This is a genomic window from Cohnella nanjingensis (genome assembly GCF_014212125.1).
GTDB classification, from domain to species: domain Bacteria; phylum Bacillota; class Bacilli; order Paenibacillales; family Paenibacillaceae; genus Cohnella; species Cohnella nanjingensis.
Map to the genome: position 1 here is coordinate 113345 of NZ_JACJVP010000041.1, position 115343 is coordinate 228687.

Annotated in this window: 94 protein-coding genes (2 of these 94 running past the window's edge); 31 read left to right on the forward strand and 63 right to left on the reverse strand. The window is 55.8% G+C overall.

Annotation, left to right across the window (positions count from 1 at the left end):
• From H7C19_RS23855 to H7C19_RS23870, 4 genes are all read right to left on the reverse strand, one after another.
• On the reverse strand, positions 1-45 hold the start of the coding sequence (locus H7C19_RS23855) for a sensor histidine kinase (protein ID WP_185671579.1). Its footprint begins 1710 nt before the window's first position; the window shows 45 of its 1755 coding nt (coding positions 1-45); its start codon is at positions 43-45; the stop codon falls past the left edge of the window.
• 32 nt (positions 46-77) lie between these two features.
• The gene (locus H7C19_RS23860) at positions 78-962 is read right to left on the reverse strand and encodes a carbohydrate ABC transporter permease (protein ID WP_185671580.1); all 885 of its coding nucleotides are present in this window, start codon (positions 960-962) and stop codon (positions 78-80) included.
• A 37-nt stretch (positions 963-999) separates the two neighbouring features.
• Entirely contained in the window at positions 1000-1905 is a 906-nt protein-coding gene (locus H7C19_RS23865) for an ABC transporter permease (RefSeq protein ID WP_185671688.1), read from the reverse strand.
• A gap of 82 nt (positions 1906-1987) precedes the next feature.
• Entirely contained in the window at positions 1988-3658 is a 1671-nt protein-coding gene (locus H7C19_RS23870; protein WP_185671581.1) for an extracellular solute-binding protein, read from the reverse strand.
• Between the two features lie 256 nt (positions 3659-3914).
• Between H7C19_RS23870 and H7C19_RS23875 the strand changes: the two genes are divergently transcribed.
• Positions 3915-4394 (forward strand): DUF6530 family protein, encoded by a 480-nt coding sequence (locus H7C19_RS23875; RefSeq protein ID WP_185671582.1) that lies wholly within the window; start codon positions 3915-3917, stop codon positions 4392-4394.
• 19 nt (positions 4395-4413) lie between these two features.
• On the forward strand, positions 4414-4773 hold the full coding sequence (locus tag H7C19_RS23880; protein ID WP_185671583.1) for a GIY-YIG nuclease family protein: 360 nt from the start codon (positions 4414-4416) through the stop codon (positions 4771-4773).
• Positions 4774-5000: 227 nt separating this feature from the next.
• Here the strand turns inward: H7C19_RS23880 and H7C19_RS23885 are convergent, their stop codons facing one another.
• The 8 genes from H7C19_RS23885 to H7C19_RS23920 form a co-directional block, all read right to left on the reverse strand.
• Complete coding sequence (locus H7C19_RS23885; RefSeq protein WP_185671584.1) at positions 5001-6266, reverse strand: DNA glycosylase AlkZ-like family protein; 1266 nt, start codon at positions 6264-6266, stop codon at positions 5001-5003.
• Between the two features lie 334 nt (positions 6267-6600).
• On the reverse strand, positions 6601-7776 hold the full coding sequence (locus H7C19_RS23890; protein WP_185671585.1) for a sugar ABC transporter permease: 1176 nt from the start codon (positions 7774-7776) through the stop codon (positions 6601-6603).
• An 11-nt stretch (positions 7777-7787) separates the two neighbouring features.
• Positions 7788-9308 (reverse strand): ATP-binding cassette domain-containing protein, encoded by a 1521-nt coding sequence (locus H7C19_RS23895; protein WP_185671586.1) that lies wholly within the window; start codon positions 9306-9308, stop codon positions 7788-7790.
• Between the two features lie 93 nt (positions 9309-9401).
• Positions 9402-10511: a sugar ABC transporter substrate-binding protein gene (locus tag H7C19_RS23900; protein ID WP_185671587.1), complete on the reverse strand. Its 1110-nt coding sequence runs from the start codon at positions 10509-10511 to the stop codon at positions 9402-9404.
• A gap of 133 nt (positions 10512-10644) precedes the next feature.
• A complete protein-coding gene (gene xylF / locus H7C19_RS23905) occupies positions 10645-11787 on the reverse strand; it encodes a D-xylose ABC transporter substrate-binding protein (RefSeq protein ID WP_376775403.1) in 1143 nt (380 codons plus the stop codon).
• 6 nt (positions 11788-11793) lie between these two features.
• Positions 11794-13338 (reverse strand): response regulator, encoded by a 1545-nt coding sequence (locus H7C19_RS23910; RefSeq protein WP_185671588.1) that lies wholly within the window; start codon positions 13336-13338, stop codon positions 11794-11796.
• Entirely contained in the window at positions 13310-14776 is a 1467-nt protein-coding gene (locus H7C19_RS23915) for a sensor histidine kinase (RefSeq protein WP_185671589.1), read from the reverse strand. The genes H7C19_RS23910 and H7C19_RS23915 overlap by 29 nt, the downstream gene beginning before the upstream one ends.
• Complete coding sequence (locus tag H7C19_RS23920; RefSeq protein ID WP_185671590.1) at positions 14773-15750, reverse strand: sugar ABC transporter substrate-binding protein; 978 nt, start codon at positions 15748-15750, stop codon at positions 14773-14775. The genes H7C19_RS23915 and H7C19_RS23920 overlap by 4 nt, the downstream gene beginning before the upstream one ends.
• Positions 15751-16137: 387 nt before the next feature.
• Between H7C19_RS23920 and H7C19_RS23925 the strand changes: the two genes are divergently transcribed.
• Both H7C19_RS23925 and H7C19_RS23930 read left to right on the forward strand, forming a co-directional pair.
• Entirely contained in the window at positions 16138-16350 is a 213-nt protein-coding gene (locus H7C19_RS23925; protein ID WP_185671690.1) for a helix-turn-helix transcriptional regulator, read from the forward strand.
• Entirely contained in the window at positions 16343-16705 is a 363-nt protein-coding gene (locus tag H7C19_RS23930) for a hypothetical protein (RefSeq protein WP_221469443.1), read from the forward strand. The genes H7C19_RS23925 and H7C19_RS23930 overlap by 8 nt, the downstream gene beginning before the upstream one ends.
• A gap of 191 nt (positions 16706-16896) precedes the next feature.
• Here the strand turns inward: H7C19_RS23930 and H7C19_RS23935 are convergent, their stop codons facing one another.
• Positions 16897-18177, reverse strand: coding sequence for a glycoside hydrolase family 125 protein (locus H7C19_RS23935; RefSeq protein ID WP_185671592.1), 1281 nt, complete (start codon positions 18175-18177; stop codon positions 16897-16899).
• A gap of 231 nt (positions 18178-18408) precedes the next feature.
• Between H7C19_RS23935 and H7C19_RS23940 the strand changes: the two genes are divergently transcribed.
• The 4 genes from H7C19_RS23940 to H7C19_RS23955 all read left to right on the forward strand — a co-directional run bounded on the left by H7C19_RS23940 (position 18409) and on the right by H7C19_RS23955 (position 23120).
• Positions 18409-19353 (forward strand): ABC transporter permease, encoded by a 945-nt coding sequence (locus tag H7C19_RS23940; RefSeq protein WP_185671593.1) that lies wholly within the window; start codon positions 18409-18411, stop codon positions 19351-19353.
• A 27-nt stretch (positions 19354-19380) separates the two neighbouring features.
• Positions 19381-20292, forward strand: a complete 912-nt coding sequence (locus H7C19_RS23945) for a carbohydrate ABC transporter permease (protein ID WP_185671594.1) — start codon at positions 19381-19383, stop codon at positions 20290-20292.
• A gap of 100 nt (positions 20293-20392) precedes the next feature.
• Complete coding sequence (locus H7C19_RS23950; RefSeq protein ID WP_185671595.1) at positions 20393-22018, forward strand: extracellular solute-binding protein; 1626 nt, start codon at positions 20393-20395, stop codon at positions 22016-22018.
• 85 nt (positions 22019-22103) lie between these two features.
• The gene (locus tag H7C19_RS23955) at positions 22104-23120 is read left to right on the forward strand and encodes a glycoside hydrolase family 130 protein (protein ID WP_185671596.1); all 1017 of its coding nucleotides are present in this window, start codon (positions 22104-22106) and stop codon (positions 23118-23120) included.
• A gap of 120 nt (positions 23121-23240) precedes the next feature.
• On the opposite strand, the gene H7C19_RS23960 is transcribed toward H7C19_RS23955, so the two are convergent.
• From H7C19_RS23960 to H7C19_RS23980, 5 genes are all read right to left on the reverse strand, one after another.
• Positions 23241-25526: a helix-turn-helix domain-containing protein gene (locus H7C19_RS23960; protein WP_185671597.1), complete on the reverse strand. Its 2286-nt coding sequence runs from the start codon at positions 25524-25526 to the stop codon at positions 23241-23243.
• A 441-nt stretch (positions 25527-25967) separates the two neighbouring features.
• Positions 25968-26609: a metallophosphoesterase gene (locus H7C19_RS23965; RefSeq protein WP_185671598.1), complete on the reverse strand. Its 642-nt coding sequence runs from the start codon at positions 26607-26609 to the stop codon at positions 25968-25970.
• Positions 26602-27690, reverse strand: coding sequence for an ABC transporter ATP-binding protein (locus H7C19_RS23970; protein ID WP_185671599.1), 1089 nt, complete (start codon positions 27688-27690; stop codon positions 26602-26604). Before H7C19_RS23970 ends, H7C19_RS23965 begins: the two co-directional genes overlap by 8 nt.
• Positions 27687-29408 carry an ABC transporter permease gene (locus tag H7C19_RS23975; RefSeq protein ID WP_185671600.1) on the reverse strand — a complete coding sequence of 574 codons (1722 nt, stop codon included), beginning with the start codon at positions 29406-29408 and terminating at the stop codon, positions 27687-27689. Before H7C19_RS23975 ends, H7C19_RS23970 begins: the two co-directional genes overlap by 4 nt.
• Positions 29409-29419: 11 nt before the next feature.
• The gene (locus tag H7C19_RS23980; RefSeq protein WP_246469708.1) at positions 29420-30550 is read right to left on the reverse strand and encodes an extracellular solute-binding protein; all 1131 of its coding nucleotides are present in this window, start codon (positions 30548-30550) and stop codon (positions 29420-29422) included.
• Positions 30551-30715: 165 nt separating this feature from the next.
• On the opposite strand from H7C19_RS23980, the gene H7C19_RS23985 reads away from it, so the two are divergent.
• The 6 genes from H7C19_RS23985 to H7C19_RS24010 all read left to right on the forward strand — a co-directional run bounded on the left by H7C19_RS23985 (position 30716) and on the right by H7C19_RS24010 (position 37490).
• Entirely contained in the window at positions 30716-31618 is a 903-nt protein-coding gene (locus H7C19_RS23985) for a LysR substrate-binding domain-containing protein (RefSeq protein WP_185671601.1), read from the forward strand.
• Positions 31619-31744: 126 nt separating this feature from the next.
• Positions 31745-32854 carry a Gfo/Idh/MocA family protein gene (locus H7C19_RS23990; RefSeq protein ID WP_185671602.1) on the forward strand — a complete coding sequence of 370 codons (1110 nt, stop codon included), beginning with the start codon at positions 31745-31747 and terminating at the stop codon, positions 32852-32854.
• Between the two features lie 36 nt (positions 32855-32890).
• Entirely contained in the window at positions 32891-33661 is a 771-nt protein-coding gene (locus H7C19_RS23995) for a sugar phosphate isomerase/epimerase family protein (RefSeq protein WP_185671603.1), read from the forward strand.
• A gap of 12 nt (positions 33662-33673) precedes the next feature.
• The gene (locus H7C19_RS24000) at positions 33674-34606 is read left to right on the forward strand and encodes a helix-turn-helix transcriptional regulator (protein WP_185671604.1); all 933 of its coding nucleotides are present in this window, start codon (positions 33674-33676) and stop codon (positions 34604-34606) included.
• Positions 34607-34893: 287 nt separating this feature from the next.
• The gene (locus tag H7C19_RS24005; RefSeq protein WP_185671605.1) at positions 34894-35724 is read left to right on the forward strand and encodes a sugar phosphate isomerase/epimerase family protein; all 831 of its coding nucleotides are present in this window, start codon (positions 34894-34896) and stop codon (positions 35722-35724) included.
• 392 nt (positions 35725-36116) lie between these two features.
• Positions 36117-37490 carry an MATE family efflux transporter gene (locus H7C19_RS24010; protein WP_185671606.1) on the forward strand — a complete coding sequence of 458 codons (1374 nt, stop codon included), beginning with the start codon at positions 36117-36119 and terminating at the stop codon, positions 37488-37490.
• 57 nt (positions 37491-37547) lie between these two features.
• On the opposite strand, the gene H7C19_RS24015 is transcribed toward H7C19_RS24010, so the two are convergent.
• Together H7C19_RS24015 and H7C19_RS24020 are read right to left on the reverse strand one after the other, a co-directional pair.
• On the reverse strand, positions 37548-37943 hold the full coding sequence (locus H7C19_RS24015) for an iron chaperone (RefSeq protein ID WP_185671607.1): 396 nt from the start codon (positions 37941-37943) through the stop codon (positions 37548-37550).
• 3 nt (positions 37944-37946) lie between these two features.
• Complete coding sequence (locus tag H7C19_RS24020; protein ID WP_185671608.1) at positions 37947-38474, reverse strand: DinB family protein; 528 nt, start codon at positions 38472-38474, stop codon at positions 37947-37949.
• A 210-nt stretch (positions 38475-38684) separates the two neighbouring features.
• Between H7C19_RS24020 and H7C19_RS24025 the strand changes: the two genes are divergently transcribed.
• A complete protein-coding gene (locus tag H7C19_RS24025) occupies positions 38685-39302 on the forward strand; it encodes a DUF1796 family putative cysteine peptidase (protein ID WP_185671609.1) in 618 nt (205 codons plus the stop codon).
• A 67-nt stretch (positions 39303-39369) separates the two neighbouring features.
• On the opposite strand, the gene H7C19_RS24030 is transcribed toward H7C19_RS24025, so the two are convergent.
• The 21 genes from H7C19_RS24030 to H7C19_RS24130 form a co-directional block, all read right to left on the reverse strand.
• On the reverse strand, positions 39370-40305 hold the full coding sequence (locus tag H7C19_RS24030; protein WP_185671610.1) for an ABC transporter substrate-binding protein: 936 nt from the start codon (positions 40303-40305) through the stop codon (positions 39370-39372).
• Complete coding sequence (acpS, locus tag H7C19_RS24035) at positions 40302-40694, reverse strand: holo-ACP synthase (protein WP_185671611.1); 393 nt, start codon at positions 40692-40694, stop codon at positions 40302-40304. The genes H7C19_RS24030 and acpS overlap by 4 nt, the downstream gene beginning before the upstream one ends.
• Before the next feature lie 24 nt (positions 40695-40718).
• Positions 40719-41459 carry an SDR family oxidoreductase gene (locus H7C19_RS24040; RefSeq protein ID WP_185671612.1) on the reverse strand — a complete coding sequence of 247 codons (741 nt, stop codon included), beginning with the start codon at positions 41457-41459 and terminating at the stop codon, positions 40719-40721.
• A complete protein-coding gene (locus tag H7C19_RS24045; RefSeq protein ID WP_246469710.1) occupies positions 41456-42208 on the reverse strand; it encodes a 3-oxoacyl-ACP reductase family protein in 753 nt (250 codons plus the stop codon). Before H7C19_RS24045 ends, H7C19_RS24040 begins: the two co-directional genes overlap by 4 nt.
• Entirely contained in the window at positions 42205-42528 is a 324-nt protein-coding gene (locus H7C19_RS24050) for a phosphopantetheine-binding protein (protein WP_221469444.1), read from the reverse strand. The genes H7C19_RS24045 and H7C19_RS24050 overlap by 4 nt, the downstream gene beginning before the upstream one ends.
• Positions 42525-44885 carry a beta-ketoacyl-[acyl-carrier-protein] synthase family protein gene (locus tag H7C19_RS24055; protein WP_185671613.1) on the reverse strand — a complete coding sequence of 787 codons (2361 nt, stop codon included), beginning with the start codon at positions 44883-44885 and terminating at the stop codon, positions 42525-42527. The genes H7C19_RS24050 and H7C19_RS24055 overlap by 4 nt, the downstream gene beginning before the upstream one ends.
• Positions 44878-45801 (reverse strand): GNAT family N-acetyltransferase, encoded by a 924-nt coding sequence (locus tag H7C19_RS24060; protein ID WP_185671614.1) that lies wholly within the window; start codon positions 45799-45801, stop codon positions 44878-44880. The genes H7C19_RS24055 and H7C19_RS24060 overlap by 8 nt, the downstream gene beginning before the upstream one ends.
• A 2-nt stretch (positions 45802-45803) precedes the next feature.
• Positions 45804-47156 (reverse strand): dicarboxylate/amino acid:cation symporter, encoded by a 1353-nt coding sequence (locus tag H7C19_RS24065; protein WP_185671615.1) that lies wholly within the window; start codon positions 47154-47156, stop codon positions 45804-45806.
• A 185-nt stretch (positions 47157-47341) separates the two neighbouring features.
• Complete coding sequence (locus tag H7C19_RS24070) at positions 47342-47719, reverse strand: hypothetical protein (protein WP_185671616.1); 378 nt, start codon at positions 47717-47719, stop codon at positions 47342-47344.
• A 287-nt stretch (positions 47720-48006) separates the two neighbouring features.
• Positions 48007-50925, reverse strand: a complete 2919-nt coding sequence (locus tag H7C19_RS24075) for an NHLP bacteriocin export ABC transporter permease/ATPase subunit (protein ID WP_185671617.1) — start codon at positions 50923-50925, stop codon at positions 48007-48009.
• A 26-nt stretch (positions 50926-50951) separates the two neighbouring features.
• Positions 50952-53144, reverse strand: a complete 2193-nt coding sequence (locus H7C19_RS24080; RefSeq protein ID WP_185671618.1) for an NHLP family bacteriocin export ABC transporter peptidase/permease/ATPase subunit — start codon at positions 53142-53144, stop codon at positions 50952-50954.
• 19 nt (positions 53145-53163) lie between these two features.
• Positions 53164-54129 (reverse strand): NHLP bacteriocin system secretion protein, encoded by a 966-nt coding sequence (locus H7C19_RS24085; protein ID WP_185671619.1) that lies wholly within the window; start codon positions 54127-54129, stop codon positions 53164-53166.
• Positions 54122-55153 carry an ABC transporter substrate-binding protein gene (locus H7C19_RS24090; protein ID WP_221469445.1) on the reverse strand — a complete coding sequence of 344 codons (1032 nt, stop codon included), beginning with the start codon at positions 55151-55153 and terminating at the stop codon, positions 54122-54124. Before H7C19_RS24090 ends, H7C19_RS24085 begins: the two co-directional genes overlap by 8 nt.
• A 369-nt stretch (positions 55154-55522) precedes the next feature.
• A complete protein-coding gene (locus H7C19_RS24095; RefSeq protein ID WP_185671621.1) occupies positions 55523-56662 on the reverse strand; it encodes a response regulator in 1140 nt (379 codons plus the stop codon).
• Positions 56637-58466: a sensor histidine kinase gene (locus H7C19_RS24100; protein WP_185671622.1), complete on the reverse strand. Its 1830-nt coding sequence runs from the start codon at positions 58464-58466 to the stop codon at positions 56637-56639. Before H7C19_RS24100 ends, H7C19_RS24095 begins: the two co-directional genes overlap by 26 nt.
• Positions 58467-58755: 289 nt before the next feature.
• Entirely contained in the window at positions 58756-60189 is a 1434-nt protein-coding gene (locus H7C19_RS24105) for a vWA domain-containing protein (RefSeq protein ID WP_246469711.1), read from the reverse strand.
• Between the two features lie 144 nt (positions 60190-60333).
• Complete coding sequence (locus H7C19_RS24110) at positions 60334-60777, reverse strand: HEAT repeat domain-containing protein (RefSeq protein WP_185671624.1); 444 nt, start codon at positions 60775-60777, stop codon at positions 60334-60336.
• 94 nt (positions 60778-60871) lie between these two features.
• Entirely contained in the window at positions 60872-63358 is a 2487-nt protein-coding gene (locus H7C19_RS24115) for a winged helix-turn-helix domain-containing protein (RefSeq protein WP_221469446.1), read from the reverse strand.
• A 418-nt stretch (positions 63359-63776) separates the two neighbouring features.
• Positions 63777-64007 carry a hypothetical protein gene (locus H7C19_RS24120; RefSeq protein ID WP_185671626.1) on the reverse strand — a complete coding sequence of 77 codons (231 nt, stop codon included), beginning with the start codon at positions 64005-64007 and terminating at the stop codon, positions 63777-63779.
• A gap of 289 nt (positions 64008-64296) precedes the next feature.
• Positions 64297-64443: a DoxX family protein gene (locus tag H7C19_RS24125; protein ID WP_221469447.1), complete on the reverse strand. Its 147-nt coding sequence runs from the start codon at positions 64441-64443 to the stop codon at positions 64297-64299.
• Positions 64444-64533: 90 nt separating this feature from the next.
• On the reverse strand, positions 64534-64743 hold the full coding sequence (locus H7C19_RS24130) for an aspartyl-phosphate phosphatase Spo0E family protein (RefSeq protein WP_246469712.1): 210 nt from the start codon (positions 64741-64743) through the stop codon (positions 64534-64536).
• A 146-nt stretch (positions 64744-64889) separates the two neighbouring features.
• Here H7C19_RS24130 and H7C19_RS24135 point away from each other — a divergent pair, with 146 nt between their 5' ends.
• Positions 64890-65162, forward strand: coding sequence for a helix-turn-helix domain-containing protein (locus H7C19_RS24135; RefSeq protein WP_185671627.1), 273 nt, complete (start codon positions 64890-64892; stop codon positions 65160-65162).
• A 27-nt stretch (positions 65163-65189) separates the two neighbouring features.
• Here the strand turns inward: H7C19_RS24135 and H7C19_RS24140 are convergent, their stop codons facing one another.
• Both H7C19_RS24140 and H7C19_RS24145 read right to left on the reverse strand, forming a co-directional pair.
• A complete protein-coding gene (locus H7C19_RS24140; protein ID WP_185671628.1) occupies positions 65190-65621 on the reverse strand; it encodes a DUF1801 domain-containing protein in 432 nt (143 codons plus the stop codon).
• A 43-nt stretch (positions 65622-65664) separates the two neighbouring features.
• Positions 65665-66219, reverse strand: a complete 555-nt coding sequence (locus H7C19_RS24145) for a GNAT family N-acetyltransferase (protein ID WP_185671629.1) — start codon at positions 66217-66219, stop codon at positions 65665-65667.
• A 355-nt stretch (positions 66220-66574) separates the two neighbouring features.
• Here H7C19_RS24145 and H7C19_RS24150 point away from each other — a divergent pair, with 355 nt between their 5' ends.
• Both H7C19_RS24150 and H7C19_RS24155 read left to right on the forward strand, forming a co-directional pair.
• Positions 66575-68350, forward strand: a complete 1776-nt coding sequence (locus H7C19_RS24150; protein WP_185671630.1) for an ABC transporter ATP-binding protein — start codon at positions 66575-66577, stop codon at positions 68348-68350.
• On the forward strand, positions 68337-70112 hold the full coding sequence (locus H7C19_RS24155; RefSeq protein WP_185671631.1) for an ABC transporter ATP-binding protein: 1776 nt from the start codon (positions 68337-68339) through the stop codon (positions 70110-70112). The genes H7C19_RS24150 and H7C19_RS24155 overlap by 14 nt, the downstream gene beginning before the upstream one ends.
• A 145-nt stretch (positions 70113-70257) precedes the next feature.
• Here H7C19_RS24155 and H7C19_RS24160 read toward each other — a convergent pair whose 3' ends face one another.
• Both H7C19_RS24160 and H7C19_RS24165 read right to left on the reverse strand, forming a co-directional pair.
• Positions 70258-73641, reverse strand: coding sequence for an S-layer homology domain-containing protein (locus H7C19_RS24160; RefSeq protein WP_221469448.1), 3384 nt, complete (start codon positions 73639-73641; stop codon positions 70258-70260).
• Between the two features lie 324 nt (positions 73642-73965).
• Positions 73966-77997 carry a SwmB domain-containing protein gene (locus H7C19_RS24165; RefSeq protein WP_185671633.1) on the reverse strand — a complete coding sequence of 1344 codons (4032 nt, stop codon included), beginning with the start codon at positions 77995-77997 and terminating at the stop codon, positions 73966-73968.
• Positions 77998-78146: 149 nt separating this feature from the next.
• Between H7C19_RS24165 and H7C19_RS24170 the strand changes: the two genes are divergently transcribed.
• Both H7C19_RS24170 and H7C19_RS24175 read left to right on the forward strand, forming a co-directional pair.
• Positions 78147-78845 carry a response regulator transcription factor gene (locus H7C19_RS24170; protein WP_185671634.1) on the forward strand — a complete coding sequence of 233 codons (699 nt, stop codon included), beginning with the start codon at positions 78147-78149 and terminating at the stop codon, positions 78843-78845.
• 248 nt (positions 78846-79093) lie between these two features.
• Positions 79094-80248: a HAMP domain-containing sensor histidine kinase gene (locus H7C19_RS24175; RefSeq protein WP_185671635.1), complete on the forward strand. Its 1155-nt coding sequence runs from the start codon at positions 79094-79096 to the stop codon at positions 80246-80248.
• A gap of 106 nt (positions 80249-80354) precedes the next feature.
• Here H7C19_RS24175 and H7C19_RS24180 read toward each other — a convergent pair whose 3' ends face one another.
• The 4 genes from H7C19_RS24180 to H7C19_RS24195 all read right to left on the reverse strand — a co-directional run bounded on the left by H7C19_RS24180 (position 80355) and on the right by H7C19_RS24195 (position 83760).
• Positions 80355-81929 carry a multicopper oxidase family protein gene (locus H7C19_RS24180; RefSeq protein ID WP_185671636.1) on the reverse strand — a complete coding sequence of 525 codons (1575 nt, stop codon included), beginning with the start codon at positions 81927-81929 and terminating at the stop codon, positions 80355-80357.
• Between the two features lie 242 nt (positions 81930-82171).
• Positions 82172-82621, reverse strand: coding sequence for an SRPBCC family protein (locus tag H7C19_RS24185; protein ID WP_185671637.1), 450 nt, complete (start codon positions 82619-82621; stop codon positions 82172-82174).
• Positions 82622-82635: 14 nt separating this feature from the next.
• Positions 82636-82974, reverse strand: coding sequence for an ArsR/SmtB family transcription factor (locus H7C19_RS24190; protein ID WP_185671638.1), 339 nt, complete (start codon positions 82972-82974; stop codon positions 82636-82638).
• A gap of 144 nt (positions 82975-83118) precedes the next feature.
• Entirely contained in the window at positions 83119-83760 is a 642-nt protein-coding gene (locus H7C19_RS24195; RefSeq protein ID WP_185671639.1) for an NAD(P)H-dependent oxidoreductase, read from the reverse strand.
• Between the two features lie 483 nt (positions 83761-84243).
• On the opposite strand from H7C19_RS24195, the gene H7C19_RS24200 reads away from it, so the two are divergent.
• The 4 genes from H7C19_RS24200 (at position 84244) to H7C19_RS24215 (ending at position 89473) form a co-directional block, all read left to right on the forward strand.
• The gene (locus tag H7C19_RS24200) at positions 84244-86427 is read left to right on the forward strand and encodes an alkaline phosphatase PhoX (protein ID WP_246469714.1); all 2184 of its coding nucleotides are present in this window, start codon (positions 84244-84246) and stop codon (positions 86425-86427) included.
• 282 nt (positions 86428-86709) lie between these two features.
• Positions 86710-87501: an AraC family transcriptional regulator gene (locus H7C19_RS24205; protein ID WP_185671640.1), complete on the forward strand. Its 792-nt coding sequence runs from the start codon at positions 86710-86712 to the stop codon at positions 87499-87501.
• A 152-nt stretch (positions 87502-87653) separates the two neighbouring features.
• Positions 87654-88649 (forward strand): Gfo/Idh/MocA family protein, encoded by a 996-nt coding sequence (locus H7C19_RS24210; RefSeq protein WP_185671641.1) that lies wholly within the window; start codon positions 87654-87656, stop codon positions 88647-88649.
• The gene (locus H7C19_RS24215; protein WP_185671642.1) at positions 88643-89473 is read left to right on the forward strand and encodes a sugar phosphate isomerase/epimerase family protein; all 831 of its coding nucleotides are present in this window, start codon (positions 88643-88645) and stop codon (positions 89471-89473) included. Before H7C19_RS24210 ends, H7C19_RS24215 begins: the two co-directional genes overlap by 7 nt.
• 134 nt (positions 89474-89607) lie before the next feature.
• Here the strand turns inward: H7C19_RS24215 and H7C19_RS24220 are convergent, their stop codons facing one another.
• The 9 genes from H7C19_RS24220 to H7C19_RS24260 all read right to left on the reverse strand — a co-directional run bounded on the left by H7C19_RS24220 (position 89608) and on the right by H7C19_RS24260 (position 103932).
• Positions 89608-90108 (reverse strand): GNAT family N-acetyltransferase, encoded by a 501-nt coding sequence (locus H7C19_RS24220; protein WP_185671643.1) that lies wholly within the window; start codon positions 90106-90108, stop codon positions 89608-89610.
• 1 nt (position 90109) lies between these two features.
• Positions 90110-92836, reverse strand: coding sequence for an alpha-L-rhamnosidase (locus tag H7C19_RS24225; RefSeq protein ID WP_185671644.1), 2727 nt, complete (start codon positions 92834-92836; stop codon positions 90110-90112).
• A 25-nt stretch (positions 92837-92861) separates the two neighbouring features.
• Positions 92862-94772: a family 20 glycosylhydrolase gene (locus tag H7C19_RS24230; protein ID WP_221469449.1), complete on the reverse strand. Its 1911-nt coding sequence runs from the start codon at positions 94770-94772 to the stop codon at positions 92862-92864.
• 11 nt (positions 94773-94783) lie between these two features.
• On the reverse strand, positions 94784-95662 hold the full coding sequence (locus H7C19_RS24235; RefSeq protein ID WP_185671697.1) for a carbohydrate ABC transporter permease: 879 nt from the start codon (positions 95660-95662) through the stop codon (positions 94784-94786).
• Between the two features lie 18 nt (positions 95663-95680).
• Positions 95681-96580 carry an ABC transporter permease gene (locus tag H7C19_RS24240; RefSeq protein ID WP_185671646.1) on the reverse strand — a complete coding sequence of 300 codons (900 nt, stop codon included), beginning with the start codon at positions 96578-96580 and terminating at the stop codon, positions 95681-95683.
• A gap of 80 nt (positions 96581-96660) precedes the next feature.
• Positions 96661-98379, reverse strand: coding sequence for an extracellular solute-binding protein (locus H7C19_RS24245; protein ID WP_185671647.1), 1719 nt, complete (start codon positions 98377-98379; stop codon positions 96661-96663).
• 94 nt (positions 98380-98473) lie between these two features.
• Entirely contained in the window at positions 98474-100120 is a 1647-nt protein-coding gene (locus H7C19_RS24250; RefSeq protein ID WP_185671648.1) for a response regulator transcription factor, read from the reverse strand.
• On the reverse strand, positions 100113-101903 hold the full coding sequence (locus H7C19_RS35530; RefSeq protein WP_185671649.1) for a sensor histidine kinase: 1791 nt from the start codon (positions 101901-101903) through the stop codon (positions 100113-100115). Before H7C19_RS35530 ends, H7C19_RS24250 begins: the two co-directional genes overlap by 8 nt.
• A gap of 127 nt (positions 101904-102030) precedes the next feature.
• Positions 102031-103932 carry a glycoside hydrolase domain-containing protein gene (locus H7C19_RS24260; RefSeq protein WP_221469451.1) on the reverse strand — a complete coding sequence of 634 codons (1902 nt, stop codon included), beginning with the start codon at positions 103930-103932 and terminating at the stop codon, positions 102031-102033.
• A gap of 262 nt (positions 103933-104194) precedes the next feature.
• On the opposite strand from H7C19_RS24260, the gene H7C19_RS24265 reads away from it, so the two are divergent.
• Positions 104195-104989: an alpha/beta fold hydrolase gene (locus tag H7C19_RS24265; protein ID WP_185671651.1), complete on the forward strand. Its 795-nt coding sequence runs from the start codon at positions 104195-104197 to the stop codon at positions 104987-104989.
• A gap of 117 nt (positions 104990-105106) precedes the next feature.
• Here H7C19_RS24265 and H7C19_RS24270 read toward each other — a convergent pair whose 3' ends face one another.
• Positions 105107-105436, reverse strand: coding sequence for a winged helix-turn-helix transcriptional regulator (locus H7C19_RS24270; protein WP_185671652.1), 330 nt, complete (start codon positions 105434-105436; stop codon positions 105107-105109).
• 150 nt (positions 105437-105586) lie between these two features.
• On the opposite strand from H7C19_RS24270, the gene H7C19_RS24275 reads away from it, so the two are divergent.
• On the forward strand, positions 105587-106570 hold the full coding sequence (locus tag H7C19_RS24275) for an NADP-dependent oxidoreductase (RefSeq protein ID WP_185671653.1): 984 nt from the start codon (positions 105587-105589) through the stop codon (positions 106568-106570).
• 191 nt (positions 106571-106761) lie between these two features.
• On the opposite strand, the gene H7C19_RS24280 is transcribed toward H7C19_RS24275, so the two are convergent.
• Positions 106762-107136 (reverse strand): hypothetical protein, encoded by a 375-nt coding sequence (locus H7C19_RS24280; RefSeq protein ID WP_185671654.1) that lies wholly within the window; start codon positions 107134-107136, stop codon positions 106762-106764.
• 445 nt (positions 107137-107581) lie between these two features.
• On the opposite strand from H7C19_RS24280, the gene H7C19_RS34430 reads away from it, so the two are divergent.
• The 4 genes from H7C19_RS34430 (at position 107582) to H7C19_RS24300 (ending at position 110355) form a co-directional block, all read left to right on the forward strand.
• Positions 107582-108973, forward strand: coding sequence for an alpha/beta fold hydrolase (locus H7C19_RS34430; RefSeq protein ID WP_221469452.1), 1392 nt, complete (start codon positions 107582-107584; stop codon positions 108971-108973).
• Positions 108974-109039: 66 nt separating this feature from the next.
• Entirely contained in the window at positions 109040-109588 is a 549-nt protein-coding gene (locus H7C19_RS24290; RefSeq protein ID WP_185671655.1) for an SRPBCC domain-containing protein, read from the forward strand.
• 16 nt (positions 109589-109604) lie between these two features.
• The gene (locus tag H7C19_RS24295; RefSeq protein ID WP_185671656.1) at positions 109605-109952 is read left to right on the forward strand and encodes an ArsR/SmtB family transcription factor; all 348 of its coding nucleotides are present in this window, start codon (positions 109605-109607) and stop codon (positions 109950-109952) included.
• Positions 109953-109986: 34 nt separating this feature from the next.
• Positions 109987-110355, forward strand: a complete 369-nt coding sequence (locus H7C19_RS24300) for a DUF1801 domain-containing protein (RefSeq protein WP_185671657.1) — start codon at positions 109987-109989, stop codon at positions 110353-110355.
• Between the two features lie 84 nt (positions 110356-110439).
• Here H7C19_RS24300 and H7C19_RS24305 read toward each other — a convergent pair whose 3' ends face one another.
• Entirely contained in the window at positions 110440-111147 is a 708-nt protein-coding gene (locus H7C19_RS24305; protein ID WP_185671658.1) for a DNA alkylation repair protein, read from the reverse strand.
• Positions 111148-111385: 238 nt separating this feature from the next.
• Here H7C19_RS24305 and shc point away from each other — a divergent pair, with 238 nt between their 5' ends.
• The gene (shc, locus tag H7C19_RS24310) at positions 111386-113281 is read left to right on the forward strand and encodes a squalene--hopene cyclase (protein ID WP_185671659.1); all 1896 of its coding nucleotides are present in this window, start codon (positions 111386-111388) and stop codon (positions 113279-113281) included.
• 119 nt (positions 113282-113400) lie between these two features.
• On the opposite strand, the gene H7C19_RS24315 is transcribed toward shc, so the two are convergent.
• Complete coding sequence (locus H7C19_RS24315; RefSeq protein WP_185671660.1) at positions 113401-114636, reverse strand: alpha-L-fucosidase; 1236 nt, start codon at positions 114634-114636, stop codon at positions 113401-113403.
• A gap of 57 nt (positions 114637-114693) precedes the next feature.
• Positions 114694-115343 carry the 3' portion of a glycoside hydrolase family protein gene (locus H7C19_RS24320; RefSeq protein ID WP_185671661.1) on the reverse strand. It continues 382 nt past the right edge of the window, so 650 of the gene's 1032 nt are visible here — the last part of the coding sequence; its start codon lies off the right edge, out of view; it ends in the stop codon at positions 114694-114696.

Sequence of the window (115343 nt, forward strand, 5' to 3'; positions counted from 1 at the left end):
CTTTTGGAATATCGAAGAGTCTCTCACCCGGAATATACGCGTCATCTTCCTTCACCCGCCCGTATGTTGGTAGACGGTTATTCTTTGACGCTCCCCATCACGATTCCTTTAATGAAAAACCGCTGCAGGAACGGGTAGACGATCAAGACGGGGAATGCGGCCACGAAGATCTGCGCCGCCTTGCTGGTCCGGTCGGACAGCTTGACGATCAGTTCGGCGTTCTCCGCCTTGATAAACCGGAAGTCGAGGTTGATGATAATCGTCTGCAGGAACGTCTGCAGCGGATAGTTGTCGGGGTGATTCATGAGCAGCATGCCGTCGAACCAGCTGTTCCAGTGGCCGACCATCGTGAACAGCCCGGTCGTCGCCAGGGCGGGCAGCGAGAGCGGCGCATAGATCCTCCATAGGGTGGAGAAATGGCCGGCCCCGTCGATCCGGGCGGACTCCTCCAGCTCCTTGGGCAGATTGCGGTAGAAGTTCAGCAGCAGGATCACGTTGAACACCTGCAGCGCGCCCGGCAGCACCAGCGCCCAGATCGTATCGATCATGCCCAGCGTCTTGAGCGTCAGATACCAAGGAATGAGGCCGCCGTTGAATAGGATCGTGAGGACGAAGATCCAGACGTAGATCGTCCGCAGCCGGAATTGCCGCTGATCCTTCGCCAGCGGATACGCCGTCACGATCGTCAGCAGCATGCTGACCGCGGTGCCGAGGACGACGCGCTGGATGGAGATCCAGAAGGCGCGCAGATATTCCGGCTTGCCGAAGACGTTCTGGTAGGCGGCGGTCGTGAAGTTCACCGGCCAGAGCACCACCTGGCCGGCCGAAGCGGCCGCGCCGGAGCTGAACGAGATGGCCAAGATATGAACGAGCGGCATCAGGCAGGCTAGCGATACCGCCGCCAGAAATAAGACGTTGCCGCCCGCAAACAGCCTGCGTCCGAATGACAGTCTGTAGCGCAAGTTGTCCCCTCCAAACGGGTTCGATAGCTTTCGGTCTTCAGAAGATACGGTAGTTCGCGAAACGGTAAGCCAGGAAGTAGGAGGCCGATATCAGGATGAACGACACGATCGACTTGAGCAGCCCGACGGCCGTCGCAAACCCGAACTGCGTCTGCTCGACGCCCATCCGGTAGACGAACGTATCGATAATATCCGCGCTTTGGTAGACCTGAGGGTTGTACAGATTGAAGATCTGATCGAAGCCGGCGTTCAGCACGTTCCCGATATTCAGCGTCAGCATGAGCACGATGATCGGCATCATGCCGGGGAGCGTGATGTATAGCGTCTGCTTCCAACGACCGGCGCCGTCGATCTCGGCCGCTTCGTAGAGCGACGGATTAATGCCGGTGAGCGCGGCCAAGTAGACGATCGTGCCGAAGCCGAATTCCTTCCACACGTCCGACACGACCATCACGTAGGGGAACCAGCGGTTGTCGCCCAGGAAGAAGATCGGCTTGACGCCGAACAGGCCGAGCATCTGATTCACGATCCCGGTGGAAGGCGACAGCACGTCGATCAGGATGCCGCTGAGCAGCACCCACGACAGGAAGTGCGGCAGGTAGACGAGCGTCTGGAACGTCCGCTTCATCCACTGCCGGCCGAGCTCGTTCAGCAGAATCGCGACCGTGATCGGCACGAGCAAGCCCGCGGCGATCTTCATGACGGCGATATAGATCGTATTGAAGAAGATGCGGCCGATATCCGGGTAATCGATCAGAAACTTGAAGTTCTTCATGCCGACGTAGGGCGAGCCGAACAGCCCCTTGGTCGGGATGAACTTCTCGAAAGCCATCACCACGCCGGCCATCGGAATATAGCTGAAGACGATAATCGCGGCCAAACCCGGGATCAGCATCGCATGCAGGGGCCATTCCCGTCTCCACCATCTGCCTAACGCGTTCATCATTGCATCACCTGCTCATTCGGTCTTAGGCGGACGGACCGGAGGATCGCGATCCCTCCGATCCGCCGGCCCGGCACAGCCTTTATTTGACTTTGGCGTACCAATCGTTCACTTCTTGGGTAATCTGATCGCCGCCCAACTTCTTCCAGTCCGCGACGAACTTGTCGAACTCGTCGATCGGCGCCTGGTTCATGATGATCTTAATGAACACTTCGTCTCGCTTCTTCAGCAGGATCGCGTTCTTCTCGACCATCGTCGGCGTCGGCGCCCCGTAGAACTTGTTCTGCTCGAACAGATTGTTCTTCTTGATGTTCGGGTACAGGGATACCGCGCCGTTCGGTCCGGAGATCATGTACTCCCACCACATGCTCACGTCCCCGTTCACGTACTTCATGGCGCGGCCGTACCGCGTCTTCTGGTCCTTCGTCTTGAGCAGGCTCTCGTCCTTGTTCGCGATCGCGTTCGGCAGCACGTCGCCGTTCGTATTCGTCTGGTTGTACGCGGTGAGCGGGTTCAGCAGCCAGTAATTGCTGGACTTCTCCACGCGGTCCTTGCCGAATTCATAGACCTTGTTCTCCTCCGTCTGGTTGTTGTCGGATTCGATATATTGGTTCAGCAGCCGGATGACGGCTTCGGGATGCTTGGCTTCCTTGGAGACGACGTAGTAGGTGCCTACGCCGATGCCGATCTGCGACTTGGCCGGTTCGCCGTCCACCGAAGGGAGCGGGTAGACGCCCCAGTCCTGCACGACCTTGCCGTCCTTGACGGCCCCGTTGACGAGCTGGGCGGGCGACCATTCGGCGCCGTAGACCAGTCCGACCTTGTCTCCGTACAGCAGCTCCGACGCCTTGCCCGTATCCTTGACGGCGAATTCCGGGTCGATCAAGCCTTTCTTGAACATGTCTTGCAGCGCCTGCAGCGCGTTCTTCATCTGCGGCTGGACGTCCCCGTACACCAGCTTGCCGGCGCCGTCGTCGATCCAGATGTCCGCGTAGGCGTGATAGCCGTTCATGAACCCGGTCAAGCCGGTCACGCCATCGTACAGATTTTTGTTGATCGCGATGCCGTACGATTTGCCGGTGCCGCCGGGATCCTTCGTCTTGAACGCCTCGGCGATCGTCATCACGTCCTGCATCGTCTTGGGCTCCGGCAGGTTCAGCTTCTTGAGCCAGTCTTTGCGCACCCACAGGAATTGGGAGCCGTACGGATTGCCGGTCTGCGGAATGGCCATCAGCTTGCCGTCGAACGTCGCCGTCTTCATCTGAAGGCCGCCGTCCTTCGTCATGAATTGTTTCGTGTAGTCGTTCGCGTTCTTGTCGTACACGTTCGTCAGATCCATGATCATGTCCGCTTCGATCAGTTGCTGCAGCTGGGAGGCGTCGACCGGGAAGAAGTCCGGAATATCGTTGGACGCGATCGCCATCTTGAGCTTCTCTTGGAACTGGCTGGCGTCGGCGATCCATTTGTTCGTGATCTTCACGCCTACGTCCTTCTCGTAGGCATCGTACACCGCGTTCTTGTCGAACGACTCGCCCGGATCGAACTTCAGATACGGATCGCTGGCGCGGACGGTGGATACCTCGAGCGCCTGATTCGTTTCCGAGGCCGGCGAAGCCGAAGCGGACGAAGACGCGGCGGGCGAGGATGGGGAAGCGGAAGGCTTCGCGTTGTTGTCCGTCTTGCTGCAAGCGGTTGCGGCGACCAGGCCGGCGATCAAGGCCACGGCCATGACGCCTTTGACTTTCCTTCTCATGGAATCCCTCCTATAGACGGTTTGATGCAGGATGCTGCGCGCGGGCTTCCTATCACTTCTTCAGTATATAAAGCGCATTCAACGCGAGCCATATACTAGTCTTTACATTCGGTATACACCTCTTGACTAAGCCGGATAGAGGCAAGTCCCTGATGCGGAGGGGAGCGCGCGCGCCCCGGGTTGACTTCGGATACGGAAGCGGATATAATTTTAGTAATTTAGTAAATAAGTAATTCAGTACGGAAAGAGGATGAAGATGAACATACCTACGACTTTAAAGCACAAGCCTGTCGTCGTCTCGGAGAACTATGAACAAGTAGACGGCCGGCTGGCCGGGAATACGGATGCGCAAGGTCTTTCCTTGGGCTTGGCGCAGTGGAACGACAGAGGCAAGGTCGACATTTCGGCCAAAGTTTGGAGACACACGGGAGAGAAATGGTCCCGGCAATCGGAGGAGCTCCCTCTCCATCGCGTCCTGGATCTGTCCATTCTCATTTGCCGGACCATGGCGCATTTCCGCGAAGCTTACCGGTACGAGCATCTGTACGATCCGAAGAATCCGGTCATCGACCGGATCGGGCTGCAGGGGGCTGCCATGACCGTCGCAGTCTGCACCGATAACGAGAGAATTAATGAAGATATCAAGCTGTTCGATCAGACATTGAGCCAGGACGATGAACTGATCGGCGAACGCCTTCGCACGCTGTCCAGCCTGCTGAAGGAGATGGGCTATTAATCGAAAGGTGTGAGCATGCATGGACAAACAGAAGCGAAAGGAACTTCTGGAGGCGTACAAAGAGCTGAAGACCTACATGGGCGTCATCCAGATCACGAATCGGAACAACGGCAGAATCTATATCGACAGCTACCCGAACCTGAAAAATAAATGGATGACGATCCGCGCGCAGCTGGACATGGGCAGGTTCGCGAATGCCCAACTGCAGCAGGATTGGAAAGCGCACGGACCCGACGCTTTTGCTTATGAGGTGCTGGAGCAGAAAGATTCCGGCGAAATAACGGACATGCGCTGGGAGCTGAAGCAAATCTTGAAGCCGTGGCTGGCGCAATTGCAGCCTTACGGGGACCGCGGGTACAACAGACCTCCCGCTAACTGATACCGACAGGACGCCCGTATTCTTCAAATCGGTGACAGTCCATGCTCTGCCCCATTGGAAAATCGCACGGACGCGCCCGTTATCGCGGTCAGAGCGAGCAAGACATCGATTTGTCTACGATCTTGCTAATTAGGGTGGTCACGCGAATCCCCGTCCTTTTCGGACGGGGATTTTTCTATTTGCGAGCAAGCGGAGACTGGGAGGAGGGAGAGACTGAAGGGGATGGATCAAAAGGCGGTGAGGGTCGGCCCGCCGTCTTCATGCCCGAAAGCGTATCGCTCGACCGAAAAGGTGTCTGCTCCATGCGTGCGGGCAAACGAATCCAGCGCGCTTTGCACATTTTGGCTAAGACGGTCCGTGAAGTCGATTTCCCGATCGAATTGCAACAATTGCACCGTCAAGTGTCTTTTCTTGCTGTCGAGTCGGGGGTCCATTCGGCCGACGAGACGGTCGCCGGCCAAGATCGGCATCGCGTAATACCCGTACTTGCGCTTGACCGCAGGCGTATAAATCTCCCAGCGATACTCAAAATCGAATAGATCCTTCAATCTTTTGCGGCTCCACAATAAATTGTCCAGCGGCGGGAGGAACCGAATCGGACCCTCCTCGTCCGGCTTATCTCCCAGCATCCGATCTTCGTCTTGATGGACGGAGAACCGCCCCAGATCCGAAGACAAGATGTAATAAAGGGATTTGAGCCCTGCGACTTGGACGGGCGCAACTTCACCGGATTCAACCCGGCGCTCGATCGCTTCGCGCCGTTCCCGAGCGGTTAGGCGCTGCCACCCGAGGCGGGGATCGCTCGGCTCGAATACCCGGTACGCGCGAAAGTATTGCTGCATCATCGCATCCAGCGCTTCGGACGTCCCGATCCGCTCGGCCGATTCCAGCAGCCCGGCCGAAACGCTGCGGCGGGTCACGTCGAAAAGACGTTGATTCCCTTGCCTGCCGACGATTCGGATTAGCGCGGCGTCCGTTAATAAGTTCAGCGCATGAGAAGTCGCCTTGGTCTTCGCACTGACGTTGTCCCAATACCCCTGTACCCTTTGATCGGTTTCGAACGATTTGGCGGATAGCGGCCCTTCGTTCTCCAATCTTTGCAGCACTTGCTCGGCGACGGGCCCCAATTGATCGATATGGGCTTGCGTTCGCTCACGCAGACGCTGGCGGACCGGTTCGAAAATCGGATATTGATCGATCGGAATCATACATGCCGCATTCGCCAAATATTCAAAAACCTGATGATCCCGCAACAGCTCGTTCAAAATCCCCGGCTCGTACCCGGGAATTCTGGCCGCCAGCGCCAAATGCTGATTCGGACGCACGGCGGACACCGGGTCGATCTGTACGCATTCCAACCGTCGGATGACATTCATCACGCGCTCGCGCATCGCCGCCGCGGAGCTTGCGCGTTCCTCGCGAGGGTGGAGCAACAGCTGGGTCTCTAACAAAAAGCGCCGGAGCGCTCGTTTCGTCGTCTGGATCGGTTTCACTGGACACCTCCGAATCACGTTCATCAACAAGCGGGAGCAGAAGCGACATCCGGTTTCTCTGATCCTAATATAGCATTTTTATAGGCGTCGTTCAGAACTTCCAAGTAAAAACGGCTTCGCCGTCTTCCCGGACGGCGGCACGTTTTTATCGGAGGTCATACAGAAATGGATAGGGGTAAAACTTATACATTCTGTTTGACCGGCGCAAACAAGCCGTCCCCGCCTCCCCCGCGAGAGATTCACGGGAAGAGGCGGGAGCGGCTTGTGCCGTTGCTTGTGCCGTTGCTTGTGCCGTTGCTTGCCCATTGCCTTTGACGAATAGCCTAGGGTCGGTTTAACCTCTCTTCTTGCGCGTCATGACGTCGAAGATCACGGCCGCGGCCAATACCCCGCCGCGTATCATGTACTGATAGGAGATCCCGACGCCCATCAAGTTCATCCCGCTCGTGAGCGAAGCCATGACGATGGCGCCGATGATGGAGCCCGTGACCTTGCCTACGCCGCCTGCCGACGATACGCCGCCGACATAGGCGGCCGCGATCGCGTCCAGCTCGAACAGCGTGCCCGCGGTCGTCGTCGCCGACTGCAGGCGGGCGGTGAACAGAATGCCGGACAGTGCGGCCAGCATGCCCATGGAGCCGAAGACGAAATACGTGATCTTCTTGACGTTGATCCCGCTCAGATGCGCGGCTTCCGGATTGCTGCCTACGGCGTAGATATGACGGCCAAGCACGGTCTTGGTCGTCAGGAAGTGATAGACGACGACGACGCCCAGCATGACGATGACCGTCCAGGAGAAGCCGTTGTAGCCGGCGATGATCCAAGTGATATAGGCGACGATGGCGGATACGAAGACGAGCTTCAGCGCGAAAATGCGGCTGGAGACGACCTCGAAATGATATTTGAGCTTGTTCCGGCGCTTGGAGGTCTCAAAGTAAACGTACAGCGCGATCACGACGACGCCCAGAATCAGCGACGATAGATTGAGGCCGCCCACCTCCGCGCCCGATGGGATGAAGCCGTTGCCGATCGCGTTGAAGTGCTCGTCCTTGATGTTGATCGTCCCCGTCTTCTCCGTCACCCGCAGCAGCGCCCCGCGGAAGATCAGCATGCCCGCGAGCGAGGCGACGAACGACGGAATGCCGATGGAGGCGACCAGCACGCCGTTGAACATGCCGATGACGACGCCCAGCGCCAGGATGATCGGGATGGTCAGGTAGACCGGCACGCCTCCCTGCGTCAGCAGGATGGCCGCGATCGCGCCCATGAAGCCGGCCGCGAAGCCGACGGACAAGTCGATGTGCCGGATGACGATGACGAGCGTCATGCCGACGGCCAGCACGGCCGTGTACCCCGTGGCGTCCAGCAGATTGCTGATATTGCGGGAGGACATGAACAAGCCGTCCGTCATGATCGAGAAGGCAAGCATGATGACGAATAGCGCGATGTACATGCCGTAGTCGCGGATATTCACTTTGACGAGCGTCTTGGCCTCTTGGATAAAGTTCATCGGCGTTCCTCCTATTGCGTCGCGAGCTGCATGATTTTTTCTTGGTCGGCCTCGCCGATCGGCAGCTCGCCCTTGATCCGGCCTTCGGCCATCACGTATATGCGATCGCTCATGCCGAGCACTTCGCCGAGCTCGGACGAGATCATGATGATGCTCATGCCCTCGCCGATCAGTTGGTTCATGATCGTGTAGATCTCGAACTTGGCGCCTACGTCGATGCCGCGCGTAGGCTCATCCAGGATCAGCAGCTTGGGGCCGACGAACAGCCATTTGCCGAGCGATACCTTCTGCTGGTTGCCGCCGCTCAGGTTGCCGACGATCTGCTCGACGGACGGCGCCTTTACGTACAGGGAGTCCTTGTACGCGTTGGCGACCTTGACCTCCTCGTTGTCGTTAATGATTCCGTTCGCGGAGATGCCTCGCAGATTGGCGGCGGTCACGTTGCTCTTGATATCCTGGATCAGGAACAGCCCGTCGCCCTTCCGGTCTTCGGTGACGTAGGCGATTCCCGCCCGGATCGCGTCGCTCGGATGCTTGAACGCGACCGACGCGCCGTATAGCCTCATCTCGCCTTGCAGTTTATAAGACTTCGGATTTCCGAAGATGCTCAGCGCAAGCTCCGTTCGTCCCGAGCCCATCAAGCCGGCTATTCCGACGATTTCTCCCTTTTTAACGTGCAGGTTCACATCTTTGGCGATATAGCGGCCCAGGCCGGCATCGTAGGCAGTCCAATCCTGTATCTCGAGAATCTTATCGCCGAACGTCTTGTTCGCCCGCTTCGGGTAGATGTCTTCGATGTCGCGCCCGACCATGTTCTTGATGATGACGCTCTCCGAGATCTCGCCCTTGGCCGCGTCGAGCGTGCAGATCGTCCGGCCGTCGCGCAGCACGGTCGCTTTGTCCGCGATGGAGATGACTTCCTTCAGCTTGTGCGAGATCATGATGCAGGTGATGCCTTGCTCCTTCAGCTCGCGCAGCAGCGCCAGCAGATTCTCGCTGTCGTTCTCGTTAAGCGCCGCCGTCGGTTCGTCCAGGATGAGCAGCTTCACGTCCTTGCTAAGCGCCTTGGCGATCTCCACCAGTTGCTGGTTGCCTACGCCCAGTTCCTTGATCAACGTGTCGGGGTTGACGTTCAGCTTCACCTTCTGCAGCATGCGCCCCGCTTCGACGATCGTCCGGTTCCAGTCCACGATCGCGCCGCGCCGCACTTCGTTGCCCGCGAAGATATTCTCGTACACGGTCAGATCCGGGAACAGCGCCAGCTCCTGATAGATGATCGCGATGCCGGCATGGACGCTGTCGCTGATCTTGCCGAACGCCTGCACGGCGCCCTCGAACACGATATCCCCCTTGTACGTCCCGTGCGGATAGACGCCGCTCAGCACCTTCATCAGGGTGGACTTCCCCGCGCCGTTCTCGCCGATCAGACAGTGAATCTCGCCTCTGGCCACCTTGAAGCTCACGTCCGTGAGCGCCCTGACGCCCGTGAATTCCTTGGTGATATGATTCATCTCTAAAATGTAGTCGCTCATGCGCTTCCACTCCTTCGCCGGACGTCTCTGACAATGGCGGAATAGTGATAGACGAATCTATCACTATTCCGTGCGCGATATGGGTGTTCGCGATTACAGTCCCGTGAAGTCGGTCGCTTTGTAATAGCCCGAATCGACCATTTCCTTCTTGACGTTGTCTTTGACGACGACGATGACGTCGGTTTGCTTCGCCTTGACGTCGATCTTGCCGTTGTTGTAAGAGCCGGTCGTCGCGGGCGACTTGCCGTCGAGGAGATCGACCGCCATGCCGATGGCGTCTTTGACGAGCGTACGGACATCCTTGAACACCGTCATCGACTGTTTGCCGTCGATAATGTACTGGATGGAGGCTTTGTCGGCGTCTTGGCCGGTAATGACGTAGCTGGTAATCGCTTTGTCGGAGGCGAATACGTCGGCGATCGATCGGGAGGTGCCGTCGTTCGGCGCGAGGATGGCCACGTCGCCCTTCATGTCGGCCGGGGCGGCGGTCAGGTGCGTCTGGGCTTTGTTCTTGGCTTCGTTCGCGTCCCAGTTCGTCGTCACCTGGCCGATGATCTTGCTGATCTGGTCGCGCGTGAGGCTCTTGGAATCCTTCAGCGCGGCAGCCTCGCTGGAGTTGGCGATCTTAAACGTGCCGTCCGCGATCTTCGGCTGCAGCACTTCCCACGCGCCCTCGAAGAAAATGAACGCGTTGTTGTCGGTAGCGGCGCCCGCGTAGAGGTAGAGGGGCTGGCCGGAGCCTTTGGCGTGATCGACCAGGTATTGCGCTTGTTTGGCGCCTACCGTTTTGCTGTCGAACGTGACGTAGTAGTCGACCGCATCCGTATTCGTGATCAGACGGTCATAGGAGATGACCTTGATGCCTTCCTTCTTGGCGGCTTCTACAGTAGGGCCAGCCGCAGCGCCGTCGAACGGACAGATGATGAGGACTTTAATGCCTTTGTTGATCAGCGTCTCGACGTTTTCCTTTTCCTTGGCGGAGGAGCCTTGGCTGAACAGGATCTCCGTCGAGTACTTGGTGCTGGAGAGCGCATCCTTGAAGCGCTGCTCGTCCTGCAGCCATCTCTCTTCGTCTTTGGTCGGCAGCACGATGCCTACGCTGACCTTGCCACCGCTGCCCGATTTGCTGCCGCAAGCGGCGACGAGCGCCGCGAACATCGCGATAACGAGCAAGAGCACGATCGATTTGAAGCCTCTTTTCATGGATATACGGCCCCTTTCAGTCCTGTCTGGATTTCTGACAAGACCAACTATAGCACCGCATCGCCCGCATGAAAGCGCTTATCGATAGCACTCTTTTATAACTGCCTATACTTTTTTAACGTGGCTTGGACCGTTACTTCGGCTTCACGTTCCGGTATACATCCTCCCTCGCATGGAAGCCGTCGGCGATGATCGTCTCGTCGATGTTGATCTTGTCGACGGCGATCGGCGAGAGCAGGACGGACGGCACCTCGATCTTGCCGTTGTTCACTTTGCGGTCGGCTCCCGTGCTCTCGCCCTTGGCGAGCTTGACCGCGAGCTCCGCCGCCTTGTCGGCCAAGCGTTTGATCGGCTTGTACACGGTCATCGTCTGCGTGCCTTCGACGATCCGCTGGGCGGCCGCGAGCTCCGCGTCCTGGCCGGCGACCGGGATGCGGCCCGCGAGGCCCCGCTCGCTCAACGCTTCGACGGCGCCCCCCGCCGTCGCGTCGTTCGCGGCGATGAGGGCGTCGATCCGGTCGCCATTCGCGCTCAGCGCGTCCCGCATGTTCGACAGCGCGCTCCGAGGCGTCCAATCCTTCGACCACTGGTCGTACGCGATCTTGATGTCGCCCCTGTCGATCAGCGGCTGCAGGACGTTGAACACGCCCTGTTTGAACAGGTGCGCGTTGTTGTCCGTATCGGCGCCTCCGATATAGACATACTTGCCTCTGGGCACGAGTCGCGTGATCGCCTCTGCCTGCAGCTCGCCGACCTTCTCGTTGTCGAAGGAGACGTACAGATCGACGTCCGAATTTTTGACCAGACGATCATAGGCCATCACCTTGATGCCGGACGAGTGGGCTTTCTTGACGATCGCGGCGGTCGCTTCGGCGTTGTGGGGCACGATGACGAGGATGTCGACGCCTTGGCTGATCATCGTCTCGGCCTGGGAGATCTGCTTGGCGTCGTCGCCGTTCGCCGCCATGATGACCACCTCGGCGCCGAGCGCTTCCACGGCGGCCTTGAATAGATCGCGGTCCTTCAGCCAGCGCTCCTCCAGCAGCGTATCCATGGAGAAGCCGACTTTGATCTTGCCGGTCTTCGCCAGCGCGCCTCCGCCATGCGCTGCGCCGGGCGAGGCCGACTGCGCCGGCGCGGCTGGGATCCCGTTTGCCGCGCCGCCCCCGTCGCAGGCCGACGCCAAGCCGATCAGGGCCAGCGCCAACGTCAGCGCTAGCGCTCTGCCCCTCCTGAGGCCCCGCTGCATCGAGATCGCTTTCTTTTTCCCCTTCATGATCGATTATCCCCTTTTGCCGAGGAGCGTCTTGCGGTATTCCGTCGGCGAGACGTCGCACAGCTTTTTGAACACCTTGCTGAAGTAGTTCGGATCGTGGTAGCCGACCTCGAACGTGATTTCTTTCATGCTCCGCTCGGGATCGCCCATGAGCTTCTTCGCCCTGTCGATCCGGCACTCGGTCAGGAAGTCGATATAGTTGACGCCGAGCTGTTCCTTGAACATCTTGCTGATATAGAAAGGACTGAGACCGACCCGCTTGCCGATCGCGTCGAGCGAGATATCCTCGTGGGAGTGCTCGATAATGTATTGCTTGATCTGCTGGATCGTATCGGGCTGAATCCGATCCTGATGCTCCGCGAACGATTGCCGCATGCGGTCCAGCAGCAGGCCCGACTCGGCGCGCAGTTGCCGGTAATCCTGCGCCTGGAAGGAGTATAGCGGCGAGTCGTGCAGGACGCCCATCTCGAGCAGCACCCGCGAAGCGATCCAGAGCAGCTCCAGCACGCGCTGCTGTCCCTGCAGCAGATCGACGCCCTCGTGCTCGTAGCGTCTTAAGAACGCCATGACGTCGCCGCGGATCATCTCCCACTGCCCGAGCCGAATCCGGTCGAAGAATTGCCGCTCCAGATGCTTCGCCGGATGGCCGTCGCGCGATACCCCCAGTACGGGCGTGTCGGCGTAGAACCGATACTTGACCGGAACGGCCGGATCCGTGGAAGCGATCAGCGCTTCCTGATAGGATTGGCGGATCTGCGCGAGAGACGCGCAGGCGTTCCCGATGCCGACGAACCAACCGGTGCGGCCGTCGGCCTTCGCGGCGGACAGCAGCTCGCGGGCGATGGCGACCCCCTGGGAGCGGTGCGAACGGGCCGGATCCCGGAACGCGATGATCGGAATCTGACGGCCGTAGAGCGCGCCGACCCAGCCGCTGCCCGTGCGCCTGATCTTCTCCTTGATCGCGGCGTAGGCGCTCTCCGAGCCCGGCGGCACGAGGACGGTCATCGCGAACTTCTCGTTCTCCGTGCTCACGCCCAGCAGTCCGACCAATTCGTCCAGATGCACCTCGTGCACGTGATCGAACAGCAGTTGGGTGACGATGTCCGTCTCGACGACCGGCAGCACTTTCCGCAGCGTCTCTCGCTGCTGCACGCTCGCCTCGAGGGCGCTGCGCTCCTCCTCGATCTGTCGCAGCACTCTCCCGACCGTCGCCACGATCTCGCTGGCTTTGCTCGGTTTCAGCAAGTAATCTTTGACCCCGAGCTTGATCGCCTGGCGCGCATACTCGAACGTATCGTAAGCCGTCACCATCACGAACTTGATGTCCGGATGATTCCTGCCGATTTGCTCGATCGCTTCGAGACCGCTCATGCCCGGCATCTTCACATCCATCAGGACCAGATCGGGAGCGAACTCCTCGGCCATCCGAACCGCGATCTTCCCGTTCTTCGCCTGCGCGATGACGAGGTCGGGGCAGCCTCTCAGCAAGATCGCCTCCAAGCCTTCCCGCTCGATCTGCTCGTCATCTACGATCAGCAGCTTCGTCTTCAAGCTCTAACCTCCTCGTCTTCGGTAGTCGCAGGATCACCTTCGTGCCCCGTTCGGCACCGCTCCCGATGTCGATCACGTCTTCGCGTCCGTAGAAGAGACGGAGCCGGCGGACGACGTTGCTGAAGCCGATGCCCGTCGAATGTCCTTCGGTATCGACCGCGTGCTCCTCGAGAATTTGCCGGATCTTGTGCTCCGGCATGCCCGGTCCGTCGTCGGCGATCTCGACCGCCACCCGCTCCCCCTCGTCCCGGATGCGGAAGACGATGGTGCCCCCGTCCTCCTCGGGCTCCACCGCGTGGATGACCGCGTTCTCGATGATCGGCTGCAGGGTCAGGCCGGGGATCTTCGCCCCGAGACATGTCTCGTCGATCTCCGTCTCGAACCGCAGCCGGTCGGTAAACCGCGTTCGCTGGATCTCCATGTACTGCCGCAGCACCTTGACCTCCTCGTAAAGCGTGACCGACCGGTCGAGCCGCTTCAGGTTATAGCGCAGCAGGCCCGCGACGTTCGCCAGCAGGTCGCTCGTCTCCTCAGCGCCTTCGAGGTACGCTTTTTTGGACAGCGTGTCGAGCGTATTGAACAGAAAGTGCGGGTTGATCTGGCTTTGCAGGCTGCGAAGCTGGCTCTCTTGGAGAAGCAGCTTGCTTTGTTGGAGCTCGTGCTCGAGCTGCGCCTTCTGTTGGATTTCGAGGATGAGATTGTTGATATTGACGCGCATGCGCTCGAACATTTTCGCGAGAAAAGCGATCTCGTCGTTCGAAGACACCTCGACCTGCAGGTCGAATCGGCCCCTCGACAGCTCCCTTGCCGCTTGCGTCAGCTTCAGCACCGGCCGCGTGATGCTGAGCGAGAACCAATACGTCGACAAAAGCAGCAGCAGCGTGATCGACAGCAGCATCCAGATCCCGAACTTCTTGAGATCGGTCGACTGCTCGATGATGTTGCGATAGAACCGGTCGTACGTCTTCAGCTCCGTGTCGAGCAGCGTGAGCGTCATTTCGGATATGTACTTGGAGATGCGCGTCGCCTCGGCGAACGCCTTGGTCGAATCCTCGCTCTCCTTCTCCGACTGGAACATCACCGAGCGATCCGTCGTCTCGATCAGGCTGTCGATGAGATTCATATAGCTGGTAACCGTCAGATCGTTCTCCCCGTTCCGCAAGTCGAGGACGCCGACGCGTGCGCTCCGGAGCTGTCTTTTGCTCCTATCCAGCTGCGTGAGGTTGATCTCGTTCGGGGAGAGCAGGTAGTTGTTGAGCGAAGCGATCGTCTGCTGGCTGGCGTTGGTCACTTCGTTCATCCGAAGGTACCGCTGGAGAATGCCGTTGTATTGATCCTGGGTTTTCTGGTTGTAATACGTGAGCGCGATCCAGATCGCGACCATGATGAACAAGACGACGGCGACGAGCGTCCATATTTTCTTCTGAATGGTGTTCATCGCACGTCCTCCGCCTTCAGCATGCGGATGTCGGTCAAGTATCCGTCCTTATTCAGCGGCACCGTCTCCCCATTCAGCCACCGGACCATCAAGTCCACGCTCAGTCGTCCCATCTCTTCGGGCGACTGTTCGATCATGCCGTCCAGCTTCCCCTGCTTCAGCAGCGAGAGCGTGTCCGGACTGTCGTCGAACGAATAAATGTGGAAGGGCTCGACCCGGGACCGGCGCCCGATCTCCTGAACCATCGCGTCGGCGATGTTCGCGTTGACGGCGACAAAGGCGTTCACGTCGGGCAGCCGGTTCATCGCATCCTGCGTGGCGGCGATGATCCGCTCCCTGGCGACGGGCGTCTTGACGTATTCCGTCTTGATCCGGGGAAACGCCGCAAGAATGTTGCGAATGCCGCCCAGCCGCTGCTGCTGGTAATACTCTTCGCTGTCGTCTCCCAGCAGAATGACGGTGCCCGACTGGCCCATGTCCGCCGCCAGCTCTCGCGCGATCATCTGCCCGGCCAGAAATTGATCCGAGCCGACGTACGTTCTGCGCAAGCTGTCGACCATCGGCACGTCGCTCCCGACCGTGATAATCGGAATGCCGTAAGAAGCGGCCTGAATCTTCGTCATATACTTGAAGCCCTCGGTGTCCAGCCCCTGGGCGATGATGCCGTCCACTTTGGCGGCGATGGCGATTTCGATTTTTTTGAGAAAGTCCTCCTGATCTTTGCCGTAGCTGCCCCATACTTCGATGGCGACCCCGTTCTGCGCCGCCGCTGTTCTGGCGCCGGCCGCCACCTTGACCCAGAAAGGCGTATCCTGCTCCTGGGTAATGAGCACGAGGCGATACTGCGGCGGCTTCCCGACCGGAGGGCTCGGCAGCTCCCAGCTCGTTCGGAACACTTTGTCCGCCGAGATGAGCGTAAAGGATAATAGAACGACGCAGACGACGCCGAGGACGAGACTGACCGTTTTGCGCAAGAGAATGTCTCCGTTTCCATTTGGAAGTGCTTCCATCCTATCATCTGACAGGGATCGCCATCAATCACTAGGTTTGGACTCCCGATGGAAGAGAGGAAATGGCAGGGGGCGATGAGAAGCGTCTATTGAAGTATACAACCCTTCCAGACTGTAAAATGACAAGTCGGGACGAAGAAACGGATGGAAGTGCGACTGTGGCTCCATCTTCTTCATCGCGACCGATGAGAATAAGCCCTTTCGCCGACGACACCGCCTCCGACGCTTCCACCTATGAGGCGGGAGGTAGCGGTCAGAAGAAAAATATAATGTACGAATTAAAAATATAATTTACAAAATGTCATATATATTGTACATTTGTTTTGCGGGGGTGATCAGTTGGATTTTGTCATTAAAAATAGGGTGAAAATCGCAAGGATCGAGCATGGGAATTTGTCTCAAGAGGAATTGGCGGATTTAATCGGAGTCAGCCGGCAAACGATCAGCTTGATCGAGTCGGGGAAATATAATCCGACCCTTAAGCTATGCCTTGCGCTTAGCAAGGTGCTTAACAAGAAGCTGGATGATTTATTTTGGATGGAGGAAGATGCCGGGGATGAGTAAACAACGAACAATAGAGGACGAACGGGTGATTTTTGCCAGAAATGAAGGGGCTATGATCACGATGCAGTGGATGATCGCGGTGTTGTTCATCGATCTCCTCCTGCAAGCGCTGATCCCCGGGCAATTAAAACTGCAAGTTTGGCCGAAGCTGTTCCGAGACGGATTTCCGGCCGATGTCAGCTTTATGCTCTGTTTTATCGCGATCATGAGCTTTTATCACAAATGGAGACGCGAACAAACGGTTAGCACGGCAAGATTTATTTTCGCTTTCGCGATCGCTTTGATTCTGTTCGTCGTTATTTTCGGAGCCGTCGCGCTATGGAGACAGAGTCACGGTTTGCCCGTTTGGCGATAACCGGAAAGCCGCAAAAATGATCGATCCGCTTCATCGAGAGAGGCGCCACATCCCGCTCGGCGCTTCGGATTCAATTGCGACGCAAATCGATTTTAGCCAGCCGAAAGGCCCGCACGGGGATTCCCGTTGCGGGCTTTCTTTTGATCATACAGAATGTATAAGTTTTACCACGGCGGAGCCGTTTTTACTTGTTATACCCAATCTTTCTCCATGGCCTTCAGGATCAAGGCCGCGAACAGGCTGTTGGACCAGGCGAACCAGGGACGGGAGAAGTCGGACGGGTCGTCCGGATGGAAGCCTTCGTGCATGTAGCCGGTGCCGGCGTCGGTTTGAACGAGCGTCTCGATGAGCGCCTTGACTTCTTCCTCGTCCGTCGACGTCAGTGCCTGCATGGACAGAGCGAGGTGCCACACGTAGCCGCCCGGCGTATGCGGGCTGCCGATGCCCTTGGCGAATTTGCCTTCGAAATAGAACGGGTTGTCGAAGCTGAGCGCGAACCGCCGCGTATTCCGGTAGATCGGATCGTCCGCCGGCACATAGCCGAGATACGGGATGGACATCAGACCGGGCGTTCCGGCGTCGTCCATCAGCGAATAGTTGCCGAAGCCGTCGGTTTCGTAGGCATAGATTCGGCCGTAAACCGGATGGCTGACGATTCCGTAGGTCCGGATGCCGAAGTCGATCTCCTTGCGCAGCTTCGCGGCCCGGTCGGCAAGCCTGGCGTCGTCGTAGATATCGGCGGCGATCTCGCGAATGTGCCCCAGAATGACCGCGGCGAACATGTTCGCCGGGATGTTGTAGCCGAATTCGCAGGCATCGTCGCTCGAACGGAAGCCGGACCAGCTCATGCCGGTATAGTTGACCGGCATCCCCCGGCCGTCGTTGTACAGCGTCTCCGTGTCCTTGTCCGTCTGCCGGATGAAGCGGTACGGAGACTTTTCCCCATGCCGCTGTTCGGTCTGAATCACCTGGACAATGCGCGTCAGCGCCTGATAGCAGGCCGTGTCGAACCGGTCGGTCCGTCCGGTCGTCTTCCAATATTCGTAGAGGAGCTGAACGGGGAAGCACAGCGAATCCAGCTCGTACTTGCGTTCCCACATCCAGGGGCTCAGGTCGCAGTCGTCGGTGTCGCGGTAATGCTTGTCGTTCGCCGTCTCATTGAAGGCGTTCGTGTACGGATCGAGATTGATATACATCATTTGCCGGGCGATCAGGCCACCGATGATGCGCTGAAGATCCTCGTCCTCTCTGGCAAACGGGAGATAGTGCCGCACCTGCTCTACGGAATCGCGCAGCCACATCGCGGGAATGTCGCCGGTAAAAACAAAGGTGGTGCCGTCCTCCAGCAGCTTGGTCGTCGTCTCCAGCGTATTGGGGAAGCAGTTGCGGAACAGCTGGCGGAGCTCGGGTCGGTGCGCGAGCCGCTTGTCGGCGTCCTCCAGCGCGCGAATGATGGAAACGGGCAGCTTCATCGTCAAATCCTCCTGTATGAATGATTCCCTACAAGTCTACACGGCGGCAAAATCACGACAATATGTAGGTTTTGCACGGCAACGCTGAGGTCAAAGACGACATATTCGGCGCTTTACCGTGCGGTTTCGGCCTGACAATGCAGATCCTACATATTTACGGTGTCCGGCTCTCTCCCTAGAATCACCTGTAAGGGTTTGCAAAATTGTTCGAAGGGAGAGGACCAAATAGAGATGATCGAAGAGTCGCGGATCGCTAGCAGACCGCTCGGCCGCAAGTCGTTCGGCCGCCAACTGCTGCGTAATTGGCAACTGTATGTTTTTCTCGCACCGGCGATTGTCTACTTTCTCGTGTTCTATTACTGGCCGATGTACGGGATTCAAATCGCATTCAAAAATTATGTTCCTTCCAAAGGATTTCTCGGAAGCCCCTGGGTGGGATTCGATCATTTCGAACGTTTCTTCCATTCCTATTACTTCTGGGATCTGTTGTGGAATACGCTCAGCATCAGCTTCTATGCGCTGGCCATCGGATTCCCGCTTCCCATCATTCTGGCGCTGGCCTTCAACGAGGTGCGCAACGGAGCCTTCAAGAAGACGGTCCAAACCGTCACCTACGCGCCGCACTTTATTTCCATGGTCGTCATGTGCGGAATGATCATCACGTTCCTGTCCCCGTCAAGCGGGATGATCGTACGGATCATCGAGCTTCTCGGCATGGAACCGGCAGCGTTCCTGACCGACCCGCGCTGGTTCAAGACCGTTTACGTGCTGTCCGAGGTATGGCAGAGCACGGGCTGGGGCGCCATCATTTATCTCGCGGCGCTCTCGGGCGTGGACCCACAGCTGCACGAAGCGGCCATTGTGGACGGAGCGAGCCGGTTCAAGCGAATGTGGCACATCAACCTGCCGGCCATCGCGCCGACCATCGTCATTCTGCTGATCCTGAACATGGGGAATATTCTCGGCGTGGGGTACGAGAAGATCCTGCTGCTGCAAAATCCGCTTAACCAGGAGTCTTCCGACGTAATCTCCACCTTTGTCTACCGGTCGGCGTTGATCAACGGCCAGTACAGCTTCTCGACGGCCGTCGGCTTGTTTAACTCGGTGGTCAATGCATTCATGCTCGTCATGGTCAATCTCATCGCCAAACGCACCTCGAACAACAGTCTGTGGTAAACGAATTACGGAAAGGAGTTGCGCTTCATGGTACCCGCAGTTAAGGAGTCCCAAAGCGACCGGCTGTTTCTGTTCCTGAACTACCTGTTCGTCACCGTGGCGCTGATCGTCGTCGCGTATCCCCTCCTCTACATCATCAGCGCGTCGATCAGCGATCCCGTCGAAGTCAGCTCGGGCCGAATGTGGCTGTATCCCAGGGGCCTCACCTTCGACGGCTTTTCGCTGGTGTTCGAGAACCCGAAGATCTGGCGCGGCTACGGGAATACGATCCTGTATACCTTCGTCGGAACGCTGCTGAACCTGCTCGTGACGCTGCCGGCGGCGTATGCCCTGAGCCGAAGGGATCTGGCCGGCCGCAAGTTCGTGATGGGCATGTTTCTCGTCACCATGTTTTTCAGCGGCGGCCTGGTTCCCACCTATCTGGTGGTTAAAGAGCTGCACCTGATCAACACGATGGGCGCGCTGATCTTGCCCGTCGCGGCTTCGGTGTACAACATCATCGTGGCGAGAACCTTCTTCAGCTCCACGATTCCGGGCGAGCTGACGGAAGCGGCCTATATCGACGGCTGCAACAACTTCCGTTTGTTCCTTGGCATCGTTCTGCCCTTGTCGAAGCCGATCATTGCGGTCATGGCCCTATTCTACGGCATCGCCCACTGGAACAGCTACTTCCCCGCCTTGATCTATCTGAACGACGAGGTCAAGTATCCGCTGCAGATGGTGCTTCGGCAAATTCTCGTCCTTCAGGAGATGTCGGCCGAGACGACCGGCGCCGCCATCAGCGGAGACATCGCCAAAGCGATGAATTCGAAGGCGGAGATCGCCTCGCTCGTCAAGTATGCCGTCATTATCATCTCCACCCTGCCTGTCATCGCCGTCTACCCTTTCCTGCAGCGTTATTTCGTTCAAGGGGTCATGATCGGTTCGGTGAAAGGTTGAGCGGCGCTCCCTGCGGCTGCGAACGCGTTAATAACCGAAGATCAGAGAGCTTGTTCTCTCTTCTTCGATTATTATAGGAAGACACACAAGGAGGATCACTATGAACAAGACCAAAAAGGGCGGGGCGTTGCTTCTGTCCGCCGCCATGGCCGTGGCGTTGCTGAGCGGCTGCGGTTCATCGGGCAATGACGATGCGAAGGGAACGAACGGCTCCGGCTCCGGCACGGCGGACAAGGTGGCCAAGGAAGGATTCCCGATTGTCTCGGAGCCGATCACGCTGACCCTGACCGCTCCCGACGTCGGTATTCAGAACTGGGACAACATGCTGGTGCTGCAAGAGATGGAGAAGCTGACCGGCATTCACCTGAAGTTCCAGAACGCGCCGAAGGAAAGCTTCGAGACGAAGAAGAACCTGATCTTCGCTTCGGGCAACTACCCGGATATCTTCTATGCGGCCGGATTGACGACCGCCGAGCAAATGAACTACGGGGGACAGGGCATTCTGGTTCCGCTCGAAGGGCTGATCGACGACTACGCGCCGAACTTCAAGAAGATTCTGGAAGACAATCCCGATATTCGCAAGTCGATCACCGCGCCGGACGGCCACATCTACGCGCTGCCGGTCATCGAAAACAACCAACCCTGGTACCGCAACCCGATGTGGTATAACGGCGATTTTCTGAAGGCGCTTCACATCACGAAGCTGCCGGAGACGACGGAGGAGCTGTATACGTACCTCAAGCGGGTCAAGGAAGAAGATCCGAACGGGAACGGCAAGAAAGACGAGATTCCGCTCTCCTCCTCGCCTTCCAACGGCAACAGTCTGCGGGATATTCGCACCTGGCTGCTCGGCGCCTTCGGCATCTACGAAGAGGAAATCTATGTCGACGACAACGACAAGGTTCATTACACGCCGATGGAGGAAGGCTACAAGGATTATCTGACGTTCATGAACCGCCTCTGGAACGAAGACCTGCTGGATCACGAGAGCTTCTCGCAGACGGCCGAGCAGAAGAAGGCCAAAGCGCAGAATAAACAGGTGGCCCTCTTCTCGGACTGGAACGCCTATATGACCAAGGGCGGCGAGCCGAGCATGGACGACCCGATGTTCCTTCCCGTGAAAAGCGACAAAGCGGACAAGCCGGCCATCGCCAAGAACAAAGGCATCACGCCGGGCGCCTTCGCCATCTCGAAGACGAACCCCGCCCCGGAAGCCTCGATGCGCTGGGTGGACTATATCTACTCCTCCGAAGGCGCCGTGCTGTTCAACAAGGGACCGGAGGGCGTGCTCTGGAAATATACGGACAAAGCTACGCTGACCAAAGAGTATCTTCCGGTTCCGGGCGGCGGAGACCGCGAGGAGTACCGGGCGACGATCACGCCGAACTACGGCATCCCGGCGCCGACCATCTCTTTGCCGGAGACGCAGAAAGGGCTGCTCGGCGAATTCGACGAGTGGGTCGCCAACGAGACGCAGACCAAGCTGACCGACAACGGGGCGCGAATTCCGTTTCCGACCCTGTTCCTGACCCCCGAGGAGCAAACGGAGGTCACGACGATGAGCGCCGACCTGAACACGTACGTGCGTCAGATGGAAGCGAAGTTCATTACCGGCAACGAGCCGCTGGCGAACTGGGACAAGTACCTGGGCACGATCAAGAAAATGGGCGGCGACCGCATGGCGGAAATCTATCAAACGGCCTACGACCGCTGGAAAAAGAGCTAACGGCTGCAACCGTTATGATCGGCCAAAGGCCGATTGATCGGTTGGCAGCACGCTGCAAGCGCGCGAGCAGGAGGAGACAGACCCGATGAAAATCACCAGACACGCAAGCAATCCGATCGTCGTTCCGGGCGAGTACGAGTGGCGTAAAGTGACCGTCTTCAATCCGGCCGTCATTATCGACGGCGGCAAGTTCTATATGATCGAGCGAACGGCGGGCTCGCTGACGCCCTGCAAGAACTTCCTGGGCCTGCTGGAAAGCGACGACGGCGTCGTCTTCACCCATGTCAAGGACGAGCCGATCGTGACGCCGGACATGCTTGGCTTTCCCTACGGCAGCGTCCAGGACCCGCGGATCGTCAAGATCGACGGTACCTTTTATATGAACTACGCCCTGCGTCCGTGCGCCATGAACTACTATCCGACGGGAGCGGGCGTGCCAAGCCGTTCGCTGCCCGATTACCCGGACGGTTGGGGCAAGGAAGAGGGCCACTGGCTGACCCGTTCCTCGATTGCGAAGTCGACGAATCTGATCGACTGGGAGTTCGTGGCGGACACGACGCCGCTACACATCAACGACCGCGACAACATCCTGTTCCCGGAGAAGATCAACGGCAAGTTCGCGCTGCTTCGGAGACCCGAGGAATATATCGGAGAGGCGTACGGCACCGACAGCGCGGCGATGTGGATCACCTATTCCCAGGACCTGATTCATTGGGAAGAGCCGAAGCTGCTGGCCAAGGCGGAGAACCCCGCATGGGAATCGCGCAAGATCGGGGGCTCGACGCCGCCGGTACGGACGGACAAGGGTTGGCTCGTGCTGTATCACGGGGTGGACGATCAGGTCGTCTACCGCGTCGGCGCCATGCTGCTCGACCTGGACAACCCGGAGAAGGTCATTGCCCGGACGAGAAATTTCATCATGGAGCCGGAGACGTATTACGAGAAGTTCGGCTATCAGATTCCGAACGTCATCTTCCCGACGGGGAACGTGGTCAAGGACGGGCTTCTGTACATCTATTACGGCGTAACCGACACCGCCATCGCGCTGGCGACGGTTCCGCTCGACGAGCTCGTGGAGCATATTCTGAACGAGCCGCAATAACGGAGGGAGGGAACCGCCGCTTCTGACGGAGATGATCCGGTCAGAGAGGCGATCTCCCGCCCCCCATGCGAAACAACCGCCCCGGCAGGGGCGGTTGTTTTGTCATGACGAGGCTTCCGGCTACGCCCCTGTCTGGTTGGAGGCATGAAGCTTGCGGTATTGTCCGGGGGTGCAGCCGATTTCCTTCTTGAACTTGCGGATGAAATTCGGCGCGTCAAAGTAGCCGACCTGCTCGACAATCTCCTGCAAGGGCGAGCTGCTGCTCACGAGCAGGCGAATGGCTTTCTCCTTCCGGCAGCGCCAGACGTACTGCGAGAAGTTGGAGCCGGTTTTCTCTTTGAACGCGCGGCTCAGATACGAGGTAGAGATGGAATACTTTAAGGCCACGTGCTCCAGGCTCATCGTATAGTCCGTAAACTGCTCATCGACATAGGCCACGATGTCGTCGATCAGGGAGGCCTGTCCCGTCTCGATATTCCGTTCCACCTGCCGGCAGATGCCGGACGCGAGCGTGATCAGCTTCGCTTCCAGCTCCTCCGCGGTCTCGAACGAGGTCAGGCCGGGAAGACGCCGGAACGCTTCGTTCATGCCGAGCTCCGAAGCGGTGCGGAGCAGCGTGTTCAGCAGTTCAAACTGGAGACAGCGCAGCAGATAGGCCTGCGGCGATTCGTCCCGGATCGTCGCCATAATGTCCGCGATCATCTCCGCGGCAACCGATTCGTTGCCCTGTTTCAAGCTCTGCTCCAGCTTCAGCAGCGACTTCTTCGGAATCCAGAAGCTGCCGGATGCGGAAGATGCGAATTCGCCCAAGTGATCGAAGTAGGTGACGCTGCCGCTTGAGCCGACGTTCCGGTGCTCCAGGGCGGTGGCCGCCTCGATAAAGGACTGGTTCAACCTGCCAAGATCGTCGTAGACGGAACCGACGCCAATCGTCGGAACGAGCCGGGAATTCTCCAGCACCATCACCCGGATGAGGTCGATCAGCCGTACCGTCTGCTCTTGGATCGCGTCGCGGTCGCCGGCAGGAAGCGAGACCATGAGCGCAAACCGATCCTCGTGGGAAAATTCGACGCCGTACACGCGAGCATCCATGTCAGGGAGCTCGAAATAGCTGAGCATCTCCTGCAGCAGGTGCCGTTCCCGCCACGATTTCTCTTCTTTCCGGCTATCCCCCCATGCGATGATCACCGAGAAATAAAGTCCTTCCCCGTTCGGGAACTCCAAGCCCGTCTCCGCAATCATCCGTTCAATCTCGGGATCGTCGGGCTTCCCGTGTTTCAGCAGCAGAAGCATGCACTGGTTGCGGACGAAAGGCTCCTGCATATCGATTCGGGCGCTGTAATCGTGAATCGTCTGGCGGATCCATTCCCACTCGTTCCGCGTTTTCGCGGGCTCTGGGCCGTTGCTTATCTGCCTGGCGAACTCCATCAGGTCCTTGATCGGGTGGTACTGGCGTCTGGCCAGTACCATGGCGGCGATGATGCCGGCTGCGACGGCAATGCCGAAGACGAGCGCAATCAACGTCTGGATGTGGGCGACCCGGCTGAAAAACTGGTAGCTCGGCATGGTCGTCACATAGGTCCAACCGTTGAGCTGCGACTGGACCGACACGACCGATTGCTGTTCCCCATCCAGCGAGAGGCGATGCGTGCCCGCGGACAGGGAGGACAGCACGTCAAGGTCCTCTTGAGGCAGGGCCGCGCCATGGCTGCTGGAAGTCAGCACCCTGCCGTTCTGGTCGAAGATGTAGCTGCTTCCGGTAAAGTCGCTCAGGATGGTGTTCATGACGCCGGTCAGCTTCGACTCGTTCAGCAGATAAACCATCGTTCCGTAAGGATAGGGATCGTTCGGCTTGATCGGCACCAGCAGGGCGAGCATGGGCTCGGTACGGGAGTAGACGCTTACATTTTCGGCCGGGCGGATCATCGTCTGCTTCGCATCGTTGAGATCGCGGACCACGTCTTCCCGCTTCCAGTTCTCAAACCGGTACAGCTTGTCGAAGACGACGTTCAAGTCCGTGAGACCGTTGGAAGAATAAATGACGGAATCGCCGCGGTAGTAGAGGAACAGATCCTCCAGAATCTGACTGTTCGCTTTGTAGCTGGAGAGAGCGAGAATCGCATCCCGGCTGTAATAGGGATGACGGACCATATACGGCGTCAATCTCGCATCGTAGGCGATCTTGAAGGAAATGTCGTGCAATTCCGTCATCCGGTCGTCAATCGTCAGCCGGACCTGGTTCAATTGGTTGAGATTGGACTGCTCGATCTCGTAGCGAAGGTTCTTGACAGCGTTGTCGTAAACAAAAAACGTGACGCCGCTCAAAGGAATCAGGAACATGAGAATGTAGGACAGAGCATACTTGAGCAGCAGCCGGGATTGAAAAACGCTTCGGACGCTGCGCATCGTCGCTCCCAAGGCCGAAACGGGCGGAGCGGTCTCCACTGAACTCCCCCCAGTTTGTAATGTGATTGTAAACATTATAACATTATATTCAATATAGCGCTATCAAAGAACCCGTCAGGGTCGCCGCAAGCGTCGTCGCCGCGAGCGCTTTTTTGTTGATCATGCTCCTTTGACCCCCTCGAAGTATGAATGCCTTTTCATTGTAAAAGACGGAGAGTAGAAGACGGAGACGGCCCCTGGACATTAAGAAAAGTAAGGAAATCGTTAAGATCGTCAGATTCTCCCCTTGTCGGCCGCCCTTGCGTCCTTCCGCGGGCGAACAAAAACAGGCTATCCCGCGAGCCGGCGCTCGCGGAACAGCCTGTTGCACGTTGTTCGCTGTATGAGATTCTTCAATAGTCCGATGGAAGCAAATGATTGGAAGGAGGATTCCGCTAATCCCTATTTGAACTTAGAAATCGGCACCCGAATTCGACGAATCGGAGACGGCGGCGATACCGGGACCGACCATTGCCACCCCTCCGTCAATTCGACCAAGCTTAGATAATGGCCATGTCCCGCTCCGGTATCGATGCCGATCTTGCCGTCGCCGAACCAGAGGGCGTCGGGACGGACGCCGAAGCGGAAGGTGGAGGTATGTCCGAACACGACGATGTTGCCCGTCGGGGCAGGCGATTGGTGGAACGGCTCCCGGATCGTCGTTAGATCTTCGGCCGATTGAAGGGCCATCGGAATGGCCGGACGCAAGCCCGCGTGCACGAACAGAAACCGGCCGCAGCGGGCCCATAACGGCATCTTGGCGATGATGCTTCGACAACGCTGCTCCTCGACAGGATCTAACGCGATCTCCCGCGGCATCTGCAGCAGCCACTTCCGCTCGTTGTTCCCCTGCAGGGCGACGGCTCCCGCCGCGCACAGCCGATCGACGTATTCCAGCGTCCCCAAGGAATCGGGTCCTTTGTTCACGTAATCGCCGAGCAGAAACAGCCGGTCCTCCGCCGAACGATAACCCGCCTCCCGTAGCAGCCGCTCAAGCAAATAACCGTATCCGTGAATATCCGATATGACGAATAATCTACCCATGGACGGACTCCGTTGCCTCGTAGAGCATCGTACGCTCCGGAGGAAGAAAGAGCGTCATAGCGCGACCAGGATCTACCCTCCCGGCATGAAACAGATGCAGCGGCTGTCCATCCGCCGTCTCAACAATTAAACGCCACCGCGTGCCCTCATAGATCGACTGCGCCACCTTCACCGGCAGGCTGTTCGATCCGTTCGGGGCCCCTTCGGCTTGAACGGCAATGCTCTCCGGATGAAGCATCATCACGCCGCGGTTCCCCGAGCCTGCTGCTGAATCCGGCCGCCGGCCATTTATCGGCGTACCGGCAACTCGCCCTACTGAGCGATCCCGATCCTCGAACGCGACTTCGATCCGGTTGTGATAGCCCATGAGCTGCGCGACCCAAGGGCTGGCAGGCCGATCGAACAGCTCCTCGGGCGGTCCGAGCTGATCGATGCGTCCGTCGCGCAGCACCAGGATCCGGTCGGCGATCGTGAACGCCTCCATCCGGTCATGCGTGACGTACAGGGTGGCGATCGACAGCTCGCCCAGCATTCGGGCGAGCTCGCCCCGCATGTCGGTGCGCAGCTTAATATCCAGGTTGGACAGCGGCTCGTCCATCAGGAGCAGCTTCGGTTCGGTGGCCAGCGCTCGCGCGATGCCGACCCGCTGCTGCTGCCCTCCGGACAGTTGAGCCGGCAGGCGATCCAGCAGACCGTCCAGCTTCAGCAGCGACTGAAGCGACTTCAGCCGCCGCTCCATCTCGCCCCGCTCGGTCTTCCGACGCTTCATGCCGTATTCGATATTTTGCCGGACCGTCATATGGGGCCAGAGCGCATAATCCTGAAACACCATATTGACCGGTCTGTTCTCCGGCGGGATATAGCGCCGGCCGCCTTCGACCGTAACGCCCCTCATCTCGATCTCGCCCGCATCGGCCCGCGCCAGACCGGCCACCACTTGCAGCAGCGTCGATTTGCCGCAGCCGCTAGGTCCGAGTATGCAGATGCGTTCTCCCTCTCCGACCTCGAACGAGATCGGCCTCAGCACCTGCTGCGTTCCGAACGATTTGGATATGCCTTTTACGCGAAGTATCTGATTCAACGATCCTTCCTCCTAGTTCCGCTTCGGTCCCCTATGCCGAGCAACCTCCTGCCGGCTGCTTGCGCGATTACGATGATTAGGACGACCGCCCCGCAGCTTACCACCGTAGCCGCCGTAGCGTAGCCATAGCGCGAGAATTCGAATGCCCGATCGATGACGAGCGGCATGAGCGAGTAGTTGGCGGGCTTCAGCATCGAAGCGAGCGCCAGATCGAAGATGCTCGTGCCGAAAGAAGCAAGCGTCGCCAGGAGCAGCGATTGGCGAACGATCGGCAATACGATATGGCGCATCCGGTCGAACAGGCCGGCTCCCTGGATCGCCGCGGCCTTCAGCATCGTGCCGGACAAATTGCCGAAGGCGCCGAGCTGAACGCGCACCGCATAAGGGATCGCTCCCGCGATCCCCGCGATGACGAGCAGAGACGGCGTACCGTACAGATGCAGACCCACCGGCTCCAGCCATCTCTGATTCCATATAAAGATGTAGCCGATCCCGAGCACGACGCCGGGAACCGCCAGCGATACGATCGAGAACAGCTGCAGCGCCGACCGGAACCGGGACTCCGTGAAGCTCAGCACGTATGCGGCCGCAAACCCGATCAGCATGCTGAAGACCGCCGCGAACGCCGCAATGGTCAGCGAATGGGAGAGACCTGCCAGATAGCCGAGCAGCTCGTGGTCTCCCGCCGCTCCGGCGAACAACTCCCGATAAGAAGCAAACGTCAGGTTGTCCCATGTCAAGCCGCCGCCAGCGGTCTTCATCAGCGATACGACGGCGCTCGTCCCGATCGGAATGCCGAGACAGAGCAGCAGGAAGCAACCGACGACGATATTCAACAGCCAGGTAGATCTCGGCTTGATCTTGACCGTCTTCACGGCTCGCGCGTTCAGGAAGTCGAAGCGGGAGCGGCGGATCGAGAACATCAGCAGCCCCATGGCCAGGACGAGCAGCACGACCAGATAGAAGGCGAGGACGCCCGCCATATCGAAGCGCACGGGAGATTGATAGATGGCCGAGTAGATGGAATAAGTCAGCGTCGGAAACTTATACACGGTGGCCAGCGCCGCGGGCAGGCCGAAGTCTCCGATCGTATCCATGAAGACGAGCGTCCAGCCCGCCAGGTAGGACGGACGGGACAAGGGCAGCTCGATCGTGCGCCATACGGTCCATGGACGGGCGCCGTTCAGCCGCGCGGCTTGGCCGAATTGGTTGACGTTCCACTCCGTGGCCGCCAATATCGCTAGGTAGGCCAGCGGAAACTTGCTCAGCGCCATGACGAATACGAGCCCTGCGGGCTGGAAGATAAATGCGGGGACCCACGACCAACCCAGCCATTCGTTCACGAGCCCGTCCCTGCTGGCGAACAGCACCCAACCCTGAGCGATCATGAACGACGGAGCGATGAGCAGCACCCACGCCGTCAAATCCAGCAGCCGAGCCGAAGCAAATTGCCAACGCGCCCGGACGGTGGCTAGCGCGCCTCCCATGACGGTGCCTAGCGAAGCGGCACCCAGCGCCAGCACTGTCGAATTCAGCAGCGACTTGCGCCACAGCGGACGGTGAAAAATCTCGCCGAGCAACCCAAAGCCGCCGAAATGCGGCTTTCCAAAAAACACCCCCGGGAAGAGGACATTGACCAAGACGGCAAGCAGCGGCAGAAAGATCAAAACGAACAGGAGGAGGGTGACCCCGCCTCCCAATCGCGCCTCAGCATTCATCGATCCGGTCCCTACTTCGCGCTCTGGTCGGCGAACCAGGTCTTGATCTCGACTTCATGCTCCGCCGCCCACTCGGCCGACGGCAGCAGGAACGCGCCGTTCGGCTCGCGCTCGCTGCGCGTAGACACGCCTTCGGCCAGCGGCGTGAAGAAGCTGTCCGTCGTCTCCAGCGCGGTCAGCATCGCCTGGGTCTCCGGCTTCATCATGTATTCGACGAACGCCTTGGCGGCCGCCGGATTCTTGGTATGCTTGCTGATCGCGACGACGCGCAGGCTGCCCGGGGCGCCTTCCTTCGGCCAGACGATCTCGACCGGCTCGCCGGACAGCTTGAGCTCGTAGGCGTTGTGCTCCTGCAGCGCGGCGACTTGAATCTCGCCGCTCAGCAGCGCTTTGCCGACGGCGCCGTTCTTCGGATAGATCCGGAGCCCTTTCTTGAAGCGGTCGGCGTATAGCTTCTCCGCCTCAGGGATTCCCCATCTCTCGAAGAAGGCCGATACCAGCGGATAGCCCGGCGCCGCCACGGCGGGATCGGCATGTCCGACCGGACCGTCGTAGGCGAAGAATTCGTCCCAAGTCTTGGGCGCGCGGTCGGCGGACACGAGCTTCGTATTGTAGGCGATGACGGCGGATGCATGGATACCGATGGGGAAGTATGCCCGGTCGGCAGGCACCAGCGAAGCGCCCAGCTGCGTCAGCTTCGATAGATTGTCCGGCTCCCAGCCGGTCATCAGGAAGCCGCGGTCCGCGAGGCTGCGCACCGAGCCGTGCCCGTCCATCATCAAGACGTCCCATTGCGGGTTGCCCTGCTCGGCCTCGATCTTCGCCAGCGCTTCGCCGCCGCCGTAATGAACGGCTTCGATCTGATAGCCCGTCTCCTGGGCGAACTTGGGGGCAATCAAGTCGACAAAGTCGTTCCCGTACAAATAGATCTTCTTGCCGGTATCCTGATCGGCCATCTGCGTCTGCGTATCCCCCGTCGCGCTCGCCGTGCTTGCGGACGCTTCCGACGCCTTCACTGTCCCCGTCGGCTCCGGTTCTGCGCTGCCGGCGCCGCCGTTCGCGCCGCCGCAGCCCGCCAACAGCGTCATCGCCGCCACAGCCGTCGTCAGCCAGATGCTTCTCTTGCTCTTGAATACGTTCATGTCACCCTCCGTTTGGTTGCGAACTGGAATGCAACTCTAGCGTATAGGATCCGTTTCTTCTCCGAATCAACGCCAAGTTAACTAGTTTTAAAATAAAATCTATGAAATTTATGATAAGCTTAATATTATGAATGATACGTGCAGACGAAAGCGAGGCTTCGACCGGTGAACTTGCAACAATTGAAAGCATTCGTGCTTACCGTGGAACTGAAGAAGCTCTATCTGGTGGCGCAGCAATTGGAGGTCACCCAGCCCACCGTGACGTTCCATTTGAACAAGCTGCAGGAGGAGCTGGGCGTCGCGCTGTTCCATACCCGCTCCTATCACGTCATCCGTCTGACCGAGGCGGGCAAAGCCTTCTATCATTACGCGACGCAGATCAGCGCGCTCTCGACCGAAGCGCAGTCGATCATGGAGGAGCATCGAGGCATGGCGGCAGGCAAGCTGGCGATCGGCAGCACCCATACGCCGGCTACGTACTTGCTCCCTTCGCTGCTCGCGGAGCTGAAAGAGCCGATGCCTCGTCTCTCCCTGTTAATGGATGTACGCCCGGCCCCCGTCATCTTGGACAAGATCAAGCGGTACGAATTGGACATCGGCATCATCTCGCAGACGGAGATGCACGATCCCGACCTGGTCGCGCAATCGATCAAACGGGACGATCTCGTCCTCATCTTCCCTCCGCGGCACCCGTTGGCGTCGCTCGATGCCGGCGAGCTGACGCCCGAGCGGCTATGCGAGCATCCGTACATCTCCCACGAGGAAGGCTCGATCAGCCGCAGGCTCATCGACCGTTGGGCCGAAGCCCACCAAGTCGCCTTCGATATCGCGATGGAGGTATCCGGGACCGAAGCGCTGAAGTCGACCGTCCTGCACGGATTGGGGTACGGCATGATCGCGGAAGGCGCCATCCAGTCGGAGCTGGCGGAAGGCAAGCTCCGCTCCCATCCGATTCCCGGATGGACGGAGCAGAGATATATCTATGCCGTCCGGCACCGCAACAAGCTGGTCAGTCCGGCGATGCGGACCTTCTGGGGCATATTGGGGCAATCGGGCGGACGGGTCTGACCGGTCGTTCGCCGATCGCTCCAGATCAGATTTGTCCAGCGATTCACCTGCTTTCTCCATTGTGATAGACGCGCCTTTACGCAATAATGGGAATAAGACACGCGATTGCAGAGGAGAGGGACTAGGATGCGCAAAGTCAAAGTCGGCGTCATCGGAACCGGGCAAATCAGCGGGATTTACTTGAAAAACTTGACGGAAACGTTCGACGGCATTGTGGAAGTGAAAGCGGTTGCCGATCTGGTGCCGGAGCTGGCCCGCAGCCGCGCGGAGCAGTTCGGCGTGCCGAACGCCTGCACCGTGGAGGAGCTGCTGGCCGATCCCGAGATCGAGATCGTCCTAAACCTGACCGCGCCGGCCGTTCACGCGTCCGTGGACTTGCAAGCGCTTCAAGCCGGCAAGCACGTCTATTCGGAGAAGCCGTTCGCGCTTACGCGGGAGGACGCGGACGAAGTGCTGCAGCTGGCCGAGGCCAAGGGGCTGCTCGTCGGCTGCGCGCCGGACACGTTCCTCGGCGGAGGGCTGCAGACGTGCCGCAAGCTGATCGACGAAGGCTGGATCGGCACGCCCTACTCCGCGAACGGCACGATCATCATGGGCAACGCTGCGAACGGCATGCATCCGAACTTCCGGAACTTCCTGAAGCTCGGCGGAGATCCGATCATGGACATGGCCCCTTACTACCTGACGGCGCTCGTCTTCCTGCTCGGCCCGGTCCGCCGGGTGAGCGGCACCGCGCAGCAGTTAATTCGCGAGATGACGATCCAGAACCCGAAGTCGCCCAGCTACGGAGCCAAGGTGCCGGTAGAAGCGCCCACGAACGTCTCCGCGGTGCTCGACTTCCACTCGGGCGCGACCGGCAGTCTGCAGGCGGCCAAGGAGAGCTTCGGGTATATGCCGCGGCTGGAGATCTTCGGCACGGAGGGCAACATGACCCTGCCCGATCCGAACTTCTTCGGCGGATCGATCCTCATCCAGTTCCCGAACGGACAGACGAAGGAAGTTCCGATCGCCCACGGCTTCAACGAGGATACCCGCGGCATCGGCGTCGCGGACATGGCGTATGCGATCCGCACCGGCCGGCCGCATCGCGCGAGCGGCCGTCTGGCCCGTCACGTGCTGGATATCTCGCTCGCCATCTTCGAATCGTCGAACGAAGGCCGGCACATCCCGCTGGCGTCTGCCGCGGACCGCCCGGAGCCGCTGCCGCTCGGCCTCAAGTACAACCGTCTCGACTGAACGACGAACGACCATTATCCGAAAGGACGTGCTCCTATGAATCGATTCCCTATCGCCATTCAACCGTATACCGTCCGCGAAGCGCTGGGCCAAGATTACTTCGGGACGCTCGAGAAGCTGGCCGCGATCGGCTACGAGGGCATCGAGCTCGGCTTGCCGCCGGAAGGCGTCACCGTCGCGGAGCAGTTGAAGGCGCTGGACGCGCTCGGCCTGAAGGTCATCGGCTCGCATGCCTCCTTCAACAGCTTCGACGTCGACTTCGACCGCCTGATCGACTACCTGCACCAAGCCGGCGGCAAGTACGTCGCGATCTCGCTCCTGTTCGACTCCAAGGAAGACGCGCTTCGCAAGGCGGAGCGGCTGAACGAGATCGGAGAGCTGTGCCGCGCGGGCAACCTAACGTTCCTCTATCATAATCACGACTGGGAGTTCCGGAAGTTCGACGGCGAATACGTGCTCGATCTGATCATGCGGGAGACCGATCCCCGCCTCGTCCAGCTGGAGCTCGATACGTACTGGATCGCCAAGGGCGGGGAAGATCCCGCGGCCTATATCGCCAAGTGGGCGGGACGCTGCCCGCTGCTGCACGTCAAGGACATGGAGCCGGGCGAAGAGCGCTTCTTCGCCGAGATCGGCGAAGGCGTGCTCGACTTCCGCGCCATCGCGGAAGCGGCAGCCGGCGCCGGCACCGAATGGCTCGTCGTGGAGCAGGACGCCGGACGACGCGATCCGTTCGAGAGCCTGGCGATCAGCTACCGCAACCTGGCCGCGATGGATCTGATCCGCAAGCCGGCCCCGCGCCCCTAAGCGGAGACCGGCATGTACGTCATCATCAACCGGGACGACGGCCCCGGCCCCGTGCCTGCGGTGCGATCGGCGACGCGGCTGCCCGCCATCCACGTCCTCGGCGACTTCGTCATGAAGCCGGGATCGGGACTGGCCGAGCGGGATATCCCCGATTACGAGCTGCTCTACTTTCCCGAGGGCACGGGCACGGTCTATCGGGTCGGCGAACGGGAATATACGCTCCGGGAGCCCTGCTTTATCGTCACTCGCCCGGGAGAGGTTCACAGCTACCGCTATGATCGGCATGAGCCGACGCGGCATTTGTTCGTTCATTTCTGGCTGCGGGACTTCCCCGTCGCCGCGCTGCCGCTGCTGATGCCCTTCGGTCCTTCCGTCATCCCTTACGCGGGGGACTTCCTCGTCTCGCTCCTGAAGCAGATGCTGGCGATCGCCCATCTGCATCCGGAACGGCTGCAGGAGAGCGGCAGCCTGCTGCTGCTCTCCCTGCTGGCGGAGATCCACTACCTCCCCGGCGACGGTCCGACGTCCGGCGAAGCGGTCCGGCTCCCGCCGCAGATCGAGAAGGCGCTGCGGATCGTCGAACAGGCCATTCCCGCGCCGCTCTCCGTCGAGACGCTGGCCGGCCGAGTCGGGTGGACGCCGGAGCATCTGTCCCGCTCGTTCGTCCGCCACCTCGGCTATACGCCGAAGGAGGCGATCACCCGCCGGCGGATCGAGCTGGCCTGCCAGCTGCTGCTGCACGGACAGAAGAGCGTGAAGGAGATCGCGTTCGAGGTCGGATTCGCGGACCAGAACTACTTCAGCCGCGTATTCAAGGCGACCAAAGCCGTCACGGCGACCGAATACCGCAACAAGCATTACCACCCCAGGTACGCGGATCTGGCTGCCGTCACCGGCGGCGAATCGCTCTATCCGCCAAACCGGGTGTTCTTCGGAGAGCGATAGGCGGCGGGATCGGATAGTGGGATTCGGTAGCGGGATTCGGTAGTGAAGTTCGTTCGATAGTGAGGTTCGATAGTGGGATTCGATAGTGAGGTTCGATAGTGAGGTTCGATAGTGAGGTTCGATAGTGAGGTTCGATAGTGAGGTTCGATAGTGAGGTTCGATAGTGAGGTTCGATAGTGGGATTCGGTAGTGAGATTCGGTAGTGAGGTTCGTTCGATTGTGAGGGTCGATAGTGGGATTCGATAGTCCGTTAAGATTGCGAGATTAGATACGAGAGGGGATCGATCATGGGCGAATTTCCGTTTCGCGTTTCGCTGAACGCATCGACATTATTTCCTTATGAACTGGACATCCGGGCGCAGATCCGCACGGCCGCGGAGGCCGGTTACGAAGGCATCGAGATCTGGATGAAGGATCTGCAGGCCTATGCGCAAGGCGGAGGCTCCGTCGCGGCGCTTCGCCGCGAGGCGGCCGATCTCGGCATCGAGATCGCGGGCGCGATCTCGTTCATCCCTTGGGCGGATACCGACGAGGACGTTCGCGCCCGCGGCCGACGGCAGACCGACGAGGAGCTGACGCTGCTCGCGGAGCTCGGTTGTCCGTCCTTCGCCGCCCCGCCGTTCGGCGACGTGGCGGACGCGACGGCGGAGGAGCTGGCGGCCCGCTATGCGGCGCTCGCGGAGCAAGCGCGGGGCTATGGCATCGTGCCGATCCTGGAGTTCTGGGGCCGAGCCCGGCGGCTGTCCCGGCTAGGCGAAGCGATCGAAGTGGCGCGGCTCAGCGGCGTAGAGCAGGTTCCCCTGCTCCTCGATCCGTTCCACCTCTATACGGGAGGCAGCGACCTGAACGACCTGTCCCGCCTGCGCAAGGAGGACATCGGGATCGTCCACGCCAACGACTACCCTTCCTCGCCTCCGCGAGAGACGATCACGGACGCCGACCGGCTGTTCCCCGGCGACGGGATCGCGCCTTCCGCGCAGTTAGCCGCCGCCCTGGCGGCCTGCGGCTATCGCGGCTTCCTATCGCTCGAGCTGTTCGCGCCGGACTATGGCGGACGGACCGCGCTGGAGACGGCGCGCCACGGCCTTGCCAAGATCAAGCAGGCGTACGCCGTCTGATCGCGGGCTGCCTTTGCGTGCACAGCGTCGCTAACCCACGCGGCGAAGGCCGCCTTGGCCGTGCTCTAACCCGAATTTTTCGGGTTACACGCGGCAAAAACCGCTTTGGCCGTGCTCTAACCCGAATTTTTCGGGTTACACGCGGCGAAGGCCTCTTTGGCCGTGCTCTAACCCGAATTTTTCGGGTTACATGTGGCGAAGGCCGCTTTGACCGTGTTCTAACCCGAATTTTTCGGGTTACACGCGGCAAAAACCGCCATATTCGTGCGCTAAGCCGAATTTATCGGGTTACACGTGGCGAAGGCTGCTTTGGCCGTGCTCTAACCCGAATTTCTCGGCTTCGCCCAAATCAAGAATACTCGCCGCACGGTGAACAAAGGAGCCCGGACCCGATGACATCCACCAAGACGCGCGAGCTTACGCTGTTCGCCCTCACCTGGCCGATCTTCATCGAATCCGGGCTGCAAATGTTCATGCGCATCGCGGACACGTTCATGCTCAGCCAAGTGTCCGACGACGCGGTGGCCGCGGTCGGCGTCGCCAACCAGATCATCCAGATGGCGATGCTCGTCTTCGCCTTCGTGTCGATCGGCTCCGCCGTCGTCGTCTCGCAATATCTCGGCGCCCGCCGGGAGAGCGAGCTTGGACGGCTGGCGGGCTCGTCGGTCGGCGTCAACTTCTTGTTCGGCGCCGCCCTCAGCGCGTTGGTCGTCTCCCTGAGCGGGCCGCTACTCCACATATTCGGACTCGATCCGACGCTGTTCCATTTGGCGCAGCGCTATTTGTACGTGGCCGGAGGCGCCTTGTTCATCCAAGCGGTGCTGACCGCGCTCGTCGCGATCATCCAGTCCTACGGATATACGCGTCAGACGATGATGGTCGCGCTCGGCATGAACGTCCTGAACGTCATCGGCAACTGCTTTTTTATTTACGGGCTGCTGGGCGTGCCGAAGCTCGGCGTGACGGGCGTCGCGATCTCGACGGCTACCAGCCAATGCATCGGGCTCGTCGTCTACTTCATCCTGCTGCGCAAGGTGTCAGGGGCGCCGGTTCTGTGGCGCTACTTCGTCCGCTGGCGGAAAGAGCACGTGAAGAAGGTGCTGCGCATCGGCATCCCATCCTCGGCCGTCACGCTGTCGTATTCCGCGAGCCAATTCGTCATTCTGGCGTTCATCGCGACGCTCGGCGCCCAGATGATGACGACGAAGGTGTACACGCAGAACATCATGTTCATCGTCATGATCCTGGCCCAATCGCTCGGACGCGGCGGACAGATCCTCGTCGGCCGCAAGATCGGAGCCGGCCAGCGGGAGCTCGCTTACCGGGAAGTGTTCGCCAATCTCCGGCGAAGCCTGCTCATCACGCTGGCGGGCGTCTGCGTCCTGTGCCTCGTCCGGATTCCGCTGCTTCAACTGTTCACTCGCGACCATGAGATCGTCTCGCTCGGCGCGACGCTCTTGCTCCTGAGCTTCCTGCTGGAGCCCGGACGCAACTTCAACGTCATCCTGGAGAAGTCGCTCCAAGCCGCCGGAGACGCCAAATACCCGATGACCGTATCGATCGCCGTCACTTGGCTGTTCAGCCTTCCGCTCACCTATTTGCTAGGGATCAGGCTGGAGTATGGACTTCTCGGCATGTGGTCGGCGTTCATCGTGGACGAATGGCTAAGAGGCATTATCCTCTTCTTCCGCTGGAAGAGCCGCAAATGGGAAAACAAGTCGCTCGTCCGGAGACGCGACGAGGCCGAGACGCGTGCGGCATTGTAGAATGCCGTACGTTAGCGAGTTCGCAGCACGTTCGCTCCGTCGGGCGCGCCGCGCTAGCTAGGACTTCTTATTCCCGCTCCGCTTCGCTTCCGCCCGCTCCAGGTTCCGGGCGGCGCGATACTTCACGATCTTGGCGATTAAGCCGTAAGGCAGCGGCTTGTCGATCGGGAATTGAACCGATCCTTTCGCCCCTTTGTACCCCGACAGCTCCGCTTGAAAGGCGGCGATCCCGTCCGCCCCCGGGTAGAAGCCGATATGATGCTTGTACGCGGCGAAATGCACCAGACTCCCCTGCAGATCGAACGTCGGCATCTGGTAACTGATCTTCTCCTTGGCGTCCGGCGCCGACGCTTGAATCTCCTTCCTTAACGTTTGGAGGATCTGCTGAACGGCGGGCGGATAGTTCGAGATATAGTCGTCGACGGATACGTACGCGATTTTATTCCCATCCATGGTTTACTTCCTCCTTAGAATCCCCAGATAGGCCGTCCAAGGTCCCACGTCCGCTCTGTAGCGCTCGGCCATGACCCGTACGATCTGCGAGATATGCGTCATATCGTGAACCGCCCAGGTCGACAGCAGCTCCCTAAGCTTCACTACGCCGAATGCGGGATGCAAGCCGGTCCGCTCGAGATCGACAGCCGGATCGACGAGTTCCCGAAGCCGGACGAGGTTGGCCGCACGCAGCTCGGCGAACGCCTGAAGCCGCGCTTCGATCGACCGCGCCGTCTGTCCCTCCAGATGCGCGAACCGGTCGAACGGAGGAAACGGCCGTCCCTCCCCTTCCCGGAGCAGCCATTCCAGCCGGGGAATCCAGTTCGCGCGCTCTCCCTCGATGAGATGATCGACGACCTCCGCGACCGTCCAAGTCCCTTCCCCCTCGTCGGCGTGCAACCATCCGTCCGACAGTCCCGACAGGAGGTGCGCCAGTGTCTGCGGCGTACGCTCCAGTACCTCGATCGCTTCGTTCATCTTGAAATTCATCGCGTTCTCTCCCTTCCTATGGACGCGTCGTCCGATGCTAAGATGAGTCTACACCCGCGTCCCGGAATGTGGAAGTCCCGATGCATATGGATACCGGATAAAGGAGCCGTTCCCTCGCCAAAAAAATAGATGCCTGTACCGTTACGCGACTCGCGCCCCCTCGATATACTGCAGGAGTGTCGCTTCTACCCCTGACGAGGAGTGAACCAGATGAGATGGCAGGACGGTGCGGGGACTTACGGATCTTTTATCAGCCTGGGCTCCACTTGTCAGACCGCTTATCAGCTGAGGAGGCTGCAGTTGCGGAAGTTCGCGGGTCCGCTCGATTGGTTCATCTCCCGTTCCGTTCCCGACGTGGCTCGTCTGATCCGCAACCGGTTCGGCGGCTTTATGGACTTGGAGCGGCTCGAGCTGGCGGGGAGGGAGCCCGACAAGTACGTCGTGAGAGACAACGAATATGCGATTGTCTCCTATCACGACTTCCCGCTCTTTCCCCGGTGGACGGACGGCTATCCCGACTTTAAGATGAAGATCGATCGCCGCGTGCACGCCTTTTTGACCGCCGTCAAAAAAGGGCCCGTCTGCTTCGTCCGCAGCGACACGTCCAAGACGGAGGCGCAGCAGCTGTACCGCGCGCTTCGTGCGATCGTGCCCGGCCGGTTCCGCCTCCTCATCGTGAACAACGGACTGGAGCGCGAAGTGCGAGACGAGGAGTGGGGCTTGCCCCATGTCGCTTCCGTCTCGATCCCCCGAGGAGCCGATTGGCGCGGATTCGACCCGGCATGGGATCAGATCATGAAGGAGTTCAAGCTCAAATCCGGTTCCTAAATGCCGTGCGGCGGTTGGATCGATGAGGATGCGAGGAACGCGGCAAACAAGAAGCAACGGTAACGGCTTATCGGGCGACAGTCGAACCGGTCCCTCCCGCCGACTTCATCCCGTAGGCAACAAGCAAGCTATCGATTCGCGCCTGATTGCTCTGCAAATACAAGTTGACCCAGGTAAGCAGCCGGACGTCGTCGGGCGGAATCGCGATCGCGATCAGATCGACTTGATCCGGCATGAGGTGCAGCTGCAGGTCGATGGAGCGATCGGGATTATTCGCGAGCAGCTGCTTTAATTGCAATTCATCGTAGTAGATCGCCGCCACCTCGCCTTGGATAGCGGCATCCATCGCTGCCTGCGGCGTTGCGTATTGGACGACCTCGGCTTCCGGGAACAGGAGATTCGCGTAGCTGACATAGGAGGTCCCGGCGATGACGCCGATCTTGACCTTCGCCTGGCCGAGGATCTCCAGAGGGTCTTGGCTCGCGGAACCGAGCCGCGCGATGGCCAGCCGATTAAGCAATAAGCCTTGGTGCAGCATCAGATACGGGTTGGAGAACAGCACTTTCTGCGCTCTCGGCAAGGTTGCGCTTAGCTTCGATACGGCGACGTCCGCCTGTCCCGAGGCGATCTGATTCACCACTTCTTCGAAGGAGTCGGCCGTTCGCACATATTCGACGCCTACGCCCAGCTGCGCTGCCATATCCGCAGCCAATGCCACGTCGCTTCCGGACAGGACGCCTTCGTCATTGTTGTAAAAGAAGGGCTTGCGATCCATCGCGGGCATGGCGACCCGAAGGCTCCCTCGCGCATAGATCGCTTTCATTTGCGGCGAATAGTAGGCGAGATCCGCCTCCGAGACCGACCGCTTCACGGGCGTCACGACGAATCCGTTGGACCCGTTGGGAGAGGCCGCCAGTCTCGTTGCCTTCCCCTCCGCGCCGCAAGCCGCCAAGAGGAGCATGCCTATGAGCAGCGGGATGCCCGCTAGATGGACGCTTCTCATGCGCGAACCTCCCGCTCGATCACGACGATCGCGCCCGCGGTCGCCGCCGTATGCGTAATGCTGAGATGACAGGTGCAAGGCGAATCGAGCTGCCGCCGGACGGCTGCGGACAACGCGAGGACCGGACGGCCCAGCCGATCGGGCATCACCTCGATATCCCGCATGCCGATCCCCTCAGGCAAAGCCAAGCCAAGCGCCTTCATGAGCGCTTCCTTGGCCGCGAAGCGGCCGGCGAGCCACTCGGCGCGGCGGCGATCGCCCGTCAAGGCCCGAAAGGCCGGCATCTCGTTATCCGACAGCAGCCGTTCGATCAGCAGATCGTCTTTCTTCCTTAGCATCTTGTCGAATCTGCCGATATCCGCAAGGTCTATTCCAACGCCTATGATCAATCGAAGTCCTCCGCTCTTGAGGCGTTATAGCGCGGGATCCATCCCTGCGCCGATCTGGATATTCTGGCCGCTGATCAGATGCGCCGGCGCGCGAAGCAGCCATTCGACGGACGCCTCGGCCATCTCTTGGGGCAAGGGGAGATAAGGCTTCAGCGTATGAATCTCCAACCGCCGCTTAAGCGTCTGAAGACCCGCCGGATCCTCCGGAAGCGCGTAATAGCCGTACGTCAAGGCGTTCACGGCGACGCGGAACGGGGAGAGCTCCTTCGCCAGCGTCTTCATCATGGCGATCGTGCCGTGGTTCATCACCGGAGAGGAAGGGTATCCGGCGTAGTACAAGCTGTCCGAAAGCAGCAGGAACAGCATGTGCCCCGCCTTGTTGCGGGCCATATGCGCCGCCGCCGCGCGGCTGTACAGAAAGCGGGAGCGCAAGGCGGCCGTCGTTCCAAACCCGAATGCGCCGGGGTCCGAGGCATAAGCTTGCGCCTCGTCCGCAACTTCCACCCCGTGAATCAAATCATGCAAGCCGCCCATGCGCAGAGCGGCCTGATCGACCGCCTCCCGAATGCCGGCCTCGTCGTCCGGCACGCCGCAGATCGGGAAAAATCGCTCGCGGCTTCGTTCGGGCAATCGTCCCGCGTACTCGTCTGCTTCCGCCTGCCCGGGCACGACCATGGCTACCGAACAACCTCGCGCGAGCAAGCCGAGAAGCACGCTCTCGTTGAAGAGCGCTCCCGGCTTCGTCAGCAATACCGCTCTGTTCATCGCAGGAACCCCCCGTCCAGCTTCAACACTTGACCGGATAAGTAGCCCGATGCGCCGCTCGCCAGTCCCAGGATGCCTTCCGCGACTTCCTGCGCCGTGCCTTGCCGCTTCAGATGCGTGTGATGCAGGAAGTTCTCCATCTTGCCGGGCGGGACCGGCTCCGTCATCTCCGTCGCGATCATGCCCGGCGCCACGGCGTTGACGCGAATGCCCTCCTCGGCATAACGGCGGGCGAGCAGCTTCGTGAGGCCGATGACCGCGCCTTTGGCCGCGCTGTAATTCGCCTGGGCTTCCCTGCCATAGAGGCCGGATACGGACACGACGTTAATGACGGAACCCCCGCCTTGCCGCTTCATATAGGGAATCGCTTCGGCGGCGCATAACAGCGTTCCCTGCAGGTTCGTGCGCAGGACGGCATCCCACTCTTCGACGGACATCCGCATGGCCAGGTTATCCCTCGTCGCGCCGGCGTTGTTCACCAGGACGTCAATGCGGCCGTACTCCGCCATCACCCGCCGCATCAGCTCCCCGACGAAGTCGGGATCGTCAACCGAACCCTGATAGAAGCCGCCCGGCAGCGATTGGGCGGCCATCTCCGCTTGCAGCCGTGCCGCGATCTCTCCGCTCCTGGCATAGACGCCGACGACCGTCGCCCCCGCCGCCGCGAATCGCTCTCCCACCGCTCTCCCGATCCCCCGGGTAGCGCCCGTGATGACCGCTACCTGATTCCGGAGCGCCATCGCGGTCATGGATGCCCGGTCTCGGCGAGGCGATCCGCCTGTTCCCGCAGGCTGGCTTCAACAAAGCGGGCGATCGACGTCACATTGGTCAGATGTTCTCTTAACCGCTCCGCCGGAATCCCCTCGACCATCACCCCGAACACGGCTTCCAACCCCACCATGACTTCGAACGCCTCGACGGAGTCCAGTCCCAGCCCTTCGCCGAAGAGCGGCATCTCGTCGCCGATATCCGCGGCCGTCACGTCTTCGAGCTCCAACCGCTCGACGATCAGCTTTTCTTTTACCGTTTGCTTCATGTCCTCGAACGAGATGAGGTGCCCATTCATCATACGATCTCCTCCTTTAGGCTTGTCGGTGCTGCTTCGCTGACAACGGCGGCGGCCGTGTTGCCGTTCACGGATACGCTGACGGCCAGGACGCGCTTCATCGCGCCCGGCTTCACCCGCTCGGCTGCGATCCCCAAGAGGAGCATCGAGCTGAGCGATTCGCCGTAACCGTACTGCTCGTTCACGCTTATTAGCGGCATGTCCCTCCCCGCGAATCGCTCGCGGATGGCTTTGAACAGCGCCGCGCTTTCGCCGGGACGGCCCGGACTGTCGAGCAGCACGGCATCGATGCGTTCCGGCGCCGCGCCCGCTTGCGCGATCGCGTCTTCGACGGCTCTCGTCAGCGCGTCTATCGCGCGCGGCGAGCCCGGCTCTCCCCCGTAAGCCATGCCGAAGCCGCTCAGCTCCGCCAGCACCGGCCGTCCGGCGCGCAAGGCGTCGTCGATATCGGCCAGAGCCAGACCTACGCTCCCCTCCAACGGCGGATGCGCGCTATCGGTCAGCCGCTTGGCGCGATCGATCCGCTCCGTGAGTCCGGACCGCTCCTCCCCGGCCGCGATGACGAACCGGTCGTGCACGCCGCTGCGGATGCTGCCGCACGCATAGGCCGCGGCGATGATCCCTTCGGCGCCGCCGCTGCTCAGCGAGCTGCTGAAGCCGCCGAGGGCGAGCTTCTCGGCCGTCTTGCCCGCGACGGAGTTCACGACGGTATGCGGGAAATAGATGCTGCTGGCCAGCTCCGGTCCGTTCTCGAACACGCTGTGAAGGAATTTGCCGATGCTGTCCGTGCTCCCCCTCGCGGTTCCGTAGATGAAGCCGATGTCGCGGCCCTCCGCCATCCCGCTGCGTTCCTCCCATCCGGCATCCGCCAACGCCGACTTCACCGCGCCGATGCTGAATTGACTCAGCCGGTTCATCCGCCTCTCGTAGAGGCCGGGATCGAACGACTTGAGCGAGAAAGCACAGGCTCCCGGCTTCTCCTCCATCGGGAGGGGAACGGAGACGTCCTCGCCGGAGACGCTTCCTTGGCGGACCTCGCCGCCCAGCACGGCGCCGATCCCGACGATGCCGATTCTTCGTTCCCGGCCGGTCCCGATCGTCTCCGGATGGGGATCGCCATCCGGCTCCGTCGGCCCCGTTCTCGCCACGATCGACGCGTTGTGGCCGCCGAAGGCCGAATTGTTGTTCAGGAAGTAGGCCGGCCTGCCCTCCGTCATGCGATTGGCGATGATGCGTAGCCCTTCGCAGCCCGCCCTCGGCTCGTCGTAATGAAGGGTCGCCGGCAGCAGTCCATGGCGGATCGCGTACAGGGACGTCGTCCATTCGATCGCCGCGGCTGCCCCGAGCGTATGGCCGAAGTACGCTTTGCTGGAGCTGAGCGGAATGTTCTGCAGGCGGTCGCCGAACACGCTGCGAAGCCCTTTGATCTCGGCTTGGTCGTTGGCCTGCGTGCCCGTTCCGTGCGCGTTGACGTAGTCGATCTGCGATGCCCGCGTTCCGGATTGGCGAAGCGCCATGCGCACGGCCGTCTGAATGCCGCGGCCTTCCGGATCGGGTGCCGTCTCGTGGTAGGCGTCGTTGCTGAGGCCGTAGCCGCAGATCTCCGCGTAGATCGTCGCGCCCCGCCGCAGCGCCCGGTCCAACGGCTCCATCATGACGAAGGCCGCTCCTTCTCCCAAGCTGAGCCCGAGCCGGCTCGCGAACGGCGAAGCGGGCACGGGGCTCAACGCCCGGAGCACGTTAAAGCCGGCATAGACCGCGTGCGACAGCGGATCGGAGCCTCCCGCCAGCATCGCGTCGGCATAGCCCCAACGGATCATGTCGTAGGCGAAGCCGATCGCGTTGCCGCTCGCCGCGCAAGCCGTATGGATGGTGGTCACGGGGCCGTTCAGCCCCAAATGGTTCGCGACGTCGTCGCCTTGCTGATAGAACGGATAACGGGCCGTTCTTCGTTCGTCGAGCTCCGTCACCGTCCATTGTTCCTCGAGCGACAGGATGCCGCCGTTGCAGGTGCCGAGCGCCGCGCCCATGACCAGCCCTTTCGCGGAATGCTCCTTCAAGCCGCTGTCTCGGAGCGCTTGATCGGCGGCGACGATCGCGTACCGCGCGCAAAGATCGTACTTCTCCCGCTGCTCCCGCGTGAAATAAGCTTTGGCCGCCTCCATGCGAAGCTCCGCGCCGATTCCGCTGTGAAGCCGGGTCGTCGGGAAGCGCCGCACGGGGCCGATGCCCGTCCGGCCCTCCCGCATGCCGGCCAATACGTCCGGGAACGTCTCCCCCAACGCGCAGAGAATACCCATTCCCGTTACCGCGACGCGCCTGCTAGCCGTCCCCGTTGCCGCGACGCGCCTGCTAGTCATTCCCGCTGCCGCCAAGCCGTTCACCCCCTGTCGCGCCGAGATCCTTGTACGCCGTTTTTCGCTCCGAGACGCCGGTCGCGTAAGGCGCGAGCCAGCGATCCAGCATCCTGCCCATCTCCGCGGATTGACGGTTCACCGCGAAGATGGCGCGAGGGATCCGGCTCTCCAATTGCATGGAGATGGATTGCGCGACCAGCATAAACGCGCAGCCGGACAAGCGCAGCGCCGGCGTGATATACACGCTGTCGTATAACACCGTATCGTTGGCGATGCGATAGGTGATGCACCACCCCACCGTCACCCCGCCCATCCTTAAGCCTAAGCTGTTGCTCTCCAGCGGCAGATTCGGCTTGAACGGGGACAGGAAGGCCGGATACAGATGCCCTTCCAGCCGCCGCAGCCTAACCCGCTCCTCTGCGCGGAGCTCATGCCAATAGAAGGACTCCATACCGCCAGGCATGGCGGTCTTGCGGATCCAGGACGCCGCCGCGATGCTCGCGTCCGTCTGATAGACCTTCCCCTCTGTCGCGGGCTCCGACCAACCCTCGCGATGCAGCAGCGCTTCCAAGGCGGGCGTAATGGCTTTGCCCGAATAATAGACCAAGATCAGCTTCGGGCAGCGCTTCGCCTGCAGCAAGATCTCCGCTTGGCGGAGCAGCTCCGTCGCGATCCCTCGTCTGCGGAACTTGGCCGCGACGAAGAGGGAGACCACCTCCGCGTCTCTGCCGTCCTCCGGACAATGAAGGACAAGCAAGCCGGCCGCTTCCGGCTTGCCCGCTTCCTCGGTCCATTCCGCGCCGACGGCGAAGCCGGTCCCGGAATCGTCCAACCGCTTCAGCAGGGAACGCGCATAAGAAAAAGTCAGCGAAGCGTAGGGCGTACTTCCCGCCGCATCCAGCCGTTTGACGATGAACATGGTCATGCCCCCTCGGTTGCGCCCCTGCTCAGGTGCGGTTGCGCGCTGCCGCGCGGCTTCGACGCTTCCTCGTCCGCGAATACGGACGCGTCTTCTCCCGAATCGGCGATCAGGACGGTCGATGCGCAATTCAGCATGATATTCGCCGTCGTCACGCCGGGATCGATGATGGGGTTCACCGCCATCAAGAGAATGACCCCCGTCGCATAAGGAAGGTGCAGCGGATCGGCGATCAGCGAGATCATGCCGATGGACACGATGCCCGGCGATCCCGCGCCGGCGACCGCCGCCAAGATCGCGCCGGACAAGGCGATCAGCCAGCCTTGCATGTCCAACGAGACCCCGTACAGTTGCGCGATGAAGACGATGCCGGTCGTATAGGTCAGCACCATGCTGTAGCGGCATAGCACGATCCCTAGCGGCACGACCAGATTGACCGTATTCGCGTTCAACTTGAACCGGTCGCGCAAGGTCTCCAAGACGTAGGGCATCGTGGCGATGCTGTTCTGCGTTCCGAAGGCAATCCAGAGCGGCTCCTTCAATCCGCGCAAGGTTCGGAGGAAGGGCAGCTTCAGCTTGACGGAGACGACTCCGGCCCCCAGCAGCAGCAGCAGGAGACTCGCCGCGTAGATGCAGGCGATATACTTCACCATGGCCAGCAGCAGGGCCGCGCCCGCGCCGGCGATCTGACCGGCCATCAAGCAGAACATCCCGGCCGGCAGGACGTACATCGCCCAGGAGATCATCCGTTGGAACGCTTTGAACAGCAAATCCGTCATTAAGAGGAACTGGTCGCCCGCGTGGACCGAGAGCAGCCCGACGGCCATGCCGACCACGACGGAGAAGAATAAGATCTGCAGGCTGTCCCCTTGGCCGAGGGCGATGAAGATATTGGAAGGAATGAGATCGAATACGAATCGGAGCAGGCCGCTTCCCGCGGCGGAGGCGCCCGCTCCCGCATCCGCGGATTCGGCGGCGGGCTCCCGGTCCAGCACTTCTTGGCCCAGCACCATGCGCTGATCGGAGGAGAAGCCTTCGCCGGGGTGGCCGATCCGGGCCGATCCGAGTCCGAGCAGGCCGGCCAAGAGCAGCCCTCCCAGGAACACGAGCGTCATCCGCCTCAGCACCTTGAACGAGCCGGTCGACATGAACAGCCGTCCTACGCTTGCGATGATGGCCGTGACCATGATCGGGATGACGCACATTTTGAGAAACGACAAATATAAGTTCCCGTAGGGAACGAGCTTCTCGGCGAGACGGGGCTCGTACAACCCGACGAGCACGCCGGCGACGATGGCCCCGACCATCGCCCAGATCGAACGCAGCCAACGAAGCGGGAAGGGAAAGCGGTTCATGAACTGGCGTCACCTACTGTAGGATAATCAATCGTCTATGAATAACAAACGTTTCTTCATGAATCACATGAGGAAGCGTAAATGGGATATTCGTGGTCATGGTATGCGGCGGCGCTGCGGGAAGAACCCCGCCTAAGCGGGATTCCCTCCGCGAACCTGTCGCTTCAAATACAGTAGAATTCGAATTAAAGGCCTAACGTCACGACTCTGCCGACCACTTGACCCGCGACTGATTCCGCGCTTCCCCCGTTAATGCCGAGCCCGCTGCCCACGCCGTTGAAGAAGTCGGTCGCGCCGGACTTGCTGCCGCCCGCTACGCTCTCCAGCTCGCTCTCCAGCAATTCGCCTTCCGCCTTGACGACGGGAGGCAGAATGATGCTCAATTGATTCGCGGATTGATCGAGCACGCCGATCTTGAAGCTCGCCGGCACCTCGAGTCCGCTCTCTTGTTGAATCGCCGCGTGAATGTCGCTCACGCACAGTTCCCTGAATGCCAAATCCGTCGCCGCTCTTGCGCCTACTTTTCTTACCGCTTCTTCCACGGTTGCTTGGGTCCAACTCACAGCCGATTCCTCCTCATATTTCTTGATATTTATCATTAACCCGACGAATCGCCGGGAGAATGAACGCTAGTCAAAGCCCTGCGGATCTCTCGATCGCAAGCGATCCGTTAGTCCACGATCCGCTCGATTTCCCTACCAACTTGCTGCCCCCATCGCCGATCCGCTCTCCGGTGGAGATGCTCCGCCAGGAGAATGAACGCCATGCGCAATGGGTCACGGGGATCCGAGGCGCCTGCGATGATCGCCAGGTTCGTCCCGCCCTCGGATCCGGGATCGGCTGCCGGCCATCAGGCCAGCTGCCGCTTGGCGAGCTCCAGGAACAGCCCTTCCTGCTTCATCAGCTCCGCATAGGTTCCCGACTGGATCACGCGTCCGCCGTCCAGCACGAAGATGCGATCGGCATTCCGGATCGTGCTGAGCCGGTGCGCGATCACCACGCGCGTCGCGCGAAGCTTGTCCAGGCTCTCGCTGACGATGGCCTGCGTCCGATTATCCAGCGCGCTGGTGGCTTCGTCGAACAAGAGAATCTTGGGCCTTCTGGCGAGCGCCCTGGCGATGAGCATCCGCTGCCGCTGTCCGCCGGACAGCGTGCCGCCGCCTTCGGAGATGACCGTGTGCATGCCCATCGGCATCTGCTGGATGTCCTGATCGAAGCCTGCCATCCGGGCGGCTTCCCATGCCTCCTGATGCGTCAGATTGGAGGAGCCGATGATGTTGGTATAGATATCGCCCGCCATGACTTTGCCGTGCTGCAGCACGACGCCGAGCTGACTGCGAACGGACCGGATATCCAGCGATTTCATGTCCTGGCCGTCATAGTAAATCGAGCCCGACTCCGCCTTCTCGAATCCGAGCAGCAGCCGAAGCAAGGACGACTTGCCGCAGCCCGATGCGCCGACGAGCGCGACGAACTCGCCCGGACGGATCGTCAGAGACAGATCGTTCAGCACGAGCCGCTGGTCCGCGGCATAACGGAAGCTCACATGCCGGACTTCGATCCCGCCGACGAGTTCTCCCGGATCGTCCATCGCCTCGTGCACCTCGGGCACCGACTGCAGGATCGGCTTGGTCCGCTCGAGCAGCGGCACGATGTTGAGCAAGGAGACCGCGGCGGTCGACATCGCGAGCATCGCGCCCAGGAAGGTCGTGAACGCCGAGAAGAAGGCGATGAACCGGCCCGCGCTAAGTCCGTTCGACTGGTTCGCGACGAGGTAGAACAGCGCGATCGAGGCCGCGATGGGGAAGATGGCGTTAAACACGGCGTGGACGTTGGTGATCGATCTCGCCTGGAACGAAGTCTCCTTCATCTCTCCGAACAGTTTGGCCCACAGGACGAAGGCCCGACGCTCCGCCGCGGCCATCCGGAACTTCGAGATGCCGTTAATGATCTGCAGGACGGTGCCCACGAGCTTGCCTTGCAGCCTTAGCAGCACGCGCTGCTTGCGCACCAGCGCGAAGCCGATGCCGACGGTCGCGAGCATGGAGACGAGCACGAGCGATGCCGCCGCCAATGCCAGCTTCACGTCGTAATGAAAGAGCAAGAAGAAGTTGAAGGAAGAGAAAATGCCCGAGAATATCGCGGTTACCGCCACGCCCGACAGCATCTTCCGGATGTCGTTGATGCTGTTCGCCCGATTCGCCAGATCCCCCGCCGTGAATTGGCGGAAGAAGGATGCGGGCAACTGAAGCAGCCGATCCCACACCGCCGCCTGAATCGAGCCGTCCATCTTCCCTTCGATCCGGAGCATCGCTATCGCTCGCGTGAGCTCGAACAGCGCCGTCGCGAGCGTGATGGAGAGCAGGATGAGCCCCATCTGCAGCAGCGGGCCTCGTTGGGCCGCCGGAATGATCGCGTCGAAGAGGATGCCGCTCGCGATCGGCACGCACATGCCGAGCAGTCCCGCGGCGATCCCGAGCAGCGTCACCCGCGCGAAGTCGCGCCTGATCGTCCGATGGCTGCCGAACTTCAGGATGTCGAGGACGGTCAGCGGAACGGACGGCAGCGCGCGGTAGAACATATGGGCCACGGTCGCAAGCTTCGCGGCCGTCTCCGCCGTGACCGCGGTCTCCGTGCCGTCGGCGGGATGAACGAGACGATAGCCGGACGGCCCTCGCGGCAGCAGCGCGACCGGGTGGTCCCCCTCTTCGAGAAAGGCCAGCAGCGGTCCGTTGTCCGTCTTCCACCAGCGATCCCTCAGCACGACCTGGCGCGACCGGAACCCGGAAGCTTTGGCGATCTCGCTGACGGGATCCCGCGATCTCCGCATCCGATGCGCGGGAACCGGCTTGACGGCGATCCCCATGGCTTCCCCTACGAGGCTTGCCGCCGCATGGAGGGCGTCGCCCGATATAGGCTCGGCCCCCGTCTTCACGCTCGAACCGCCGGTCACGGAAGCCAATCTTCGGATCGCCCGTTCCATCACGGCATGATCCTGCTCGGTCTTCAACTTGAGCCGCTCCCGTTCGAATTGCTCCTCGAACGGATGGACTTGACGCAAGCGTTCCGCTATAAGCCGATGGTACGCGGACAAGGCCGCAACCGACGGATCCCGCTCCAGCCACTCCAGCGTGCCGAGGACGGACAGCTTGGACGGTTCGGCTGCCGTCAGCCAGCTTGCCGGCGTCAGCGGGAACAGCGAGCCCGGCCGGCCGATCGCGAGACCGTCATCGCCCATCCAGTGCAGCGCGCCTTCGTTCAAGAGGATCCAAGTCGGGGCCGCCGTGCGCAGCGTCGTTCGCTCCGCCGCCTCGACGGCAACGCCAAGCGCCAAGTCGATGCTCGGTTCCGCCGGCTCGGCTAGGACCGATAACGCCGGCCAGGCCAGAACCCATGCCTCGATCGCTCGCGCGGCCGCTGTCCGAATCGCGGGCGAAGCGGACAGCGCGCGAATCCAGGCGGCTTTGTCCATTCGGAGCAGCCGGGTTCCGGAGCCGGCGACGAGGATGCCCGCCGAACCGTTCCGGCCGGCATCCGTCGGATCGTATCCGAATAGGAACTGCCCCGGCTCCAGGCCAAACAGGAAGCGCCTTGGGCGGATCACTTCTTCTTCGTGCAACGCCACGGCGAACACATCCGCATGTCCGGCTTGAACCATCCACACGGATGCTTCGTCGCGGATGATCAAGGGGCGGTTCCCTTCGGCTTCCGTCACGGCGCCCTCTTCGGCGAACAGTCGCTGCAGTTCGGATGTATCCGATCGATTCACCGTCTTCCCCTCCTTTCCTTGCTCGATCAATGCTCTTCGATCAGCCTTGCGTAGACGCCGTTCCGGGCGAGCAGCTCTTGATGGGTGCCTCGTTCCGCGACTTTACCCCGATGCATCACGATAATCTCGTCCGCGTCGCGGATCGTGCTGAGTCTGTGCGCTACGATGAGGCAGGTGCATCCTCTTCTCCGGATACTGGCATCCACCAGCTGTTCCGTCTTCGGGTCCAGCGCGCTTGTCGCTTCGTCCAGAACCAGGACGGACGGATTGCCCGCCAGCGCTCTGGCGATCTCCAGCCGTTGCCGTTGTCCGCCGCTGAAGTTGCCGCCGCTCTCCTCGATGAGGTGATCGTAGCCGCCGCTGCGCGCGCTGATGTCGTCGTGGATGCGGGCGTCCTTGGCCGCCCGCACGATATCCGTCTCCGGAACGGTCGCGTCCCACAGCGACAGATTGTCTCGAATCGTCCCTTCGAACAGATGGATCTCTTGATCCACGACCGCCACGGAGTGTCCGATCACCGAGCGGGAGAGCTGCCCCCGCGGCGCGTCGTCGAAGCGGATCTCGCCCGACCAAGGCTCGTAGATGCCCGCCACCAGCTTCGCGACCGTCGACTTGCCGCTTCCTGATCCGCCGACGAGCGCTACCCGCATGCCCGGCTTCAGCGCCAGGCTGAAATTCTCGATCAACGGACCTTCCAGCCGGCTGTAGCCGAAAGTAACCTCACGGAGTTCGACGAATCCCGCCAGCTTGGCTTCCGTCTCGGCCTCCGGGTCGCGCGCCGTCTCATCCGCCGTCACCTGCGCGTCCGCTTGATAGTTCAGGACGTCGTCCAGCCGTTTGAGACCGCCTTGCGCTTCCTGCAACGAGCTGCCAAGCTGCACGATCTGGTTAACCGGCTCGATGAAGCTGGCCATCAAGCTCTGAAAAGCCACGAGCATGCCGACCGTCAATACGCCGTCCATCACTTGCGCGCCGCCGACCGATAGGATCGCCGCCGTGCCGAGGCCGGACAGCAGGCCGGGCACGGCCGACAGCAGGCCGGACGAGACGCCGAGCTGCTGCTGGGATTGCAGCAGCTTGCTTTGGTACCCGGACCACTTGGCGAAGAAGTCGGACTCCGAACCGCTCGATTTCAGCGTTTCGATGAATTGCAGTCCGCCCATCGATACGCCCTGCATCTTGCCCGATTCCTGCAGCAGACGCATGTTCTGGTCGACTCTTTGCTTGGAGACGAAGCGCAGGAAGAGCACGTTCGCCAGGGCGGCCGCCACGGCGATTGCCGTCAACAGGAAGCTGTATTGCAGCATGAGCAGCAGATAGAAGACGATCATGATCGCATTCAGTGCCGCGACGGCCAGATCGCCCGACAGCAGCTGCGCCACGCGGTCGTTGATCATGACCCTGGAGCCGATCTCGCCGCCGTACCGTTGGGAGAAGAATTCGATCGGAAGCCTTAATACGTGCCAGAAGAACCGCCCGGACGTGCTGAGCGAGAACTTCATCTCGAGCCGGAGCAAGTAATATCGCTGAAGCCAGGTTAACGCCGCGCGCATCAAAGCGGTGGCCAGCATGCCGAGCAGCAGCGGGACCAGCCAACTGTGCATACCGCCAAGCAGGATGTTGTCGATGAGCACTTTGGTGAACACCGGGATAACCAAACCGGGAACGACCAGGAACAGCCCGGCCAAGATCGCGTAGACCAAGGCCGACTCCGACCCTTGCAGCCGGCGGCGAAGCGATCCCCATATCCCTGGCCGTCCGCCCAGGCGCTCGTACTGCCCGGAAGGCTCGAACGTCAGCGCCACGCCGGTGAAGGACAAGTCGAACTCCGCTTCGGACACGATTCTCGGACCGACGGCGGGATCGTTCAAGTACACGCGGCCGTTCTTGAATCCTTCCAGCACGATGAAGTGGTTGAAGTTCCAATGGATGATCATCGGCAGCGGCATCCGGCGAAGATCCTCCGGATTTTTCTTGAATCCCTTGGCGATCAGGCCATAATTCCGCGCCGCCTTGAGGATATTATTCGCTTTGCTCCCGTCCCTGGAGACGCCGCATGCCACCCGCAGCTCCTCCAGCGGGATATGACTCCCGAAGCTGCCTAGCACGATGGCCAGCGCCGCGGCGCCGCACTCCACGGCTTCCATTTGCAGAACGGTCGGCGTCTTCACCCGTCTAGGCGCGCCGTTCTTGGGGCTCATGCGAATCTTCGCTTCCATCGGGCTGTCAGCTCCATTTTCACTTGATCTGCGGAATCACGGACGTGATCGGCTTCTGTTGTTTGACGATGATGGAGGCCGACACCAAGGTGCCGCTGTCGATCTCGATCGGCGGTCCCTCTCCAGTCGACCATTTGTAGCCGCTGACCGTATGAGGGTCCAGGATCGGATCGACCCGCACTTCCAACAAGGCGGCTCCTCGTCCTCCTAACTCGCCTACGAGCGCCTCGTTGCCGAGCGTAAGGAGCATCGACTGGGCGGTCACCGGGAATTCGGAGATGGAGGTCACCCGGCCCCGGATGAACCCGAACTCCTCCCGGTTGACCGAGCTCGGGGAGATATCGACCTGCATGCCGGGAAGGATCTTCTTCCCTTCCTGCAGGCTGAGGTACATCACCGCATTCAACGCCTTCGCCTGCTTGTCTCCCGACTCGATGACGAAGAGCGGCGTCCCCGCCCCGACCGCCGCGCCTAATTTGGAACGAACCTCCAGCACGCGGCCGGTATAGGGGCTCACGATTCTGGACGCGTTCGCGTAATCGGACTGCAGGGCCGTTACGGCTGTCTTTAGCTTCTCGACTTGGCCGGAAGATTCCGCGGTCGCTTGCAGCCGATCAGTTGCTTCCGCCGCCTGCAGCGATTGCTGGAGCTGGCCCAACTGCTCCAGCAGCTGCGGCTGCTCGACCCGGGCGAGCACATCGCCTTTGTTCACGTAATCGTTCGCGACCGCCCGAATGTCGGTGATCGTCCCGCTCGATTCGGCATAAATATTTTGCAGGCCGCCCGGCCGTATGAACACGCCCTGCGATGGAATCTTCGTGCTCAGCGTGCCCCCGAACCCCCATGCGATCGCGGAGACGAGCAGCACGCCGAGCGCCAGGAGCGCGACCCAGCCTTTGGGGGAAGTGACCCGCATCAACGTATCCAATTGCTCGGGCGAGGACAGCCTCTCCACGGACACCTTGCGAAAGACTTCATTATTCATTCGCTCGTGCTCCTTCGGTCAAGTACTGGAACGCGCCGTCCTTGACTTGCTTCAGAATGATCGGCATATCGCGGACGTCGCCGCTGCCGTCGAAGGAATGGGGCCCGGATGCGCCCTGCCAGGACTTCGTCCGCTTCAGCGCTTCGGCCAGCTTCGAAGGCTCCCGCGAGCCCGCCTGCTCCAGCGCGTATGCCAGCAGCTTCAACGAGTCGTAGCCTTGCGCCGCCCACTTGCGAGGCGCCTCGTTATACTTGTCCTCATAGCTCCGGACAAAATGCCGCACGGCTTCGTTCGCGGCGAACGGATTGAAGATGGAGGCGACGACCGTATCTTCCGCAGCGCCGCCCGCCGTATCCGCCAGCGCGGCCGCGTCCAGTCCGTCTCCGCCGATCACGGGCACCTTCATCCCCGCTTTACGCAGATCCGAGACGAACTTGGCGCCATCGGGCATGACCTCCGCTACGAAGACGGCGTCGCAGCCCAGCAGCTTCCACTTGGCCACGATCCGCCGCAGGTCGTTCAGATCCTTGTAGTCGGTCAGGCGGTCGACGGTCTGCATCCCTACCGCCTTGGCTTCATCCTCGAAAGCATTGGCCAACCCTCGTCCGTACTCGTCGTTCGCGTAGAAGATTGCCACGTTATTGAAGCGCTTGGCATGCGCGTATGCCGCCATGGTCGAACCGATCTGCGTATCGTCGGGAATCAGCCGGAACACGCGATCCACTCCGGCCGCCGTAAGCCCCGGCGCGGTCGAAGACGGCGCCAATAACAGCAATCCCGCATGGTCGTATACTTTGGACGCGGGAACGGCGACCGCCGAGCTCCGGTGACCGATCACCGCCGTCAGCTCCGAATTGTTGGCGAAAGCCTGCGCGATCGTAAGCCCGTCCGTCACCGAAGACTTGTCGTCCTTCTCGATGAGCCGGATTCGGCTCCCCAGTACGCCCTGCCGATTGATCTCGTCCAAGGCCAGCTCCAGTCCCTCCCGGAACCCTTCATTGCGATCCGCGAATGGCCATGCCACCCCCACGAGAATATCGCCCGTCTGTCTGCTTAGCGTACGGTCGCGTTCCTGACGCACAGTACCTGCATGCGAGCAAGAGGTTAGCACTAGCATCGCGATGAAAACGGCGATTATCGTTCTGGATCTCATTAGCCGGTATCCCCTTTGCCCTTATCGCTGCTCTTGTTCCAATCGTTCTTGTCCATCTATTCCCGCGCGGGCCGCGCTATCGAGACGCCTCGCATTTTGTCGCATCCTCACGATTTTCTATGTCCTTGTTCCTATGTCAGTCTACTGAAGCCGAATAAAAGAATAATGAAAGACTAGACCGAGAAAAAGACAAAAACCGCGCAGCATCAAGGCTTCGCGGTTTTTCGACGTTCGAGATATTTATTTTTTATCGGCCAATCGGCTTATCAACGCGTCATAGAGATGGATCAGCTCTTCGGACGGACGAATGCCGAGCTCCCGGCTGAGCAGCCGCACGTAGTCGGTATACAGCGCCGTCAATCCCTTCTTGTCCCCGGTCTGCTCGCGCAGCGTCATCAGCAGCCGCATCACCGACTCGTCCAGCGGATTGCGTTCGTTCAGCTTCAGCAGCAGCCGCAATGCGGCTGTCATATCCCTCGACGCGATCAGCGCCTCCGCGAGCCGCTTGACGAACGAGGCGTACAATTCCGCGTAGCGCGCCGTCTCGTGGACGGCCCATACGTACGCCTTATCCCCGAACAGATCGCCCGCATACATTCGTTCGATCTGCAGCGCCTGCTCTACGCTGTCGGCTCCGCTGGACAGCCATTGCTCCGCTTGCCGCTCGAATGCCAAGCAGTCGACAAGGGGGTCCTGCAGCTCAAGCGCGTAGCCGTCGTTCTCCGAGCGTACGACGTCCCGCATGCCCAGCGGCTCCAGAGACTTGCGCAATTGATAGACGGTCGTATTCAAGTAGCTCTCCGCATTGGCCTGATACATGCCGCCGAAGATGTCCGCGATGAGCCTGGAACGGGGAATCCGCTTGCCTCGGTACATCAGCAGGTAGGCGAACAGCTCCGCGCACTTCCGGGAGATCCACTTGACGCGGCCCGTGCCATTGCTCACCGAGACGTCGCCGAGCGCCGTAACGACGATCCGCCCTGCGTCCGGAGAGAGCGAGGCTGGCGGCGGCTGGCTGAGGGAGCGACGGTTCGCCATGGCGCGATTGACCGCCCGCTGCAGACGGTCCTGGGCGACGGGCTTGACCAGATAGTCCAGCACGGACAGCTCGTAGGCATGCAAGGCGAATTCCTTGTGCGACGTGACGAAGACGACTTGCATCGCCGACGCTTCCACCTCCGCGGCGAACGCCATCCCGCTCTCGCCCGGCATGGAGATGTCTACCAGCGCCAGTCCGATATCGTCGTTCTCCCGGAGGAACATGGCGGCGGACTTCGTATCCGTGAACGCGCCCGCCACCTGGACGCCGGGCAGCTTGGCCAGCATTTTGCGCAGAATCAAATGCATCGTCGGCTCATCGTCCACCAAGATGACTTTCAACCGTCTTCGCCTCCCATTCGCCATCGTCGTACGCAGCCCGTCCGCCCGCAGAACCGGGCAACGTGAAGAAGAAGGTCGAACCGTTGCCCGGCACGCTGTCGAACCAGAGGCTGCCGCCATGGATCCGGACGAATTCGCGGGTCAGCATCAGTCCGAATCTCGTATTCCCCTGATCGTCCCCGGTGTCCGGCAGCTTGGAGAACGGCTCTTCCTGAAGCAGCATCCTGGACGTCGTCTCGTCGACGCCCGCTCCGTTGTCGCGTACCGACACGACGATCCGCTCGCCTTCCCGCTCAGCCCCGACTTCGATCGCGCCGCCCTTCCCGGTATACTTGATCGCGTTCGAGAGCAGATTCCGCAGAATGAGATCCAGCATCTCTTTGTCGGCGCTGACCGCGAAGTTCTCGTCGATGCGCTCCGTCATCCGAATCTGCTTCATGCCGGCCTTCGCGGCGGCAAGCGACAGCGCCTGCCGGACGACCTGCTGCAGATTCCAGCCCAGCGGATGGAACGCGACCTTCCCTTTCTGATTGCGGTACCAATCCAGCAGATTCTCCACGAGATGGAACGTATTCTGCACTTGGCCTTGGAGCTCTCTGAACACGTCGGCATGCGCCATCTCGGCGGCGGCCAGCTCCTCGCCCAGCAGCTCGGTCAGACTGACGAGGAGCGCGATCGGATCGCGGATGTCGTGCGCCACGACCGTGAACATCTTGTCCTTGAACGCGTTCAGCTCGGACAGCTGCCGGGCGTTCTCGCGCAGCCGGGCCTCGTTCTCCTTCAGCTCCGTAATATCGTTCAATACCAGAATCTTGCCGATCGGGACCGTGCCCGAATCATAGAGGAACGACAAGCTGCAGTTGTAATGCTTGTTCCGGCTCTCCTGATAGCGATGGAACGGGAAGCGTTCGTCCCCGGCGGCCGCGCCGCGAATGCGGGCTAGCAGCTCCGGGCTGCCCGACAGCACCTCCGCGGCAATGGCGGGATAGCGCTTCGTCAGGCCGAGTTCGGGAAGCGCCTCCGCCGCCGCTTCGTTGTAGCTGACGATCTGGTCCTCATAATCAAACAGAACGACGCCGTCTCGGATCGTATCGAACACTTTGGCTTGGGCAAGCGGCGTCAAGCGTAGCAGATTGAACCGGAATATGCCCCACATGAAGGCAACGCCCGATACGGCGAACCCGAAAGGCGTCAGATCGATGCGGATGCCGAACCAAAAGACCAGATTGAAGAGCATAGGCACGACTGCGCCCAGAATGAGGACGGCGATCTGCTTGCGCACGACCGGCAAAGCGCGCCAGTACATCGGGATGAAGATCGAATAACCGCACAGGATGACGGCATAATTGTAGATGGCGTGAACCTTGTACCAAGGTCCTTTGACCGTCGTATACAAAGGAATGGAGGCGTCCGGATTCAAGTCGTAGCGCGAATAGACGAGGTGATGCCAATCATTGGTCAAGTGGAGGAGGAAGACCGCGGCGGGAACGACGAACAGCGCGAGCGCGAGGCGCTTCCGGTAGCGGCCGGCCACCCCCGTGAATTGAAGGAGCATCAGGAGCCAGAGCGGCGTGACGAACGGAATGCCCAAATATTCGATCTGCAGCGACAGCTTCACTTCGCCCAAGTTCCGGCTGATCAACTCGAACGCGTAGCCTGCCGCATAGCACGCCGCAGCCAGCATGGTCAGAATCATCGTCTTGGCGACGGGCAGATGGCGCTTGCGGTAGGACAAAAACGAGATAAACGCCATCAGCGCCGCTGCGAGAAAGAGCAGCATCGCCATCCATTGTCTTGTATCCAAGTCAGCGGCTCCCCTGCATCGAATTCCTACGGAACCGACCTACGAGCCGGTTCGACAAAAACGTACTTCATTCATTCTATCATCTTAGCAAGAACAAGTGGATGCCCAGGAATGATGGAATCCTTCATTTCGGGAAATGTTCGGACGCAAGTAAAAACGGCTTTGCCGTCTTCCTAGACGGCGACACGTTTTTATCGTCGGTCATACAGAAATGAATAGGCGTAAAACTTATAAATTCTGTATGACAAACAAAAGAGGGGTTCGTCGCCCCTCTTTACTGCCGCAGCCGTCAGTTATTTTTCTTATTCGTCAAATCATCGACATTCCGATCTCCTTCCTCCTTGATGTCGTCATAGACCTTTTTCCCGCTTTTAGACACTTCGTCATACAATTGTTTCCCGGTATCGCGTGCATAGGTCCAAGCGAAATTCTTGCGCTCCGTAATCTTTTGGGAGAGCTCGCTGCGAGGAAAATCCTTTCCGTTTTTGGTTTCCAGATACTTAAGGGCTGCTAGCAAATTCGCATTTTCCGTGTTCGCTAGACGTTGCATCGTTTCTTGCGTTTGATTAATGGCCCCCTGTTTCTGTTCTTTTTGTATATTGGCGTCCCCTTCCCCCTTTTCTTTCCATAACGTCCACTCGCCTCGTAATTTATCATACGCTTTATTCAGATAATTTTTTAGCGCTTCGTCATTATCAACGGAGATAAATTCTCCGCCGCCGGACGTAGCAACCTGTCGCAGCAGTTTTTGCCCTTCATTGTCCACATTGAATCCGATAATATTCACTACGGTCTTCACTTTGGATTGGTTGAGTTCTTTGGCAACCTGTACTGGATTGCCTCCGCAGGTTTCAATCCCATCGCTTACCACATATACGATCGAATCGGTTGTCTCCGGATTTATATCTTGTTTTACGGACTTCAGCGCATTCGCAATGGGTGTCCATCCAGCCGGCTTTATACCTTGAAGCACCTCTTTGATCTGGTCGGTCTGATCCCCTTGACCATGGAAGATTTCTTCCGTGCTGCTACAGGATACTTGTTTATCTTTCTGATCTCCCGTTCCTTTATGACCGTATACCCGCAAAGATACCTCTGCATTTTTGGGCAATTTATCCGCGAAGCTCTGAATCGCTTCTTTGGCGGAGTCCATTTTTGATTTTTTATTGATCTGTGCTTTCATGCTTCCGCTTGCATCAAGCAAGAGGGAGATGTGCAACTTCTTGCTCGCGGGTAATGTAATCTTATCGTTAGGCCGTTCATTATTCACCTTCACTTCGGTCTCAAAGTTCATGAACGTGGTCACATAAGGGCGATAATCTTCTGCCAATAGGAGGAGCAGTTCTTCCGTATACTGATCCGCTGTCAAATCGCTTGATAATTGATCCAGAGCTTCTTGGACTTTCTGTTCGTCATAGTTAGAACCGGCAAAACGTCCCGGAGATTTCATTAGTATTTGTTCATCCGTTAAGGAAGTCTGAGCCTCGCTTGGATTGGCGTCCGATGGGTTCTGACTTTCTGAGTTGGAGTCGCTTGGATCTGAATGGGATGGGCTCTGACTTTCTGAAGGTGCTTTACTTGGAGTGGGATCGGATGGGTCCTGAATGGTTGAAGCTTTCTTATCTGGTCCACTACTGCAACCAGCAAGGACTACGACTAACGTTACCAATAATAAGACGGACTTTCGAAACATCAACTCACCTCCGGTTTGCAATCTTTTCAATCATACAAAATCTGGTTTGCCACATTCAAGTTTTTCCCTCCATTACCTCCGTTCAACCGGAGCCAATCCATTGGAATCCCGTTCAACTGCAGCAAGAAAATACAAAAAAACCGCGCAGCGTCAAGCTTTCGCGGTTCTCTTAGGTCACAACGAAGCCCAGGTGGCCTCAAGCCACTGATCCAGGTCATCGCCTTTGTCACCCTCGTATGTATCGTATATATCCGTTCTCATCTTCTGCAGCTTCTCTTTGAACGCTTCAAACGTATGGTCCCTTGGCAAACTCTTCTTGATCCTGATCAGGGCTTTCGTCGTTCCTTTAATCAAGTCGCCTTTTTTCTGCGACGGCAATTGTACATCTTCGCCAAATGCTTTGAGCTGGCGGTAAGCGGCTTCTTGAACCTTATACACCGTATCACCGATCATGATGCGCGTTAACACGTCGATGGTTTGCTTGTTTTTCCATTGCCCCAATTCTTCGACAGCACTCAAACGTTCTCTCCAATTCGACGTTCGATTGGCGGATTTCTTCAGCTCCTCATAGTTGGGAGGAAGTTCCTTTGTTGCTTCTATATCGCTCAAACCGATCATACTCCTTCTGTCTCATTCGAAATAGGCGCTCTAAAACTTCTTGGATTGGTTCCTAGCTAAAACTCTTCCCAAAGGGCAAATACGGGACGATTGTTCATTCCTCCAGCCATTCTATGGCGCGCTGCAGCGCCTGTACGCGATTGTTGGCGCCAAGCTTGCGGTAGATGTTTTTCAGATGGAATTTGACCGTCTCCGCCGTGACGTTCAGATGAATAGCGATCCCCTTGTTCGACAATCCGTCCGCAATCAATCGCAATACCTTCGTCTCTTGCTTGGTTAGCCGATCTTCGCCCGAAGTCGATTTGTTCGATGCGCGATTCCATATTTGAAGCAGATGTCTCGCGTAGGCCACGGGTGTCTGGGAGGAACGTCTTAAGCGATGGCCTGGCACCTTTAAGTAAACGGAGAGCAATCTGGCCATGATGTCGCCTTCGTCCAAATAGCTGCGAATGTAACCTTGCGGTTCCGAAATGCGCAAAGCCGACTCCAACTCGGTTAGGGCAACCTCCGTTCGACCTTGCCTCTGCAGCGTCAAGCTTCGCAGAATCAGCACTTTGATTCGATCCCTGAGCCGATCCTCCTTGCTTAACAAGTGATTCAACCGCTCTAATAGATCCAGCGCTTCATCCGTCCGGCCGCATGCCCCGAGCACTCTAGCCAAAGCTAGATAGTCCGTCACGCGATTCAGCGTAAGCTCGTCCGAAGGGGCCAAACCGCACCGCCCAAGCCAATCCAGCGCATCTTGGAGCGAACCTTGCCGCAGAGATAGACAAGCTTGTTCCGCTTCGATTTTCAACATAAATAACGCATAGTCGGGGGAGTCGATCTGCAGCTTCAATTGTGCGAGCAGTTCCGATGCGCGTTGCGGATTTCCCTTCGCTTGCTGAATTCGCGAAGCGCTGATGGCAATCCGGATCAAGATCCGCGCGAACGGCTCCATGTCCCTGCGTCCAAGAACCTGATGGATATAATGCTCCGCCTCGTCCAATCGATTCCACTCGTACAACAATTGGCAGTAGGACGCGGACAAGAGACCGAAAAAAGGATATTCTTTCTTGTCTCCCCAGATCGTCATCCATTTCAATAAGAAGGCATCCGCGGCATGAAGATCGTTGATGAGCGCGAGATGATCATCAAACGAATCATAGCCTTGATATCGGTTGCGCCCCATGGTTTGAAAGAGGCTGCCTTCCGGCACATATCGTTCGACCAGCTCGAAATAGGCCGATGTCCGCTCCAGATCCTTTTGCAGATAGGAGGCGACCGCGGAGAAAAAATATAAATTGCCCATGATTCGGCGCCATTCCGCATCGGTCATCTTCCCTTGCAGCGCTTGAAACCGGATTTGGGCCTGCTCGACTCTCCTAAAGGCAGCGCTCCATTCTCCGACGCCGAGCAATACGGATATATAAAACAGCTCGATCATGGGCTTCTCCGCCAAAGAATTCTCCGGCAATACGGATACCCATCGGATCAACGTCACGCTTTTCGATTGTACGAGCGTAGGCAGATTTTTCTCGATCAGCCGCACGACATCCTGGGCCTGATTCGCTTCTAAATAATGCTCCACCGCTTCTTCGTCAAATCCATGATGCTCCAGCCAGTTCGCCGCTCGGGTATGTACTTCCATCCATTTGTTCGGTTGGGTTCTGAACAATAGTTGTTGCAAGAAGTCGGAAAGCAAATGATGATACCTATACCACTCCCTGTGATCGTCTAAAGGGATGACAAACAAATTCAGCTGCTCCAGCTTCTCCAATTGCGCTTGACCGTTCGTTTGCCCCGTTACGGCCTGACACAGGGAATGATTCATTCGGCTCAGTATAGAAGTTTCCAGTAGAAAATCGCGGATCGGCTCGGATTGATGACGGAATACTTCTTCCAGCAAATAATCGGAGATCGGATGCCGTTGACCGCTGAATTGCTGTATCGTCCGTGCGACATTATCGCTTCGTCTCAGAGAGATGGCCGCCAATTGCAGCCCGCTGATCCAGCCTTCCGTCTGCCGGAACAGCTCCGCGACTTGCGCTTGGGTCAACGCAAGATCGGTCGTCTCTCGAAAAAAGGCAAGCCCCTCGTCCAGTTGGAAACGCAAATCGTTCATCTTGATATGATGGAATTCGCCTTTGGCCAGAAGCCTGGCGGTAGGTATCGTCAGTTCGGTGCGGCTTGCGATGTAGAGATGAACGCGGGAAGGCAGATGCTCTAGCAGATAAGTCATCGAGCGATGAATGGAGGAGACTTCAATGATATGGTAATCATCGAAAATCAGGACCAGCTCGCCGGTCATCCGATCGAGTTCATTCAGGAGCGCCGCGATCGCGGGCTCCAGATTCTCCGAAGGCCCGTTGTCGATCATAGACTCGACCGTTCGACCGAAGCCGGGGACATGCTCCCGGATGGAAGCGATCACATAACGCCAGAACTGAATCCAATCGTTGTCCTGCCGATCTAGCGAGACCCAAGCCGCATGGCTGCCGCATTGCTTCACCCATTCGCTTAAAGCTGTCGTTTTCCCGTAACCGGCCTGAGCGGACACAAGCGTCAGCTTGGCGCTCATTCCCTCATCCAGTTTACGCATCAGCCTTGGACGGGTCACCAAAGCGTTGCGCACATGTGGGATATGAAGTTTGGTTGATACGATCAATGAAGATCCCTCCGTCAACTAGTAAGGATAGTATACCAGATTCTTGCCCCCCCACCTCCACAAAAAAAGCCTCGGTGAAAGTCTCCGAGGGAAGGAAAACAGCCGATTGATGTTGGCTGTCAGCCCAATTTTGGACTTTTACCATGTTAAAAGAGATATCGATACGGCATTGCCGTCTTCTCAGAAGAGGGCGATACGTTTTTATCGGTGGTCATACAGAGATGGATAGGCGTAAAACTTATACATCTGTATGGCTAAAAAAAGAAAGGCTCCCTTGGGACGCATCGGAATGATGCGCAACGGGAGCTGTTTACGTTTATCTTACCGAATGTCGCCTTTTGTCGTCAAATTCTTAAATAAAGAAAAAGGGAAAGAAGCCAGGGAAGAAGCCGTCAAAACCCGGGAAAAATCCGTCAAAAAAGAAAGCCTTGATCTCGGCTTTCCCCCCTTTCGGGGCCAAAATAACATGATCGTCTCTAACGTCTTTTACGATACCTGAAATAACAGCACCATTTTTGTAATGAGCAACGATCATTTTATTCTTCAATTTTTTCTTCTGATCTGCGGTCAAAGTCGTCCTCATGTTGGAACACCTCCTTCGAGATATGTATTTTTATTTTATGGAATTATCATGATCATGACTTAGACAAGTATACATATTAAAAAAATGTACTCCATACTCGTTAGAGCCGCCTCACGGGAGACATATGAACAAACTAGGGTTACCCTCTGCGGTTGGGTCCAACCGCATTCAGGGTAACCCTTCGTTTATCCTCTGCTGCTATCATCGATTCGTTGCCGACGCCCTACCAAAACAGACGGCGTACCCTTCTGTCCCGCAGCCATAATCCCCCCCAGGCGAGAATCGCCAGCTACACCGAAAAGAGCGTATTCGTAAACAAAGGAGCATCCACGCGCATCTGCGTGGCGATCGCTCCGCCGAAAAAACCGGTCAGCAGCACCGCTCCAAGTATGGATGTCCTCGGAATCGCGTATAAGACGGTACAGATAAGCGCCAATATGCCGATCGGGGGTTACTTGTACTACAGCATGAACCATGCTCCCTCGTTTCTTACGGATTGCTTCTCCCAAGACTCTCCTCTTTTTCGCTAAGGCGACTGTCGTTTACGCTCGCCCTTCTTCTGATGCAGCCGGTTGATTAAATCGTCTACCTTCCGGCTCTGAGCCTGAACCGCCTCGTTCTGGAATAATGGAATGCCCCGCTCCAGAGATTTCTGGCCCAGCTCGTTTAACTTCCTCTTTTCTTCCTCAAACTTATGATGTAAATCGACCACCGGACTGCCCTCCATCTCATTCATTGAGCGGCGTCCCTGGTTCTTGGATGAATGGAAAGCGTACCCCTCAATTTTAATGCGTTATTCGGTTCATTTCATTTTAATGCGATATTCGCATTAAAACAATGACCTTGTCACTTACAATTTTGTTTAAATGTGAGGTGCCAGCAATGAAACATCGTAAAGAACCGCCCGGGGACAAAAATATCATTGGCACCAAGGTCGTTGCCATTCGCAAGGAGAAGGGAGTCAAACAAAAGGAGTTTCTGGCCAAGCTGCAGACGTTCGGTCTCGATATCAGTCCCACCAGTCTTTCGCGTTTGGAAGGCCAGTATCGACTCGTTCAAGATTACGAAGTCGTCGCGATCGCCAAGGCGCTGGATATCTCCGTCGGTGAGTTGTTGGGGGAGACGGAATGCGGGAATGAAAAAGAACGTCGCTAGACCGACGTTCCGCGGAAACACCGCACCCTACAAGCGCGGTTGTTTAGGATAAGTTTCATTTAAAAATCGGATGGATTGGGTGATGAGCGCCTTTAGAATCTCAACATCGATATCCGCTAGTTTATTGATGTAGACGCATCCTTTGCCTGCTTGATACTTTCCGAATTTCTGCAATAACGTATCTCGTTCCGAATCGCCAGTCGCGAAATAGAGGCTGATGCGCGCTTTTCGGGGTGAAAATCCAACCAAAGGCGCATCGCCCTCGTGACCGGATTCATATTTGTAGTGATAGGAACCGAATCCGATGATACTCGGCCCCCACATCTTCGCAGGGCAGCCCGTTGTCTCCGAAAATAGATCCAATAGTTGATAGGCATCTTCACGTTTTTTAAGGTTGTCGACATTTTCAATAAACTCGATTACGCTGTTGTCGGTTTCCTTCGTTTTCAGCTTGTACATCACCGAGATCTTCTCCTCTCTAAATATCTACGGCCTAGGAGCTTCAATCTATATAATCACTCACCTTACAAAGCCAAACCATGTGATCGGAATCGGGTCCCCAATAGTCCTTAACTACCTTATAAGGCTCTCCGAATTTTCGCAACCATCTTGTCTGCGCACGTTTGTAACCACTGTCCAGACAAAACTGATCAATTCCTTGTTTTTTTAGATATGTCAACATACCCTTAATCAAATTCGAACCCACACCTTGCCCCTGACAGCTTGGCAAAACATATATACTTCCCAACTCGCCCACATCATCCAGCTGATTTTCTGTGCAAGATTGAATAGCCTCGCCACAGGGTCCAAAGGAAATTGTACCGACAACCGCCTCATTTAGTTTAGCAATAAGGAAATAGGTGTCCGAATTAGTCGGATCCAGCGAGGTAAGCGCCAGTTGTTTTTTGTCTTCAATTTCTTTTTGTATATCATCATGTAAATGACCAAGTCCTTCTTTTTCAAAGGCATCTGAAATGGAATATTTAAAAATCTGGCATACGAACAGTATATCGTCTTGAGTGAGCGTGCTTAGGGCCAGATGATTAGTCTTCGTCACGGTTTTGCACCTCTAACAAAATGAATGTTCCGCAGAAGTCTTTAAAGGTCTACATCGAATATTGTGCTAACGGCCCGTAAATATCAATACCTCGCGCGTAATTTGCTTCCATTGACGTTCCCGATCTTTACCGATTTACAGCGATAATGGAAGCGCGACCGAACCGGAACGCGAAAAACTTAGATTGCCCCAGCCCAGAGGCCATCCTTCGTTGATTTTGACCCCCTATACCCTCATCTCCCGATTTGTTCCCGTTAGCTTTCAACGTACGCGTGTTATAATCTCCGTAGTTTGCTTATCGGGGGATTTCCTCTCGAAGCTTCGAGTACATAATCATACAAAAGCCGGTGATCAGATGTTTCAACTCAAGTGGTTATGGCACAATTTGATAGGAGATCGTGTACGGTATATTCTCGCGTTATGCCTCTCGGTAGTAGGCTCCTCGCTTACCATTATTAACCCCTACATCGGCCAACGCATCGTCGACACCTTCATCGCGGGCGATGACGCCATGCAGAACCTGACGCGCGAGCGGTCGCTGCTGATCGGCCTTTGTCTGGGCATGATCGGCTTTTCCTTGCTGCGCACGGGTTTGTCCTACTTTACGACCATGCTGTACGAACGCGCCTCGCAGAACATGCTGTACCGCGTCCGGATTTACTTGTACAACAAGATCCAAGGCCAGGACATGCATTATTACGATCGCAACCGTACCGGGGACCTCATGACCAAGATGACGGGCGACCTCGAGATGGTCCGGCACTCCATGGCTTGGATCATCAAAACGATCATCGAATCGCTGACGGTATTTGCGGCGGCCGTCGTGTACTTCTTCTTTATCGACGTCGAGCTGACTTGGTGGCTGCTGATCCTGTCGCCGCCGATTTTTATCGTGGCGTTTATCTTCGCGAGACGCGTACGCCCGATGTATATCGACCTCCGGGAACGCCTGTCGCAGCTCAACACCACCACGCAGGAAAATATCGCGGGCAATCGCGTCGTCAAGGCGTTCGCGCGCGAGGAGTTCGAAGTCCGGAAATTCACCGAGAAGAACGTCAATTACGCCAAGGCCAACAAAGCCGCGGCTTTGGTATGGCTCGATTACTTTCCGTATCTGGAGACCTTCGCCCAGGGATTCAACGTGATCCTGATGCTTGCGGGCGGTCTGTTCGTCATGAACGGACGCATCACCTTCGGGGAATTTTCCGCCTTCTCCGCGCTGATCTGGGGCCTCTCCAACCCTATGCGCAACATCGGCATCATCATTAACGACATTCAGCGTTTCTTTGCAAGCCTTACCAAGATCATGGAAGTCTACTATGCCCATCCGGGCATCGTCAACGCGCACAAGGCCGCGGTCAAGCGACGCTATCAGGGTCGCATCCGGTTCGACCAGGTGAGCTTCAAGTACGACAACGTGACGGTGCTGGAAGACATCAGCTTCACGGTCGAGCCCGGCGAGACCATCGCCATCATGGGCGCGACGGGATCGGGCAAGACGACGCTCATCAACCTGATCCCCCGCTTCTACGACGTGGCGAAGGGTCGCGTCCTCGTGGACGGCACCGACGTACGCAAGCTGGAGCTCGACGAGCTGCGCGGCAATATCGGCGTAGCGACGCAGGACGTCCTGCTGTTCTCCGACACGATCGACGGCAACATCGCTTACGGCAATCCGGATTTGCCGGAGGAGGACGTCACGAAGTTCGCCAAGCTCGCCGCAGCCGACGACTTCATCCGCAAGATGCCGGGCGGCTACGATACCATCGTCGGCGAACGCGGCGTCGGCCTGTCCGGCGGGCAGAAGCAGCGCATCGCGTTGGCCCGGGCCATGGCCGTGCAGCCTCCGATCCTGATCCTCGACGACACCACCTCCGCCGTCGATCTTGAGACGGAGGAGCATATCCAGAAGAGCTTGCGCGAGCTGGATTATGCCTGCACGAAGATCATCATCGCCCAGCGCGTGTCCACCACGGCGCAGGCTGACCGCATCCTCATCCTGGACAACGGCCGCGTGATCGAACAAGGCACCCACGCCGAACTTTTGGCGAAGCGCGGCTATTATTACGAAGTATTCATGCTGCAAAACGAGGGCATTGGAAGGCAGGTGACCGCTCATGGCCAGGAATAAATTCGACATCGACGAGAATTTGGAGTCGCCCTTCGACATCCGACACTTCCGGCGCGCACTCGTCTACATCAAACGGCAGAAGAAGCCGATGATCGTCGCCTTTGTGCTGAGCGCGCTATCGGCCGGCATCGCGCTCTCCGCGCCTCTCATCATGCAGCATGTCGTCGACGTGACGATTCCCGCCAAGGACAGGCTGCCGCTGGTCGGATGGTCGGCGCTCATGCTGGCTACCATCGTCGTCAGCGTCATCTTGGCCACGATCCGATCGCGCATCATGACCAGCGTCGGGCAGGATATCATCTTCGATATCCGCACCGATCTGTTCAAGCACTTGCAGGAGCTGCCGTTCCAGTATTATGACGACCGTCCCCAAGGCAAGATTCTCATCCGGGTCGTCAATTACGTCAACTCCGTGTCGGACGTCCTGTCCAACGGCATCATCAACTTCATCCTCGAGATCATGAACTTGCTCTTCATCGCCGCCTTCATGTTCGCCGTCAATGCCAAGCTATCGCTTGTCATTCTCGGAGGGCTGCCGATCTTCATCGTCGTCATGCTGCTCATCAAGACGAAGCAGCGCCGGGCGTGGCAGGCGGTGTCCAACAAGAGCTCCAACTTGAACGCTTACCTGCAGGAGAGCATCAGCGGCATTCGCGTCACCCAGATCTTCACCCGCGAAGAGCGGAACGAAGGCATCTTCACCCGCCTGTCCGTCAACTACCGCAAAGCGTGGATGCGGACCATGTACTTCAACTTCCTCGTCCCGTTCTCGGTCGACAACCTGACGACGGTCGTCACCACGTCCATCTATTTCGTGGGCTTGCTGGCGCTGGGGCCGCAGGAGATTACCTTCGGCGTCATTCTCGCCATGAGCAGCTATGCGGCGCGGTTCTGGCAGCCGATCCTCAGCTTGTCGAACCTGTACAACAGCTTCATCAACGCCGTCGCCTATCTGGAGCGCATCTTCGAAACGCTGGACGAACCGGTAACCGTAAGCGACGTCAAAGGCGCGCGGGAGCTGCCGCCGATCCGGGGCCGGGTCACCTTCGACGATATGACCTTCGCCTACGATCCGGGCCATAACATCCTGGAGCATCTGAACTTCGACGTCAAACCGGGCGAGAGCATCGCGCTCGTCGGGCCGACGGGCGCAGGCAAGACGACGGTCGTCAACCTGATCTCGCGCTTCTACAACGTCACAAGCGGCAAAATCCTCATCGACGGCGAAGATATTTCCGAAGTGAAGCTGAAGTCCTTGCGCAGCCAGATGGGCATCATGCTGCAGGACAGCTTCATCTTCTCCGGCACGATCCTGGACAATATCCGCTACGGCAAGCTCGACGCCACCGAGGAGGAGATTATCGCCGCCGCCAAAACCGTATGCGCCGACGAATTCATCCGCGAGTTCGAGCAAGGCTATAGGACGGAGGTCAACGAACGCGGCTCGAAGCTGTCCCAAGGACAGCGGCAGCTCATCTCGTTCGCCCGCACGCTCCTCGCCAACCCGCGCATCCTCATTCTGGACGAAGCGACTTCGTCCATAGACGCGCGAACCGAGCGCCTGCTCCAGAAGGGCTTGAACGAATTGCTCAAGGGACGAACTTCTTTCATCATCGCGCATCGCCTCTCCACGGTGAAGAACTGCGACCGCATCCTATACGTCGCAGACAAAGGCATCGCCGAATCCGGCTCGCACGACGAGCTGATGGCGCTGCGAGGCCGGTACTACAAGCTGTATTCCGCTCAGAAGATGGAGGCTTAAACTCCTGGAAGCATAAGTAAGCATAAACAAGCCCCCGATCTCAATAGAGATTGGGGGCTTGTGCGCTTTTCATATGGCACGCGTAGTCAGCCGCTTTTACATTGTACTCAACCTAGGCGGGTTATTAAGGGGGCCCTACAAGTTATCAGTCCGTCATTCCAAGCGTTTGCAGAATCCTAATGAGCACAACCGCCGCCTGTGCATGTGTCGTTTCACCCTTCGGACTGAACGAATTTGCGCCTGTTCCGGTCATGATTTGAAGCTTGACCATCAAGCGAACGTCCTCCAGATAGGCTGCATCCACGCTCACGATATCCTTGTAGCCGTCCAAGCTAACAAATTCCTTGGTGATCGGCAGCTTCTCCAGTGCAACGGCTTCCGCCAGCATGCTCGCCATTTCCTCGCGGGTCAGAGGCTGATCGGGTTTGAAGCTCTTGTCGTTTACAAAGTTTAATAGTCCAAGCTCCTTCGCTTTGGATATCTCTTCGAAGTACCACGCGCCGGGCTTTACATCGTCATAAGGCGAATTACTGCCGGTTGATGTGCCTCGTCCCAGCGCCCGGGCCAGCATGGCGGCAAACTCCGCTCTTGTCACCGCTTTGTTTGGGTCGTACTTGCCTCCGCCAACACCGTCAACAAGTCCTTTTGCTGCAGCCAGCTCGACAAACGTTTGCGCCCAATGCTTTTGCACATCGGTAAAGCTCGCCGCATTTTCCGCCACAACATACGTGCTATTGGAATACGAGCTGATCATCACGCACCATACGCCATCGATCTGTACTTTCTTGGCAGGGACAAACTCGAACTGCTTCGTCGTTTCGTCGTAGCGGAACGCACCCCATTGCTCCGGCATGACCGTCATGTTCTTAGGCATTGGGATAACCCGAGTAAGCGCCTGGTTGAACTTGTCCGCGGTTCTGATCGTTTGACCTATCTTCGTGTTGATGATGTCCATGTGGAACTCGACAATCGCGCCCATCACTTTGCCGTTAGGCAAGCCGGCTGCAAGCGCTGATTGAATCCCCTTGTCGCCGGAATTGTCGGTCAGCGTGATCTTGAAGCTCATATCCTCGGCTTTCAGGTTGTTCTTGGCTAGTAAGTCTTGCAGCCCTGGGATCAAGGAAGCCAGGTTTGCCGGCACTTGATAGTTGCCGTATGGCGTCTTGATCTCGATAAAGAAAGTAGCGTTTTTGTCTTCAAAGCTCGTTAAAATGCTAGCTGGTATGCTCACATAAGCTACGCCATCCTTTGGAGTCGCCTCAAGCGTGACGGACGGCTTCGTGATGTCGATTGTAGTCGGGTCTATCGAAACGCCGTTCATGTCGATGACCGGCGAGTCAGGCGTTGGCGTTGGCGTTGGCGTTGCCGGTGCTGGTGCTGGTGTTGGCGTTGGCGTTGGCGTTGGTGTTGGTGTTGGCGTTGCTGGCGTTGAATCGCTCACTGTTATCGCGAGCGTCTGCGACGATCCGGCGCTGAAAGTAAACGTCAAGTTTGTCGTCCCGTTCGGCTGTGCTGCCAAGTAGGATTTCTTGATCGTCACCGCGTTGTCCGCTACGGAATAGTCCGTTCCCTCCAAGGTCGTCGTGCCGTTGGCGATGCTGCTTAGCGTGTTGCCGTACAGTGTCAATGTCGTCGATACATCCGCATTCGCTGCCGCTCCGGCGTATTTGTCGAAGCTTGCGCTTGCTGGGCTTATGAATGGAGCGCGCCTATCAAGAAGCGTTACCGTTCCGGACGATTGCGAACCTTCTACGGCATTGCCCGCCAGGTCATAAATGGACGCGCCATCTGCCGGCACCACTTCAATGGTTTCATTACCATTCGGAATCCCTGTTACGTCAAGCAATACTCGAATGACGGTCTCTCCGCCCGTCAAATCTCCTCCATCTGTTTTCTTTACAGAATCAATAGAAACCGTGGAAGCACTTCCTCCATTTCTATTGAAGTTCAATCGTAAGGCGCCTGAAGTCAAAGCGCCCGTGCCATTACTCGTAGCAAATATACCTTCGCTAAACATCACATCGACATAGGCATTGCCATTGCCTAATGTGTGGCCTGTAATCGTTGGGGCTGTTGTATCGATCAACACGCCCGTCGTGTTGCCTACGTTGTTTAACGTTAGATCCGCTTCATTGCCTACCGCATCCTTCATCGAACCGCCATTCAGCGACAAGGCTGCAATGGCAATACCGTCGTTGTCATGATCTCCGGCTTGTACGGTGTACCTAAATTGTAATGTGTGCGTATTTGACAACGTCCCGTTAATCAAGGAGGCTATACGATCCGTTCCTCCTATTTGGATATCGAGCTGCGGTGTCTCTACTCCTGTAAACGTAATATTCTTACTCATAGTCACGGTAAAATCTAATGAATCGCCGGTTTTATAAGAACCAGCGTTTGGTACCGCTACACTGGATATCTTTGGAGCTATTGCATCTACGAATATCCTAGTTGTGTCGGGGACATTGGTTGGTGTTGAGATCGCTGCTACAGGGTTGCCCGCAGCATCATGAATCGCATTTTTGCTTAACAATTCGCCGACATCAATTCCATCCGTATCCAAATCTCCGGGTTGAACGGTATAAATGAAATGAAGGATTTTACCGGATTCGGTAGACACATACGAAGCTGCACGATTCGCTCTACCGATAATCAGTGTTAGCTGCGGTGTAGAAGTTCCCGTAACCGTAATATTTTTACTCATGGTCACTGTAAACGCTAATGAATCGCCGCCTTTATACGTAGCGGCGTTCGGTACCGCTACACTATTGATCGTTGGAACTGTTGTATCCACTAATACGTTCGCTGTGCTGCCTACACTATTTAACGTTAAGTTCGCATCGTTGCCTGCTTGATCCTTGATCGACCCGTCATTCAGCGATAAGGTTGCCCCAACAGAAATACCATCAACATCCATTTGTCCAGGTTGCACGGTATAGCTGAACAGCAACGCTGTCTTCGAACCGCTTTCAGCTGTCTCCAAAACGCTTTTATAGGTAGCTTGAACAACTGTTGCTCCTATATTCAATGAGATACTTGGAGTCCCCGTAACGAATACGGGCTCACTCATGTGTACTTTAAAATCCAAGGTTTTTCCTGCACCATACCAGCCACTGACAGGAACCGATACGCTCACCACAGTTGGTCTCACCGTGTCAATGGCGTAATTGTTAGACTGGGCGGTCCCGCTCCCCGCTTCGTTATCGGCATTTACGACTCCGGCTTTGTAAAGCGTGATGACATTCGTAGGGGCGTTGATATTAGCAGCCGGCGTAAGTTTTGCAGTCCAGACGATATTATTATTCGTTGCGAGGTCGCTTAGGGTGCCGTTCTCCACAAGCAGGTTTGCAATACTAAATCCGCTCACCGCTTCCGAGAAGGTGATCGTCACTAGCGAAGTTTCGCCGATAGACAATTCATTGTCGGCGACTACAATGGTGGCATCTGAAGGGGCGGCAAACGCTCTGTCGGTTAGGTACAGAGGAAGCGTCCCTAAGATCAACAATAATCCTAGAAATAACTTCAACATTCTTCTCGCTTGATACATATCCTTAGTCCCACTCTCTAAATTTTACTCTTTTGCTATTAGCTGTTTCCTTGAAAACGTGCAATAAGCGCCTTAACACGGATCAATTCTAACACATTAATTTCCAACTGTCGTGATTTCTGCTTACACCTCCCACGCAAGTCCAAAACAACTGCCTTTTTTAGCCAAGGGGGATCGAACCCCTGACCTCATCGCTGCCAGCGAATCGCTCTCCCGCCGTGGTCGGGTTCACAGCCTAAACGATGACAAACCGACCCGCCTGATAGCGTTGCTCTACTCAGGCGGGTCGGATTTTTTATTGCTTATTTACCAAGGTCCTACAATAACACCAGTCGTATTCGTTGCCAATGGATTCCCAGCTGCATCGGTTATTGTTCCGTTCCCGCCTGCCGTATACGTTACGGTTACACCGGTTGCAGAGGAGGCAGACATATTGCTTACAGTGAGCACCACTTGATCCGGGGTTCCTCCAGGGGCAATACCTGTAACCGCATATGTTACGCCCGGGCTGCCGGTTTGACTCACCACAAAACCGCCAGCGTTTGATTTCGTAACCGTTGCTGTTGCCGCATCTTCGCTCAATATGACCGTAATTTGCGTAACGCTATTTCGAATTGCGAGCGACAGTGTAGGCGGTGTGGTATCCGGCGCTGTCGCTACGGCATTCGTTACCGTTTGCGGTGCAAACGATGCAAGGACGCCGCCGTCCGCTGCCGTCCATTCACCCGGCGAATATTGTAGAAATGCTACGTGGACGGTTTGTCCGCTCGTTAAAGGAGTCGCAAGCCTCAGGTCGATTTTGGTTGTCGTGCTATTCAGTGTTGCCGCCGATAAAGGAACGGGCGAGAAAAAATTGTTATTTGCAAACACGCTAAAATAATTTTCCTTGCCCGCAGGATCAGCCATCGGTTTGTCAAACGTAACGGTGACAATCGTACCCGTCGCATTCGTCGTCGCGCTCACGAAGTTGGGCGCCGTCGATCCCACCGCGTTCGATACGGGCTTCGGCGCTGCAAATGTAGCGAGCACCCCTGTGTCTGCTGCAGTTACCGTGCCTGCTGTATACATGACGTCAACCGCTTGTCCGTTCGTCACAGGAGTCGTTAGCGTCAAATCAATTTTATTTGTGCCTCTCAGCGCTGCCGCTGTGACGGGATTGGGAGCGCCATTTACGTTCACCATAAATTGACCTTGTGTGCCTGTCGGATCGGCCATCGCTTTGTTGAACGTTACGGTGACAATCGTACCCGCCGCATTCGTCGTCGCGCTTACGAATGCAGGCGCCGCTAGCACCGCGTTCGTAACCGTTTGCGGTGCAAACGATGCAAGCGCCATCGTGTTTGCAGCGGTCACCGTGCCGGCTGTATACGCTACGGTAACTGTTTGTCCGCTCGTCACAGGAGTCGTTAGCGTCAAATCGATTTTGTTAGTGCCATTTAGTGCTGCCGCCGTGACGGGATTAAATCCGCCACCAACGTTCACCGCAAATTGACCATGCGTGCCTGTCGGATCTGCCATCGCTTTGTTGAACGATACGGTAACGATCGTACCCGTCGCATTGGTCGTTGCACTTACAAATGAAGGTGCGATCGGAGGCGACGGCGGTGCCGGTACGGTATTCGTTACGTTTTGCGGCGCAAACGTTGCAAGAACCCCTGTGTCTGACGCGGTTACGTTTCCCGCAGCGTACGCTATCGTGACGGATTGCCCGTAAGTCACTGGAGTCGCAAGCGTCAAGTCGATTCTCGTTGATGCGCTATTCAGCGATGCCGTTGTTACGGAATGGGGTACGCCATTTACATTCACCGTAAATTGACCCTGTTTACCTGCCGGATCTGCCATCGCTTTGTCGAACGTTACGGTTACGATCGATCCCGCCGCATTGGTCGTCGCGCTTACAAATGCAGGCGGCGTTGCCGTCACCTTATTCATTACGGGATGTTCTGCAAACGATGCGAGTAATCCCTTGTCTGCCGCGGCCACTTTACCGATTGTGTATACGTACGATACCGTGACAGATTGTCCGCCTCTCACAGGAGTCGCAAGCGTCAAGTCGATTTTATTAGTACCATTCAGCGCCGCCGCTTTTAGGAAGTTGGGCTGGCCATCTGCTTTCACCGAAAAATTACTATGCATGCCTGCCGGATTTGCCATCGGTTTGTCGAACGTTACGGTGATGATCGTACCCGTCTCATTGGTCTCCGCACTTACAAATTCGGGCGACTCTACCATCACTGCATTCGTTACCTTATATGCTGCAAACGATGCAAGCTGCCCCGTGTCTGCCGAGGTCACTGAGCCTGCCGTATAAGCTACGGTAACCGATTGACCTTTCTTGACTGGAGTTCCAAGCGTCAAGTCGATTTTGTACTGCGCGGCATTGAGCGCTGCCGCTGACACCAAGACTGGTTTGCCATTTACGTTTACCTTAAAGGAGACGTGCGAGCCTGTCGGATCGGCCATCGGTTTGTCGAACGTTACGGTTACGATCGATCCCGCCGCATCGGTCGTCGCGCTTACAAATTTAGGTTGCGGAATCGTCACCTTTACGGGCAACTCAAAAGGCTCAATATACCAATTGTCTGCTGTGAGCAGAAGACCCATCCCCATAGTCGAAACCGGTGCATACGCCACCTTGACCGTTTGTCCGGGCTTCACTGGATATTTAAGCGTCAAATCGATTGTGCTTGCGTCCTTCAGCGTGACCGCGCTTACGACATTGGGCAAGTAGTCTGCTGCCACCGCAAGTTGGCCAAGCACATTTTTCGGTTCTTTGATCGGTTTGTTGAATCTGACCGATACAATCGTACCGTCCTCATTAGTCGTCGCACTTACAGGTGACGATCCGCTCATTTTTACGACATTCGAACTGTTTGAAGCTGCAGAAGTCATGCCTGCAATATTTTTGGCTTTGACCGTGAACGTGTAATGTTCTCCAGCCTTTAGACCCTTAACTTTGATTTGATTACTTTGACCGTCAGCAGTGATGCCGCCCGGATAGGATGTCACCGTGTAGCCGGTTATAAAAAATTCGTCTTGCGGAGATGTGACGGATATGAGTGCCTCGCGAAATCCCGTTTCTTTCGCCATGGTGATGGTCGGCGTCGGCGGTGCTATGAACGTTGATCCCGGCTGTATCTCGAATAAGATGCCATCGGGCGACGTGAACAGGATCGCTTTGTCGATTGTACCGTTGCCAACCACATTGACGGGAGAACCTACATTCATTTCGGAAACATTCGCTCCGCCGCCCAAGCTGACCGTGCTTCCCCCGGCATTCGGACCGACGTTCACATATTGGATTTGGCCTCCCTGAATGAAGATTTTCGTCGGCGTATTAATATTCACCGTTTGAACATGGGTTGGCATTCCAGGGACATCGCCTTGTTGAATAATGACCGGCGTTTGAACATCAATTTGTGAAGCGGTCGATCCGATAAGCACGATACGGACGGGTTCGTCTTGCGTACGTTCAACAAATACTCCGGTAATTAAAGAAGATAGATCAATGACGATGGAGTGCTCGCCGCCGCCGTTGACGAGCGTTTTCCCGCGCACGGTCACATGCTTCAAATGTGCGTCTCCGTCTCCGACAGAAGCCGCAATTCTCAAGCTGCCTGTAATCTCCATGTTTCTCAAGGTTACGCCCGGCGCAGCAATCGTTACATTGCCCTCCATGATTTCGTTTCCGGATTCGGGACCGTATGTCCCCGCTGTATCGTATACAACGCCAATAACGCGCTGCAACGTTACGATAGCTTCCGCGCGGGTAATCGGGCGTTCCGCTCTGAAACGGTTGTCCTCATAACCTCTCATGATGCCGCTCTTCACAATGGCGCCGATCGCATCCTTGCTCCAAATCGGGAACGAAGCGCTGTCGGCCAAAGAATCCGCCGCTTCCGCATTGCCTTCCAGCTTCTGCAGACGGGACACGATCGAGGCCGCTTCTTGGCGGGTAACCTGATTACCCGAGCGAATCGTCTGGTCATCGTAGCCTTGGATATAAGCCGCTTGAACCGCTAGTTGTACGTCAGCATATTCCCAATCGGAAGCCTTCAAATCTTTGAAGCGAATGTCCGCTTTTTTCGTAAAAGAAAAGGCCCGATTGACAAGCGCCATCAATTCCGCCCGCGTAATCGGCTCGTCCGGCTTTACCGCCCCGTCATCGTACCCCTTTAAAAGACCTTTTTGCATCCAATCGTTCAATGGCGCCTCTGCCCAATGCCCCTTCGTATCAGATGCCGCTGCAGCGCCGATTGGGGACGCAAACGCCGAAAACAGCATACAAATCGAGAGGATAAGTGTCGCTAACCGGCTTGTCTTTTGATTTGAACTCACAGATCCATTCCTCCATTCGATCCCTCGTCACAATCCGACAGTATTCATGGTATCAAACCAAACGCCGAAATGATCTTAAAGCAATCTTAAAAACCCGACTCATTCTCCGATAAATAGGAGTAGAATACTTGAATCCTAGCGGGTGACCTATGGAAAACAACCTTATTCTAGTTGTGGACAATGAGCCGGAGCTATTGGAGCTTGTCGAGTTTCATCTAATGGAGAACAAATTGCGTGTCATCATAGCGGACTCCGGAGCTGCCGCACTGAAGCTTCTTGACGAAACGGCGTTCGACCTTGTCATCCTGGATATCATGATGGACGAAGTCGACGGGTTTGCGGTGCTGGAGCGGATCCGAGAGATCGGTTTGGAGATGCCCGTCATTCTGCTTAGCGCCAGGCACGATGTGGACAGCAAGATATACGGTCTCGGCATTGGCGCGGACGATTACGTCACGAAGCCGTTTAGTCCCTCCGAGCTGGTCGCCCGTGTGCTCGCGCATCTTCGCCGCGCCCATAAAGCGGTGCCGATCGAACAGGCGATATCGTATTCATACGGCAGCCTGACGCTTCATCCGGCAGCGCAAATCGTATATAAAGGGAAACAAGCCATTCTCCTTTCCGCCACGGAAACCCAACTTTTGCTCGCCCTCATGAAGCGCCCGAACCAACCCATCGCAAAAAAACAGTTGTTCGAAGCGGGTTGGGGACATGCCCATTATGATGAAAATTCAATTAACGTCTATATGAATCTATTGCGCAAAAAAATCGAGGACAACCCCCGCGAGCCTCGGTACATCCAGACGGTGTGGGGAGTCGGATACGTATTGGCAGGCGATCCAGGATGAAGTTGAAAACGAAGATGGCTTGGATGATCGCGCTGTCCATCTCGCTAGTGGTTATGTTGCTGGTCGCGATGCTCTATGCGTTTACCGCCTTGTTCGTGTCCGGATACAATCATGTCAAGCTGCAACAAATGAGCCGTCTGCTTGCCGAGCGGATCGAACTTGCGAACGTCGGGAACGAAAACCAGTTGGCCCGGGAGCTGCGCCAATTCGGGAGCCCATACGAAGGGATCGGAATGGAATTGTACGGCATGGACGGGAAGCTGCTGTATTCTTCCGTGAACCGCACCGAACCTTACACCTTGTCGGAGTTGCTGGAGCGTTTCGTTGATCAGCCGGAACGAATGTTCCATGGAAAGGACGTTTCGTTCGTTTACGACATCGCTGCCGGCGGCAATCGCTATTATGTCGTGTTCGATGTGAAAGGCAGCGCGCTTCAGCAAGTCCAAGTGTACCTTTATTTCAATCAATATTCCGCCTGGCCGTTTTTACTTATACCGTTATTCCTGATTATCTTCTTGCCCGCGTTGTTTGCATTTCTTTTTTTGCTGTTCGTCACTCGCAGACTGCGCGGATTGAATAACGCGATGCAGCGAGCCGATTTGCGGCAAGCTCCTGTCCGTTTGCAGGACAGGTCCGGCGATGAGATCGGAGCGCTGTCCCGTTTGTTCAATGAGATGTCCGATAAGCTGCACCGGCAGTATGCCCATACCCGGCAAGTCGAGCAAGCGCGCGCACAGCTGATCGGGAGCCTGTCCCACGATTTGCGAACGCCGCTGTCGATCATTCAAGGATACGCGGAAACGCTCCAGCGCGGTTCGGCCCAAGATCCCGACACCCGGGTCAGACACTCGACGATTCTTGTACAGAAATCGGAATATATGAACCGATTATTGGGCCAACTGTTCAGATTGGCCCAGCTCGACGATCCGTCGACGGCATTTCGGATGGACCGCGGCTCTATCCCTAACCTTTTGCAATCGATCATTGCAGAATATGTGCTTGTATGGAACGATCAAGGAATCGAATGGCAAGCGGACATACCTGAACCCCATGCTTATGCTCTTTTCGATGAAGCTTCTTTGACGCAAGCGTTTCGCAACTTGATCGACAACGCCATCCTTCATGGGAGCGACGGCAAATATGTGGGCATTCGGATAAGGACCTCGACCGAATCGGTGCAGATCGACATCGAGGATCGAGGGAAAGGAATTCCGGAGGAAGAGCTCGCGCATATTTTCGAGCGATTTTATCGAGGGGATAAAGGCAGACGAAGCAACGGCATGGGAATCGGTCTGTCATTTGCAAACGAAACGGTCATACAGCATGGCGGGAGCATCGCCGTCCGAAGCGCCCCGGCCTCAAGCACCGTATTTACGGTCAGCTTGCCGTTAGCGATCGAATAATGCCTCGTCCGTGCGGAACGCCCCACATTGGTTCGATCAACGTAAGTCCAACCAAACAAAAAAACCACACCGATTGGTGTGGTTCATCTTATGTGTTTGGTGGACCTTAGCGGGATCGAACCCATTTTTTTCTGGGGATTCCCTTGCCGCGGACGACTCTCATGGGCCTCATCATATCATAGTCCTCGTGCTCCAGAATATGACAATGCCAAGCGAAAAGGCCTGTAAAGGGAACGAACCTTGCTATGATTTTGGTCACTTGGCCCGGGTTCGCCCGGACAACGTCTTTCCATCCCCGTTCATTAGGCGCAGGAGGGATGGCCCGGCCCGTGTAGCGAATTTTATTGGTCTTGTTGTAGAAATTCACATCGAACGGCCTGCGGCTGAGCACTTGGAATTTTACCAGATGCAGATGCATAGGATGCGTGTTCGTACCGGGGTTTACGAAGTTCCATACCTCAATGGAACCGAGAACAGGCTTCTCCGACACCGGAGCTTCAAAGCCTCTGTTATTCAGCTGCTGAACCATTCTTCCGTATTTGTCCGTGGTTGAGCTTAGCTTCATCCATCGCACACGAAGCGCCTTGGAAGGCGACAATCGAGGGATAGCGCTCAATTTGGCGGGGATGCGGCTCTTATCCGGTGAGGTTAGATGACGGCCTACCCGGAATTGCATGATTGTCCCCGTCGTATTGGGATTCGGCAATGTTCCTCCCGGGAAGGGCGCCCGCGCATGATTGGTAAGCACGATGTTCTGGCCTTTGTGCTTCGAAAAATCAATGATCACATCCGCCCGTTCGGCTACGCCGAGAGTGATCTGTTTCACCCGTACCGGTTTGGACAACAAGCCTTGATCGGATCCGATTTGAATAAACGATTGTCCGGAACTAAGCTTAATCTGATAAAAGCGGGAATTCGAAGCGTTAATGATACGGAACCGGTACTTTCTTGGTTCCACATTCAAAAATGGCCATACGGTCCCGTTGACCATAATGGTGTTGCCGAAGAAAATCGGAACGATGGAAGGGTTGACTCCTTTTACCGGTGGCGTCGTATTGCTTGGGTAGAAGAACTGCCCGTTCTTCTTGAATGACCTGTCCTGGATGATGAGCGGGAAATCGAACTTCCCTTTCGGAAGCGGAAGAGAGGACTCGTGAGCATCCGTCAGCAGATAGGCTCCGGACAAGCCGGCATACAGATTCAAGCGGGTAATCCCCAAAGCGTGGTCATGATAGAACAAAGTGGTTGCGTTTTGGGAATTCGGATAAACGTAAACTTTTCGTTTGAACTGGGGGCCGACTACCTTGAAGTCGCGGCTGAACCAGGCGGTAGGGTATCCGTCGCTTCCTTGACGGGCTACGGTGCCGTGAAGGTGAACGACGGTGCGAACTTGGGGGTTGTTAGGGCCGGCTCCCATAATTGTTTTATCGACAGGTAACAGATGCTTCAGCGGTAACTTGTTCATCCATTTGGCGTGAACTCGCTCGTTTTTGCGGGCGCGGATGGTAGGCCCCGGAGATCTCCCGTTATATCCCCACACTGTAGTAAGCGGCAGATCGCGATGCAGCCTTTGCTTAAATTGAGTCATTTTTACTTGATAAAAGGTCCCTTGCGGGCCACGTCGAATCGGTTTTAAAGTAGGTGGTATGGCTAGCGGGGTAACAAATTTTTTAAGCGGCAAAGGGCGCTCCTCCAGTTCAGAATTAGTACCAGGGCCAATGTGTATGCCTTCCGACCTCTGTGTTACAGTCTAATGCCGAATAGGAGGATTTGCGCCGTACAGCAGCCTAATGCTCTATCTGGATTGATCTTTGAAGGCCCGTACCATCAAGGCACGAGCCTAGACACACCACATGAGTAGAGTAAGTAATAAAAATAAAAAAACGGCATCGCTGCCGTATCTGGGTAGGTTTGGTGAACGCGTCAATTCAAATAGTCGCACAAGCCGCCTTCTAAAGAATTTGTCCAACTATTATTGTGTTTTTTCGCTTCTTTCATCGTGGAGAAGTTAGTATGCGTAATAACAAGCTCCGTGCTATTGTCCTGATCGACAAAGTCAATCGTAACAAGTGTTTCTTCCGAATCGTCACCTTCAGTTACCCACTTCCAAGTGAACGATAGCTTATCATTAGGAACGATCTCTACATATCGACCTTCTACCGTATGAATCTTGCCATTGGGAGCTCGCATATGAAAAAGATATTTCCCTCCAATGGAGACGTCCATATGTCCAATGGTCGTCGTAAAACCTGTCAGCCCCCACCATTGCTTTAACTGTTCTTCCCTCGTCCAAGCCAGGAACACGCTTTCCTTGCTCGCGTTGTATACACGATGAAGCTCAAGGAAAAACTTCCCATCCTGCATTGATATCATGAATCGGGCCTCCGTTAGTCTTGTTTAGATTGATTATCCAAAAAATGTTCAAGGTTATCCATTTGAGCAGTCCAAAACTTCCTGAGGTCCATCAACCACTCGTGAGCGTTTTCCACTGCTTGTGGATTTAGACTATAATATCGATAAGTTCCTTCCTTTCGAACCGAAACTAAACCGGCCTTTTCCAACACCCTCAAGTGTTTAGAAACGGCCGGCAACGACATCTCAAAAGGCATAGCCAAATTCATAACCGTCATTTCTCCAACGGCTAGACGCCTTATGATTTCTCTTCTCGTGGGATCGGAAAGGACTTGGAAAACATCATTTAATAATTGTTCGTTATATTTAACCATATGTTTAATTTTAGGCGGGTTTTAATCTAATGTCAAGCAGATTTACCCTCTATATCCAGTCTGGCAGACCACTCGAAGGCATGTAAAAAGAGCCAAACGATCAGGGTTGGATACCTGAATCTCGTCGGCTCTTGTTTGCATTCTTTAGAAGCTACGAGCAACTTCTCGCGCTTTCTGAACTGCCTTTTCTTTGATCGCTGACGCTTGGCTGGGATCTGCGGCCATGCCTTCAACGAAGACGCCCTCAAAGCTAGGGACCTCAAAAAACGTCATAATGGCATTCAGGTGGCGATGCCCCATTTCAAAGTCCGCAAGAGCTGAGCCAGGTGATAATACGCTTCCGCTTGCCTGAATGTGAACCGCCTTTTTATCTCGCAGCAAGCCAACCCGGCCTTTACCCGGCACATACTTAAACGTTTTTCCTGCAACGCAAATAGAGTCGATGTATGCTTTCATAACGGGCGGAAAGGAATAATTCCATATCGGGTTTACAAATATATACTTATCTGCGGCGACGAATTGATCAACAAGTTCGCCTAGACGTCCTATTTTCGCTTTTTCTGCGCCAGTTAACGTGTCAAAAACAGCGCCTGCCCCAAGCTTGCCCCAACCGCTAAAAACATCGGCGTCAAGCTCTGGAATATCCATTTGGTATAGATCAAGATGTACAACTTCATCATTCGGATTTGCGGACAGATAGGCCTGTACGAATTCTTTTCCTATTGCCAGGCTATACGATGTCTCAAGATCATTAGGATTTGCTGAGATATATAAAACGGTTGCCATAATCAAATTACCCACCTTTATTTGATTTGAGAAACATAGTTAAGAAAAGCAAAAGCGTAAATCGAATCAAAACACCTCCCACTCCTTATCTAATTGAGACTAACTCAACAAAGAGCATTTCCGAATCATTATTTAACTTATTGGTTATTTAACCTTAATGTTAAATATATGGCGGTTTTTATCTATTGTCAAGTAGAAACACCCTGAAAGATGGAAGCATAAGACTCGGACAACACAAGCAAGCCCCCGATCTCGATTGAGATGGGGGGCTTTGTCTGGCGAATCAGTAACGTTCGCGCTTCTGCTCTAGGGGCGACGTAACAAATTAAGGAGGGCGATTCCTTCAAGATCCTTATCGCTGTTGGGAGGTGCGACAACGATTTCTTTCTATGAAAAGTTTCTAACCTACCTATTAACGCAACGATAACACTAGGATGTTACGATTTCGGAGTCGTTAATTCCATCAAAATAGGAGGGTGTTTGATGAAACGCAATAGGATCCAAAGAATGAGGAGAATCCGCAGGATGCTCGTCCCGGCGTTTGCCATGGCTCTCGTGTTTCCGGCCGTGCTGCCGGCACAGGCGGCTCCGATTCGGGCAACGGTCAAGTCCATTGAATTCGAGGGCATGGCCGCGCCTGCCAGCGTAAAGGAGATGGCCGACCAATATTCGACCGCTTCCCTCAAAGTGACTTATAGCGATGGTTCCGTAAAGACTTTCCCGCTGTCCTATAACAGACTGTTCAAAACGACGGACTCGATCGGAGGCACGGTCGCCGGCGTAGCGATCGACCATAAGGGCGCTCCGATTATCGACAACAGCGTTCCCGCGAATCCGACGCCTTACGTATCCGACTCGCCGGACTCCAACTCGCTGTTCCAGGTACCGGGCATGGCGCCGTCGGCTTTGGGCGGCAATGCCCTGTCGCTGGTCACCCATTATGAATACATCACTTTTGATAACGCGAATCAATCGGCCTATGGTCTGATTCCGGCCAGCATGAGTCTAACGACGCTGGACCAGAACAAACAGACCGGCGAACTAAAGCCGACCGAGTTGAATAAAATCGATTTCTCCGGCGTAAACGGTCTGTGGATTCCCTGCAACGGCTCTCTGTCCCCTTGGAACACCCATCTCGGCAGCGAGGAATACGATCCGGACGCCCGCGCTTACGAGGCCGATCCGAAAGCTACGTTCATCTCGCCGTTCGTACAGGCGTACTACCAGGATAAGACGAAGACGGGAAATCCGTACGATTACGGCTATATCGTCGAAGTAAAGGCAAATGCCGATAAGTCGACGCAGGTCGCGAAGCACTACAGCATGGGGCGCTTTTCCCATGAGCTGACGAAGATCGCGCCCGACGGCAAAACGGCCCTGTTCGGCGACGACGGCGGCAATACGATGCTGTTCCTGTATGTAGCGGATAAGGCGCAGGACCTGTCGTCCGGCACGCTCTATGCAGCGAAATGGGTGCAGAAGTCGGCCGCGAACGGCGGCAGCGCCGACCTTCAATGGATCAAGCTCGGGCACGGAACGGACGCCGAATTGAAGGTGCTCGTCGATAAGGGGCTCCGATTCAGCGATATTTTCGAAACCTCGGACAAGGCTGCCGAAGGCTTCACGGCCATCAAGACGTACCCGTCCGGCAAGATTGAATATCTGAAGGTGAAACCCGGCATGGAGAAGGCTGCAGCATTCCTTGAAAGCCGCCGCTACGGCGCGATGCTCGGCGCCACCTCGGAATTCAACAAAATGGAAGGCGTCACGATCAACGAGAAGGACCGCAAGGCATATGTCGCGATGTCCTATGTAGAAAAGGCGATGGAGAAAGACGCAAAGGGCGCCGATCCGGCCGACGATATTCAAGTGGACAAAATTTCCTCGGGCGTGACGTATGAGCTCGACCTTGCCGGCGGCGCCAAAGACCGCGATGGCAGTGCGATCGACAGCGCTTATGTCCCGACGTTCATGAGCGGCCTTGTCGTCGGCGAGGATCTGGCGAAAGCGGACGCGTTGGGCAATAAAGCCGCCGTCGACAAAGTCGCCAATCCCGACAATCTCTCCTACTCCGAATCGCTGCGTACGCTGTTTATCGGCGAGGATAGCGGCATGCACGTCAACAATTATCTGTGGGCGTACAACGTAGACACGCATAAGCTGTCTAGAATTATGTCCGTGCCGGCAGGAGCCGAAGCGACGGGGCTGCAATTCGTCGAAGATCTGAACGGCTTCAGCTACATCATGAGCAACTTCCAGCATCCGGGAGACGAGCTGCTGCTCCCGGATCCGCTGAAAATCGAAGTGCTGGCGGAAATCAACAAATCGTTCGAGAACCGCAAAGCCGGCGGCGTAGGATACATTTCCGGCCTGCCGAGCATGAAGCAGATTGTGGAAGCGGCTCCGGTGATTGGGGACGACAACCCAACCGACAAGTCGCTAGTCGATCTTCGCGCGAAGGCCGCTGCGGCCGGAGCTAAGCTCGAGTGGCACGGCAAAAACAAAGACATCGTGGTCACGTTGGGCAAACATTCGCTGACGACGCGGGTCGACTCGTCTACGGCGACGATCGACGGGAAGAAGGTCAACTTGCCGGCGGCGACACAGTTCAGCAAAGGAAAAACCTATTTCTCCGCTGCGATCTGGGACCAGTTTATCAAGCTTTAATACGCGATTCAGAAAACCGCTCCGTTACTTGAACTGGTCAAGTCTTTGTAGACAGACGGAATAAAACCGCTAAGCGCACTCCTCCCTAAATGGGATGGGTGCGCTATTTTTTAATTTCGACTGTGGCCTCTCGTAATTGTGAAAATGGGCGTGAGCAAACACAGCCTCATTGCGTTCGCGGGCCGGGTCGGCCAAAACGATTTTTGCGAAAAGGCTAGCCTTTCGCGGCTTGCGTTCACTATAATAAGAACGATTTCGTTTCCTTCCCGGAGGGATTGACGCATGGTCGATCAATTTCAAATACGCAGCTTCATCGGCATGAGAAGCGACGACTGGGCGGATGTCGGCTTTCACCGTCATGCGACGCTGGAAATCAGCCTGCTGATGGAAGGGCGCGGCATCTTCGAATGGCGCGAACGGAAAATCGCCCTCCAGGCGGGCAATGTCGTCATCGTTCCGGCCCGGATGGACCACCGGTTCGAAGGAGCGGGCCATAACCGCTACGGCGTGCTGCATCTGGAGCATATTCCGCCGGCGATCGGGAAGCTGCTGCAACGGCTGGCGAAGGCGGATCGTCCGGCCGTCTTCGCGCTCTCCCGCCTCGACAAGGACCGTTTCGAGCGGCTGTTCCGCGAATGGCTGCGCCTCCAGGCTTCGCCGCTCAAGGAGAAGCTGCGGGCGCATCTGTCTTGGGCGGAGGTGCTCATCCTGTTTTTGCTTGAGCATATGCAGACCGATCAGCAGGCGTTGACGATTACGAAGGCGGCCGACTATATCCGCGAAAATTTGCAGCACGGCGTTCAAATGTCGGATCTTGCCGTCCTGACCGGCTTCAGCGAAACCGGATTCCGCCGTCTGTTCGAGCATATGTACCATATGAGCCCGAAACGGTATCAGCAGCAATGCCGCATGTCGGAGGCGAAATGGCTGCTCAGCTCCTCGGAGAAGGAAATCGCCGAAATTGCCGGACAGCTCGGCTTCTCCCGGCTGCACTCGTTCTCCCAATGGTTCAAGCGGGCCGAAGGCGTATCCCCGACCGAATGGCGCAAGTTGCAGCAGGTCCATTTCGGCTGATGCTCGTCCCCTATTGCCGCCGATCGGGCGGTTTTGTGTAAATTGCTGCGCTGTTTCGGTAACGACTTTCCTGTCCGAATGCATTACCTTGGAATTATCCGAGCAGCGGCGCTGCCCTGCAATATACGGATGTACCGGGAGGAATGTCGAACATGACGGTCAATATCGGCTTTATCGGAGTCGGCGGAATGGCGGAGGCCCATATCGGGAAGCTGCTGCAAATTGATCATGCCCACATCGCCGCCGTACATGACATCAATCGGGAAAGATGCGCCGAAATGGCGGACAAGTACGGCGCGGCGGCTTACGACAGCGCGGAAAGGCTGATCGCGTCGGGGACCATAGACGCCCTGTTCGTCTGCACGCCGCCGTTCGCCCGCGGCGATATCGAGGAGCAGGCGGCGCGCAAAGGCGTCCACTTGCTGGTCGAGAAGCCGGTCGGCCTCGACATGAACGAAGTGCGGCGCAAGGAACGGGCCATCCGCGACGGCGGCATTATTAATACTTCCGGCTACTGTCTCCGCTACATGGATATCGTGTTCAAAGCGAAATCGTACCTGGCCGACAAGCAGATCGATCTGGTCATGTCGTACCGCTTCGGCGGCATGCCGGACGTTCGCTGGTGGCGCATGATGGAAATGTCGGGCGGGCAGCTGGTCGAGCAATCGACGCATCAGCTTGACCTGATCCGCTATTTGGCCGGCGAATTCAAGGACGTTCAAGCCATTCACGAGCAGCGTTCGCTGCGCAAGATCGACCCGGAGGCGACGGCCTACGACGTCGGCACCGTCTCGTTCACGCTCCGCTCGGGCGCGATCGGCAATATTACGAGCACTTGCCTTGCCAACTACGTCGGCCGCGGCGGAATCGAGTTTTTCGGCAGCGACTTCTACTTGTCGATCGACGGGGCGGATCTGCGCATCGTCGACGACGGCCAAGATATGACGATCAAGTCGTCCACCGACTTTTACCTGGAGCAGGACAAGGCGTTCGTGGAGGCCGTGCGGACCGGCCGGCAGGAGCTGCTGCTGGGCGATTACGCCGAAGCGGCCAGGACGCTGGCCGTTACGCTGGCCGCGAACGAATCGGCGGCTTCGCGGCAACCGGTCGCCCTGCCCGATGATGAGGAGGAGGGCGCAGCATGCTGAAGTCGATCAACCAGTGGTGCTTCCCCGCCGATACCCCGCTTGAGCGGGTAGTCTCCGCGTCCGCCGACGCCGGCTTCGAGGCGATCGAGCTGAATCTGTACGAGCCCGGCGGTATCGGGCTGACGATGGATATGTCGGCGGCCGAAGCCGAAGCGGTCGGCCGGCTCGTCAGCGGCGGCGGACTGCGGCTGCGCAGCCTGTCGACCGGACTGCTCTGGCAGCATTCGCTGTCGTCGCCGCATCCGGAAGTGCGCGAGCAAGGCCGCCGCGTCGTCGTTCGCCAGCTGGAGCTGGCCGAGCTGCTCGGGGCGGATACGGTGCTTGTCGTACCCGGGACGGTCAATGCGGAGACATCGTACGATCAATGCTACGAACGAAGCCAGGCGGAGCTGCGGCTGCTCGTGGCCGAAGCCGAGAAGCGGAAGGTGCGCATCGGCGTCGAGAACGTCTGGAACAAATTTCTGCTGTCGCCGCTCGAGGCGGCCCGCTACGTCGACGAGCTCGATTCCGCATACGCGGGCGTTTATTTCGACGTCGGCAACGTCCTGCTGTACGGGTACCCCGAGCAATGGATCCGGATTCTCGGCCGGCGCATCGCCAAAATTCACGTGAAAGATTTCAAAACCGCCGTCGGCAACGGCGGCGGCTTCGTCCCGCTGCTCGCCGGCGACGTCAACTGGGCAGCCGTCCGGCAGGCGCTGCGGGAAATCGGCTACGACGACACGCTGACCGCGGAAATAAGCCCGTACGCGGCCGATCCGCTGCAGGCGGCTTACGATACGGCGCATCAGCTCGGCATCATTATCGGCGGGACGAACGGATAGCCGCCGTCCTTGCCGAAGTTGCGGCCGGCGACGCGCGCGGCGGAGTTTAGCGGCCGGCAACGAGAAGGACCGATTGGCGGAATTCGCGCCGATCGGTCCTTTCGTTACACGTAGATGGGCTGATTCGCAGGATTTCAAAGGAAAGCACTTCTGTTTGATTCCGGGCTTCGAAACACGCTAATGAAGTAGTCCTCTTCGGGAAAATCGCCAACATACTCCAATCCGTTATGGCTATAAAATGATTTCAGCTTATCATTCCCCGCCCAGCAATCCAAGTAAAGAATGCTTCCTTTATTTTTCGCAAAAGAACAAGCAAATGCGATCATCTTTGCCCCGAATCCATTGCCCTGAAGCTCAGGAAGAATGGCCATTTTAGATAAGTACTTACTACCAGGCTCTATAGGCAATTGGCTTAAAGAATCAATATCACTTATAAAAAATGTTCCACCTACCACTTGATCTACTTCTAAAACGAAACAATGGTTAAAGGTAATCTCATTCTTAATCATTTCAGATTCCCAGGGGTAAGACCATTGATTGATCCCCTTGGAAATTAAGTCAGCCGTTGCCTCATTAAGCACCTTCATAACCTGGTCCACATCGTGAAACTTTGCCTGCCTTACCCCGATTTTCATCTTATTCGATTCCTCCCGCGATTCTAAATCGATAGCTGCCAGAGCCGATTCGAAGCAAATGATGATTCCCTTCCCGGCGCAAAAATTCAATCTCTTTCATTTGATCCAGTCGCTGCCCGCCCTCCAAAATGCGATCGATATCCGTAACGGGTACATGAACGACAGCCGTCGTATTGACCGGGATCGTCACATCGAGCCGCAAGATTCCATCCTCCTGCCGCTCCCAATACACTTCGACTCTCCCTTGAACAAGATCATGCCGAGCCTTAACCCACTGCAAGCCGTCTACCATTTGCGGGGCTATCGCAAGGTGTTGGAAGTTCGTTTCCTCATAGTTGATTCGGATGCCGGCCAAGCTCGAATAGAACCATTCTTCCGGGTGCCCGAACATAAAATGATTTTGCGAAAGCCCTGCCGTCGGGCCGTCCCAAAGCTCCGTCAACGTCGTCGCTCCATGCAAGATTTGATATCCATAGCTAGGATGATCCGTTTTATTTAGCAAAGTAGAAATGACTCCCGACTGCCCCTCTGCGGCTAATGCCTTGAACATGAACCGCAAACCGACTTCCCCTCCGGAAGGGCTGTTTCCTCTCTCCCGTATATCCGAAACGATGTTCTCAAGGACTTTCATCCGCAACGAATCAGGCACCAAGCCCAGCGCAAGCGGCATCGCGTTAGAGGTTTGGCTGCCCCTAGCATATTGACCCGATTCCTCATTCAGAAATTCGGCGTTAAAAGCTTCCTTCACGCTCAAAGCAAGCTCCGCAAACCAATGAGCGTCTTCAAGATTCCCCACAACCTCGGCTATTTTCTGCATAATGACGGCAACATAATAATAGGTTGCCGATGCCGTGACGGCAATCGGAGTGTGCAACGGAAAACCGTCCGATCCGACGTCGCACCAATCTCCCAATCCGTGACTCAGCAAATAACCGTCGGAAAGCCCTGTCAAGTAATCGATGTATTTTTTCATGCCGTCATAATGATTTTCGAGCACCTCCTTGTCCCCGTACCAATGATAAGCATACCAAGCGGCGATGATATACGCGCTCCCCCACTCGGGAGAATCGCGGAAACCTTCCTCGAACACCGTATACTCAGGTGCGATGTCGGGAATAAGCCCGTTATCCAGTTGCGCTTCCCCCATATCCCCCACAATTTTGCGATAGAGGTTAGACACATCGTAGTTATACATGATGGATGGCCCCATCAGATGCGTTTGCTCCAGCCAACCCAATTTCTCGCGGTGCGGACAGTCGGTGAATACGCTTTTCATGTTGCTCAGAATCGCCCAGTTAATATTGTCGTGAATACGATTAAATAGAGGATTAGAACAAGAGAATTCGCCGACTTTCCTCACGTCCGGATAAATCATTTGCCCTTCGATCTGCTTCAACACCGGCTCTTGCCAAGCCGAAACCGTATTTGCACCCTCAGGAACCGCGCCTTCCACTTGGATGTAACGAAAGCCGGAATAGGAAAATCGCGGACGCCAGACTTCATCGCCTTCCCCTTTTAACGTATAAGAGAAGTAGCTTGGACTTTTCGTCCATTTCTGATTCACCTTCCCCTCGTCATCCAGCAGTTCACCATAGGTAAACCTCACCTGCGATCCGGAAGCTCCTTTGACAACGATACGTATCCAACCCGAGAAATTCTGCCCAAAGTCATAAACATAGATTCTCGAAGAGATCCTATTCACCTGGACAGGCTGAAAAGTTCTCATCACCTTCATCGGCGGAATCAATTGCGCTTGAAGCTTGCCTCCAGGCCCGGCAACCAACTCCGCATTGTGCCACCTGCCGTCCTCCACGAACTCGGCTTTATCCCAGCCGGCTTGCTCGAGATTCGCATCGTAGTCTTCGCCGCCATAGATGCAAGAGAATGTAATCGGTCCGCGACGAATACGCCAATTGTCCCCGGTAACGACCCGCTCCGTCGTGCCATCGCCATATGCTACGTCCAGTTGCATCATCAGCTTCGGATCGCCAAAGCTTCCGATAAATTTGGCGTAACGCCCTCCGGTTACGTTAAAAAAACCGTTGCCCAGCATGACGCCAACCGCGTTGTCGCCCTTTCGCAGATGCTCCGTCACATCGATCACCGAATACAGGCACGTATGGTCATAATCCGTCCAGCCGGGCTCGAGCACCCGGTCGCCGACCTTTTGACCGTTCAGGCGAAGCTCATAATGCCCAAGTCCGCATATAGAAGCTTTAGCCTTAACCACCTCTTTGTCCAAGCGAAAAACAGACCTGAAAATCGGCAGCGGAGTTCCCATACCGTCTGCCGCGGCTCCGTCTTTCGTTTGTTCTGCCGCCCAACGGCGTTTGTCCTTTTCCGTAACGCCGATCCATCGTGCCGTCCAATCCTCCGATTGCAGATAGGCCATTTCCCATGTCCCATTTCCGCTGTAATCCGTGGGACGATCGTCGGCATCCCATGCTCTCGCTTTCCAGTAATAACGCTTCCCGGATCGAAGCGGCAATCCTGCATAAACGATGTTCCGATTGCAGGCGGAGACGACTTTCCCGCTATCCCATACATCGGCTTGGCCGCTGCCAAGCTTTTCCTCGCTGGAAGCGACTAAGATTTGATAGGCAGATTGATTCTGCATGCGCTGTCTAGACTCGAATCCCCAACTGAACCGGGGATCAGGTCGATCAATCCCAATGGGATGAGCAAAGTATTCGACTTGCAGATCGGTAACTTGAAATTCGGCTGCCATATCCCTTCCAACATCCCTTCAAAAGTTATTCCTTCACAGCAACTTTCCGAATGATCACGCAGTCATCCAAACCGTTCTTCGGCACAAATTCAATCGTTGCCAGCTTTTTCTCCGGGAATGGATGGGCGAGAACGATCCGAAAGTATGTTTTCGCTCCTTCGCGCACAGGCAAAGCCGTATAGCTGACCTCAATCAGCGATCGATCGAACTCGTATACGTCGAATTCATCGGACATCCGGGTCGTCCACGATCTGTCGTAATGGGAGATGTTTTCTCCGTATTTTACGGGATAGACCGTCTCTGAACCGTCCTCGAACGTTAGGCGATAATCGCCCAACTCGTCCCGCTCCGGCTCGATGAACGTGCCGTCGAAAAACCATGCGAAATCGCGGTTAAAAGTCGTGGCATGCGTAATTTCAATGTGCGGCCTGGATAAAACGTCAAGATTCTTGTACCGGAATAAATCGGCGAAAGCTTCCTCGGCAAGTTCGGCAAACTCCCCCTCCTCGTACCCTTCCCGCCAAAACATCCTGCAGCAGTACGCCATGTTGAAGAAAATCCCGTTTCTCTGCAAGTAATCTTCCCGGAGCGCGCTCCAATTCGAGATGCTCGCCCCCTGCACGCCCCGCGACAATCTTCTGCTCCACTCGGGTATTCCCGGCCCTTCGAAATTCCCGTACGCCAAATCCAAATCGCGGCTTAAATATTCCTCATCGTATGCCCGGGGCATCGACCAATACCAGTGCATGACGCGTATACTGCGAGGAATGAAATCGATCGCACGGTAAGTAGGCGGCACAAACTGAATAAAGTTACCGTCCTTGTCGCGAATCGCGTGCGCTGCGCCGCCATAAGCATTGCCGCGCTTGCTGATGCAATTAATCAGTTTATCGCTCCAGATCATCGACTGAATGCCTTTACCCGCCAAGTAATCATGAATCTTGCTCAAATCTTCCGCATAGATTTCGGCCGCATCCTTGCCCTTGCATCGATCGCAGACGCCTATAGAGTAATATTCGTCATGCCCGACATGAATCGTATCCGGTTGGAACACGTCTGCGACTTCGTCCAGCACATCGAACAGAAGCTCGTAGCTTGCCGGATTCGAAGGACAGTACGTATCCGGGTAAGCATCGTCCGTTCTCTCCGCCAGCTCCGGATGCCTAGTCAACAAATAGTCGCAATGGCTAAGCGAGGGAACTTCCGGAATAACGGACAGACCTCTTTCCTTGCAATAAGCGACCAGACTCCGGACGGTCTCCTGCGTAAGCCAGCCTCCCCCTCCATTCTCGCAGTGAATGGAATTTTTCGCCCATCTAGAGCCATTCTGAATTTCCGTCGCTTTGCCCGAATATTCGCGCATCTCCCGGCAGTAGGCTTCCCATCCCTCGTTCATTTCCGGATGCCGCTTATATTCCATCGCCCCTCCAACTTCAAGAACGATCGTGTTATAGCGATAATAACAGGCCATATCGATAAAGGACTTAAAAAACGTTAAATCTTCTTGGGCGGGGAGATAGACTTTCAGTCCGCGAAACGAGCATAAAGGAACGTTGTAAATCAACCCTTTCCGCAGAAAACCGTCTGCCCCAAGCTGCCTCAAAGTGTAGGCCCCATAGACAAGGCCTCTTATACCGGCTGCATACACCCGAACCTCATCGTCATCGGCCTCAATCGCATAACCGTCCTCATGCTCTTCGTACACATCGCCGAAAGTCGCATCAATTTTGCTGCGCAGCTCTTCATCCACCGCGTTCATGAATCGAACGCCGGTATAGAAGTTTTCGCGTTTTCCGTTGGACCGGGCTTCCCGGGCAATCCTGTGCAACAGCTCGTTGCCGCCCTCCAGGCGGGTTTCAGACGTAAGATAAGCGCCCGCCTGTTCAAGCTTCTCATACCGGTTCAATTTCTCCATCATCGCATTCATCTCCGCCATGTAACCTATTTTTACTCTTTCACGCTGCCCAGCACGACTCCCTTAATGAAATACCGCTGCAAAAACGGATAGACGCATAAGATCGGAAGCGCTCCGAGAAACAATTGCGCGGACTTCGACGTTCGATCGGATACGTCTTTCAGATCATCTAAGCTCTGAGAGGAAATTAGCGTTAAATCGCGCACCGTCGTAACCGTCTGCAAATAGCTTTGCAGCGGGTAATGGGCGGGGGAGTTCATCAGCAGCAAACCGTCAAACCAGGCGTTCCAATGATAGACGATCGTGAACAACGTAATCGTAGCCAGCGCCGGAGCGGACACCGGAATAAATACGCGTATAAGGGTCGTCAGATGCCCCGCGCCGTCGATGAAAGCAGCCTCCTCAAGCTCCTTGGGAAGTCCGCGGAAAAAGTTAAGCAGCAGAATAACATTGAACACCTGAACGCCGTTCGGAATGACAAGCGCCCAGATCGTATCGAGCAGCCCCGTCTGATGAATCGCCAAATACCACGGAATAAGCCCGCCGTTGAACAAAATGGTCAGCATGAAAATCCAGGCATATAGGGTCCGTCCCCGAAATGCGCGCTCTTCCTTGGACAGCGCGTACGCGGATAACAGCGTCAACGCCAGGCTAATGGCTGTCCCGATCGAAAACCGCTTTAGCGTAACGACCATCGCAGTCAAAAATTCCGATTTATGCATAATAAACTTGTACGAGCCGAACGTAAAATCAACCGGCCAGAACTTTACCTCATTGGCAGTTGCCGGGCCGCTGGAGCTGAACGAGAGAGCCAAAATATGGATGAGTGGCAGCAAACAGAGAATGGACACTCCGAAAAGAAAAATCGTATTGCCGACAACGAATATTTTTCCGCCAGGCGATAATCGGATCACGTTCTCTCCCCCTTTCTAGAAAATGCGGTAATTCGCTATACGATAAGCCAGGAGATAAGAAAGCGAAATCAGCAGCAGAGAAACGACGGACTTAAACAAACCTACAGCCGTAGCAACGCCGAACTGGGCATCGACAAAACCGAGCCGGTACACGAGCGTATCGATAATATCGCCGCTCTCGTACACTTGCGGACTGTACAAATTGAAAATTTGATCGAATCCGGCATTCAGCACGTTTCCGAGGCTAAGCGTCATCAGCAAAATCATGATCGGCAGCATTCCGGGAAGCGTAACATGCAGCGTTTGCTTCCATCGGCTCGCCCCGTCGACGACCGCCGCCTCATATAAGGAAGGATTTATGCTCGTAAGCGCGGCCAAATAGACGATCGTATTGAAGCCGAACTCCTTCCATACGTCGGAAGCAACAAGAACGAATGGAAACCAATGGTTGTTTCCGAGAAAATAAATCGGCTCTACGCCGAATAGGCTCAGCACTTGGTTCACAATCCCGGTCGATGGAGACAAAATATCGATCAAGACGCCGCTAAGAATGACCCACGATAAAAAATGCGGGAGATAGATCATCGTTTGAACGATTTTTTTGAAACGGTTGTTGATGATTTCGTTCAACAGGAGAGCCATTAATATAGGCAACACCAGATTGGCGATAATTTTCATAAGCGCGATAAAAACCGTATTCCACAAAACCCGAAGCGTCCCCGGCAAATTGGCGATATAGTCGAAATTGTCCAGACCCACCCATTCCGAATGCCATATGCCCTTGGCGGGCGTGAAATTTTGAAAAGCAATAACCGCTCCCGCCATCGGATAGTAATTGTAAACGGCTAGTATAACGAGCGCCGGCAGCAGCATCAGATGAAGCGGCAATTGCCGCATCGTTTTTTTACGTTGCATCGGTTCTGAGCTCCCTCCTTCCCGAATAAGAAGGGGGATACCCATCGGGCTTCGCCTCCAAGGTATCCCCCCACATACGGTTATTTATTTTTGTACCATTCGTTGACTTCTTTCGTAATCTCGTCTCCGCCGATTTTTTTCCAATCCGACACGAACTTATCGAAGTTGTCGATCGAATCGCCCATGATGATTTTCGTGAACACTTCGTATTCCATCTTGTCCAGCGTCGATTGCTTGGCCGCCATCGTCTTGGTCGGCGTGCCGTAGAATTCGTTGTAAATATCCAGTTTCTTCGTGGCGTATTCGTTCATGGCTCTGAAGGATCCGGTTTCGCCGTAAATCCGGTCCATCGACCATTCCGCAGTCGTCCCTGACCCGCTTAAATATTTCGTGATCTGATCGTAAGTGTCTTTCTGCGCCAAAGTGAGCTTCGACGTGTCTTTCGTTTTCAACGCATTTGTCACGCTTAAGTGCATATTCAGATTTCCATTGGGTAATCCGGCCCTGAGGACGGCGAACTTGAATACTTCAATGCCGTCAGGCGTTTTGCCATACTTCTGGCTCGTTTCGAGATTATTGTCGTTTGAAATGTTAACGAACAGATTCAGCATTTTAATTGCGGCTTCCGGATGTGCATACCCTTTTTTCACTGCGGTGAAATCGTTAATGGATTGCGTGATTCCGGGTCTCGCCGGTTGATCGTCAACCGAGACGATCGGATAAGCCGTCCATTCCGCTTTCGGGTCGTTGTCGCGGCTGGCGTTAAGCGGAAACAGCGGATTCCACATATGTCCGTAATGAAGTCCGTTTTTGCCGGCGCCTTGCGCCTCCGCCGCTTTATTCGTATCTTTGGAGCCGAACTCTTTATCGATCAATCCGGCTTTATACATTTCCTGAAGCTTCAAGAGCGCCGCCTTTACTTCCGGTTGAATGCTGCCGTTTACCAGGTTGCCCGAAGCGTCTTTGATCCAGAAACGCGGGTAAGCATGATAGCCGAACATCAATCCGTCGATTCCCGCATAACCGGTATTGCGTTCGTACAGTTCCTTCTGCAGCTCCAAGCCGATCGTATCTTTTTTGCCGTTCCCGTCGGGATCCTGATTCGTAAACGCATCGGCGATTTTCACGACATCGTCGATCGTCTTGGGCTCCGGCAAATTTAATTTCTTCAGCCAGTCGCTGCGCACCCATAACAGCGTGGAAGCGTCGAAAGAACCGCTAACGGCAGGTATTGCCATTAATTTGCCGTTAAATGTCGCCGAATCGAGCGTGATGTTGCCTTCATACGTGAAAATCTGTTTCGTGAGCGGCGATGCATACTTGTTCCAAACGTCCGTCAAATCTTCCACCATGTTCGCATCGACAAGTTGTTTCAACTGAACCGCTTTCACCGGAACCAGATCGGGGATGTTGCCGGAGGCGATCGATACGTTCATTTTTTGCTCGAACGTCGATTCATCCGCCGTCCAATCGTTTTTCACTTTAATGCCCAAATCGTCCAAGTACGCTCTTGACCACACGTTGTTATCGATCGTGTCTCCTGCCGGGAACTTCATCGAGCCGGTCATGCTGCGGGCAGTGGAAATTTCAATCGGCGCAGCATACTTGCCAAGCGGATCGATTTCTTCCGGAGCAGCCGACTGCGACGCTTCGGCCGTCTGCGTCGCCTCCGTGCCGGCTGTCGAAGCGGGGGCCGCGTTGCCGCTGCTATCGTTGTTTTTATTGCCATTGCAAGCCGCTACCAGCACGATGCTTAGGACAAGCGCAATGGCTAATAACCCCTTCTTGCGGTTTTTCATCTCTCTGGACCTCCTCGGTTAAAGATGCATTTTCATTGTAGAACGCCCCCGACTTGATCTCCATTTCGACCTATTGACGTTCCTTACGTTTCGTTTACCGATTTGCGTCGCGATATTCCTGAGGCGTCATTTGCGTCATTCTTTTGAAAAACGTCGTGAAATACGGAGCGGACGCATATCCGACTACCGCGCCGATCTCGTGGATTTTATATTTCGGATCGCGAAGCAGTTCCATCGATTTTTTTACTCTGGCTTCGGCGATGTAATCGGACAACCCGATTCCCATCGTCTGCTTGTAGAAGCGGGATAAATACGTCGGATTCAAATACACCTGTTCCGAAAGCTTCGTCAACGACAAATCCTGGTCCAAATTCGCCGCGATATAACGGTTGATTCGCTCGGTCACCCAGCTTGTCCGCTCGTCCAACTCGTCCCGCTTCCGATCGAACAACACCTCCGAAGCAACGCGCAAATAACGGAACGCTTCGGCCGCAGAGCCATGTTGATCGAAACGCGTCAGCTTATCGAGATCGATCGCAGATGCAAGATCCGCGCCCGGTTCGTTCAGATGGGAGAGAAGCAGCGTCATGACGGAATAGTAGGATTCCAGCAGAAGACCGTAACGGTATGGCTCCGTCAAAATCGCCGCTTGCAATTGATCCAGATGCTTGCCGAATTGCTCCTGCTGACTGTTTTCCAAACATTTTTCCAGCTCGGAAATCTGTTTTCTCCATTTTTCGCGATCCGGCTCGCCCGCACCCGAACGATGATCACCGTCGGATTGAAGGTCGTTGGCGGCATACCATCGGTCGGTCAGCAGCATCTCGTTCGCTTGGCCGAGTCCGAGGTTTAATATTTTTTTCAATTGAACGTAAGCCGCGGGCAGCTTGCCGAATGGCACGAACGAACTGCCTGCGGCGAGCGAAATCGGCAGTTTCAATAACTCCCTGCATGTCGCCTGCACCGATTCCAGCGTGCCGTGAACGAAGCTGTCCGTCTTTTCTTCCCTTCCTTCCGTTGCGGTCTCCGTCTGAATAAACCAAATAAACGTTTTGCGATCCGCCAGCACCGGCTGAAACCGCCAATTTCCGAAATACTCCTTAGCAACGTTCTGAACCGCGTACATCAGCAGTCCCATATCCGAATAAGTCGCTCCGTCCTCCCAGCGGTCGACCCTGCCTACAACGAGCATACACGGCTCTTCCGGATTCAGCGCAATTTTGAGTTCCTTCAACCACCCGGAATCTAGCCGGTTTGCGGGCACCTCGTCTGCCAGGAATCCGAGCAAATATTCTTTCTGCAGCGCCGGGAGCGCGTGAATCATCTGCGCTCTCGCTTCGACGACGATCTGTTCGCTTCTCATCTCGCCGGCGAGCGTATGGATCGCCTGTTCCACGCTTTTCACAATGGCTTCGTCATATTCCGTTTTTAACACGTAATCCACGATGCCATTGCGCAGCGCTTCCTGAATATAGGCAAAATCGTCGTATCCCGTTAAAAAGATGACTTTACAGCGCGGCCATTGCCGGTTGATTTTTTTCTGCAGCTCTATTCCGTTCATGAGCGGCATTCGAATGTCCGTCAGCACAATATCGATCCTCGCACGCTCCAGCCATTCTAGCGCTTCGATCGGGGAATACGCGCGGCATACGTCAAGCTCAAGATGCGGCAGCCCCGCAAACAATTCGAATAATCCGTCGACGATATACGGCTCGTCATCGACGATCAGCAATCTATGCATGTCCATCGTCCTCCTTAGGTATCGGAATCGTCAGCTGGGCCTTTAGACCGCCATCCGTTCCACGGGAAAAGGCGAGGCCGTACTGCGCCCCGAACTTGATGCGGATACGGCGATGCACGTTAATCAGCCCCGTGCTCTCTGCTTCTTCAGCAGGGAGCTTCAGCAGCGTGATCAAACGGTCGAGCGTTTCATCCGTCAAGGTATCGCCGTTGTCTTCTACTGCAATAACAAGCAAATCCGCCCGTTCCTCGAAAGAAACGACGATTTTTCCGGTTGACAATTTATTTTCCATCCCATGGTTGTATGCGTTTTCGACGAGCGGCTGAAGGATCAGTCTTGGAACGGTCACCTTCAAGCAGCTGGCCGGCACCTCGCCGAACTCCGCTTGAATCCGATTGGAGAAACGGATCGTTTGAATATCCGCATAGGTTTTGACGAAAGCCACTTCCGTTTCGAGCGGAATGAATTCGGCTCCCGTGCGCGTAATGAATTGATAATATTCGCTAAGAAACTTCGTAAATTGCACGATGTTCTCGTAATCCTGAATTTTCGCCATGCGATAAAGAATAAAAAAGCTGTTATATAGAAAATGGGGATTAATTTGCGATTGTAATTGACGCAGCTCCGATGAACGGACACGGTATTTCTGCTCATACACTTCGTGAACGAGAACGTTCAGCTTGCCTACCATCTCGTTGAAGTGATCGTACAAATAGCGAAACTCGTCCTTGAACGGATTCACGACTACTGTCAAATTGCCTCTCTCCACCTCGCGAAAGGCTTGAATCAGCTTCTTGAGCGGTTTATGAATCAAGCGGAAAATGAAAAAGGAAAAACAAACGATAATCACGACGGATAGGCACGATAACAGCCACAACCCGATTCGATATTGCTTGAGCGGTCCTAGAACGTTTTTCTCAGGCAAATAGATGAATAGCGTAAAATCGAACTTGGTTGAAGCTTCGAAAGCGACCATTACTTTCTCTTCGCCGACTTTGATAGACTTCAGCCCGGAACCGTTATAAGCGTCAGCCTGTTCCAGATTTTCTTTGAAATAAACGGCTGCCTCCGAATCGCTTGCAACAAGCAATGCCGGCTTGCCGCTGTACAGCACAACCCCGCCTTCATCGTCGCTTCCGAATCCGTTCAGCGCCTTGGCGATCTTGTCTTTCGAGATTTCGACCGATAGCACGAACAATGGCGGTGTCCCGTGCATGACCGTGTTGTCAGGGTACGGAAAGCTGATAAAGAGCCTGTCCTTCCACATCAGGAAAGGGGATTCATACCGATTCGTCGGCGCTAACATCGCCTGAAATTCTTCATTGGACATGCGGCTAATATATTCATTAGAAGAAATCGTCCGATCCAATGCGGGTATAAAAGCGCTAACGTTGCGAATATAGGGGCTTGAGCTTTTTAACAGCTCGAGACGTTTTTTCAGCCGCATGGTGGCTTCCCAAATGTTAATCTCGGACATCACTTCCGATGCGATCGACAATCGCTGCAAATCATCGTCGACGATGTACTCTTGCCCTTGACTGATGATTCTTGCAAACTCCGTCTCTAACGAGTCCATATAGAAATGGACCCTTGAAGTCATCAGCTTGGATATTTCCGCGCGAACGCTATTCGACCCGGATTGATTCATGCTTAAGCTCAAGGCATTCAGAGGAATGAGGACGAGCAGAAACGCCAGTACCAGCTTCGAAAAAATCGAAAGCGACATCAACTTGCTTCGAAGATAGGATAACGGTCGAATTAACGTTCTCGTTGCTGCCTGCACTTGAATTCTCTCCTTTATCCATCGCTTCGAAAACTCAAATAAAGGACTGGAAAAACCGAGGTTTTCCAGTCCTTTATTTATCATCATAACGTTATTTTACATCGATTTCGGCAAACCGCGTATCGCTTTATGCGGAAACAATCTCATCAAGAATCTGCTTGTGCGCGATATCCACGTTAGCTCCAGAACGGGTGTAAACGGTAAAGTCGGTGATCAGGGATTCCGCGATGCTTTTGGCGACAAGCGGCTTCGTTTGTTTCAAAATGTTCAGAAGTTCATAATCTTGCACCCCGTAAAGCTGGTTCTCGCTGCGGACGCTGTCATATATATCGTACGCTGCCTTATTCGGACGAACGAGCCACCAGTTTCCCCAGCCCTGGCCGTCACCTCTTTCCGTATCCGCTGCAGTAAACGACGATGTCGCGCTGTCCCAATTGAGCCAATAGTTCCAGCCCCAGTGGAGATAACCTGTTGCGCCTACCTTCCACCCTAGCCAGGGGATCAGCCTAGTTTTGTCGAGATGATAGCTGATAAACCGGTTCATATAATCTCCTTGAGGACTACTCGATGTGTAAAGCCATAATTCTTTGCCGTTTTCGATTCTTTGTTTTTGATAGAATGCCGTATTCTGGTCGTAAAGCTCCGTCAGAGGCGTATAGCTTGTCAAACCGTTTTCCATCCCGGTCCATAAAAAAGAATGAGCCTCGTTTGTCTGAACTTGATTGCCGAACACCGCTTTCAATTTGGCGTAGTACCACATGGCGGCATCGATTTGCCCTTGATTTTGGGGTTCATCTTCGGCGCTTACGATCAATTTGTCGGTCCAGCCTTTCGCGTCGAGATGCGCTTTCAACGCCGGGAACAGCTGGTCCAGATACGCGTTGGCCGTCGGAGAATCGGGAACGTCGCCGTAATAGACGGCTTTGCCGTCCGCGCCTCTGACCAGCGTATCGACCTTCGAAAGGCCGCCGCCCACATGCTGAATTTGTTGCGGGACGCCAATATATTGCAAGGCGCCCGCGTCGATAAACGTCTGAACGAATCGATCGAACGTTGCCCAACCGAAATTGATGTGGCCGTTCGCATCGATTGTCGTATCCGGAATGAGCAAGCCGTGGAAATCCGTATGAATGACGTTGTTCCGATGCTTGGCGTGATTGGCTGCGATGTTCTCGATCACTTTCCACCAATTCGAATCGTACATCGTGACGTTATATTGCAAAGGAATAACTTGCTCCGTGCCCGAAAAATCCCACCCCGCCGATCCGAACCAATTGTTCAGCTTAAAGGTGGACTGATTTGTCGGCGGTATGGTTACGTTGTATACGACGACAGTCACGTTCACCGTTACGTTGCCGCCGCCGCTGTGGACGACGGCCTTGCCTGTGTATGTCCCCGGTGTCTGCGTCGGGGACGTGTAGACGCTATAGTAATAGGGTTGAGTCACATTGGCCGCAACCGTTTGCGGCGTGTTGTCCTCCAAAGAATCGGTATAATCGCCGCTGTCCGGGGAAGTGGAGCCCGGAGGATTCTCGTAATCCCCAGTGGCCTTCCATACGCCAGTATGGGTAATTTCCCTCGTCACTTTAATGTTGGAAGCGGGAATTGCAGCGCCTCGAGGCCCGGTAAGCGCAGATGTAGTCACGAATACGTGGGATTGCGAAGAGGATGACCTCACTAGAATTTGCGCGGCTTGATATTCATTTCTAGCCGCGTATAGGGTGATCGCCGTACTGGCTCCCGCCGGCATCGTGGACGTCTGGAACGCCCTATCCGACGCACCCTGAATCCATACGGACGGAGCCGCCGCGTATGCGCTCCCTAACGACAGAAAGGCGCTGGACAACAAGGCTAGCGATAGTAGAATCGATAGTCGAGGTTTCGAGAAAATCAACGTTCGGAAAAACAGTTTCATGATTTTCATCACAATCTCCTCCGATTTTTCATTTTTCCATGCGACTTCATGTTCGGCCAACCGATCGCACATCCCCCCTTCAGTCATACCATACAACAATTGAAGCGCTTGCAATATTTCGTATTATTGATATTTCTTTCGCTTTAGATACTGTTTCGAGTTACATATAACTGCCTGTCCGAGAGCTTCTAAGAAATAACAATAACGAAACAACGCAGTTTGGCCTTAAACCAAACTGCGTTGTTTTTAAGCGACTATGAATATCGTAATGATATAAATTGGAATGGAAAATATTTCACTTGAGCATTACGTGACGTAATGGATTAGAGTACATTTGAAGGGAATTTACTAAGATGATTGCCAAAAGGAGAAAACCATGAAGAAAATCATTTCAGCCGACGGGACGCCAATTGCGGTGGACGTGTCGGGCAGCGGACAGCCGGTAATATTGGTCGGAGGCGCGTTTCAGATACGAACGGACCCGATGATGACGGAGCTGGCTAATTTTCTAGCACCACATTTTACCGTCATGTCCTACGACCGGCGCGGACGAGGCGACAGCGGGGATACGGCGCCTTATGCCGTTGAACGGGAGATTGAAGATATCGGAGCATTGATGGAGGAAGCCGGGGGAAACGCCCGTCTGTTCGGCATGTCATCAGGAGCCGTTCTTGCGCTTGAGGCGGCTTGCAGGCTTCCGGTCGAGAAGTTGGCGCTTTACGAGCCGCCTTTTATCGTCGATGACAGCCGTCCTCCGCTCCCGCCGAACTATTTGCGGCATCTCGCGGATCTCCTCGCAACGGATCGCCGCGGGGACGCTGTCGAATTTTTCATGACGGCGGCAGTCGGCATTCCCGCCGACATGGTGGTCCAAATGCGCCATGCGCCGTTTTGGCCGGCCATGGAAGCGGTGGCGAACACGCTCGTTTACGACGGGACTGTCATGGGAGATACGATGTCGGGCCATCCGCTTCCTGCGGAACGGTGGGCCGACTGCACGTCGCCGACTCTCGTCGTTGCGGGAGAGGCAAGTCCGGCTTACCAGCGGAATGCCGTTCGGGAGCTCGGGGCCGCGCTCCGCAATGCCAAGACGCAGTCGCTGGAGGGGCAAGACCATAACGTGTCGGTTCGTTTGCTCGCTCCCGTGCTGCTGGACTTCTTCGCCCATTGACGCTCTTTTAGAAAGATCGGGAGAGAGCAGATAGGACTCTCGGCTAGTCGTCTTCGAAAAAAGTCTTTGCCCGCCCATCGGTGGCTGCAAAGACTTTTTTTTAGATAACTTCATGAATCAACCGTTACGTTCGCGGTGAACGAACCCCCACTGAGCCATCGCCTGCATGACAGGTAAGAACGTTCTGCCGTAGTCACTTAGTGTGTATTCGACTTTCGGCGGAACTTGTTGATAGACTGTTCTAATGATTAAGTTATCTCTTTCCAGCTCTCGAAGCTGTTCAGTTAACATCTTGCGGGTAATTTGCGAGATCGAACGTTGGAGTTCGTTAAAACGCTTGGTACCGCTAACTAATCGCCAAAGAATAATTGCTTTCCATTTCCCCCCAACCACCGACAGTGTTGTCTCCACCGGACAGACGAGCACGTTCTCATCCAATCCACTCATGCACATCACATCCCATCCATCCGAATCAAGTTTCCAATTGGGTACTACGTTACGAAAAAGTGCGTACTTACAAACTCGACACTTTAGTAAGTATACTACATTCAACACACGTTATTGCTTAAAAATCAAAAAGTGATGGAGGGTAATCCGATGTCCAAGTCCAAAATGAAAGCGATTCTTGTTCATGAGTATGGCGGTCCGGATGTAATGAAATTCGAAGAAGTCGACCGCCCTAACCCATTGGCAGGAGAAGTACTTGTCAAAATTCATTATGCAACTGTCATCCCGCTTGACTGGAAAATTCGCAACGGATGGGTGCAGAACGTATTTCCCAAGACGCTTCCCTACATTCCAGGGTTTTACGCAACCGGAGTGATCGAATCGACAGGCCCGGGAGTGGCTGAATTTACTGTCGGCGATCGCGTCTTCGGAATGATTGTTGGAGCTTATGCGGAGTATGGCATTGCAAAGGTGAATAATCTGGCGAAAATGCCGAACGCGGAGTATGCCGTTGCTCCGGTGGATGACCTGGTGAAGTTACCGGACGGTCTCTCTTTCGAGGATGCAGCAACGATCAGGGCCGGTGCAGATACGGCATGGAAAGCCTTGTTTACCGAAGGAGAGCTGGAAACCGGTCAAACTGTCCTCATTCATGCCGCTGCCGGCGGTGTGGGACAATTCGCCGTTCAGTTGGCCAAATGGAAGGGAGCCCATGTAATCGGTACCGCTTCAACCCCTAACCTAGACTTCGTCAAGTCTTTGGGTGCGGACCAAGTCATCGATTATACGACGACAGCTTTCGAAGAGGTTGTCAAAGAAGCGGATCTCGTCGTCGATACCATTGGGGGAGATATCGAGAATCGATCATGGGCCGTTCTGAAGCAGGGCGGAATTCTTGTCGCTTTGACGCAGCCTCCATCCCAAGAGAATGCTCAAAAGCATGGCATTACAGCTAAATTCAACACCAAGTTTCCAACCTACGCGAATCTGCAGACAGTAGCACAATTGATTGCCGACGGTACAATCAGAGCAGAGATCGATTCCATATTCCCGTTGAGCCAAACTAACAAAGCACTAGAGAAAAGCGAAGCAAGACATGGTCGCGGAAGAATATTGCTGCGCATCGACTCCTAATGCCATGCAAGCACGAAGACCCCTTTACCGAGGGGTCTTTCCTGTAACATGACTGTGAGAACAGCCTATCGGAGTACACACGCTACATTCTAATGTCGTATACATTGCAGAGCTATGAGGAATGTAAAAAAGCAGAGGTCCGCCCTCCTTCTCTCTATTGTGAGAATATATCCTCTGGAAGGTAGTGCTTTTCAATTCGTCCGTTCAACCGGTATCGTTTCATGATGGCCATTCCACTTCATTTCGAGGGAAAATTGCGTCTCATCTACAACCGGGGTGCTAACGGTAGATTTGCCGGCTATTTTCTTAATCTTCAGCACGACTTTGCTTTCACCGCTCTCTTGAAAGTTGCTGCTGTCCTTGAACGCGTAGCTGACCGATCCATCGAATGTCTCTTCGTCGCCGATGTACCGAATATCGTACGATTTGGTTTTAGCCGATGAATTATAGGTGCAATTGACGGTCCAATTTTCACTCTTTCCTTCGAATTTCACAGGGGTCGAACAGCCTGTCAACACCGATAAACCAATTATGAATGTCAGTGACAACAATAGGGGGGATTTCACGTATTCGCCTCCCTCAAATATTTCCTACCAAAATTATACAACATCGCCGTATGCCGGCTAACGGACTTCCGCCGTGTTGTTCGCCTGGCCTTTGGTCCGGGATCTCCTTCACCGTCAGCGTCGATGCCGCGTCTGCAAATAGCCAGTCATCTCCCGTCTCCGTATTCAGCTTGACCACTATAGCCGTATCGAGAAAAAATATTCAGGGCTACCTAAGAACGCTGCACAAATGTATTCAACATACTAATCCATATTTCCTATTCAGGAAATTTCCTTGACAGGAACATTCCTTATTGTGTATATTCCTTTTAGGGAAAATAATAACCCATTTCGCAAGTTCTCCAAGATCTACTTACGTAATGAACAAATGGTTTGGCCATTCATTCGAAAGGGGGTTTTTGAATTCTCTCCAGTGTAAACAGTTGAATATACAAGAAATGCTCGTATGAATCGGTACGATTTTACAAGCCCAAAAAAAAGGAATGGTGCGAATTTGAAAAAATCGGCAGCAATCATCCTGACTGTTCTCATTCTGCTATTTACAGCGTTAAGCGGTACCGCATTTGCCTTTAACGACCTGAACGAGGCCGAAGAAACAGCCATTCTCGATCTAAAGGATCGGGGCATTGTCTCCGGTATGGACAATGAACACTGTGCCCCGCGTGCTAAAATCACTGTTGCTCAGGGCGTTACTTTAATTGTCGGAGGAATGAAGCTAAGCATCGCCCCCCATGCAACGGAGCCGGATGCAAATACGTACTTTACTTCTATTTCGATGAACGCTTGGTATTATGAAGCATTCGTCGCAGCGAGAAAGAACGGATTAGACATCCCGAAGGATGTCAATCCCCATGCATTCATGACCCGGGGACAGTATAAATCGATGCTACAAACGGCATTGGACAACAAAGGTCCGTTTCCGGAGCAGGAATCTCCAATTGTATTTGAAGAAGAAGATCAACGAATCATGACGCGAGGAGAAGCGGCGGTATTGCTGCTTTCAACCATTAAATTCCTCGAGGCGAAATCCGTTCCATCGAAGCGCGGCTATGTCTCCGTCAATGGCCTCAATATGTATTATGAGATATACGGTACTGGACAACCGCTGGTGTTGCTTCACGGCGCTTATAGTTCGATCAATACGACATTCGGCAAGCTGATACCGATTCTGGCGAGGACCCGGCAAGTGATTGCAGTGGACCTGCAAGGGCACGGTCGTACGGCCGATATCGATCGGCCTCTCAGTTATGTGCAAATGGCGGACGACACAGCTGCGCTGCTGAGAGAGATCGGGATTGCGAATGCCGATATATTCGGCTATTCCATGGGAGGCACCACCGCCCTGCAAATAGCAATTCGCCATCCGGAACTGGTTCGCAAGCTCGTGCTCGCTTCGACCTACTTTCGGTCTGACGGATATTATCAAGAAGTTCTGGACTCGATTCCGTACATCACACCCGAAGTTTTCGCTGGATCACCAATTGTAGATGAATACAAAAGGGTGGCACCGAATCCGCAAGATTTTCCTAATCTGGTTAATAAGCTTAAGACGCTCGTCAGCGAGAAGTTTGCTTGGGAGCCGGCGGAAATTCTCTCTATCAACGCGCCTTCCCTCGTCATGGTTGGCGATTCGGATAGCATTCGACCCGAGCATGCGGTAGAATTGTTCCGACTGCTTGGCGGCGGTGTAGTCGGCGATATGGCAGGACTTCCCCGTTCCCAATTGGCAGTCATCCCAGGTACGACACACATCTCGATTATGAATCATACGGAATCTCTCGTCTCGCTCATCGTTCCTTTTCTTGATGCGTCCGTAGAAGAATCGCAAGGAGCATAAGACGCATGATTCACCATGTTGACGAAACAATTTCGCAGGTCAAATAAAAACTTGGAGTGATTGATGATGAAAACAAATCAGACAAACGGTAAAGCCGTAACTCGTGTGGATGACTTAAGTCTCACCGTCGAGCGTACTTTCGATGCACCCCGCGAACTCGTTTGGAAGGCGTGGACCGAGCCGGAGCACGTAGCGCTTTGGTGGGGGTTTCAAGGTGTGAAACTGCCGATCTGCGAGATCGATCTTCGGGAAGGAGGCAGCTATCGTTTTGTTCAACGTTTTGCCGACGGGAACGAGATGCCCTTCAAAGGCGTATACCGGGAAGTCATACGGCCCGAGTCGCTAGTGTACACGCAGATCTTTGATGTCGAGCCGTACTCAACCCACGAATCCGTCGTTTCGGACACATTTATTGAACTCCCGATCGGCATGACGAAACTCACAAGCCGAACGGAATTCGCGACGGCGGAGGCACTGAAAGGCGCGCTTGCAGCCGGGGCGGAGACTGGAGCGATTGCCTCGATGGAACGCTTCGCCGAACATCTGAAATCCTTAGCGACCGATGCAACAAAAGGAAAGTTCCCTGATGCGCCATTCCCGGAATCGATTGAATGAGGAGAATATTATTATCATGAATCTGGCAACATTGAACGCGCTTGCTGAACCCAATCGGTTAAACATTGTAGAACTTTTACGCGAAGGTCCGCTTGCAGCGGGAGAGATTGCTGAACGTCTTGAGCTTAATAATCCGCAAACTTCCAAGCATCTTCGCGTACTAAGCGACGCCGGAATTGCGGAGGTACTTCCGATTGCCAATCGTCGAATCTACAAATTGCGGTCCCAGCCGTTCGATGAACTGAGCTCGTGGCTAGATTCCTTCCGCCTCCTGAAGGAGGAGAAACTTAATCGGTTTGACCAATACCTTAAAGAGTTGCAGCGCAACGAGCAGAAGTCGCAGCATGAGGATCAAATGGATTGAATCACGATCCCAAAGATGAATGGAGGAGTCGGGAATGACTGATAACAACTTAAATCAAGGCGTCACTGACTATATCCAAAAGATTGAACAGGAATGGCAGAAAGAAATTGTACAACTGATTCGTAAAGCCATCCATAAAGCTATTCCGGACGTTAACGAGCAGATCAAAATGACAACGCCCAATTATACGAAGAACGGTAAAGTGGTGTGTACGTTATTTGCTGCGAAAACATGGGTTACGTTAACGATATTCAACACCGGGGAGCTGGAAATACCGCAAAGCTTACACAACGTTTCGGATTATCCCGACCGCGTACAGCTGAAAATAAAAAAAGGCCATGCCTTGGACGAACAAGCCCTGACCGAATTTATGCAGCAAGCGGCGGCGACTATTGCGGTTTAATCGTTTCGGCATGCGGTAACGAGAAAGCAGACTTCTCAGCCCTTTCGCCTCCCAGTAGGAGGTCGGAAGGGCGTTGTATGTTAACTAACACCTTACATGTTTCCGTTTGAAGCCAAGCTGCCCTTTACCTATTGCCTTTTGAATATTGTCGGAGGCGTTTAGGAACTTGCTTTTTGCTTTATCTTTTTGGACTTCGACCGGACCTACTGCCCTCGCGATTTCGACCGCCTTATCGTGGAGTGGCAAATAGGAAGTCCCCACGGTGTAAATAAAATTATTCATCGCGTATTTTGTTCGTTCGGGAGAATCGTGAATCGTATTTCTCACAGTTTCAAGCATGCTGGCCATTTTGCTTTCGGAAAATTCGCGATCCGGGCGATTACCCAAAAGCCAGCAGTAACAACTCCAACCCGCTGACATTCTCAGCTCTTCGCCGCTTGTGATCCATTGATCGGCAACTTCTTGGGCAATATCTGCTTCAGCTAAGGTTACCGCAACCACATAATCGGACAGCATGTAAAAATAAGCCGTATCCATCCACCGCTCAAAATCCGCCTTGGTCATTGCTTTTGGGTCTGCAATCGCACCGGCAAAGTACATAGCGTCGTAGTTCCCGGTAGCGTAAAGCTGCTCAGCCAGGGGTTGATTGATCTTGATTTTTCTCACCATTGGCTTCATATCGCCTGTAGCAACGCCATAAAGCGGTTCGTGAGCGCCATTCGATATATATATTTTCTTGGTTCGTTCCTTGCCGAGAGCTTCAAGCTCACGCATAACCATTTCTAAATCCATCGCATATCCCTTCTTTCATTGGCGGCTTTTCCTTAGATTATATCCATCAAATCCATGACAGTAAATGCCAACTGAACGCCCACGCTTTGAATCGTGGGATACCACTCCGTGCTTTATGGGTGGGTATAGGATCATAAGAATACTTCCTTGGTAGTTCTTGTGGCTCCTCCCATTTCCTCATTTCCCATTGTCGACAATCATATAATGGTTGAAAATGATCACGGAGGTAACCCGGGAAATGAGCCCTATTTTAATCAAAATAGATGAGGAAATTCAGCGACTGACAGAAACGCTTCTTCAGCTGCAGCAGCAAGACGGGTCTTGGCGTTTTTGTTTTGAGAACGGGACGACTATAGATGCATACGCGATCATTCTCTTTCGAACGTTGAACGTTCAGAATGAAGCCCTTATTCGGCAACTGCATGATCGCATCCTCAACGAACAGCAACACGAAGGCTGTTGGAAACTATTTCCCGATGAAGAAGAAGGAAACTTATCGGCTTCTGTTGAAGCCTATTATGCCTTGCTCTATTCCGGGTATAGCCAAACAACGGATGAGCCGATTAGACGAGCCAAGCGCTTTATTCAATCCAAGGGTGGTCTAGGAAAAGTCACCAGCATCTTGACCAAGGCCATCCTCGCTGCTACCGGACAAAGTAAGTGGCCATCATCCATCTCGTCCATTCCTCTTGAGATACTGCTTCTCCCCGCTTCTTTTCCAATCAACTTTTTTGAGTTTTCAGCGTATTCAAGAGTTCATCTGATTTCCATGCTGATCATGGCCGATCGGCATTATTCTATAAAGACTGATCATGCTCCCGATCTATCCGATCTTCATGTTGATCCTATGAACACCGATGAACAGCCCGCTCGTGCGTTTCAGGAAATGCAGATCAGCATACAAGCCGGACTAAGCAGGCTTATTGGCACGCCCCGTTCTATCCATGAAGCCGCCACAACAAAGGCCCAACAGTTCATTCTGCAACGGATTGAATCGGATGGAACCTTATACAGCTATGCCAGCAGTACCATTCTGATGATCTACGCCTTGCTCGCCCTCGGTTATGATCAGCAGCATCCTGTCATCACGCTTGCCGTTCAAGGCATAACAGCTATGCAATGCCGATCTAACGGTAAAACGACGATTCAAAACTCACCCTCTACCCTATGGGATTCCGCTTTGATTACCTACGCCATGCAGGAAGCCGGAATTGCCGATGACCATGCGACGATTCGGAGTGCAGCTGCTTATCTGCTTTCCAGACAGCATCACCAATCAGGAGATTGGAGTATTCATAATCCCAATACGCTGCCCGGGGGATGGGGTTTTTCAGAAACCAATACCATGAATCCGGATGTGGATGACACAACTGCAGCTTTACGAGCAATCAGAAGATTATCCCATACCGATCCTTCCTACAGGGAATCGTGGAATCGCGGACTCAATTGGGTTCTATCTATGCAAAATAATGACGGAGGCTGGCCAGCCTTCGAAAAAAACACAAACAATGAAATGCTCACTTGGCTCGCCATAGATGGCGCCAAATCAGCAGCCATTGATCCCTCGGAAGCTGATCTTTCGGGTCGCACCCTAGAGTATTTAGGAAACTTTGCCGGACTTGACACCCGGTACGACTTCATCAAACGCGGAACCAACTGGCTGATTAACCATCAGGAGAACGACGGCTCGTGGTATGGAAGATGGGGGATCTGTTACATCTACGGTACGTGGGCTGCAATAACGGGGTTAATGGCTACGAACATCCCCACCAACCATGAGGCTGTACAAAAGGGAGCCCAATGGCTCTTAAACATCCAAAACGCTGACGGGGGATGGGGAGAATCCTGCAGAAGTGACCGGCTTCAGCACTATGTGCCTTTGGGGGAAAGCACGCCTTCTCAAACCGCATGGGCATTAGACGCGCTCATCGCTGTTCATCCACGATCAACTGCCGCAATGGATAAAGGAATCTATAGACTTATCGCTTCCCTGCAAGAAGATAAATGGACGGCCTCTTATCCGACAGGTGCCGGCCTTCCGGGTAATTTCTATGTTCATTATCACAGCTACCGGTACATCTGGCCCATCCTTACGCTGAGTCACTATAGACGGAAATTTGGTCATCAAGCATAAACATCACAATTTCACCGCCATTCACGTGCAGAATTTGCCCTTTTTTAGAGGAGAACAAAGAAATGAAAAAATCCTCCTCAAATCATTCTGAGGAAGATTATCATTTCAGCATAACATGATTATTCGACATAATAGGCTCTGAAGGAACGAAACAAAGGATGTCCCGCCTCTTCAAGCACCCTAACCCGAAGCTGATTGGTTTCGATGGTGTCGAACCGATCGATTTTCTTATGTCCAATTGCGCTTCCTCGCGCCAGTTCTATCCATTGGCCGTCTTGGCGAGCTTCAAGAACATAGTTGCGGACCCGTTCGCCGTGAGCGATATCTTCCATTAAGATAACGTGGTTTATACGACTGACGAACGGTAGAATGAAGCCAAGCGACTTTCCGTCTCCTGATGCTTCTGCAAGAGGCGTTGAAAATCTCCTTTTGATCTCGTCTCCGAATTCGATAATGCGCGCTACATCGTTGGTTGGCAGCAAACCTTGATCATCGGGTGCAATATTGAGCAGAAGCGTTGCGCCATGTCCTACTGAACGGTAATAAATATCCAGCAATTCCTCCAAAGGCAAGAGGCTATGCTCGTCATCCGGGTGCCAGAACCAATGAGGCTTCCGGATGGGGACGTCGCATTCCGCGGGAACCCAGTCAGGGGTGTCCGGCAGCCAAGTCAACATATCCTTCGTAAACATGCTTGCTCTAGCCGTTTGAGCCGTATTCCAACACGGATACGGGGCGACGCCATCCTCATTGCCGACCCAGCGTATGGTAGGAGCCCCCATGTTAAAGACCATCGCATCCGGCTGGTACTTCCTAACCAATCCAATAATTCTCATCCAATCATATTCGCGGCCTTCCGAACCCGCGCCGTCAAACCATACTTCAACAAGGGGACCGTATCCGGTCAGCAGCTCTTCCAACTGCCTTGCATAGAAATCATCGTAGGCTTCTTTATCGGAATAACATTCTTCGTGCCGATCCCATGGCGATACATAGAGACCGAACAACATTCCTTCTTCCCTGCAAGCATCCGCGCATTCCCTGACTACATCCCCCTGGCCGTGTTTCCATGGACTCGATCGGACGGAATAATCCGTCGTTTTCGTTGGCCAAAGGCAGAAACCGTCATGATGTTTGGCCGTCAAGATAACATATTTGAAACCCGCTCGCTTCGCGGTTCGAATCCATTGCTTCGCATCCAACGAAGATGGATTGAAGGACTCCGGCGAATCCGTCCCCTCTCCCCACTCCCGATCCGTAAAGGTATTCAGGCCAAAGTGGAAAAATACCCCTAATTCCAGTTCCTGCCATGCAAGTTGTTGCTTTGTCGGTACCGCTAACTCAGGCTTGCTCATTGCAACACGCTCCGTACTCGATCTAAATCGGCATTATTTCGTAGAAATCATTCAACTTCATGCTTCTTGAATCGGGATGACCATATTCCACGTGTGGCTTGCAGTCGTGAATCCTTCCGAACCGTCAGAGGTTGCGGCGAATAAATGCGTGGGCCGCCCATCCTGAAACAATAGAAACGGCCGTTCCAGATTCCCCATCGTCTGTACGGTTCCGTCGTCCCAAACGATTCGCCGCGAATACGCATGCGGATAATCCGCAAGCTTCCAATCCGTCCCGTCTTTCGACAACGCGTGAATACCGCCATACTTCTCGCCGCACAAGGTGCCCTCCATATCTTTGGCGATAAGCTCATACCCGTTATCCGATTTCCATATAAACGGATCTTCGATATGGAATTGCGAAGGCGGGAGAACAGGCCGATCCGATATGGCCTTGTACGGACCGTGAAAGTGTTCCGCGGCCGCGATACCGATCGTCATTTGTCCGTGGGTGTTTCCTTCGTATTGACGCGCTTTGTAAATAAGCAGAACCGAACCGTCCTCGTGCAGGCACGGAGCCGGATTCGAAGTTAGAAAGCTGTCGAAGTGTCCCGGACGCGTAGGCAAGATGGGCTGATCTCTCCGCTCCCATGGCCCGAATACGCTATGCGAAACCGCCAGCCCGATCCGTTTGTTCGAACGGGCGACGATGCATCGCGGATCTTCAA

What these genes read in the sequence shown, in the direction of transcription:
- H7C19_RS24015 (WP_185671607.1), bottom strand. Translation starts at nt 37,943, where the DNA reads ATGGATGGGAATAAAATCGCGTACGTATCCGTCGACGACTATATCTCG.
- H7C19_RS23870 (WP_185671581.1), bottom strand. Translation starts at nt 3,658, where the DNA reads ATGAGAAGGAAAGTCAAAGGCGTCATGGCCGTGGCCTTGATCGCCGGC.
- H7C19_RS24185 (WP_185671637.1), bottom strand. Translation starts at nt 82,621, where the DNA reads ATGATATCAATGCAGGATGGGAAGTTTTTCCTTGAGCTTCATCGTGTA.
- H7C19_RS24000 (WP_185671604.1), top strand. Translation starts at nt 33,674, where the DNA reads ATGTACGTCATCATCAACCGGGACGACGGCCCCGGCCCCGTGCCTGCG.
- H7C19_RS24290 (WP_185671655.1), top strand. Translation starts at nt 109,040, where the DNA reads ATGAAAACAAATCAGACAAACGGTAAAGCCGTAACTCGTGTGGATGAC.
- H7C19_RS24010 (WP_185671606.1), top strand. Translation starts at nt 36,117, where the DNA reads ATGACATCCACCAAGACGCGCGAGCTTACGCTGTTCGCCCTCACCTGG.
- H7C19_RS24040 (WP_185671612.1), bottom strand. Translation starts at nt 41,459, where the DNA reads ATGAACAGAGCGGTATTGCTGACGAAGCCGGGAGCGCTCTTCAACGAG.
- H7C19_RS24265 (WP_185671651.1), top strand. Translation starts at nt 104,195, where the DNA reads ATGAAGAAAATCATTTCAGCCGACGGGACGCCAATTGCGGTGGACGTG.
- H7C19_RS24300 (WP_185671657.1), top strand. Translation starts at nt 109,987, where the DNA reads ATGACTGATAACAACTTAAATCAAGGCGTCACTGACTATATCCAAAAG.
- H7C19_RS24250 (WP_185671648.1), bottom strand. Translation starts at nt 100,120, where the DNA reads ATGCATAGATTGCTGATCGTCGATGACGAGCCGTATATCGTCGACGGA.
- H7C19_RS23900 (WP_185671587.1), bottom strand. Translation starts at nt 10,511, where the DNA reads ATGAAAAGAGGCTTCAAATCGATCGTGCTCTTGCTCGTTATCGCGATG.
- H7C19_RS24065 (WP_185671615.1), bottom strand. Translation starts at nt 47,156, where the DNA reads ATGAACCGCTTTCCCTTCCCGCTTCGTTGGCTGCGTTCGATCTGGGCG.
- H7C19_RS23965 (WP_185671598.1), bottom strand. Translation starts at nt 26,609, where the DNA reads ATGGGTAGATTATTCGTCATATCGGATATTCACGGATACGGTTATTTG.
- H7C19_RS24110 (WP_185671624.1), bottom strand. Translation starts at nt 60,777, where the DNA reads ATGATCGGTTTGAGCGATATAGAAGCAACAAAGGAACTTCCTCCCAAC.
- H7C19_RS24225 (WP_185671644.1), bottom strand. Translation starts at nt 92,836, where the DNA reads ATGGCAGCCGAATTTCAAGTTACCGATCTGCAAGTCGAATACTTTGCT.
- H7C19_RS24275 (WP_185671653.1), top strand. Translation starts at nt 105,587, where the DNA reads ATGTCCAAGTCCAAAATGAAAGCGATTCTTGTTCATGAGTATGGCGGT.
- H7C19_RS24045 (WP_246469710.1), bottom strand. Translation starts at nt 42,208, where the DNA reads ATGACCGCGATGGCGCTCCGGAATCAGGTAGCGGTCATCACGGGCGCT.
- H7C19_RS24170 (WP_185671634.1), top strand. Translation starts at nt 78,147, where the DNA reads ATGGAAAACAACCTTATTCTAGTTGTGGACAATGAGCCGGAGCTATTG.
- H7C19_RS24020 (WP_185671608.1), bottom strand. Translation starts at nt 38,474, where the DNA reads ATGAATTTCAAGATGAACGAAGCGATCGAGGTACTGGAGCGTACGCCG.
- H7C19_RS24215 (WP_185671642.1), top strand. Translation starts at nt 88,643, where the DNA reads ATGCTGAAGTCGATCAACCAGTGGTGCTTCCCCGCCGATACCCCGCTT.
- H7C19_RS24030 (WP_185671610.1), bottom strand. Translation starts at nt 40,305, where the DNA reads ATGAGAAGCGTCCATCTAGCGGGCATCCCGCTGCTCATAGGCATGCTC.
- H7C19_RS24160 (WP_221469448.1), bottom strand. Translation starts at nt 73,641, where the DNA reads ATGTTGAAGTTATTTCTAGGATTATTGTTGATCTTAGGGACGCTTCCT.
- H7C19_RS23960 (WP_185671597.1), bottom strand. Translation starts at nt 25,526, where the DNA reads ATGCGCAGCGTCCGAAGCGTTTTTCAATCCCGGCTGCTGCTCAAGTAT.
- H7C19_RS23930 (WP_221469443.1), top strand. Translation starts at nt 16,343, where the DNA reads ATGAGTAAACAACGAACAATAGAGGACGAACGGGTGATTTTTGCCAGA.
- H7C19_RS24230 (WP_221469449.1), bottom strand. Translation starts at nt 94,772, where the DNA reads ATGGCGGAGATGAATGCGATGATGGAGAAATTGAACCGGTATGAGAAG.
- H7C19_RS24150 (WP_185671630.1), top strand. Translation starts at nt 66,575, where the DNA reads ATGTTTCAACTCAAGTGGTTATGGCACAATTTGATAGGAGATCGTGTA.
- H7C19_RS23940 (WP_185671593.1), top strand. Translation starts at nt 18,409, where the DNA reads ATGATCGAAGAGTCGCGGATCGCTAGCAGACCGCTCGGCCGCAAGTCG.
- H7C19_RS24120 (WP_185671626.1), bottom strand. Translation starts at nt 64,007, where the DNA reads ATGAGGACGACTTTGACCGCAGATCAGAAGAAAAAATTGAAGAATAAA.
- H7C19_RS24200 (WP_246469714.1), top strand. Translation starts at nt 84,244, where the DNA reads ATGAAACGCAATAGGATCCAAAGAATGAGGAGAATCCGCAGGATGCTC.
- H7C19_RS24245 (WP_185671647.1), bottom strand. Translation starts at nt 98,379, where the DNA reads ATGAAAAACCGCAAGAAGGGGTTATTAGCCATTGCGCTTGTCCTAAGC.
- H7C19_RS23890 (WP_185671585.1), bottom strand. Translation starts at nt 7,776, where the DNA reads ATGAACTTTATCCAAGAGGCCAAGACGCTCGTCAAAGTGAATATCCGC.
- H7C19_RS23975 (WP_185671600.1), bottom strand. Translation starts at nt 29,408, where the DNA reads ATGAATGCTGAGGCGCGATTGGGAGGCGGGGTCACCCTCCTCCTGTTC.
- H7C19_RS24195 (WP_185671639.1), bottom strand. Translation starts at nt 83,760, where the DNA reads ATGGCAACCGTTTTATATATCTCAGCAAATCCTAATGATCTTGAGACA.
- H7C19_RS24305 (WP_185671658.1), bottom strand. Translation starts at nt 111,147, where the DNA reads ATGGATTTAGAAATGGTTATGCGTGAGCTTGAAGCTCTCGGCAAGGAA.
- H7C19_RS24130 (WP_246469712.1), bottom strand. Translation starts at nt 64,743, where the DNA reads ATGAATGAGATGGAGGGCAGTCCGGTGGTCGATTTACATCATAAGTTT.
- H7C19_RS23995 (WP_185671603.1), top strand. Translation starts at nt 32,891, where the DNA reads ATGAATCGATTCCCTATCGCCATTCAACCGTATACCGTCCGCGAAGCG.
- H7C19_RS24135 (WP_185671627.1), top strand. Translation starts at nt 64,890, where the DNA reads ATGAAACATCGTAAAGAACCGCCCGGGGACAAAAATATCATTGGCACC.
- H7C19_RS24115 (WP_221469446.1), bottom strand. Translation starts at nt 63,358, where the DNA reads ATGCGTAAACTGGATGAGGGAATGAGCGCCAAGCTGACGCTTGTGTCC.
- shc (WP_185671659.1), top strand. Translation starts at nt 111,386, where the DNA reads ATGAGCCCTATTTTAATCAAAATAGATGAGGAAATTCAGCGACTGACA.
- H7C19_RS24060 (WP_185671614.1), bottom strand. Translation starts at nt 45,801, where the DNA reads ATGTTCATCGTCAAACGGCTGGATGCGGCGGGAAGTACGCCCTACGCT.
- H7C19_RS24055 (WP_185671613.1), bottom strand. Translation starts at nt 44,885, where the DNA reads ATGACTAGCAGGCGCGTCGCGGCAACGGGGACGGCTAGCAGGCGCGTC.
- H7C19_RS24175 (WP_185671635.1), top strand. Translation starts at nt 79,094, where the DNA reads ATGGACGGGAAGCTGCTGTATTCTTCCGTGAACCGCACCGAACCTTAC.
- H7C19_RS24315 (WP_185671660.1), bottom strand. Translation starts at nt 114,636, where the DNA reads ATGAGCAAGCCTGAGTTAGCGGTACCGACAAAGCAACAACTTGCATGG.
- xylF (WP_376775403.1), bottom strand. Translation starts at nt 11,787, where the DNA reads ATGAAGGGGAAAAAGAAAGCGATCTCGATGCAGCGGGGCCTCAGGAGG.
- H7C19_RS24050 (WP_221469444.1), bottom strand. Translation starts at nt 42,528, where the DNA reads ATGATGAATGGGCACCTCATCTCGTTCGAGGACATGAAGCAAACGGTA.
- H7C19_RS23980 (WP_246469708.1), bottom strand. Translation starts at nt 30,550, where the DNA reads ATGAACGTATTCAAGAGCAAGAGAAGCATCTGGCTGACGACGGCTGTG.
- H7C19_RS23950 (WP_185671595.1), top strand. Translation starts at nt 20,393, where the DNA reads ATGAACAAGACCAAAAAGGGCGGGGCGTTGCTTCTGTCCGCCGCCATG.
- H7C19_RS23935 (WP_185671592.1), bottom strand. Translation starts at nt 18,177, where the DNA reads ATGAAGCTGCCCGTTTCCATCATTCGCGCGCTGGAGGACGCCGACAAG.
- H7C19_RS24205 (WP_185671640.1), top strand. Translation starts at nt 86,710, where the DNA reads ATGGTCGATCAATTTCAAATACGCAGCTTCATCGGCATGAGAAGCGAC.
- H7C19_RS24080 (WP_185671618.1), bottom strand. Translation starts at nt 53,144, where the DNA reads ATGGAAGCGAAGATTCGCATGAGCCCCAAGAACGGCGCGCCTAGACGG.
- H7C19_RS24190 (WP_185671638.1), bottom strand. Translation starts at nt 82,974, where the DNA reads ATGGTTAAATATAACGAACAATTATTAAATGATGTTTTCCAAGTCCTT.
- H7C19_RS23990 (WP_185671602.1), top strand. Translation starts at nt 31,745, where the DNA reads ATGCGCAAAGTCAAAGTCGGCGTCATCGGAACCGGGCAAATCAGCGGG.
- H7C19_RS23895 (WP_185671586.1), bottom strand. Translation starts at nt 9,308, where the DNA reads ATGAGCGACTACATTTTAGAGATGAATCATATCACCAAGGAATTCACG.
- H7C19_RS24005 (WP_185671605.1), top strand. Translation starts at nt 34,894, where the DNA reads ATGGGCGAATTTCCGTTTCGCGTTTCGCTGAACGCATCGACATTATTT.
- H7C19_RS23915 (WP_185671589.1), bottom strand. Translation starts at nt 14,776, where the DNA reads ATGAACACCATTCAGAAGAAAATATGGACGCTCGTCGCCGTCGTCTTG.
- H7C19_RS23945 (WP_185671594.1), top strand. Translation starts at nt 19,381, where the DNA reads ATGGTACCCGCAGTTAAGGAGTCCCAAAGCGACCGGCTGTTTCTGTTC.
- H7C19_RS34430 (WP_221469452.1), top strand. Translation starts at nt 107,582, where the DNA reads ATGAATCGGTACGATTTTACAAGCCCAAAAAAAAGGAATGGTGCGAAT.
- H7C19_RS23880 (WP_185671583.1), top strand. Translation starts at nt 4,414, where the DNA reads ATGGACAAACAGAAGCGAAAGGAACTTCTGGAGGCGTACAAAGAGCTG.
- H7C19_RS24210 (WP_185671641.1), top strand. Translation starts at nt 87,654, where the DNA reads ATGACGGTCAATATCGGCTTTATCGGAGTCGGCGGAATGGCGGAGGCC.
- H7C19_RS24240 (WP_185671646.1), bottom strand. Translation starts at nt 96,580, where the DNA reads ATGCAACGTAAAAAAACGATGCGGCAATTGCCGCTTCATCTGATGCTG.
- H7C19_RS24220 (WP_185671643.1), bottom strand. Translation starts at nt 90,108, where the DNA reads ATGAAAATCGGGGTAAGGCAGGCAAAGTTTCACGATGTGGACCAGGTT.
- H7C19_RS24140 (WP_185671628.1), bottom strand. Translation starts at nt 65,621, where the DNA reads ATGTACAAGCTGAAAACGAAGGAAACCGACAACAGCGTAATCGAGTTT.
- H7C19_RS24025 (WP_185671609.1), top strand. Translation starts at nt 38,685, where the DNA reads ATGAGATGGCAGGACGGTGCGGGGACTTACGGATCTTTTATCAGCCTG.
- H7C19_RS24295 (WP_185671656.1), top strand. Translation starts at nt 109,605, where the DNA reads ATGAATCTGGCAACATTGAACGCGCTTGCTGAACCCAATCGGTTAAAC.
- H7C19_RS23865 (WP_185671688.1), bottom strand. Translation starts at nt 1,905, where the DNA reads ATGAACGCGTTAGGCAGATGGTGGAGACGGGAATGGCCCCTGCATGCG.
- H7C19_RS24155 (WP_185671631.1), top strand. Translation starts at nt 68,337, where the DNA reads ATGGCCAGGAATAAATTCGACATCGACGAGAATTTGGAGTCGCCCTTC.
- H7C19_RS24085 (WP_185671619.1), bottom strand. Translation starts at nt 54,129, where the DNA reads ATGAATAATGAAGTCTTTCGCAAGGTGTCCGTGGAGAGGCTGTCCTCG.
- H7C19_RS23955 (WP_185671596.1), top strand. Translation starts at nt 22,104, where the DNA reads ATGAAAATCACCAGACACGCAAGCAATCCGATCGTCGTTCCGGGCGAG.
- H7C19_RS24270 (WP_185671652.1), bottom strand. Translation starts at nt 105,436, where the DNA reads ATGAGTGGATTGGATGAGAACGTGCTCGTCTGTCCGGTGGAGACAACA.
- H7C19_RS23875 (WP_185671582.1), top strand. Translation starts at nt 3,915, where the DNA reads ATGAACATACCTACGACTTTAAAGCACAAGCCTGTCGTCGTCTCGGAG.